The sequence below is a fragment of the Amycolatopsis saalfeldensis genome (genome assembly GCF_900110575.1).
Classification (GTDB): Bacteria; Actinomycetota; Actinomycetes; order Mycobacteriales; family Pseudonocardiaceae; genus Amycolatopsis; species Amycolatopsis saalfeldensis.
The window spans coordinates 377,689-490,869 of sequence record NZ_FOEF01000003.1 but is presented as its reverse complement, the minus strand read 5'-3'; the positions used below and the strand labels follow the sequence as shown (position 1 = coordinate 490,869).

Genomic DNA, 113,181 nt, shown 5'->3' with positions numbered 1-113,181 from the left:
GCCTCGGCGTGCCGATCGGCACGGCCGGGCTGCTGACCTCGGCGTTCGCGGTCGGCATGGCCGCCGGCGCCCCCCTGACGGCCGCGCTCGCGCGACGGTGGCCCACCCGCGCCTCGCTGCTCGGCTTCGTCCTGGTGTTCGCCGCCGCGCACCTCGCGGGCGCCGTCACCACGAGCTTCGCGGCGCTGCTGGCCACCCGCGTCGTCGCCGCGCTGGCGAACGCCGGTTTCCTGGCCGCGGCCCTGACCGCCGCGGCCGCGCTGGTCGCCCCGGACCGCAAGGGACGCGCGCTGTCGATCCTGCTCGCCGGGACGACGGTGGCCACCATCGCCGGTGTCCCGGGCGGCGCCGTCCTCGGCGCCCTCCTCGGCTGGCGGGCTGCTTTCTGGGCGATCGTCATCCTGTGCCTGCCCGCGGCTTTCGGTGTGGTGAAAGGGTTTCCCGCCCCGGCAACGGGCGCCGCGCCCGCGCTCCAGGCCGAGATCCGGCAGCTGGCCAAGCCCCGGCTGGCCCTGACCATGGTGCTCGGCGCCCTGGTCAACGCCGCCACCTTCGCGACGTTCACCTTCCTGGCCCCGATCGTCACCGGCACGGCCGGGCTGGCCGAGCCGTGGGTGCCGGTCGCGCTGGTGCTGTTCGGGCTCGGGTCGTTCGCCGGAGTCACCGTCGCGGGGCGGCTGTCCGATCGGCGGCCCGGGCTCGTGCTCGCGGCCGGCGGGCCGTTGCTGCTGCTCGGCTGGCTCGCGCTGGCCGGGCTGGCCGCCGCTCCGATCGCTTTGCTGATCCTGGTGTTCGTCCAGGGCGCGCTGTCGTTCGCGCTCGGCAGCACGCTGATCGCCAGGGTGCTTTACGAATCCGCGGGCGCGCCGACCATGGGCGGCTCGTACGCCACGGCGGCGCTCAACGTCGGCGCCGCGGGCGGGCCGGCCATCGCGGCGGCCACGCTCGGCAGCGGCGACCTCGGCCCGGTCTGGACCAGCGGCGTCCTGGTCGCGGTCGCGCTGCTCGTGGCCGTGGTGCTCCAGCGAACCGCCCCCTGAAGGCCACCGGAAAACGGCGGCCTTCAGGGACGGGGCAGCCTCAGCGCTCGATCGCGGGCTTGCCCTGGTCGGCAGGGGCGTGGTTGTCCGCGGTGGCCGAGGGCTCCGCATCCCCCGAAGCCGGGCGGCCGATGCCCGCCTTGACCGAGTCGAGGATCGCCATGCCCTGGCTGACCAGTCCGGCGGCGATCTCGCCCAGCCCGTCCGCTCCATTGAGGACAGTCACCTGCGCGCCGCTGAGCCCGCGCGCCGCCTCCTTGACGATCTCGGGCAGCTGCTCGATCACCAGGCGGTCGAGCGCGACGCGGTTGTGCGACGCGGCGGCCGCGGCCTTGATCTCCATCGCCTCGGCGTCCGCACGGGCCATCACGCGCACCTGCTCCGCCTGCGCCTCGGCCGGGCGGACGACCTCGGTCACCAGCTGTTGCTGACGCAGCAAGGCTTCGCGCTGGGCGAGTTCGGTACGGGCGTGGATCACCTCGCGCTGCGCCGTCGCCTCGGCCAGCGGCCCGGCCTGCGCCGCCTCGGCCTGCGCCTTGTCGACCTCGGCCTTGTACTGCGCCTGCACGACGGCGGTCTTTCGCGAGTACTCCGCCTGCCGCCGGTGCGACTCCTGCGCCGCCTCGGCCGCGGCCTGGTCGGCCCGCGCCTGGGCGATCTGGGCCTCACGCTGGATGGCGGCGTTGTGCGGCGCGGCCATCGCCGCGATGTAGCCGAGCTTCATGTCGTCGATCGACTGGATCTGCAGCGAGTCGATGGTCAGGCCGATCTTCGCCATCTCCGCGGCCGAGCCGTCGAGCACCTCGGTGGCCAGCTTCTGCCGCTCGGTGACGATCTCCTCCACCGTCATCGACCCGACGATCGAGCGCAGGTGCCCGGCGAAGATCCGCCCGGTCAGCACCGACATCTGCCCCTGGTCCGACAGGAACCGCTGACCGGCGTTGACGATGCTCTCGGTGTCGTTGCCGACCTTGAACGCGATGACCGCGCGGACGTTGAGCGTGATCGCCTGCTTGGTCACGCAGGTCTCGGACACCTCCGCCTCGGCCATGCTCAGCGTCAGGAACCGGACCTTGCGGAAGAACGGCATGATGAACGCGCCGTGCCCGGTGACCACGCGGAACGGTCCCTCACCCGAACTCCCGCGCTTGCCGCCGGAGATCAGCATCGCCTCGTCGGGCGCGGGCACTCGGTATCCGAACATCTTCGTTCTCTCCTAGCTGTGGGGAAAGGGGTCCGTCCAGGCCACGACGTCGACGGCGCGGTGCGGGCGCTCCTCGACGACCAGCACGGTCGCCCCCTTCGGAAGTGGTACTTCGGAGTAGGCCCGGTAGGTTTCGGTGCCGCCGCGAATCCGGAGCAGCACTTCACCGGGACCGTCTCCGCCGCGGGTGCCCACGAGCAGGACGCCGGTCCGCCCCTCCGGCGACGCCCCCTCGGGGGTGTCCGGCCAGCTCACCGGCGCCCCTGAAATCCGGCGAAACCACCCAGATCGGCCCGTCCGGCCGACGTGTCCCTCATGACCACCCCTCGGCATGGTCGCCGACGGCGACTACCCCGTTCAGCATCGTCCGTGCGCCCCGCCGGGGCAAGTCACGAAACCGGCCCGGCGCGGACGGCTTACACTTGTTTCGCGTCGCCATGACCCCTGCCCCTGGCCGTGACCGCTCCTGCCAGGAGGCCCGATGACCGTTCACCCGAAGGCCGCGCCGCCCGGGCCCGGGCGGGCCGCGCGCGTGGCCACCCGGATCGGCGCGGGGACGGTGACCGTCTCGGTGTCGGGCCGGCTCGACCAGGCCGGCGACGCGGCGGTGGCCGAGCACCTCGCCGAGGCGCGGAGGCTCTGCTGGGGCCTGCTGACGGTCGACCTGACCGGCTGCGAGGGCCTCGGCGAGGCGGCGCTGACCGCGGTGCGCGAGGCCGGGGAAAACGCCGCGGCCGAGGGGTTCCGGCTGTCCGTCGCGGCGGGCGGGCCCGGGATCCGCGCGGCCCTCGACGCGCTGTCCGTCCGGCACACACCGGCACCGGCCACGGCGGGAACGCCGGGGGTGGCGGTCCGCGTCTGCGTCAGCCGGGACTGCGAACGCCGTGGTGACACTGCCCACCCGAGGCACAGTTACCCGTTTGCCGAGCCCGGCCGGCCGGGGCAGCGGCTACCCTCGGCGGTCTGAGCGTCCGCGGCCCGGCCGACGACGTCCCGCGCCGCGCGCGACTGATGAAGCCCCTTTTCCGGCACTGCCGCCCCGGGGATCCGCCCGTTCCACCGTGCTCCACCCGAGGAGACGCTTATGACGATGACCACCACCCAGCCCGGCCCCGCGCTGATCGACGAACTGGGCGAGGAACTCGACGCGCTGCGCCAGCGGGTCGTCGACGATCTCGGCGCCGTCGACGCCGACTACATCCGCAAGGTGATCGCGGTGCAGCGGCTGTGCGAGGTGTCCGGCCGGGTCCTGCTGTTCGCCGGCTGGTTCCCGCCGGCGTGGCTCGGCGGGGTCGCCGCCCTGTCGGTGTCGAAGATCCTCGACAACATGGAGATCGGCCACAACGTCCTGCACGGCCAGTACGACTGGATGAAGGACCCCGCGCTCAACTCGCAGACCTTCGAATGGGACATGGTCTGCCCGAGCGGCCAGTGGCGCCGCTCGCACAACTTCATGCACCACACGTACACCAACATCCTCGACAAGGACCGCGACGTCGGCTACGGCATCCTCCGCATCACCGAGGACCAGCCGTGGCACCCGTACTACCTGGGCAACCCGGTCTACGCCGCGGCGCAGGCGCTGTTCTTCGAGTACGGCATCATGCTGCACGATCTGGAGGCCGACCGGATCGTGCAGGGCGAGCGGGGCTGGGCGGACGTCCGGCCGCTGCTCGGGCCGATGCTGCGCAAGGTGGCCGGCCAGGCGGGCAAGGACTACCTGCTGTACCCCGCTCTGACCGGCCCGCTGGCGCCGCTCACGCTGGCGGCGAATGTCAGCGCGAACCTGGTGCGCAACCTGTGGGCGTTCTCGATCATCTTCTGCGGTCACTTCCCCGACGGCGCCGAGGTGTTCACCGAGGAGCAGGCCGAGGACGAGAGCCGCGGCGGCTGGTACCTGCGCCAGATGGTCGGCTCGGCCAACATCAGCGGCAGCCCGGTCTTCCACCTGATGTCGGGAAACCTCAGCCACCAGATCGAGCACCACCTGTTCCCGGACCTCCCGTCGCGGCGCTACCCGCAGATCGCCGGCGAGGTCCGCGCGATCTGCGAGAAGTACGGGCTGCCGTACAACACCGGCTCGCTGTCGAAGCAGCTCGGTTCGGTGGTGCGCAAGATCTTCCGGCTCGCGCTGCCGGGCAAGAACTCCTGAACGCTCAGGGCAGGTTCTCCACCTCGACCGGCTCGATGGCCTCGCCCGGCGGCAGCGGGAAACCGAAGATCCGGCTGTAGAAGCTGAGTTCCGCGTCCAGCGAACGGCGGATGCTGTCCGCCCGCCGGAAACCGTGCTGCTCGCCTTCGAACAGCAGGTACGCGACCGGGACTTTCCGCGCGCGCAGAGCGTCGACGATCAGCTCGGACTGGTTCGGCGGCACCACCGGGTCGTCGGCGCCCTGCAGCACCAGCAGCGGCCGGGCGAACGCGTCGACCCGGTGGATCGGCGAGCGGTCCACGTACACGTCGCGGGCCTCGGGGTACGGGCCGATCAGCCGGTCCAGGTAGCGGCTCTCGAACTTGTGCGTGTCGGCGGCCAGCGCCTCCAGATCGGCGATGCCGTACAGGTCGGTGCCGGCGGCGAACGGCGTGTCCTCGCGCACCAGCGCGGCCAGCACGGTGTAACCGCCCGCCGAGCCGCCGCGGATCAGCAGCTTCTTCCCGTCGACGCGTCCCTCGGCCGCGAGCCAGCGGGCGGCCGCGAGACAGTCGGCCACGTCGAGCTCGCCCCAGGTGCCGCGCAGCTCGTTGCGATAGGCACGGCCGAAGCCGGTCGAGCCCGCGTAGTTGACGTCCACCACGGCGAACCCGCGGCTCGTCCAGTACTGGACTCCCAGCGACAGCACGGGCGCCGCGCTCGCCGTCGGTCCACCGTGGACGATCACGATCAGCGGGGGCCTGCTGCCCTCGGGCCCATCGTGGGCCGGGTTCGCCGGCGGGTAGAACAATGCGTGCGAAACCCGTTCGCCCGAAGGGAAATCGATCGCCTCGGGCACCGACAGGTAGCCCGGGTCGATGCCGGTGTCCCGGGGTTCGCGCAGCGTCCGGACCCCGCCTTCCGCGGTGACGGCGTAGACGCCGGGCTCCGTGGTGGGCGAACCGGCGAGCACCACGACCTCGCCGGTCCCGGTGGCCCGGACCGCGCGGATCAGGGTGAACGGCAGGTCGAGGCCGGTCACGGTGCCGTCGGCGGCCGCGACCGCGAGGCCGTCCAGCCCGCCGCTCCAGCGGGCGAAGACCGTGCGGCCGTCCGGCAGCTCGGCGTACCGGGCCAGGCCCAGCTGCCAGCCCGGGACGCCGATCTCGGCGTCCAGCACCACGGCCGGTGCCACCGGGCCGCCGGGCTTCCAGCGGTACAGGTTCCACCAGCCGGTGCGGTCGGAGACGAAGCGGAGCGTGCCGTCGGGCAGCCAGCGGGGCTCCGAGACGGACTCGCCGGGGCCGCCCGCCACCACCGTGTCCACGCCGGTGCCGAGGTCGCGCACCGTCAGCAGGGTGTCGTCCCACGGCAGGTCCGGGTGGTTCCACGAGACCCAGGCGAGCCGGCGCCCGTCCGGGGAAAACCGCGGAGCGGCAACGAAATCGGGGCCGCTGACGAGGACTTCCGGCGTCCCGTCCGCGTGCAGTTCGACCAGCTCGTTGCGGACGCCGGCCGCTCCCCCGCCGCCGGCCGGGTGCCGTTCCCGCACCACGACCAGGCGGGTGCCGTCCGGGCTGAAGCCGCCGTCGGCGTACCGGTCGCCGCGCGGCACCTCGGGCTCGGGTGTCAGCGCCTCGGGCTCGCCGCCGTCGAGGCGGTACAGGCGCTGGTCGCGCCAGTTCGCGAACCAGATGGCGCCCTCGCGGACCCACCAGTCGCCGCCGCCGTACTCGTGCACGGCGGTGCGCGCGTCGAAGCCTTCGGGCAGCAGCTCCGTGACGGTCCCGTCGGCGGCGCGGCGGACCAGCTGGACCCGGCCGCCCTCTTCGGGGCGCGCCTCCGACCAGACGACCGCGTCGCCGTCGGTCTGCACGTCCGTCACGCGCGCCGCCGACCGCGTGATCAGCTCCGCCGTGATCGGCGTGGCCCAGGACCCGAATTCGGAGATCTCCACCGCTCCACGCTAGCGGGCCGGGCGCGCGGATGTCGGCCGCGGGGGCCCGGCCCGGCGACGCTCGTCGGGCCCGCCCGGGCGCGCTTGCCGCCAGAATGGAGGACAGGACGTCTTCGAGGAGAGGAACCCGATGACCTACGCATTCGACCCGGAGCTCGCCGCGGCGATCCCGATGATCCCGGCGCAGGACTTTTCCGACCTGCCGGCGGCCCGGCTGCGCATGAAGGAGATGTTCGCGGAGCTGGCCGGCGAGCCCGACACCACCGGCGTCACCGTGCGCGAGGAGCAGGTGCCCGGACCGGACGGCGCGCCCGACGTGCGCGTGCTCGTCTACACCCCGGACCGGATCGCGACGCCGTCCCTGCTCTTCGACGTGCACGGCGGCGGCTTCATCGTGGGCGACGCGGACATGGGCCACGAGAGCAACCTCGGGCTGGCGCGCGACCTCGGCGTCGTCGTGGTGTCGGTGGACTACCGCCTCGCGCCCGAAGCGCCGTACCCGGCCGGGCTCGAGGACTGTTACGCGGCGCTGGTCTGGGCGGCCAAGAACGCCGGCGACCTGGGCATCGACCCGGAGCGCATCGTCATCCACGGCGTCAGCGCGGGCGGCGGGCTGTGCGCCGCGCTGGCCCTGCTGGCGCGCGACCGCGGCGGCCCGGCGATCGCGTTCCAGTACCTCGGCGTGCCGGAGATCGACGACCGGCTGGACACCCCGAGCATGCGCGCCTTCGTCGACACCCCGCTGTGGAACCGGCCGCGCGCGGAGTTCAGCTGGGACTCCTACCTCGGCCCGGGCGTCCGCGGCACCGAGGGCGTCCCGGTGCACGCCGCGCCGGCCCGCGCGACGGACCTGTCCGGCCTGCCGCCCGCCTACGTCTCGGTGATGGAGTTCGACCCCCTGCGCGACGAGGGCATCGCCTACGCCCAGGGCCTGCTGGCCGCCGGCGTCAGCACCGAGCTGCACCTGTTCCCGGGCACCTTCCACGGCTCGGGCATGGTGAAACAGGCGACGATCTCCCGCCGCGAGGTGGCCGAGGCCCGGGCCGTGCTGGCCCGGGCGCTGGGGGCCGAGCCGGTCTAGCGGCTGGTCCCGGCCGGTTTCGGGGCGCCGAGGTGGTGCTGCGTGCGTTTGCGCAGCCGGCATTGCGTCATCGCGGCTGAACCCCTCTCCTCCGGCCGGGCCTGACCGGCGCGCGGCGCCCCCTCGCACAGTGCGTGGGTTTTCGGCGGGGACAAAGAACACCTGGCCGTTGATCAACGCCCGGTGGGGTATGTCGGCTGGGGGAGGGGACAAGGCGGGCCGGTCCCGAATCGGCCCGCTCCGCGCGCTTCCGGCAGGTCAGCCGCGGGCTGCCAGGCGGCGGGCGAGCAGGGCGAGGCGGGCGCGGAAGCGGTCGCCCGGGTCGTCGAGGCGCCAGCCCAGCGCGTCTTCCACGTGGGCGAGCCGTCCGGCGACCGAGCTGTGGTGGCGGTGCAGCGCCAGCGCCGCCTGGCGCAGGGATCCCGTGCGGCAGAAGGCTTCCAGCGTGGCGACGTCGGCGGCGCCGGCCGGGGTGGCGGCGAGGTCGTCGAGGGCGCGGACGTCGGCTTGGGCGCGCAGCCGCTCCGGCGGGATCTCGGCCAGCAGGGTGAGCGAGCCGAGTTCGTCGTGGACGATCACCGGTTCCGCGCCGGGCACGGCGAAGCGCTCGGCCAGCCGCGCCTGCAGCCAGGAACGGCGGGCCTCGAGGCCGTCGACCGGGTCGCCGACGCCCACCCGGACCGAGCCCGTCGCGCGGCGTTCCCGCGCCCGTTCGGCCAGCGCGGCCCGCAGTGAGGTGACGACTGTGCCCGCGCCTTCACGCGGCTGGAGCAGGACCGCCGCGACGTCGCCGACCACCGCCACCCGCGCGGCCGGGGGCGCCCCGCCGCGGGCCATCAGCGCGACGGCCGCCGCACCCGGGTCGCCGCCGTCCTCGGTGCCGACCGCGACCACGCGCAGCGGCTTGCCCGGGGCCAGCCCGAGCAGCACCAGCGCCCGCGCGCGGTCCTCGTCCGCGGCCTGTTCGCCCAGCACCAGCTCGACCAGCGCGGGATCGGCGAGGTGCGGTGCGGCCGCCGCCGGTCCGGGGCGGGCGAGCAGCCGCGCGGCGATCGCGAACCGCTCCAGCACCAGGTCGTCGAGCGGGCCGGGCGCCGGGCGCTCCAGCCAGACCCGGCTGCCGGGCTCCACCGCCGAGGACACCGCGGTGGACGGCTCCGGCCCCGCCGGGACCGTGCCGTCCGGGCCGAAGCGCAGGGCGGCCCGGCCTTCGCCGTCCAGCCCGGCCGGGCACTCCGCCAGCGCCGCCGCCGAACGCACCAGGTCCGGCAGGCTCGCCCGGTGCGCGACCAGCTCGTCGAAGTACGCGATCACCCGTACCGCGGCCTCCGCGTCGGCATCGACCGCGGACAGGCGCAGGAGCAGCCCCTTCATGGCCTCCAGCCTAGCCGCGCCGGCGGCATTCGTCCGGCGCCGGACGCGCTCTGTCCACAGTAGAGCGTCAATAGACGGCGGAAATCGCCTGCCGCACCGCGCGGGCGACACCCGCGCGCCCGGCCGGCACGTAGTTCGCGCTCAGCTCACCGGACTGGCCGGTGGTGGTGTGGACGAGGTAACGGCCGTCCTCGGTGTCCAGCCAGCTCATCGGGTCGCCGCTGCGAAGCTCGCCGAACCGGCCGCGGCCGGTGGTCAGGATGTGCCCGCCGCCCAGGCGCGGAGCGGCCAGCACCTGCTGCAGCACGTCGCCGCCGGACTGCTCGCCCGGGCGCGCCCGGCCCCTCCCGGACCGCGTCTTGACGATCCGGAGGCTGCCGAACGCGTCGGTCTCGTCCTTGTCCTCAGCCGCCTCGGCGCGGCGCCGCGCCGTCATGGCGGACACCTCCCGCGGGGCCTCCCGGTGCACGGTCTGCGCGGGGGTGGTCGCCGCGCGCGCCGCCGGCAGGACGCCGGTGATGACCTCCACCAGGTCCTCGTCCGGGAACAGCGAGAAGGTCAGCTCGTCCGACCGCGGGTCCTGCGTGATGCCGAGCGCCTGGCGCCCGTCGGTCAGCGCGAGCACCGACAGGTCGGAGCCGAGGCCGTCGACCCCGGTCACCGCCACCGCCACGCGCGATTCGGCGAGCAGCCCGAACGCGGTGCGCACGGCCGGGTGCAACTCGCCCTGCACGGACAGCCGCCGCTCCTCCATGCCCCGGTAGACCTGCGTCGCGACGCGCACGAACCGCACCGGGTCCGCGGGCACCGTGCCGATCCGCAACGGGAACTGCCGGATGTCGCCGCCGGTCGCCTGTCCGACCACCAGGGCCTCGACCACGTCGAGCGTGAACTCGAACCTGTCCGCCATATCCGCCTAGCACCCTTCCCGAGCCGAATCCCCGAGACCAACATGCCATCGCCTGGGGCGCTGGGGCAGCGCCGGGCCGTTTCCTGTCCCGAAAGGCCCGTCCCCGGTTCCCGGTCGTCCTCGCCGGGACGGGCGCCGGCCCGCCGGGGCGGGGATGATGGCGGGCACCCACCCGCACCGAGCCCGTGAGGAAGGCCCATGACCGACCACTGGCACCAGCCGCTGCGCCACATCCGCGGCGCCGGCCTGACCGGCGACACCACCCAGACCTCCGGGATGCGGCGGCTGGAGGCGATCTCGGGCAAGACCGTCGGCTCGACGAAGGTCTGGATGGGCGAGACCCACGTGGCCCCGGAGACGAACTCCGGCGACCACCACCACGGCGAGGCCGAGACCGCGATCTACGTCAAGTCCGGCCACCCCGTTTTCGTCTTCGCCGACGGCGACGAGGAGGTCCGGCTGGAAACCGGGCCCGGCGACTACATCTTCGTGCCGCCGTACGTCCCCCACCGCGAGGAGAACCCGACCGGCGAACCCGCCGTGGTCGTCATCGCGCGCAGCAGCCAGGAGGGCGTGGTGGTCAACCTGCCCAGCCTCTGGGCCCCGGTCGACGTTCCGCCGGAGTGACCCCGGGGACCGGCCGTGTTCGTCACCGGCCCGGCCGGGATTTCCACTTCGTGGGCATGGTTGCGCCTGAGTGCACGCGGCGGTCTGCTCACCCCGAGGGGAACCGGCCGAGAGGACCACCTGTGAGTGTCACCGACGAGTTGCTGGCCAACAACGCCGAGTATGCCGCGGGCTTCAGCGGCCCGCTGCCGCTGCCGCCCGCCAAGCGCGTCGCGGTCGTCGCGTGCATGGACGCGCGGATCAACGTCTACGGCGTCCTCGGCCTGAACGAGGGCGAAGCGCACGTGATCCGCAACGCGGGCGGCGTGATCACCGAAGACGAGATCCGCTCGCTGGCGATCAGCCAGCGGCTGCTGGGCACCGAGGAGATCATCCTCATCCACCACACCGACTGCGGGATGCTGACCTTCACCGACGACGAGTTCAAGAAGTCCATCCAGGAGGAGGTCGGCGTCAAACCGGCCTGGGCCGCCGAGGCCTTCACCGACCTCGACACCGACGTGCGGCAGTCGCTCGCGCGGATCCGCACCAGCGCGTTCATCCCCAGGAAGGATTCGGTGCGAGGGTTCGTCTTCGACGTCGCGACCGGGAGGCTGAACGAGGTCGCCTGACCCGGCACCCGCCCGGTCACTGTCCACTGTGGATGGAAGGGTAACCGAGCCGCCCGCGGGTCGCGATCAGCAGCACGGCCGCGACCACCGCGGCGGTGATCAGCTGGATATGGGCCGCGCCGTGGGCGTCGACCGTCGGGAACATCCCGGACCAGGCGACCGAGAAGTAGTTGTTCACGCTGGTGTGCAGCAGCATGGCCAGCGGCAGGCTTTCGCCGGTGCGGTTGAACACCCAGGTCATGACCAGGCTGAACAGCACGGCCGTGGCGATGAACTCGACCGGCCGCACCCAGTCCACGTCCGGCCAGCCGCCCCACTCGGACAGGAACAGCGGCAGGTGCCAGGCGCCCCACAGCGGGCCGAGGACCAGGGTGCCGCGCAGCGCGCCGAACCGCGGCTGGAGGTGGGGCAGCGCGAAGTCACGCCAGCCGGGCTCCTCGGCGAGCCCCGTCGTGATCATCTGGAAGACCAGTGCGGGCACGTACGCGATCAGCACGGCCGCCGCGGGCAGGTGGACGTTCGCCCAGCCGCCCGCGAACGGGATGCTCGCCGCGGTCAGCGCGAGCGGCGTGCCGAGCAGGACCCCGGCGTACCAGCGCCAGTTCACCCGCCACTTCAGCAGGCGCCCGGCCCACCGCCGGATCCCGGCCGGGCCTTCGGCGACCCGGGTGACGATGTACGCGGCCAGGATCGGGCCGAGGTAAGCGCCGGGCAGCACGCCGAAGACCTGCGAAGTGCCGAGCAGCACCGGGAACCGGAAGGGCAGCACGCCCAGCCCGTTGCCGGAGAGGATGTACGGGGTCCAGGCGAGCCAGCTCATCCCGTACGCCAGCACGAAGAAACTGGTCAGCCGGCGGCGGCCGATGAGCCCGCGCAGACCGGTCGGCTCGAGGCGGGCTTCGGAGCCCACTTGGCCGGGAACTACCATCACAGCGTCCTTTCCACGGAGTTGATCTGTCTACTGAGGACTTTCATTCGCCGGTGCGCAGGGCGGCCATCGGGGCCGGGCGCAGGGCGAACCGGGTCGGGATGGCGATCGACGCCCAGCCGAGCACCGCGGCCACGCCGGCGATCGCGAGACAGGCCGGCAGCGGCACGGTGGGCAGCGGGGACCCGGTCAGGCTGACGCTGACCCCGAGCAGCGGCGGGAGCGCGGCGAGGGAGCCGAGCACCACCGAAGCCACGACGACGACCCCCGCCTCGCGGCGCATCATCGACCGCACCTGGCGGGGTTTCGCGCCGACCAGGCGCAGCAGGGCGAACTCGCGGACCCGCGCCGCCGTGGCCAGCACCAGGATGTTGACCACCGCGATCGCGATGAACCCGAGCAGCACGAGGTTGAGCAGCAGCACGAAGGTCGACTGCCCGGCCGCTGCGGCGTCCTGTCCGCCGGCGAAGGCTTCGCGGCCCGACACGCGGACCTCCGGGTGCGCGGCGAGCGCCTTGTGCAGACCGGCGTCCAGCGCGGCGTCGGCGATGCCGGATGCCTTCGCGACCAGGATTTCCGTGTCCAGCCGGGAAGTCGTGTGCGAGACGACCACGTCGTGCGGCAGCGTCAGGTCACCGAAGCCGAGCCCGCTGCCGTAGACCGCGACCACCCGCGCGGGATGCGGGGTGCCGTCGCCGAGGCGCAGGTTCAGGGTCCCGCCGACGTCGACCCCGTAGGTGTCGGCGGCGAACTGGCTCACCGCCACCGTGTCGCCGGTCAAGCCGGTCAGGTCACCGCGGCGGACGTCCAGGTTCAGCACGGCACGCAGGCCTTCCGGGGTGACGCCCAGCGCGCCGGCGGGCTCGATCGCCTCTTCCCCCAGCTGCCGGTAGGTCACCTGCACGCCGGTCCGGGCCACCGGGACCGCCGCGGCGACGCCGGGAACCTGCCGCACGGCACCGGCGACGGCGGGTGCGACGCCGTTCTCGGCGACGAGCACCCGGTCGGCGACCAGACCGGCGTCGGCCTGGCGCTGGGCGGCGCCCGCCGTGGTGGTCAGCGTGAAGATCTGCACCGCGGCCAGCGCCACGCCCATGATCAACGGCGTGGTCGCGGAACCGAGGCGGCGCGCGTGGGCCCGGGTGTTGGCGCCGGCCAGGTAACCCGCGGCCCCACGGCCGAGGCCCAGGCCGCGGAACAGCCCCGAGGTCGCGGTGAGCAGCCGTGGCCCGAGCAGCGCCACGGCGATGACCAGCAGCAGCACCGAGCCCGCCGCGCCGCCGATCGCGGCGGGACCGGCCAGCACCAGCGGCACGACCCCGCCGGCGAGCACCCCCGCGACGACCAGCACCCAGCCGGTGACCAGCCGGCCCCGCCCCAGCCGCGGCGGCTCGACGGCCGCCTCGCCCAGCGCCGCGATCGGGCTGATCCGCGCCGCCCGGCGGGCCGCGACCAGCCCGGCGCCCAGCGCCGTGAGCACACACGCGGCGACCGCGGCGACGATCGGCAGCGGGCCGTAGACGAACCGGAACCCGGCCGGGACCACGCCCAGGTCCGCCAGTTCGTTGCGCAGCACCAGGCTCAGCCCGAGGCCGGCCGGCGCGCCGAGCACCGACGCCACGGCCGAAACCAGCACCGCCTCGGTGCCGATCAGGCGGCGCAGCTGCCGCGGGGTCGCCGCGATCGCCCGCAGCAGCGCGAACTGCCGGCGCCGCTGCTGCACGGACAGCCCGAGCGTGCTGGCCACCACGAGCAGCACGATCATCAGCATGGTGCCGCCGAACGAGGCGGCGATCAGGACCAGGAACGAGCGCGCCGTGCCCACGTCGAGGAATTCGGCGTCCGCGCGGTCGTTCCCGGCGGCGGCGACCACCCCGGGCACCGACGCCTGGATCCGCGTGGCGAGTTCGCCCGCGTCGACGCCGGGCTGGGCGAGCACGCCGACGGCGTCCACCTGGTCCGGGCGGCCGGCGAACTGCCGGGCCCGCGCGTCGGTGAGGAACGCCGGTCCCGCACCCGCGACGGTGGTGCCGGCGACCCGGAACCTCGTGGCGACCGAGCCGGCCTCCAGGTCCACGGCGTCGCCGGTGCGCACCGACGCCCGGGCCGCGGTCGCGGCGTCGAGCACCACTTCGTCCGGGGCGGCGGGAGCGCGCCCGTCCGCCAAGGCAATCGGCCCGAGCCCGGTGGCGGACCAGCCGTGCACGGTCAGCGGCGTGGTGCCGCCCGCCGTGCGCAACCCGGCCGGCACGCTGACGTCGCCGATCGCCGAGCGGACCCCGGGCACCCGCGCGATCGCGTCGGCTTCCGACGCCGGGAGCGGGACCCGCTCGGCGAACCGTTGTGCCATCCCGTCTTTGTCGGTCACCGACTGCGGGGCGGTGACCACCACCGGGACCGCGGCGTAACGCTCGGGCGCGATGCCGGCGCGCTGGCCAGAGTCGATCAGCACCCCGCACACCGTGATCAGGGCCGAGCCGAAGAACACCGCGACGAACGCGGCGGCGAAGCCCGCGCGGTGCGCGCGGATCATCTGCCAGGACAAGGGAAACAGAGCGAACACGTCCGTCACCACTCCCCGAGGTGCGTCATGCGCTCGGCGATCTGCTCGGCCCCGGAGCGTTCCAGCTCCCCGGCGAGCCGGCCGTCGGCGAGGAACACGACCTGGTCGGCGAACGACGCCGCCACCGGGTCGTGCGTGACCATCAGCGCGGTCTGCCCCCACCGGTCCACGGCGTGGCGCAGCGCCAGCAGCACCTGCCGCGCCGTGCGGGTGTCGAGCGCGCCGGTCGGCTCGTCCAGGAGCATCACGTCGGGCCGGGTGATCAGCGCGCGGGCGATCGCCACGCGCTGCTGCTGGCCGCCGGAAAGCTTGGCGGGCCGCCGGTCCAGCGGCACGTCGAGGCCGACCGAGCGCACCACTTCGGCGAGGAACTCCGGCTCGAACGGCCGGTTCGCCAGCCGCAGCGGCAGCAGGATGTTCTGCTCGACGGTGAGCGCGTCGAGCAGGTTGTAGGCCTGGAACACGAACCCGATCCGCTCCCGGCGCAGCTCGGTCAGCTCGGCTTCGCGGCGGCCGGTCAGCTCGGTGTCGCCGAGCAGGACCCGGCCCCCGGTCGGCCGGTCGAGGCCGGCGGCGCAGTGCAGGAAGGTGCTCTTGCCCGAGCCGGACGGGCCCATCACGGCGGTGAAACTCCCGCGCCGCAAGGAAATCGACACCCCGTCGAGGGCGTGCACGGCGGTGTCGCCGCTGCCGTAGGTCTTGCGTACGGATTCCATCCGCACCGCGGTGGTGAGGGAGTCCCCCAGTGTCCTGCTCATCTTCGTTTTCCTTCCCTGTTCGCCGGTGATCACGACGCTAGGAGGGGAAGGGTTGGCGCACAGCGGCTCCAGCACCCCGGACGGGGGTGTAGCCGGCTACACCACCGCCGGGGTGCCCGGTAGAGTCCGGCTGCGTCACCGCACGTCAGGCGGGTATCCGGGGAGCGAGATGAAAACTGCGGTCAAGCGCAGCGCAGACGCGACGAGGGTGCTCTTCGGCGGCCTGCTGACCGCCGTGCCCGCGATGCTCGGCCTCGCCTCGGCGCCGCTGCTCCTGCTGGCCACTGTGGTCTTCCCCGATGCGCTGGCACCGGTGCGATGGCTGGCCGACACCGAGCGGAAGCGGGTCGCGCCGCTGCTCGGCCACGACGTGGCCCGGCCGTACCGGAAGCTCCACGGCGGCCACTGGCGCCGGGTCCGGGCCGCCGTAACCGACCCGGCCGCCTGGCGCGACCTGGCCTGGCTGGCCGGGCACGGCATCGGCGGCTTGTTCGCCGGGGTGACCGCGGTCGCGCTCTGGCCCTCGGTCCCGTACAGCCTCACCATCCCGCTGTGGTGGCAGCTGCTGCCGCCGGGCACGGTCACCGCGTTCATCCGCGTCGAGACCTGGCCGGAGGCCCTGACCTGGCCGTTCCTGCAGACCGCGGTCTATGCGGCCATGATCTGGTGGCTGGTGCCGCTCGCCGCCCGCGCGCAGACCCGGTTCGCCGGCAAGCTGCTGCGGCCGACCGAGCGGGCCCGGCTGGAGCAGCAGGTCGAGCGGCTGACCGAAACCCGGACCGAGGCGCTGGAGTCGCACGGGGCGGAGCTGCGCCGCATCGAACGCGATCTGCACGACGGCGTCCAGGCGCAGCTGGTGTCCGTGGCCGTGCGGCTGGGCCTCGCCGAGCGCGCGCTGCGGGCCGAGCCCACCGCCGCGTTGTCGTTGCTGCAGGACGCGCGCAGCGGGATCGAGGACTCGCTCGGGCATCTGCGGGGCGTCATCCGCGGGATCTACCCGCCGATCCTGGCCGACCGGGGGCTGGGCGGCGCCGTGCACGCGCTCGCGGGCGGGCAGCGGATCCCGGTGTCGGTGTCCATTCCGGACGATCTGCCGCGCCCGCCGGCGCCGGTCGAGGCCGCCGCGTACTTCGTGGTCGCCGAGTCGCTGACGAACGTGACCAAGCACAGCACCGCCGGGCGCGCCGAGGTGACCGTGGACGGCGACGGGGCGCAGCTGCGCATCATCGTGCGCGACGACGGCCAGGGCGGCGCGGACCCGGATTCGGGCTCGGGTCTGGCCGGCATCCGGCGCCGCGTCGCCGCGCTGGACGGCAGCGCGCGTTTCACCAGCCCGGCCGACGGGGGAACCACGATCGAGGTGCGGCTGCCATGCGGATAGTGATCGCCGAGGACAACACGTTGCTGCGTGAGGGAATCGTGCTCCTGGTCAAGAGCGCCGGGCACGAGGTCGTCGGCGTGGCCGGCAGCGGGCCGGAGATCGTGCCCGCGCTGCTGAAGCACCGGCCCGACATCGCCGTGCTGGACGTCCGGATGCCCCCGTCCTTCCGCGACGAGGGCCTGCGCGCCGCCGTCGAGGCCCGCAAGCAGCTGCCCGGCCTGCCGGTGCTCGTGCTCTCGCAGTACGTCGAGCAGGCCTACGCCACCGAGCTGCTGGCCACCGGCGCCAACGGGACCGGCTACCTGCTCAAGGACCGGATCGGCCGCGTCGAGGAGTTCCTGGACGCGCTCGAGCGCGTGGCCGCGGGCGGCACCGCGCTCGACCCGGAGGTCGTCACCCAGCTGATGAACCGCCACGATCCGCTGGACTCCCTCACCGCGCGGGAACGCGAGGTGCTGCAGCTGATGGCGGAGGGCCACGAAAACCTCGCCATCGCCCAGCGTCTCGTCGTCACCGAGCGCGCGGTGACCAAGCACATCGGCAACATCTTCCGCAAACTCGGCCTGCCCGCCGGCGACAGCGGCCACCGGCGGGTGCTGGCCGTGCTGGCGTACGTGAATTCCTGAGCACTCACCGCCAGTGGACGCGGACGGTGTAGATGACGTTGGAATCGGTCCAGGTGACCAGGATGGTGGCGCCCGAGGGGTCGTACTCCGGGTGCGGCGCGATGGCGTAACGGAGGCCGCAGCTGCCGCCCGGGCAGGTGGAGGCGATCGTGACCGGCGTGGTCCACGGGCCTTCGAGGTTCGGCGCGGTCGACACCATGATGTCGCTGTAGCCGACATTGGCGCCGGCGACGTACATCCAGGTGTTGTAGTGGTTGCTCCAGAACGCGTTGGACTGGCCGATCTCCCCGTTGGCGAAGATGGCCAGCTCGTCGGTCAGCACCACCGTGCCCAGTGCGCCGCTGAGGCTGAACCGCCGCGTGGTCCACGCCTTCGCGCTCTGGTCCCAGTATTCGTAGGCGGATACGTCGGTCGCGTTCGCCGCGGTGGCCCGGGCCAGGTAAACGTTGTTGCTGAACGGCGCCGGCCCGTGCCCGTAGACGTAAACCTTGCCGTCGAGCGGGTTGTAGGTGACCCCGTTGTCGCCCCACCACGGTTCGGTCGGGCCCCACATCGTGTCGCTCGCCCGGGTCGCGATCGGGCCGAACGGGCCGATGCCGACCGTCGCGACGCCGGCGCCGACGATGCCCTGCCCGTTCGTGCCCCGGTCGTTCTTCAGGTACCAGACGAGGCCCTGGCCGGGCGCGTACTCGATGACGTTGGTGCCGCCCATGCCGTACCGGCCCAGGCCGCCGTTGGCGTTCTCCGCGTCGTTGAGCGGAATCCACTCGGTCGGCCCGGAGGAGTCGGCCCGGTCGTAGATCCGCAGCGGGTTCGACGAGTCGCCGAGCCCGACGCTGTCCGAGGCCCGGAACGCGTAGCCGCCGTTGCCGTCCGGGAGCAGGGTGTCGCCGAACGTCCACACGGACTGTCCATTCAGGACGCCGGAGAAGCCGAGGTCACGAGCGACTTCGGTGCCGTAATCCTGTCGCCCCAGGTATTCCGCGCTCGCGGGCTTCGCCGGGAGGACCCCGGGGCCGGTCGTCTGCCCGGGCGCCGGGTAGACGAAACCGCCCGTGTCCGCGGGTGAGACGTCAAGCCGCGGGCGCGTTCTGTTCGGCGCGGCCGCGGCCAGGCCGAGCGGGGAAACCACCGCTCCGGCCGCGGCTCCCGCGGCCAAGGCCACGAAGCGGCGGCGGCGAATCTCGTCCATGCGCTTTTCCCTCCGGTGTCAGGAACCGCTGTGCAGGGTGAACTGCTGATTGCCGCCACCGTTGCAGGTCCAGATCTCGAGCTGCGTGCCGTTGGCGGTGTTGCCGCCCGGGTCGTCGAGGCACAGCCCGGACTGCGGATTGAGCAGCGAGCCGTCCGGCTGCGGCTGCCACACCTGGTTGCCGCCGCCGGTGCAGTCCCACAGTTCGACCGGCGCGCCGGACGCGGTGCTGTCGCCGGTGATGTCGAGGCAGCGGCCGATGGTGGTCAGCGAGCCGTTCGGCTGGTGGGTCCAGTACTGGTCTTCCGCGTAGCGCTGGCAGTTCCACAGCTGGACGGCGGTGCCGTTGACGCCGGTGTCGTCACCGGCCACGTCGACGCACTGCCCGCCGGGGCCGGTGAGGTTGCCCTGCGGGCCGTTGGGCACGTCGGTCTCCCCGGTGTAGCCGACCGAGGCCACGTTCGCCGCCACCGCGTTCTGGGTGGCGTCGTCCGGGAAGCCGGCGACCATCACGCCCTCGAAGAAGGTGCCCATGTTCCAGTTGCTGTTGTCGCCGCCGATGCCCAGGATGATGCCGCCCTCCTGCTGCATCGGCCGGTAGCCGCCGCGGTTCGGCAGCGCGCCGTTCCACCAGGTCGAAAGCACGCCGGTCGAGGAGTCACCGCCTTGGAGGGAATAGGTGGCCTGGCCGTCGTTGCGGAGCATCGCGGTGACGTACGGGCTGTTGTTGCCGGCGTTCGCGGTGTTGGAGCCGTCGGCGCCCTGGAACATGCCGTTCTCCATATCGGCCTCGACCCAGGGGCCGGCGCCGCTGCACGGCTGGAAGTAGCAGGTGGTCGCGATGCTGACCGCGTCCATGTGGCCGTTGCCGTTGTCGGCGGGGCTGCTTTCGGCGTTGCCGTAGTCGAAGCAGCAGTTGCTGCCGACATGGGTGCCGCTGGCCACCATGTACGCGCCTTCGGGCGCGCCGTTGGTCGCGACACCCTTCGCCACGCCGTTGTAGCGGTAGCCGACGCCGGGTGAAGTCCAGACGCCGTAGACCCTTTTCGCCGCCGGCCGTGACCGCCAGCTCGCTCGCGTCGGCGCCGCGGTCCGCCGCGTTGTTCCCCGTGCCGCCCGGAGCCGGGGTGAGGTCGCTGTGGTTCGCGGTCTGGTCGTAGATCCTGGTGATCCGGCAGGTGGTGCCGGCGCAGAACGAATCCTGGGCCGCCGCGTCGGCGTACCCGCCGGCCGACAGCGGGCCGATGTCCTGGCCGGCCCCGTCCGAGGCCCGCGTGACCTGATAAAGCGGGCCGTCGTAGGCCCGTCCCGCCGACGGAAAAGGCGGCGCACAGCAAGATCGCACCGAGCACGGTCAGGTACTTTCGGGCAAAATCACGACCCCGATGAACAGTCACGCCGAACCTCTCCCTCGTTGACTCACCCAGCCGGAAACGCACGCGCGCAGGTTCCAGCGCAACTGAAATAGTCGAACAACGGCCCGCAAAAATGGCGCTTTCTGCCGCTTCCAGTCAGGAGATCTGCACCAGATAAAGGTCGGCTTCGCCGGTTCCCTCACCCCCGGCCACATTCACCAGGTGACCACCTGCGGTCAACGGCGTGGCCGCGGTGTGATTGGCGGTGCCGGCCGGGCCGCCCGCGGAGCCGAGGCCCACTCCGTCGATCAGCGTGTCGTAGTACACGATGCCCTTGGTCACGTCGTACTCGATCGCGTAGTCGCCCGCGACCGGCGCGCTGGCCTCGAAATACCCGCTGGCGACGACGTGCCCGAGCAGCTGCCGGAACAGCGGTCGCGCGGCGGCGGAGCCGGGCACTCCCACCGCGGCCGACACCGCGACTCCGCAGACAACCGCGACCGCCGTTTTTCTACCCCATTTTCGCGCGTTCACGGCAAACCCCTCTCCGGATTCTCCAGCCATGACAGAAAACACGCCTGGAGCCGCGCCGAGGGGTCAGGAAGAAAATGTCGCCGGCCGTTCCGAGACGATGACGCTCAGTGTGATCTCGGGCCGGTATTCGTGTCAAGCACTCGTAACACGGCAATGGCAAGCAATCCCGCAGGGACGATTGCCGATCTTGAACGCCGCTTCAGCTGGTCTACACCACCGCCACTGTTTGTCCATGTTTGACCTGTGGCGGATCTTGACCGTCAAACACACACAACCGCACACTGTTCACCATCCCTTGAGTGGAGGTGGGCCGCCGGTGTCCCGTTCACGCAGACTCGCCCCGTTGTGGATCATGGCGCTGCTCGCCGGCGCACTGCCGTCGACCGCCGCACCCGTGCAGGCCGACCCGGCGAAGCCCGCCGCGACCGAAACGGCCGTGACAGTGGACGGCGCCCAGGGCGGGCGCACGTTCGACGGCGTCGGTGCGATCAGCGGCGGCGGCGCCAATTCCCGGCTGCTGACCGACTATCCGGCCGCCCAGCAGGCGGAGGTCCTCGACTACCTGTTCAAGCCGAACTACGGCGCGAGCCTGCAGATCCTCAAGACCGAGATCGGCGGCGACGCCGACTCCACGGACGGCTCCGAGCCGTCGGTCGAACACGTCAAGGGCCAGGTCAACTGCAACGTCGGCTACGGGTTCTGGCTGATGAAGCAGGCGAAGGCGCGCAACCCGGGCATCAAGCTCGCCGCGCTCGCCTGGGCGGCCCCGGGCTGGATCAACGGCGGGTTCTGGTCGAGCGACACCATCGGCTACCTGATCACGTGGCTGGGGTGCGCCAAGCAGAACGGGCTGGCCATCGACTACCTCGGCGGGTGGAACGAGCGCGGGCACGACGTGAACTGGTACATCCAGCTGCGCTCGGCGCTGGACAACGCCGGGTACGCGAGCGTGCAGATCGTCGGCGACGACAGCGGCTGGGGCGTCGCGGACGACATGGCGGCCAACCCGGCGTTCGACAACGCGGTGTCCATCATCGGCGCGCACTACCCCTGCGAGGGCGGCGACGGCGGCAGCGCGAACAGCTGCTCCAGCACCGAAACCGCGAAGAACAACGGGAAACCCTTGTGGGCCAGCGAAAACGGCTCGATCGACATGGACGCGGGCGCGCCGGCGCTGATCCGCTCGATCACCCGCGGGTACGTCGACGCCGAGCTGACCGCGTACCTGAACTGGCCGCTGGTCGCGGCGCTCTACCCCAATCTCCCGTTTCCGACCGTGGGCCTGGCCACCGCGAACTCGCCGTGGTCCGGGCACTACAGCCTCGGTGAGAACACCTGGGCCACCGCGCAGGTCACCCAGTTCGCGCAGCCCGGCTGGAAGTTCATCGACGCCGGCTCCGGCCACCTCGGCGGCGCCGAGTCCAACGGCAGCTACGTGACGCTGAAGTCGCCGGACGGCACGGACTACTCGACCGTGCTGGAGACCACGACGGCCACGGCGGCGCAGACCGCGGACTTCACCGTCAAGGGCGGCCTGTCCACCGGCCCGGTGCACGTGTGGGCCACGAACGTCAACCACCCCAGCGCGTCGACGGACTTCATCCACACCCAGGACATCACCCCGGCCGGCGGGACGTACTCGCTGACCATGCAGCCGGGCTACGCCTACACCGTCACCACGACGACGGGCCAGGGCAAGGGCGTCACGAACCCGCCCGCCGACCACCCGCTCGCCCTGCCCTACAGCGACAACTTCGACAACGACGCCACCAGCACCGAAGCGAAGTACCTCTCCGACATGCAGGGCTCGTACGAGGTGCGGCCGTGCGCGGCCGGGCGGTCCGGCCAGTGCGTGCAGCAGGTCGCGCCGGTCAAGCCGATCGAATGGCAGGAGGATTCGGACGCCTTCACCCTGGCCGGCGATCCGGCCTGGTCGGACTACACGGTGAGCGCGGACGTCGACCTCCAGCAGGCCGGCACCGCGGAACTGCTCGGCCGGGCCAACACGCAGACCCGGCCGCAGAGCCATCAGGCCGCGTACGAGCTGAGGATCAGCGACAACGGGGACTGGTCCATCGACAAGAACACCAGTGCCGGCAACCTCAGCACGCTGCTCTCGGGCACCCAGGCGGCGCCGGGGCTGAACAGCTGGCACACCCTTTCGCTGGGCTTCTCCGGTGACGAGATCACGGCCAAGGTCGACGGCACCACCCTCGGCACCGTCCACGACAATTCCTATCCCACCGGCCAGATCGGCCTCGGCGTGGTCGGCTACCAGACCGACCAGTTCGACAACCTTTCGGTGACGCCGAACGCCGCGGGCTCGGTCAGCGGCTTCCTCAAGGACCAGAACTCCGGTCTGTGCGCGGACGTCCCGGCGCTCAGCCAGGCGAACGGCACCGTCGTCGCGCTGTGGGACTGCAACGGCGGCGCCAACCAGGGCTGGACATCCACCCCGGCCAAGCAGCTGATGGTCTACGGCAGCAAATGCCTCGACACCGCCGGCGGGGCGACCGCCGACGGCACCCAGGCGGTGATCGAGGACTGCTCCGGCAGCGGCAGCCAGCAATGGACGGTCGAGCCGGACGGCTCGATCGTCAACGCCGCCTCCGGCACCTGCCTGGACGCGACCGGCCAGTCCTACGAGAACGGCACCCCGCTGGAACTGTGGACCTGCACCGGCGGAGCCAACCAGCGCTGGGCCCGCCGGAGCGCGGCCGGCCCGCTGCGGGGCCGGGATTCGGGCCGGTGCGTGGACGTGCCCGCGGCCAGCCGCGACGACGGCGCCCAGCCCGCGCTGTGGGACTGCGTCGGCTCGGACAACCAGACCTGGACCTCCGACGAGTCAAACCACCTGACGGTCTACGACACCAAGTGCCTCGGCCTCATCGGCGGCGCGACCGCGGACGGCACCGGCGTGGAGATCCGCGGCTGCGACGGCAGCACCACCCAGCAGTGGCGCGTCCACTCCGACGGGACGGTCTTCAACGTCGCCTCCGGCACCTGCCTGGACGCCAAGAACGCGGGCACGGCCGACAGCACCCCGCTGGAGATCTGGCCCTGCTCGGGCAACGGCAACCAGAAGTGGGCCCGCGGCTGAGCCGGTCGCGGGTACGCTCCAGCCGGGACGAGCGGCTGGGGTGACCATGGTGGACGTGCTGATTTCGGTGGACCTGGAGGGCGTCGCGGGCATCGCCACGCGCCAGCAGATCGGGCCCGGCGGCCGGGACTACCCGGCCGCGCGGGAGCTGATGACCGCGGAGGCCAACGCCGCGGTGGCCGGGGCGTTCGAGGGCGGCGCGACGTCCGTGGTGGTCAACGACAGCCACGGCCCGGCGGACAACCTGCTCGGCGAGCGGCTCGACCGGCGCGCGGACTACGTGATCGGCGAGCCCACGCCGCTCGGCATGATGCAGGAGCTGCCGACCGGCCGTGGCGTCGTGTTATTGGTGGGCTATCACGCCGGGGCCGCCGATCCGGCCGGCGTGCTCGCGCACACCTTCAGCGGCAGCGGGTTCGCCGACGTCCGGCTGGGCGGGGTGCCCATCGGCGAAGCGGACCTGAACGCGCTGATCGCCGCGGAGCACGGCGTGCCGGTCGGGCTGGTCACCGGCGACGACGTGGTCTGCGCGCACGCGGAGCGCGCCTTCCCCGGCGTGGTGACGGTCCCGGTGAAAACCGCGCTCGGCCGTACCGCCGCGCGCAGCCGTCACCCGGCCGTCGCCCGCGAGGCCATCACCGCCGGGGCCGCGCGCGCGGTCCGCAACGCCCTCTCCGGCGCCGTCCGGCCACTGTCCATTCCGGACGAACTGGTCGTCGAGGCCGAACTGCGGCCCAACGGCGCGGCGGACCTGGCCGCCCGCGTCCCCGGCACCGAGCGCATCGACGGCCGCACGGTCCGCTTCGCGGCCGCGAGCCCACGGCAGGCGCTCGACGTGCTCGAGGTCTGGGCCGCCCTCGCCGCCCATTACCCCCATCGCTGACGCGGATCGGAAACAGGTCTTCCCTCTCGGGCCAAATGACAGTAATACTGTATTTCCCCGAAAGAAAAGGCGATTACCAGTGATGACAAAGAAGACATTGCTGTGCGCGATGGCGGTTGTTCTGGGAATAATGGGCAGCACAAACAACGCCACCGCGGCCGCGAATCATCCGAACGGCCCGTGGATTTCTTCCTGGTCCCCGAGCATGACGATCGGCGGGCCGAACTTCACCGACCAGACCCTGCGGATGGTCGCCCACCCGAGCGTCGGCGGCGCGGGCCTACGGCTGCACCTGTCGAACCTGCGCGGCACCACCCCCCTGGCCGTCGGCGCGGTGAGCGTGGCCCTGCAGGCGGACCGGGCCACCGCCGTCGCCGGGTCGCAGCGGGCGGTCACGTTCTCGCACGCGCGGACGCTGACCATCCCGGCCGGCCACGAGGTGGTCAGCGACCCGATCCCGATGCCGGTCCGCGCCGAGCAGAACGTGCTGGTCAGCCTCTACCTGCCGCAGGCCACCAGCTCGGCGACCTGGCACTCGGACGCGTTCGACGTCTCCTACCTCTCGAAGCCCGGCAACCACGCCGCCGAGGCCGACGACGGGAATTACGTCACCGCAACGACTTCCTGGTACTACCTGGCCGGGCTCGACGTGGTCTCCCCCGCCGCCACCGGCACCGTCGTCGCGTTCGGCGACTCCATCACCGACGGCTACAACACCCCCGCGAGCGTGTACCACCGCTGGCCCGACGACCTGGCCCGCCGGCTCGCCGGGCCGCGCCCGACCGCCGTGGTCGACGCCGGGATCGGCGGCAACCGCGTGCTCACCGACGTGCCGAACATCTGGCAGGGCGTCAGCGCGCTCAAGCGGTTCGGCCACGACGCGCTGGCCCAGCCCGGCGTCCGCACGGTGATCCTGATGGAGGGCATCAACGACATCGGCAACAACGCCGGCCCGGGCGGCGCGCCGCTCACCGCGCAGGACCTGATCGACGGCTACCGCGCGCTGATCGGCCAGGCGCACCGGGCCGGCGTGCGGATCATCGGCGGCACCATGCTGCCGGACAAGGGCGCCGGCTACTACAGCGCGCCCGCCGAGGCGATCCGCCAGGCGGCGAACGCCTGGATCCGCACCGGCGGGGCGTTCGACGGCGTCGTGGACTTCGACCAGGCGGTGCAAGACCCCTCCGATCCGGCGGCGCTGCGGCCGAGCTTCGACTCGGGTGACCACCTGCACCCGAACGAAGCCGGCATGCAGGCCATGGCCGACGCGATCGACCTGCGGCTGCTGGCTCAGTAGATGCGGAACCCGTCCACCAGGAAATAGGTTCCGCTCGCTTTCGAAACAGTCAGCGTGTGCTGCCCGGCGGCGAGACCGGTCACCGAATAAACGGGGACCCGGCCCTGCCGCTGGGCAGTCTTCGCGCTCACCGTGCCTTTCGAAACCCCGTCGAGGGTGACGGCGATATCGCCTTCGTCGGAATTGGTTTCGGTCAGGAAGCCGATCCCGGTGCCGGTGAACGTGATGGCCGCGGAATCGCCGTTCTGCTGGCTGTAGTGCACGCCGTTCTCCAGGTCTCCGTCGTTGCGCGAGCCGCTGGAGGACCAGGTGCCGAGGTAGGAGATCCGGAGATCGTCGTCGTCGATCACCGGGCCCCGCGGGGTGCCCGGGCCGGCGGCGTCGATGATCGCCTGCGCCGCCGCGGGCCAGCGCCCGTCCGGGACCACTGTGGACTGTTCGAGGGTGATGTCGGTGCCGTTGTTCTGGTATTGGGCGGTGTCGGAGTAGTTGCCGTAGATGTGGTCGTCGTGGATGGTCGGCGTCCACAGGTGCAGCCACGGGGAGCCGTTGCTCATCCGCACCACGTTGCCGTGCGTGTCCCACAGCGAGCTGCCCTCGTCGTGGTAGATCTCGTTGCAGCCGTTGACGCACTCGCCCAGCACGTTGCCGGTGAAGTCCGAGCCGGACGCCTGGCCGCCGAGGGTGTAGACCGGGCCTCCGTCGTTCAGCACGCCCATCACGCTGTGCACGTGGTTGGCGGTCACGTGGTTGCCGCCGGTGTAGGTGGTGCCGTGCTTGCACGGGTCGGGCAGGCCCTGTTTCGCCTGCAGCGCGCAGCTCGACGCCCAGCCCCAGCCCCAGCCGATCGAGACGCCGGAGTACGGCGTGTAGCCGATGTCGTTGTGCGCCAGCGTGGTCCCGCGGCTGGTGCCCACCCAGACGCCGACCGCGTCCTGGTACTCCTGCCCCGGGTGCTGGATGTTGTTACCGGACACGGTGTTGCCGCTGGTCATCAGCGCGGGCTGGGTCTGGTAGTAGTCGTCGACCTCGCCGACGGCGACCCCGCCGCCCGAGGTGTCGTCCACAGAGCTGCCCGAAAGCGTGGAGTCCTGCGTCTGGTCGGCGAAGTCGATGCCCGCGGTACCGGTGTGCTGGACGGTGACGCCGGTGAACGCGATCCGCGCGCCCCGGTGCACCTGCACGGCGGCCGGGATGCGCACCGGCGCGTGGGTCGCCGGGTCCCACAGCACACCGGCCTGGTTGTCGACGTAGCCCGCGGTGCTCGGCGCGTTCCATGCGGCGTAGGCGAAAGTCAAGCCGCTGAAGGAAATGTCGTGCACGGGCGCGATCGCCTCGGGGATCACGGTGAAGCCGTCGATCAGCAGGTAGTCACCGCTGGTCTTGACCACGCGCACGGTGTGTTTCCCCTGCGGCAGCCCGGTGACCGAAACGACGGCCTGCTGCGCGAGCCGTTCGGCGCTCTTGGCCGAAGCCGTGGAGACCTTGGCGCCGTCCACGTAGACGTCCATGTCGCCTTCGTCGGAGTTGGTCTCGGTGAGGACCTGGAGGCCGGTGCCGGTGAAGGTGTAGGAGAAGGCGTCGCCGTTCTGCTGCGTGTAGTGGACGTCGCCGCCCAGGTCGCCGGTGGGCCGTCCGGAGGAGTAGCTCCAGCTGCCGGTGTAGGTGGCGCGCCAGTCCGAATCGTTCAGCGGCGCGAGGTGCCCGGGCGTGCCGGCGAGGTCGAGCAGCTCCGGCGCGACGGGCAGCTCGACGTCGGCCTTCGCCAGGTCCTCGCCGGGGCGCGGCACGTAGTAGAGGTAGCCGGCGGCGCTGTCGAGGTAGAACTGGCCCGGGGTGCCGAGCAGCTGGTAGGCGTTCTCGAGCCAGGTGACGCGGTCGAGCGTGGGCAGGCCCGCGCCGTTGAACGGGAAGCCCGGGTTCGGGACCGCGCTGTGGTTGTTGTTCCAGCAGCCGGGGTCGACGGTCAGCGCGGAGCCGCCGGACGCGCCGGGGGTGATCGAGGCCAGCGGGCAGCGCAGCTGTTTCCACGCGTTGTTCGCGACGACCTCGACCTGGCTCGCGTTCGTCCACGAGGTGTACGACGGGTCGGCGGTGGCGAACCCGGTGGCCGTCACCGAGAACCCGGCCGGGTCCTGCGCCGAGCGGGCCCGCGGCGCGCGGACGCCGTCGACGAACAGGTCGCGGCCCGCGGTCCCCTTCGGCACGGATGCGCGGTAGATGTTCTTGGCGGGGTCGGTCTTCCGGAAGCCGGTCACCTGGATCGCGCCGCTGAGGACCGGGTGCTGCCCGGGCGCGGCGCGGTAGACGACCTGGTGGCCGGGGGCGCCGGAGTCCTGCACGCCCAGTTTCAGGGGCGAGGTCAGCCGGTAGGTGCCGCCGCTCAGCTCGACCACGACGTCGCCTCGGGCATGCGGGAGCACCCCGCGAACACGATCGCGCGCGGTGGCCAGATCACACGGAGCGGCGGCACTGCACGCCGAGCCGTGCCCGGACGGCGCGGCGTACAGGAGGTCGGGCGCCCTCCCCGGAACAGCGCCGACGGCCGCAACGGTGGCAACGGCGGTGACCAGGTGCGCGGCAACGGTGACGATTCGCATCAGGCTCTCCGACAGGTCAGCGGATAGACATCAGATGAATATAGTCACACCTCGGCTGTCCGTAACTACCTCCGTGCGGCCGAATTCTCGTCATTCGCCTTCCAGGCTGGGTCTTCCGGCCAGGATCACCTCTGAGGCTTTCGTCCTACCCTGAGTAGAGTTCCTACCTTTGCCGTTGACCCGTTCGGGAACCACCCGGCTGGCCGAGCCACCGAGCGGCCGCGGCGCCTACCCTGGACCACCGCCCCGGACCTCGGCGACTGGAAACACGTCCCGAGCAGAGCGGAGCAAGCAGTGCCTCTGGCGGAAGAACACCCACGCAATCCCTCCCGGCCCGGTCTTCGGGTGAGCCCAGGAGCCGACCATGGCTGAGGCTGTGGATTCGGGGGCGCCGGGCGCGGGGGGTTCGGTCGACTCAGTGGACTCGGCGGGCTCGGCCGGTTCGGCCGGTTCGGCGGGCTCGACGGGCTCGACGGGCTCGGTCCACTCGACGGGCTCGGCCGGTTCGGCCGGTTTGGCGGGATCGGTCTGCTCGGCGGGCTCGGCCGGTTCGGTGGACTCGGTCAGCTCGGCGGGATCGGTCAGCTCGGCGGGATCGGTCAGCTCGACGGGTTCGGCCGATTCGGCGGGCTCGACGGGCTCGGTCCGCTCGACGGGCTCGGCCGGTTCAGCAGGCTCGGCCGGTTCAGCAGGCTCGGCCGGTTCGGCAGGCTCGAGCGGCTCAGTGGACTCGGTGAGGTCAGTGGGCTCGGTCGGCTCCGTCGGCTCCGTCGGCTCCGTCGGCTCCGGGCAGCCCGCCACCGCCGCTCCCGGGGAGCATGCCTGGCCCACCCGGCATGGCGGCGGCTATCCACCGGGCTGGCTGGTCCGTTATCGCTGCCGCACCCACCGCGGCGCCCGCAGCTACCGTGACGCCCGCAGCCGTTACGGCTACAGCACCCGCGGCGGCCGCGACGTGGCGAATGTCCTGGCATCGGATTGGCAGGAGCGCAGCGGAACGGTCGCGGGGCGGAGTCTTCGCGATGAGCACACCAGTACGACCTGGGTGCCCGTCCGGCCGTATGAAGCCGCCCCGGACTCCCCCGTCGACCTGGTGCGCGCCACCGACATCCTGGACGCCCGCCCACCGGGCGAGCCGCGGAGCGAGCAGTGAAGCCGGCCCGGCAAGCGGCGAAGTGGCCGCCACCCGAGTCGGACTCGCTGCCGGACCCGTTCGGCCTGACACCGGAACAACGCCGCCGCTGTGTCCGCACAGTCGCGTCGAGATCCACCGACGCGGAGGACTGCGCCCGGCTCCTGGACGTCCTCGGCCTCGACCCGGCGGACGGCCTCGGCGAGGGACCCGCCCGCTGACCGCCCACACCGTCCATTGTGGACCCAAGCAGGCTGGGCCGGACCGGCGCCGGCCGGGCAGCGCCGACCAGGCAACGTGGCCCCGACAGCCTCACCCGCCCGGCACCGGCCAGACAGCATGGCCCGGGCAACGGCCTGGCCCGCCCGGCACCGACCAAGCGACGTGGATCCCGGCAACGCGGTCCGGGCCCCCGTGGTCCGGGCAGTGTGTTCGGGCCAGCGTGGTCCCGGCCGACATGGTCGATTCAACGCGGCCCCGGCAGCGCGGTTCGAGCCAACGCGGCCCGGCAGCGTGGTCCGGGCCAACGCGGCCCCGGCAGCGCGGTCCGGGCCAACGCGGCCCCGGCAGCGCGGTCCGGGCCAGCGCGGCCCCGGCAGCGCGGCCCCGGCAGCGCGGCCCCGCCAGCGCGGCCCCGCCAGCGCGGCCCCGCCAGCGTGGTTCGAGCCAGCGTGGTCCGGGCCAGCGTGGTCCGGGCCAGCGCGGTCCGGGCCAGCGCGGTCCGAGCCAGCGCGGTCCGAGCCAGCGCGGTCCGAGCCAGCGCGGTCCGAGCCAGCGCGGTCCGAGCCAGCGCGGCCCCGGCCCCGGCCCCGGCCCCGGCCCCGGCCAATGCTCACCGGAACCACCGGTCCCGGGGTATAGCGTGGCCGGGTGACGCCGATCTTCCAGCTCTCCGACGACCATGTGACCGCCGAAGCCGTACTGGACCCGGTGATGGCGACGATGCGCGGTATCGCGGCCGATCCGGGCGCGCTGACCGATTACGGGCCCGAAGGCGTCGAAGCGAGGGCCGGGCTGGCCCGGCGCACGCTCGCGGCGCTGGGCGAGCTCACGCCGGAGTCGGCGCAGGACCGGGTTGCGGGCGCGCACCTGCGTGAACGGCTGGAGGCGCAGCTGGCGTGGCACGATCTGGGCGAGCCGCTGCGCGCGGTCAAGGCGCACTTCGGGATCCTGACCTCGGTGCACGATTCCGTCGACATGCTCCCGCGCGACGGCGACGAAGACTGGCACGTGATCGCCCTGCGGCTGGCCGGGGTGGAGCCCATGCTGGCCGGCTGGCGCTCGGCGCTGGGCGAAGGGCTCGATCGGGGCCTGCCCGCAGCGCGGCGCCAGGCACTGGAGGCGGCCGCGCAGGCCGACCGGTACGCGGGAGTGCACGAAACCCTGCTGAACGGCTACGGCGAAGGCCCCCGGTCCGCCGAACTGCGCGCCGCGGCCGACGCCGCCTACCGCGGGTACGCCGGGCTGGCCGCGTATTTGCGCGACGAGTACGCGCCTCGCGCGAGCGAAGTGGACGGCGTCGGCGCGGAGCGTTACGCGGCGGGCGCGCGGCTGAGCCTGGGGGCGGACGTCGACCTGGCCGAGGCGTACGAGTGGGGCTGGGCCGAGCTGGAGCGGATCGAACGCGAGCTGGCGACGGAGGCCGCGCGGGTGCGTCCGGGCGCGAGTGTCTCGCAGGCGCAGGAAATCCTGGACGCCGCGTACAGCGTGACCGGCGAAGAGTCCTATGTGGACTGGCTGCGCGCGGCCCACGACCGCGCGCTCGAGGCGGCGGCGGAGCACTTCGACATCCCGGAGCCCCTGCGGGCGCTGGACGTGACGATCGCGCACGGTTCGGCGTCCGGCGCCCCGTATTACAGCGGCCCCAGCGAGGACGGCGCCCGCCCGGGCCGCACCTGGTGGCCGTTGGGCGGCCGGGACCGGTTCACCGTCTGGCGTGAGCTGACCACGGTGTTCCACGAGGGCGTGCCGGGCCACCACCTGCAGGTCGGCACCGCGAAGCTGGCCGCCGACCGGGTCAGCCGCTTCGCGCGGGTCTACTCGGTCAGCGGCCACGCCGAAGGCTGGGCGCTCTACGCCGAGCGCCTCGCGGACGAGCTCGGCTGGTACTCCGAGCCCGGCACCCGCCTGGGCATGCTTTCGGGCTCGGCCATGCGCGCCGCCCGCGTGGTCATCGACATCGGCGCGCACCTGGACCTGCCCCTGCCGGACGGCTCCCGCTGGGACTTCGAAACCGCCTGCCGCATCCTGCGCGAACGCGGCCTGGCCGCCCCGCACCAGGTGCACGCCGAAGTGGTCCGCTACCTCGGCTGGCCGGGCCAGGCCATCGCGTACAAACTCGGCGAGCGCGCCTGGCTCCAGGCCCGCAAGGAAGCGTCGACCCGCCCTGGCTTCGCACTACGCACCTGGCACCACGACGCCCTGGCCATCGGCCCCGTCGGCCTCGCCGCCCTACGCGACGCCCTGCACCCGGCCCCCTGAACCAGCGAGACCGGGCACGAGGACCCACAGCACAAACTCGGCCAACGCACCCGGCTCCAAGCCCGCGAGGAAGCCTCAACCCACCCAGGCTTCGCACTACCCACCTGGCACCACGACACGCTGGCCATCAGCCCCGCCACCCAGCACCCGGCCCGCCCGAACCAGCAGGACCGGGCACGAGGACCTACAGCACGATCTCGGCGAGTGCTTCGATGTCGGCCGGGTTGTCGGTGGCCGGGTTGAAGATCAGCTCGTCCGCGCCCATGTCCGCGAAGCACGAAACCGCCTTGCGCAGGTCTTCGGCCGTGCTCCGGACGCCGCCGGCGACCACGTTGGCGAAATCGCCGAAATTGCTGTAGTAGTCCCACACCTTCCCGCGTCCCTGCTCCGGGTCCGCGAGCGCGAAGTAGGCGATGGCCACCAGCCGGGGCGATCCCTCGCGGCCCGCGGCCTGCCACGCGGCCCGGGCCTGCTCGAACGACCCGGCCACCATCTCCGGCGGCACGGAACCGCCGACGTAACCCTCGCCCCACTTGGCCATCCGGGCGAACGAGGCCGGTGCCGAACCGCCGAACAGCAGCGGCACCCGGCGCGTGCCCGGCGGCACCGCCGGGTTGACCCCGCCGCCGATGGGCTCCGCGTCCCAGACGCTGCGGTAGGTCTCGAGGTCGGCGTCGATCCGCTTGCCGAGCCCCTTCGGGCCCAGCCCGGCCACGACGAAGTCGTCCTCGCGGGCGCCGATGCCGAGGCCGACCGTCAGGCGGTGCCCGGAGACGCCGTCGATGCCGGCGAGGTCCTTCGCCAGCAGCACCGGCGGCCACACCGGGGCCAGCATCACGTTGCTGAGCAGCCCGATCCGCTCGGTCGCGCCCGCGGCCGCGGCCAGCGCGACGGTGTCCATCACGCCGGGGTACGCCGTGCGCCCCACCGTGCCCAGCGTCGAGAACCCCGCCTCCTCAGCCCGCCGCGCCCACCCGGGCAGGACCCGTGGGTCCATGTCCCGCACCTGGTTCGGCAGGCCGATCCCGATCTTCATGCGCACTCCCTTCCACCGATCTTGCCGACGTTGCCAGCGTACCGGCGCGAAGATCACCGCCGGGGGCCGAAATCCTCCGTGGAGGAGGACATTCCGGCCGAGTACCGGGACGATGCCGGGTCCGGTGTAACAGGGGCGGGGAGTCCCTAAGCTGTCGGGGCAGCCATCCGAGCCGAGCAGATCGAGGTAGGGCATGAAGAGCTTCCGCGAAGCCGTCGAGGCACGCGATCCGGACGCGATCGCCGCGGCGCTGGCGGAGAACGTGGTGTTCACCAGCCCGGTGGCGTTCCGGCCGTACCCGGGCAAGGCGATCACGGCCGCGATCCTGCGCGGGGTGCTGCGGGTGTTCGAGGACTTCCGCTACGTGCGGGAGCTGACCGGCGAAGACGGCCGGGCCCACGCCCTCGTCTTCGAAGCCCGGATCGGCGACACCCGGGTCGAGGGCGCCGACTTCCTCCACCTCGACGAGAGCGGCCTGGTCGACGAGCTGACGGTGATGGTCCGCCCGCTGTCCGCCGCCCAGGCCCTCTCCGCCGCGATGGGCGCGCAGTTCGAGCAGATCCAGCGCGAGGCCGCCGCTTCCTGAACGCACGCGGCGCCGCCACACCGGGATCCCGCCGTCCGGCAGGCACCATGGGGGTATGCGGAACCCCTGGCCCGGCCTGAGCCCCCGCCGCCGCCGGCTGCTGCTCGGCGGCGCGGCGCTGGTGGTCGTCGCCGGGATCGTGGCCGCGGTGCTGACCACGGCCGGGTCCAGCGCCGCGCCGAGGTCCGGACGTCCGGCGCAGGACCGGCCCGGCCCCGTCCTGCTGGTGCCCGGTTACGGCGGCGGGCGCGGCGGGCTGCTGCAGCTCGCCGACCGCATCCACCGGGCCACCGGCCGCGACGCGCAGGTGCTCACCCTCGTCGGCGACGGGACCGGCGACCTCGGCCAGCAGGTCGGCGTCCTCGCCGACGCGGTGGAGCGCGCGTACGAAAACGGCGCCCCGTCCGTCGACGTGATCGGCTACTCCGCGGGCGGTGTCGTGGCCCGGCTCTGGGTGGCGCGGGACGGCGGGGAGCACCAGGCCCGCCGCGTCGTCACGCTCGGCGCGCCGATGCACGGCACCGGCCTCGCCGCGGCGGGCGGCGCGCTGGTCCCCGGCGCTTGCCCCACCGCGTGTCAGCAGCTGATCCCCGGCAGTCCCCTGCTGAGCCGGCTGCCGCCGCTTCCGCCCGGCCTGCCGTGGCTTTCGCTGTGGACGGAGCGCGACGAGACCGTCACCCCGCCCGAGTCGGCCCGGCTCGACGGCGCGGTGAACGTTGCGCTCCAAGGGATCTGCCCCGGCGACACCGCCGCGCACGGCGACCTGCCCACCGACCCGGCCGTCACCGCGCTGGTCCTGAAGGCACTCGGCACGGCGTCACTGGCCGCGCCGGGGAAATGCCTCAGCTCGTGACGTCCTTGGTCGCGAAATTCGCCCACGCCGCGCCGAAGAAGACCACGATGTACCCCGCTTGCAGCAGCAGTCCGTGGTCGATGTTGCGCCACAGCACGGGATCCCGGAAGAAGTCGATCCACGAGAGCCAGTAGTGCGTGGGCAGGTACGGCTTCACCGGAGCGGCCGCGTCGAGCGTCTCCAGCACCGAGCTGGTGATCAGCACGGCCAGCCCGCCGAGCGCGGCGCCCAGCGCCGAATCCGTCAGGGTGGACAGGAACATCGTGATCGCGGCGAAGCCGAGCATCGACAGCACGACGTACGCGACCGCGCCGAGCAGCCGCAGCCCGAGCCCCGAGGATGTGAGCGACGAGCCCGAAAGCGAGACCGCGGCGGCCGTCTGCCCGCCCGGGCCCACCGCCTGGCCGCCGGTGCCGAACAGGATCACCCCGATCACCAGCGACGTCAGCACCACGATGACGATCGCGCCGGTCACGTACACCGCGAGCGCCACCAGCTTCGCCATGAGCAGCCGCGTCCGCCCCGACGGCCGGACCAGCAGGTAGCGCAGCGTCCCGCCGGCCGCCTCGCCCGCCACCGAATCGCCCGCCACCACGGCGACGGCGATCGGCAGGAACAGCGGCAGCACCAGGGCGAGCGCGGCGGCCGGGAACAGCGAGCCGTCGCTGACCACCGCGGACAGGAACGCGCCGCCCTGCCCCGGCGGCGGCGCGAAGTCCGCCGTGGCCAGGAAAACGCCGACGATCGCGGGCAGCAGGCACAACAGCAGCACGCTCACCCAGACCCGGGGCCGCAGCACCAGCTTCCGCAGTTCGACGCCGATCATCACCGCCCCCCGAACCGGTCGGAGCCGGCGCCGGTCACGTCCAGCACCACCTGTTCCAGCGTCCGCCGCTCCGCCTGCAGCGAGGTGACGGGCACGCCCTCGGCGACCAGCAGGGCGTTCAGCTCCGCGGGATTTCCGTGGCGCACCAACAGTTTGTCACCGTCCCGGTGCTCGACGCGCCCGTCCAGCACGGCGACCGCCGCCGCCGCGTCCGGGGTGCCGAGCAGCACCCGCCCGGTCTCCGCGCGCAGAGTGGCGAGATCGTCCTCCAGCACCAGCCGACCGTGGTCGACCACGCCGACGCGGGTGCACAGCTGCTCGATCTCGGCCAGCAGGTGGCTGGACAGGAACACGGTGGTGCCGTTGTGGTTCAGCTCGACCAGCAGCTCGCGGATCTCCCGGATGCCCTGCGGGTCCAGGCCGTTGGTGGGCTCGTCGAGCACCAGCAGCCGGGGCCGGTTCAGCAGCGCGCCCGCCAGCCCGAGCCGCTGGCGCATGCCGAGCGAGTACGCCTTCACCGGCCGCCGGTCGACGCCGGCCAGCCCGACGCGTTCCAGCGCCTCCTCGATCCGGCGGCGGCGCGTACGCCGTCCCCCGCCGCGCCCCGAGGCGTCGAGCAGGGCGAGGTTGCGCCGTCCCGAAAGATGCGTGTACGCGCCGGGTCCCTCGACGAGCGCGCCGACCTCCGGCAGCACCTCCGAGACCCGCTTCGGCACGGGACGGCCGAGCAGCTCGATCTCACCGCTGGTGGCGTACACGAGTCCCAGCAGCATCCGGACCAGCGTGGTCTTGCCGGAGCCGTTCGGGCCGAGGAAGCCGTAGCGGTCGCCTTCGCGCACCTCCAGGTCGACGGCGTCCACTGCCAGCGTGCGTCCGTAGCGCTTGGTCAACGCGCGCGTGACGATCATCGGCCGCTCCGGCGCAGGCGGGCCAGCTCGTCGCCGGCGGACGCCAGCAGCGACGTCGCCACCGGGCCCGCCAGCAGATACGCCCGCCGTGTGCCGGGCGGGCGGACGATCGCCAGCGAAAGCGGCGTGATCGACAGCAGCACGGTGTCCCCCGATTTGGTTCCGCCCGCTTTCGACGCGGCATCGGCGGCCGCGTCCGCGACGTTGCGGGGCACGGCGACGACGGCGAAGGTGGAGAGCCCCGCGCCGTAGAGCGCCGTCCCTTCGACGCCGCCGAATTCCGCTTGGCTCACCGGCTTTCCCGCGAGCGTGGCGGGCAGCCGCACCCGGCCGAACGAGCCGAGTGCCTTGGAGATGTCCGGCGCGTTGGTCACCGTGAACCCGCTGCCGGGCGCCGCACGCGGGGTCCCGACCACCTGCGGACGCTGCTCGACGTCGTCGAAACCCGTGACCAGCACGGGATTCTGCTGACCGCGCGCGGTCACCTCGACGCGCACGGGCAGCCCGCTGACCGGGTCGGCCCAGAGGTCGACTCGCCCGATCGTGGTGTCCGGGTCGGCGGGCACGAGCCGCAGCCCGGACGCGTCGATCCCGGCGACGCGGCGGGCGGGCAGCGTGCTCACGGCCTCGCCCGGCGCCGACCGCAGGATCCACCGCGCCAGCTCGGGCGGCAGGAGGTCGCTCGCGCGCGGGAGCCGGACGGCGGGCCGGCCCGCCAGCTCGGTCAGCATGTTCGCGCCGTAGTCCCAGGTGTACTCGCCCTGGGGCAGCCGGTAGAGGTCGCGCTCGCCCGCGGTGGTCAGCGTGGCGACGCGATACCGGTCGGGCCCCTCGTACCACGCGCGCATCGTCGTGGTCCCGGCGAACAGCGCCGAAACATCGGCGAGGTTCGGCAGCTCCGGCAAGGCCAGCGAACCGGTGCTCCGGGCTTCACCCTCGTACATCACGGAATCCGACCGCTGCACCAGATCCCGCAATCGCCCGGCGTCGACCGACGGCCCGGACGGGCCCACGGCCCCGGCGACCAGCGGCGCGGCGACCAGCAGCACCGCCACCACGCCGACCACCGCCCATCGCCACCACCGTTCACGCCGTACGACGGACACGGGCATCACCTCTGCGTCCCTTTGTACGCCACGCGAAGGGCCGGAACCGGTTGCCGAGTCCTTACGGATTCCCATGAATGGTGACGCGGGCCACAAAGATCAAGTCGGGCATTTCGCTCACCGTACGCACCCGATCGATCGCACAGTGCCATTCTGGGTCGCGAGAATCTGGCGGAGAGAGGGGCACCCGATGACCGAAACGCACGAGCAGTGGGGCATCACCAGCGGCGTGGGGCTGACCGCGCTGGCGGTCGCCTCGGCGCGGGCGATCGTGACCGGCTCCGAAGGCGGGCTGGTCGACGACCCGTTCGCGGCCGCGTTCGTGCGCGCGGCGAACCCGCCGCGGCCGATGCCGACGGGACCGGCCGACGCCGGCGACGACGAGATGTGGGCCGCGATGGCCGCGTACATGGGCCTGCGCTCGCGCTTCTTCGACGACCTCATCGCCGGCTCCGACGCGCCTCAGCTCGTGATCGTCGCGGCCGGGCTCGACGCGCGCGCGTACCGCCTGGACCTGGCCGGCCGCGACGTCTACGAGGTGGACCAGCCGCGCGTGCTCGAGTTCAAGCAGCAGGTGCTCGACGACCTGGGCGCCCGCCCGCGGTGCCGCCGTCACCCGGTCGCCGCGGACCTGCGCGACGACTGGCCCGCCGCGCTGGAAGACGCCGGCTTCGACCGGTCGCGCCCGGCCGTCTGGCTCGCCGAGGGACTGCTGCCGTACCTGCCCGCGGAGGCCGAGGAGGCGCTTTTCGAGGTGATCAACGCGCGTTCCGCGCCCGGCAGCCGGATCGGCGTCGAGCAGGTCCCCGGCGGCGACGTCGAGTCGATGGACCGCATGATGCGGCAGCTGAAGGCCGACGAGCGCGTCGGCATCGAGATGGACGGGCTGCTCAACACCGCCCCGCGCCGCGACCCCGCCACCTGGCTGCGAGACCAGGGCTGGTCCGTGCGGGTCGAGGCCGCCGACGAGGTCGCCGCCGGCCACAGCCAGGTCTTCCCCGCCTTCCTCAACGACACCATGGCCAAGGCCGAGCTGACCACGGCCGACCTGCCCGGCTGACTCAGAGCACCGAGAGCCGGTCCAGCAGCCGCTCGGCCTGCCCGATCTCCACGCTCAGCGGGTGGTCCTCACCGATGTGGGGCAGGCTGCCCACGGCCAGCCGGAAAGCCTCGCGCAACGGCGTGTCCGGCAGCTCCGTCCCCGCCATCCGAAGGGCCCGGACCGCGGCGAGCAGTTCGCACGCCAGCACGGTCCGGTACGCGGCAGTGGCGGCGACGGTGCTGCGCACGGCGTGGGTCGAGAAGCTCGCGTGATCCTCCAGGCCGCGCGAGATCACGGCGGTGCCGAGCGTGACCGGGGAGGCCGCGTGGCGCAGCGTGCCCAGCGCGTCGTGGGCGACGTACTCGAGGATCATGATCCCCGAGCTGCCCGCCGGCCCCTCGCTGAGAAACGGCGGCAGGCCGCTGAGGTCCGGCTCGACCAGGTCCCCGAGACGGGCCGTGGACAGCTCCGCGACGTGGTGCAGCGACGCGCGGAGGTGGTCGAACGCGAGCGCGACGTAGGCCGTGGAGAACTGGCCGTGGTGGTAGGCCTGCTCGGTTTCGATGTCGATGAGCGGGTTCTCCGCCGCCGCGTTCAGGTCGATGCCCAGCACCCGCTCCACGGCGGCCGCGGCGTCCAGCGCCGGGCCCTGCACCTGCGGGAAAGCCCGCAGCCCGAACGGGTCCTGCAGCCGCCGCCCGTCGGGCAGGTCGCCGGCGGCGGTGAGCAGGCGGCGCAGTTCGGCCGCGCACCGCACCGCGCCGGGATGCGGGCGGGCGGCGTGCACGCGTTCCGAGTAGGCCTCCGCCGAGCCGCCGAGCGCGCAGAACGTCAGCGCGGTCACCACATGGCTCGCGGCGAGCAGGCGGGTCAGGTCGTGCCACGCCAGCACGGCCTCGGCCAGCGTGGCGGCATTGCTGGAGATGAACGCGAGCGCGTCGCCGGGGCTGATCGCGAGCGGGTCGAGGTTGCCCGCCGCCCACGGCAGCTCGCCGGCCAGCGTCAGCGCGATCTCCGCGAGCGCGGTCAGGTCGCCGGTGCCGATGGCGCCGCGCGAGTGCACGAGCGGCAGCGCGCCGACCCGCAACGCCGTCGCCAGCGCCTCCAGCAGCCTCGGGTGCACCCCGCTGCCGCCGGCGGCGAGCTGGTTGAGGCGGATCGCCATCACCGCGCGCACCGCGTCGTCGGGCAGCGGCTCGCCGGTGCCGCTCGCGTGGCTGCGCAGCAGGCGCAGGCCGTGGTGGTCGGCGGACTCCGGGTCGACCACGGTGTGCCGGTTCGCGCCGACGCCGGTCGTGCGGCCGTACACCGCGCGCTTGGCGCCGAGCTCGACGGCCAGCTCGTAACCCTGCTCCGCCCGGGCCAGTGCGTCCGGGGCCAGCTCCGTCCACGCGCTGCGCCGCGCCACACGGACCACGTCGGCGCACCGGAGCCCGGCCCCGCTGATCTCGATCCGGCTGGTGTCGGTCATCGCCATCCCTCTTGACAAGTTTTCATTCATTCCTATTGTGACATGAAACTATTCATTCGCCAGCTTGGCAAGGACGGAGGCCCGGGTGTCCCGGTCGCTGCACGAACTGCTCACCGCCCACCGGCTGACCCCGGCGCAGCGGCGCATCGCCAGCTACCTCGCCGACCACGCGGCCGACGCCGCGGCGCTCACCAGCGCCGAGCTCGCCGAGTACGCGCAGGTCAGCCAGCCTTCGGTGACCCGGTTCGTCGCGCTGCTCGGGTTCGAGGGCTACGCCGGGTTCCGCCGCTACCTGCGCGACGCCTCGGCCCGGCCCGAACCCGAGGCCGGCGGCACCAAGTTCCAGGACGCCATCGACGCCGACCTGCGCAACCTCACCGCACTGCGCGCGCAGCTGGCCGACGACACCCGGCTGCGCAGCATCGCGGCGGGGCTGATGGAATCCCGTCCGCTGGTCGTGGCCGGCTACCGGATCTCGGCCGCGCAGGCGGCGTCTTTCGCTTACCTGGCCACCAAAATTCACCCGGACGTCCGGTTGCTCACCGACTCCGGCAGCGTCTTCGGCGACTCCCTGCGCCACGCCGACCGGTGTGGCGCGCGGACCCTGGTCGTGGTCGCGCTCCCCCGCTACCCGCGGGAGAGCGCCGCCGCCCTCGAGCAGGCCCGTTCGCTGGGCCTGCGCACCCTCTTGATCACGGACCGGCCCGTCTCGGCGCTCACCCCGTACGCCGACGACGTGCTCAGCGCGGCCGTCGCGTCCGAGTTCGTGTTCGACTCCCACGCCGCGGTCGTCTCGCTGACCGTGGCGCTGGTCGAGGCGATGGCCGACGCGGCCGGCGCCCTGGCCCGGCAACGACTGGAAGGCTTCGAAGACTATGCCGCAGAGCAAGACCTCTTCCTCCCCGAGTGAGGGGGACGAAGCCACGGCTTTCGACGACGTCCCGCTCAACCGCTTCCACCTCCGGATCACGGCGCTGACCTTCTGCGCCAACTACTCCGACGGCTACGAGCTGGGCATCATCAGCATCGCCCTGCCGGTGATCGCCGCCCAGCTCGGCTTCGGCACGGTGTGGGAGGGGCTGCTCGGCGCGTCCGCGCTGATCGGGATCTTCCTCGGCAGCATCCTGGTGGGCTGGGCGGCCGACAAGGTCGGCAGGCAGCGGCTGTACACAGTGGACTTCCTGCTGATCGCCGTCGCGTCCGCCGCCGAGTTCTTCGTGCACGACCCGGTGCAGCTGTTCATATTGAGGCTGCTGATCGGCATCGGGATCGGCGCGGACTACGCGCTGGGGCCGACGCTGGTGGCGGAATTCGTGCCCCGCAAGTACCGCGGCGGGCTGCTGGCCTCGCTGACCGTGCTGTGGACGGTGGGTTACGTGGCAGCGTTTTTCCTGGGCAACTACGTGGTCTCCCTCGGCGGCGACTCGTGGCGCTGGCTGCTGGCGTCGAGCAGCGTGCCCGCGATCGCCGTGGTGCTGCTGCGCATCGGCGTGCCGGAGTCGCCGCGGTGGCTGCTCACGCAGGGCCGGGTCGAGCAGGCGCGGGCCGTGGTGCGCCGGCTCGGCGGCGACGACGGCGCGTTCGAATCGCTGGTCCGCACCTACCGCACGGTGCGGCGCGTGCCCTACCGCGAGCTGTTCGGCCGGAAGTACCTGCGCAACACGGCTTTCGGCGCGATCTTCTACAACGCGCAGGTGGTGCCGTACTTCGCCATCTACACCTTCCTGCCGCTGGTGCTGCTCAAGATGGGCGTCGGCGGGGAGGACACGACCAGCGACGGCCTGCTGAACCTGTTCCTGCTCGCGGGCAGCCTCGGCGGCCTGTGGCTGGTCGCCAAGATGAGCCGGCGCGGGCTGACGATCTGGTCGTTCGTGGTGCTGATCGTGTCCATGGCGCCGATGGCGATCTGGCCGGACGCGCCGACCGCGCTGCTGTTCCCGCTGTTCCTGGTCTTCACCTTCACCATGTCGGCGGCGGTCAACCTGGACCAGGTCTACCCGCCGGAGCTGTTCCCGACCGACCTGCGCAGCTCGGGCGTCGGCCTGCTCAACGGCCTCAGCCGGATCGGGTCGGCGATCGGCACCTTCCTGCTCCCGCTGAGCCTGGACGGGATCGGCTTCTCCCCCACCATGCTGATCCTGACCGTGGTCCTGGTGATCGGGCTGGTCGTTTCGGTGCTGTGGGCGCCCGAGACGAAGAACTCGGCGCTGGACTGAGACGCGTTCCAGGCTTCCCGCGCGGTGATCCGCCGAGCGTAACGGCCGTCTGCCGCCAAAAGTTCTTCGTGGCGCCCGAGTTCCGCGACGACACCACCGCCGAGCACGGCGATGCGATCGGCGTGCGTGATCGTCGAGAGGCGGTGGGCGATGACCAGCAGCGTGCGCCCGTCCGCCAGCTCCCGCAGGGCTTCGTGGATCGCGACCTCGTTCTCCGCGTCGAGGGCGGACGTCGCCTCGCCCAGCCGCACGATCGGCGAGTCCTTCAGCAACCGACCCGGCGTCCACGTCGAGGAACCGCCACCAGCTTCGTCACGGTCGTCTTGCCCGCGCCGGACGGACCCACGAGCGCCGTCGTCGACCCGGCGGGCACTTTGAGGGAAACTCCTTCCAGGAAAAGGGAATCACTGTATCTGAACCGCACGTCACGCAGCTCGACCGACGGCTCGCCTAGGTGGTCGGATTCCGAGCGCCGGCCGAGCACGTCGCCGGCGCGCTGCGCCATCTGCTGCCAGCTGTCCTTGCCGGTGCCGTTGAGGTAGCCCAGCGTCGGGAAGTCCTTGGCGAGGTCGTACTCGTCGCCGGCCAGGATCAGCTCCGGCTTGGCCGCGGCGACCTTCTCGAACGGCGGCCCGCTCTCGGCGTACACGGTCTCGACGCCCGCGCCGGGTTTCGCCCACGCCGCCAGACCGCTCGCGAACGACTGGTTCCGCGCCGAAAGGACCAGCCGAACTTAACTTAGCCTAACCACACCTCTACTCACCACTGTGATCACACCGGCAATTGACGCCCTCACACACCGCGACGTACTGTCGTGCGGCGCGGCGGTTTCCCGAAGCCGGTGAGAATCCGGCACGGTCGCGCCACTGTATGCCCGCACGCCGCGGGTGAGTCAGGTCGAGGAACCGCCGGGCAGCTCCAATCGATGTGGGACGCGTTATCCCCTGAAGGAGGCCCCATGACCGCCATTCCGGCCGAATCCTCGACCCCGGTCGTCCTGCCCGTGACCAAGGCGGTGCTCTGGCTCGCCGGCGCGACGCTGCTGGCACTCGCGCTGTACTACTTCATCGGCGTCGACCAGGGCGCGACCTCGGTGTTCGGCAGCGACATGCACATCCACGAGTTCGTCCACGACTCCCGGCACTTCCTCGGCTTCCCCTGTCACTGAGTCGCTGAAGCACGGAGAAACGGGACCACCGGACATGGAGAAGAAACTTCTCCTGCGGGGCGCGCTGACCGGCGCCTTCGCGGGACTGCTGGCGTTCGTCTTCGCCCGCGTATTCGCCGAACCGCAGATCCAGGCGGCGATCGACTACGAGAGCGGCCGGGACGCGGCGCAGGCCGCGCTGGACCAGGCGGCCGGGCAGCCCGCCGCGGAGGAAGGGCCCGAGCTGTTCAGCCGCGCCGTGCAGGCCAACGTCGGCATCGGCGCCGGGATGATCCTCTTCGGCCTGGCCATGGGCCTGCTGTTCACGGTCGTCTACACGGTCTGCCTCGGCCGCGTCGGCCAGGTGCGGCCGCGCACGCTGGCGCTGCTGGTGGCCGGCGGCGGGTTCCTCGGGCTGTACCTGGTGCCGTTCCTGAAGTACCCGGCCAACCCGCCGTCCATCGGGCACCCGGACACCATCGGCGACCGCGGCGGGCTGTACCTGATCATGGTCATCGGCTCGCTGGTGTTCCTCGCCGCCGCGGTCTGGCTCGGCCGGAGGCTGGCCCCTCGGCTGGGGAACTGGAACGCGTCGCTGATCGCGGGCGCGGCGTTCGTGATCGTGATCGGGATCCTGATGGCCGTGCTGCCACCGCTCGGGCACCTTTCGACGAACGTCGCCGAGTACGGCGTCCAGGCGACCGAAACCCCGCTGCCGCTGAAGAACCCGGCCGGCGTGATCGTCTACCCGGGCTTCCCGGCCGACACGCTCTTCGACTTCCGCCTCAACTCGGTCCTCGCGCAGGTGATCCTGTGGGGCGCGCTCGGGCTGTCGTTCGGCCCGCTCGCCGAACGGCTGATCGGCCGCGAACGCCGGGCCTCCGCCACGCAGGCCGCGTGACGGGGGATTTCACCGGGCTGGGCCCGTTTTTCGCGGTGCACACGCACGTCACGGGCGCCACGGCCACACCGCCGTGGCGCCCGCTCGACGAGCTGCTGACCGACGAGAGCGTGCTCGGCTCCCGCATCGCCGGCGTCCGGACCGCGCTGGCCGGCGGCCGCCCGGACGACGCCGTCGAGTGGCGTGTCGCGGCGTCGGTGACGCACCTCGGCCTGGTGGCCCGGCTCCTGTCCCCCACGCTCGCGTTCGCCGTCCGCGACGGCACGGTGCTCGACCTCGCCGGGACGTGGTGGGAGCCGGTGCCGGGCGGCGCGGTCCCGCTGTCGGTCCGGCCGCCGTCCGGGCCGGCTGCGCCGTTCTCGGACGGCGCCCTCGCGGACGCGCTGGCCGAGCAGGTCCTCGACGGCCCGATCCGGCGGATCACCGGGCTGTTCCCGTTGTCCGGCCGGGTGTTGTGGGGCAACGTCGCCTCCGCCGTGAACGGCGCCGCCACCATGCTGGCCGCCGACCGTCCTGAGTGGACGGACCGGGCCCGGGCGCTGGCCACGGCGTTGCTCGGCCGGGCGCCCCTGCGCGGCACCAGCACCCGCGCCGACGGCCGGTTCCGGCGGCGCAGCTGCTGCCTCATCTACCGCGTCGCCCCCTCCGGCACCGGCGCCGTCTGCGGCGACTGCGTGCTCACCCGGTCCTGAAGCGGCGTCGCGGCCCCGATTTCCGTGAGCCCGCTCAACGCCTGCGGCAACGGGCCCTGGTGCAGGACGCCGAGGCGCTGGGTGGCGCGGGTCAGCGCGACGTACAGCTCCGCCGCGCCGCGGGGCCCGTCGGCCAGGATCCGGTCCGGGTCCACCACCAGCACGGCGTCGAACTCGAGGCCCTTGGTCTCCGACGCCGGGACCGTGCCCGGCACCCCGGGCGGCCCGATCACCACGCTGGTGCCCTCGCGGCCGGCTTCGTCCCGGACGAACTCCTCGATGGCCCCGGCCAGCTCGGCTCCGGCAACCCGCCGGGACCACGGCCGGACGCCGCAAGCTCGGACCGACTCCGGCGGCTCGGCCCCGGGCGCGAACTCGGCGAGCAGCGTGGCCGCGACGGCCATGATCTCCGCCGGGGTGCGGTAGTTCACCGACAGCGACCGGTAGACCCACCGATCCGGCACGTACGGCTCGAGCACCGCGTCCCACGAGGTGGCCCCGGCCGCCGATCGCCGCTGGGCGAGGTCGCCCACCACCGTGAAGGAACGGCTGGGACAGCGCCGCATCAGCGCCCGCCAGTCCATTTCGGACAGTTCCTGGGCCTCGTCGACCACCACGTGCCGGTACGTCCAGTCCCGGTCCGCGCTCGCGCGTTCGACGAGGGTGCGGGTGTCGGCCTCGACGAAGCGCTCCGCCAGGTCCTCGGCGTCGAGCAGGTCCGTGGCGACCAGCCCGATGTCCTCGTCCAGCTCCTCGCGGTCCAGTTTGAGGATCTCCATCGCGCCGGCGGCGTACTCGGCCTCGGCCTTCCGCTCCCGTGCGGCGCTCCGCTCGGCGGCCTGTTCCGCCGACTTGTCGTGGCCCAGCAGGTCGACCAGCTCGTCGAGCAGCGGCACGTCCGACACCGTCCAAGCGGCACCGTCGGCGCGGTGGAGCGACGGGTCGGCGCCGGCCGCCCGCAGCCGCTCGGGCGACGCGTACAGCTGGGACAGCAGGGTTTCCGGGGTCAGCGACGGCCAGAGTCCGTCGAGCGCGGCGGTGAACCCGGCGTCCCCGGCCAGCTCCTTGACCAGGTCCGCCCGCATGCTCTCCCACTCTTCGCGGTCGTCGCGGGTCAGCCAGCCCCGGCCGATCCGCGCGATCGCCCGCTCGGTGAGCACATAGGTGACGATCTCCGCGAACACCGCGCGGGCCTCGTTGTGCGGCTGCCCGCTCGCGCGCGCCTCGTCCCGGGCCCACTCGGCGGTCTCCGCGTCGATCCGCACGGTGACGTCCTTGAGCCGGATCGGGATCGGCTCCACCGGCAGTCCCTGACGGTCCGCGACCGCCGCGCCCAGCACGTCCAGAATCTTGAGCGAACCCTTGTGCCGCGCGGCTTCCGGCCCGTCCTCGGCGGTGACGCGCCGGCCGGGCACGAGGTCGCCGGCGGTCATGAACACCACGTCGGACTCGCCCAGCGAAGGCAGCACGCGGCCGATGTGGTCCAGGAACGCCGGATTCGGCCCGACCACCAGCACCCCGTGGCGCTCCATCCGCTCCCGCTGCGTGTAGAGCAGATACGCGACGCGGTGCAGCGCCACCACGGTCTTCCCGGTGCCCGGGCCGCCCTCGATGACCAGCACGCCGGGATGGTCGAGCCGGATGATCCGGTCCTGCTCGGCCTGGATCGTCGCGACGATGTCGCGCATGCCCTCCCCCCGCGGCGCGTTGACCGCCGCGAGCAGCGCGGCGTCCCCGTGCTCCCCCTCGCCGGGGCGGCCGAGCACCTCGTCGGTGAAATCGGCCACCCGCCGCCCCCGCGTGTGGAACTGCCGCCGCCGGCGCACGTTCTCCGGATTGGCCCCCGTGGCCACGTAAAACGCCCGCGACGCCGGCGCCCGCCAGTCGAGCAGCGCCGGCTCGTACCCGTCCTCCTCGTCGAACAACCCGATCCGGCCGATGTAGGACCGCTCCCCCGAAAGCCCGTCCAACCGCCCGAAGCACAACCCGTCGTCGGCCACGTCCAGCCGCCGCATTTCGCGGGCCCGCGCCCGCACCTCGACGTCCCGCTCCATCGGCGTCCCGCCGTTGCCCCCCAGCGCCGTCGTGTACTCCCCCTCCACCCGCGCCCGCTCGGCGTCAAGCCTCGCGTAGAGCCCGGCCACGTAGCCTCGCTCGGACTGCAATTCCTCTTCGTACCCCTGAGTTGACACAAACCCCTCACAGCGGCTATTCTGATGTTATCGACGGCGGGTATTCCACGGGTCTTGATGAAAATGTGGAAGACACGCCGGTTTTTTATTGTCCACCCTTTGTCAAGCCCCCTTGTTGTCAAGCTCTGTTGCTGGTGCCGGGCTTTGAACGGGTGGGGCTTGGTGCTGGTACTGCCGGCGTGGAAGCCGGCGATCTTGCGTGATTCAGCCGGGCACTTGATTCGACCCGGGCATTCAACCGAACCTTCAACCGGACACCGACGCTCCCTTCCAGCCGATCCCGGTGGTCACCGGGATCACTCGGGCACAAGCCCTTTCTTCCGGGCGACCCTCGCGCCCGCCGGATCCATCCGAGCCCCTTCGCGCCCGCCGAATCCATCCGCTGCCCCCGAGCCCCTTCACGCCCGCCGAATCCACCTGGACACACGTAGCCTCGGCTGACCCCGCACCCCGCCGAATCCACCCAGGCACGCTTGCCCCGGCCGACCCTGCGCCCACCAGATCCACCCGGACAGGCACGCACCCAACCGATCCCCGGCTCTTACCGATTCCGCCCAGGCACGCTTGCCTCGACCGCGCCTGTGTGCCCGCCAGATCCACTCGGACACGGACTCCCTCCCGCCGACCGCCACGCCCGCCAAATCCGCCCGGACACGCGCGCTTCGCCCCAGCTGACCCCCGCACCCGCCGGATGAGCGCACTTCCCTCACCGACCCCCGCACCCACCCGACACGCACACATCCCTCACCGACCCCCGCACCCACCCGACACGCGCGCCCCCCACCGATCCCCGCGCCCGCCGGACACGCACACTTCCCTCACTGACCCCCGCACCCACCGGACACGCACACTTCCCTCACTGACCCCCGCACCCACCGGACACGCGCGCCTCCCCACCGACCCCCCGCACCCACCGGATTCACCGGGCACACGCGCCTCCCCACGCCTCCCCACGCCTCCGCACCCGGCCGCGTCCAGCAGGCCAGCACCCCCAGCCGACCCTCTCGCCCGCCGAATCCACCCGGACACAAGCGCCTCCCCCACCGACCCCGCGGATCCACCAGCCGACCTCACCCCCCGGCCGGCCTCAAGGACCGCCAGAAGTCACCCCGGCACGCGCACACCCTCCCGGCTGACATCTCGACCAGCAGCCCGGCCGCCACCGCTGCCCCGTCGGCGCCGGTGGTGGCGGCCACCGCGGCGGCGCGGGCGCGGAACTCCGGGAGCAGGGCCGTCCGGAGCGCACTGGACAGAGACTCGAGAGTCGGCGCCGGGCCGTCGTGGGCGACGCCGATGCCCAGGTCCGCGACGCGGCGCGCCCAGTACGGCTGGTCGGCCAGTTGCGGGACCACGACCTGGGGCGTGCCGGAACGGGTGGCCGTCGAGGTGGTGCCCGCGCCGCCGTGGTGCACGACGGCGGCCACGCGCGGGAACAGCGCCTGGTGGTTGGCCTCGCCGAGCACGAAACAGTCGTCGGCGTCCGGGGACAGGTCAGCCCAGCCGTGAGAGACGATCGCGCGGCGGCCCTGCGCGCGGACCGACTCGACGACCACCCGGGGCAGATTTTCCGCACTGTGCATGGGCATGCTGCCGAAACCCACGTAGACCGGCGGCGCGCCGGCGTCCAGGAACGCTTCCAGGTCGGCCGGGAGCGGGCGGTCGTCGGGCTGGAACCAGGCGCCGGTCTGTACGACGGCCAAGTCCGAAGCCGACGGCCACGGATCCAGCACCGGGTCCGCCGCCAGCCAGGGCCGGGCGCCGATCACGTAGTCCCGCACGTGGTCCACCGGCGGCAGCCCATTCCTGGCCCGGCACCCGTTCAACGCCTCCCCGAACAACGCGTCGACGCTCAGCGCATCCAGCTCCCACAGCACCCGGTTGTCGCGCACCCCCGGCGGAAACGGCCGGCCGGGGTACGCGAGCGGCGCGTGGTCCGGCGAGGGCAGCACCAGTTTCTGAAAACTCACGTACACCGACGGAATGCCCACCATCTCGGCCACCGAAAGCGCACCCGCCGCGGCCGGCAGCATGCCCGTCGCCACCATTGCGTCGCAGTCGCCGGCCGCCGCGGGGATCGCGGAGAACTGCGCGGCGATCACCCCGGCCGCGCGCTCGGGCAGGGACGACGGCGGCGGGGCGAGCTTCGTCAGCTCACGCGCCGAGGGGCCCACCGGCACCAGCGTCACCCCGGCCCCGGCCAGCAGCCCCTCGAAGTCCGGCGGCGCGCACACCCGCACGTCCGCTCCCAGCGCCCGCAGCTGCACCGCCAGCGCCAGCAGCGGTTCGACGTCCCCGCGCGACCCGTACGTCGACAACAACACTCGCACTCGTGGCTCCCCTTTTCACCGAATTCCGGCTGAGGACGACGATTCTGCGATACCACCCGGGTCTTGCGGCAAGCCCCCCGGTGCGCTATACCTTGAAAAGGGAAAGCGGTGAGCACTCCCCTTTCCCTAATCCTCCACCAGATCGTCGATCGCCGCGACGAGTTCGCGCAGTGCGGGCAGCGACGCCGTGAGCAGGTGCTGCCAGGCCGGGTGCAGCCGTTCCGTCGCCGCGTGCAGGATTTCCGCGTTGTGCGCCTGCCACTGCCGCACGGCGGACTCGCCCGCGGGCGTCAGCGCGAGCGCGACGGTCCGCCGGTCCTCGCCGCCGCCGGTCCTCGTGACGAGCTCACGGGCGCGCAGGCCGTTGGCCATGGTGGTGACGGAGTTGGGCGCGAGCTTCAGCAGCTGCGCCAGCCGGCTCGGCCGAGCGCCCGGGTTCTCCCCTATGCAGGACAACAGTTCCAGCTGCGCGACCGAAAGCGGGTTGTCCGGGTCCGCGCTGCGCGCCGCGCGGCGCATGGCCCGCCGGAGCCGGGCGACGACCTCGGCCAGCGCCGTCTCGTCGGTCACCGCGCGGTCCCCCGGACCAGCGCGCCCGTGACACCGGCGAGCACCCCCGCCGCGGCGAGCACACCGAGAGCCAGAGCCGACCCACCGAAATGGAGGCACAACGTCACCAGCGCGACACCCAGCGCGGTGCCCAGCCCACGGGCCATGTTCACCAGTCCTCCTCCGGTCGCCGACATCCTGTCCGGGACCGCGCCCATGATGGACGCGTTGTTGGCCGGGATGAACAGTCCCAGACCCAGCCCCGCGACGAACAGCGACACCCCGGTCCACGGCCCGCTCGCGCCGAGCAGTGCGAGACAGCCCCCCACCGCGACGGCCGCGCCGAGCACCGAGCGCGCGCGGGTGGTGAACGCCGGTGGCAGCACCCGGTCGGCGGCCAGCGCGGCGACCGCGAACCCCGCCGGCAGCGCGGTCAGCATCAGCCCGGTCGAACCCCGCGCGCCGCCGATCTGCGGCAGCAGCGTCAACGGCCCGAACAGCACGAGGTACCCGCACATCGCGCCCACCAGGCCGAGCGACACCGCGCGCGGCTGCAGCACCGAAAGCCGCACGACCGGGCTGCTCGCGCGCGCCTCCCGCCAGACGAACCCGCCCGCGGCGAGCACCGCGACGGCCACCAGCAGCGGCACCGGCAGCGGCAGGCCGGAAAGCCCGGACAACGCCAGGAGAACAGCGGTCGTCGACGTCGCCAGCAGCGCGACCCCGGCGCCGTCGAACCGGCCCAGCGGCGTGCGCTCACGGGTGCGCGGCAGCAGCAGCCGTCCGGCGATCAGGCCGAGCACCCCGACCGGCACGTTGACCAGGAAGACCCAGCGCCACCCGGCCGTGTTCACCAGCAGCCCGCCGACCGCCGGGCCCAGCGCCAGGCCGAGTGCCTGCGCGGCCGCCTGCACGCCGAGGGCGGCGCGGCGCCGCGCGGCCGGCACGCTGGTGACGACCAGCGCGACGCTGTTGGCCTGCAGCATCGCCGCGCCGACCGCCTGCAGCACCCGGAACGCGATCAGCCAGCCCAGCCCGGGGGCCAGCCCGCAGGCGATCGACGCCGCGGTGAACACCCCGAAGCCGTAGACGTAGGTGAGCTTGCGCCCGGCCGCGTCCGCGATCCGCCCGACCGCCGCGAGCAGCCCGACCAGGCTCAGCAGGTACGCAAGCGACACCCACTGCACCGCGGCCAGCGGCGCCGCGAACTCGGACTGGAGCGCGGGGAACGTCAGCGTGACGATGCTGGCGTCGAGCTGCCCCATGAACGCGCCGAAGCACACCGCGCCCACCGCGAACCAGCCCGCGTTCCGGTGCTCCCGCACCACCCGCGGCCGGGGCCGCTCTTCCAGCAGCACGCCGGACACCTCCGAATTCGTTCTTCAACAGAACTACCTTGTCACCATAACTCCACGAAGAGCGGGAAAGATAGTTCGGTGACCGAGTGAACAGCTCAGAGGGTGCCGGTCAGCGCCTGCAACCCGAGGCTGCTCAGCGCGACCGCGACCCACAGCAGCGCGCCGAGCAGCAGCGGGCGGCTCCCGGCCCGGCGCATGTCCGCGAGCCGCAGCGACAACCCGATGCCGGCCAGTGCCGTGGTGATCAGGAATGTGCCCAGCGCCGACAGCGCGGGATGCCAGGACTCGGGGATCACGCCGAGGCTGTCGAGCGTCGCGGCGGCGATGAAGCCGATCAGGAACAGGGGCACGATCTTGCGCCACGGCATGGCGCGCAGGCTGAAACCGGCACTCTCCTCACCGCGTTCCGCGGCCGCGAGGCGGGCGTCGCGGCGGGCCGTGCGGACCGCCAGGAAGATCACGATCGGGATCAGCATCAGCGTGCGGGTGAGCTTCACGACGAGGCCGTACGAGCCCGCGTCGCCGCCGTACGCGAAGGAAGCGGCCACGACCGAAGAGGTGTCGTTGATCGCCGTGCCCGCCCACAGCCCGAACGCGTGCGGGCTCATCCCGAGCAGGTGCCCGAGCGGCGGGAACAGCAGCACCGCCGCGATGTTGAAAGTGAAGATCGTCCCGATGGCGTACGCGACCTGCGCCTGCTTCGCCTTGATCACGGCCGTGGTGGCGGCGATCGCCGAGGCGCCGCAGATGCCCGTGCCGACGCCGATCAGGATCTGCGTGTCGCCGCGCACGCCGAGCCACCGGCCGAGCAGCCAGGCCCCGCCGAGCGCGACGGCCAGCGTGCCCAGCATGACCGGCAGCGACTGACCGCCGACGCGAACCACCTGCTGCAGCGAAAGCCCGGTGCCCAAGACCACAATGGACAGTTGCAGCACCGGCTTGGCCGCCACCGCGTACCCGGGCTCGAACCGCGGCGCGCGCAGGGCCGGCACGACGGCCGCGGCGAGCGCGCCCAGCAGGATCCCGAACACCGGCCCGCCGACGATCGGCACCAGCGCGCCCAGCGCCGTCGCGACCCCGGCGACGAGCAGCGCGACCACGAGCCCGGCGACCCCCCGGACCGGCGGCCGCCCCACGGCCGGCGCCGGTGGGGTCTCCTGGGTCGCCGTCATCGCGCCCTCCCTGCTCGAGTAAATGTACGTACATTTACGTTAGCGCATGTCCGGACATACGACCAGCGGTAGAGTCACCGGGAAGCGACACAGCGGAGCGGGGAGGGTGACATGGCCGCACGGACGCTCGACCGGGTCGGCCCGGACCCGCTCTGGCGCCAGCTCCAGCAGGAGCTGCTGACCAGGCTGGATGCCGGCGAGTTCGCCGCCGGCTTCCCCGGCGAGCTGGCGCTGGTCGAGGAGTACGGCGTGAGCAGGCACACGGTGCGCCAAGCCCTGCGCCAGCTGCGAGCCGACGGGGTGATCGTCGCCGAGCGCGGCCGTCAGCCCCGCGTCGCGCCGCCGCCGGAGATCACCGTGCCGATGGGCGCGCTGTACAGCCTCTTCGCGTCCGTCGAGGCCGCCGGGCTCACTCAGCACAGCGTGGTGCGCGCCTTCGACACCCGCGCCGACGCCCTGGTCGCCGAGCGCCTCGAACTCGAGGCGTCCACCCCGCTCGTCTACCTCGAACGGCTGCGGCTGGCCGGCGACGAGCCGCTGGCACTGGACCGCGTCTGGCTGCCCGCCGACCTCGCCGCGCCGCTGCTCGAGGCCGACTTCACCCACACCGGGCTATACGCCGAGCTTTCGCGGCGCACCGGCATCCGGATGGACCACGGCCGCGAGGACGTGCACGCGGTCATCCCCACCGCCGCCGAGCGCAACCAGCTGCACTGCGCCCACGACGTCGCCGCGTTCTCCATCAACCGGCTCAGCCACACCAAGGGGCGCCCGGTCGAATGGCGGCACACCCTGGTCCGCGGCGACCGGTACGCGCTCACCGCGGAGTTCTCCGCGAACGCCGGCTACCGGCTGCTCGCCCCGGCCACCTCGGCCTGACGCCACCCCTGCCGTACCCGGGCAGGGGTCACCTGTGTTTCGTCGAAGTATCGGCAATTCACCAGTCGAGACAGGACTTTCGCAGGTATCGAGCCGCGGCGCCCGCCCGGTATATCTGAGTGTTCCCACCACAACCGCGTCCGTTCAGCGCTGACCGGACCACTGGTCTGGACCACTTGACCACCGTCACCCGACCGGCGGCGAAGTCCCACTGGCCGGTACCCCGTTCACTGTCCTTTGTGGAGGAAAAATGCACCGGCTGGACGCGACCCGCGAGCACGCGATCGGGCTCTTCCGCATCGTCATCGGCTTCCTGTTCGCCTGCCACGGCGTGAAGACCATCTTCGGCGTGCTCGGCGCGCACGGGCCCGCCGCGGTCGGCACCTGGCCCGGCTGGTGGGCGGCGCTGATCCAGCTCGTCGGCGGCACCCTGGTCTGCCTCGGCATCGGCACCCGGTCGGCCGCCTTGATCGGCTCCGGCTCGATGGCCTTCGCCTACTTCACCGTCCACGTGGCCAACGGCGCGCTGCCGATCCAGAACGGCGGCGAGGCCGCCGCCCTGTTCAGCTGGACGCTGCTGATCCTGGTCTTCACCGGCCCCGGCCGCTTCGCCCTCGGGCGGGTCCTGGCCGGGCTGCTGACGGCCACCCGCACGGCCCCGTCCGCGGTCGGCTCCTGACCGGCCTCCGGGGAGCGCCGTCGGGGCGCTCCCCGGAGCACGGTCGCGCCTGATCCCCCGCGGCTCCACCACACCGTCGCTTCACGTCGTCCACAGTGGACGGAACCCCGCTGCGCCGAGCTTGATCACGAGGTCGTAACCTCCTGATCTTCAGCTGAACACGGCATGGCCGCCAGGCGAACAGACGGTGAAGGAGAGCTGAATGACGACTGCGTGGAGTCACGCGTCGAATTCCGGCAGCGGGTTGTACGACGCTATCACCAGCCTCGGCGTCCACAGCCCCGGCTTCGTTCAGGGACTGCTGCTGGCCTACACGAAGTACGGGCTGGTGCTGGTCATCCCGCTGTTCGCGCTGCTGTGGTGGCGGGCGCGCGCGAGCGGCTCCGCCGAGCGGATGGCCCTGGCGCTGCTCGCGCCGGCCGGGACGGTGGCCGCGTACCTGTTCAGCGAGGTCCTCAAGACCATGGTCCACGAGGAACGGCCGTGCCGCGGGCTGCCGGTGACCGCCTACATCGGCACGTGCCCCGATCCCGGGGACTGGTCGTTTCCGAGCAACCACTCGGTGGTCGCCGCGTCCGCCGCCCTCGGCGCCGTCTACGCCTGGCGGCGGGCGATGCCGTGGCTCTTCTCGCTGGCCGCGCTCATGGCGTTCTCGCGGGTGTTCGTCGGCGCGCACTTCCCGCACGACGTGCTGGGCGGGCTCTTCTTCGGCGCGGCCTTCGCGTGGCTGGCACACCGGTTCGCGCTCGATCGCGCGACGGACCTGGTCGACCGCTTCGCCGGCCGCGTGCCCTGGCGGCTGCTCGGCACTCCCGCGGAGACGGCTGAGCCTTACCCACCCGACGACCGCACCGAGCTGATCGGCCGCGTCCCCACCGGGCGACAGCCGGGCGAACACCTCCCAGCCGACAGGCGCCGCGACCCCGCGGCCAGGCGCCGGAATCCCGCCGGTGACCGCCGGACACGGCCGCTGCCCGAGCCGCGCCTGCCGCAGTCACCGGACCCCCGCCAGTCCGAGCCGCAGCGTCGGTCACCAACCCAGCCACCGCGCGAGCCGCAGGCCCACACGCCGCGCCAGCCCCAGGCACGGTCACAGCGCGAGCCGCAAGCCCAGCCGCAGCTGCAAGTCCAGCCGCAGCCACAAGCCCAGCGCGAGCCCCAGCCACAGGGCCAGCCGCAGCCGCAAACCCAGCAGGAGCCGCAAGCCCGGCGCGAGCCCCAGCCGCAAACCCGGCGCCAGCCGCAAACCCAGCAGGAGCCGCAGCCGCAAACCCGGCGCCAGCCGCAAACCCAGCAGGAGCCGCAGCCGCAGGCCCAGCCGCAGCCGCAGGCCCAGCCGCAGCTGCAGGCCCGGCGCGAGCCGCAACCGCAAGTCCAGCGCGAGCCGCAAGCCCAGCACGAACCCCAGCCGCAGAGCCAGCCACAGCCACAAGCCCAGCCTCAACTGCAGGCCCGGCGCGAGCCCCAGCCACCCGCGCAGTTGCGGGGCCAAGCGCAAGCCCGGCCTCAGCCTCAGCCCCGGCTCCGGGCGCAGACCCCACCACAAGCAGCCCAAGGGCCTCGCCGGGGTCCCGTTCAGCAGCAGCCGGCGCACCGGCCGGTCCGGCCCCGTCCCGAGCAGCCGCCGCTTCCCCGGCCACGGCCGCAAGAGTGGCCCCCGCGGCCGGGCTGAGGCCAGGACGTCCAGCGCGTCAGGCGGGCAGATCGCCTGTCGCGGCGAAGTCCAGGCGTTTGGCGACCGAGACGGTCTGGTCGGCGAATCGCTCGTAGAACCGCGTCACCAGCGTCAAGCCGACGGCCGTGCGCTGGTCGTGCTCCCAGCCCTCGGCGGTGATGGTGGCGAGGACCCGCGCGTGCAGGGCGTCGACGGTCTCGTCCTCGTGGCTCAGCTCGGCGTGGCCGCCCTTGGCGCCGGTCCGCACCAGTTCGGCGACGCGGTCGGCCATGTGCGAGGTGGCCTCGCCCAGCTCGCGGAACACCGGCTCGAGCTCGGCGGGGACCACGCGGTCCGGGTGGGTGCGGCGGGCCATGCTGGCGACGTGTGCGGCGAGGTCGCCCATCCGCTCGATCTTCTCCGCGCAGTAGACGACCGCGAGCACCATCCGCAGGTCACCGGCGACGGGTGACTGCAGGGCGAGCAGCGAGTACGCCTCCTCCTCGCAGGAGGAGCGCAGGTCGTCGAGCTCGCTGTCGGCGCCGATCACTTGTTCGGCGAGCCGCAGGTCGGCGGCCAGCAGTGCCCGGGTCGCCCCGCGCATCGCCTCCGCCGCACCCTCGGACATCGCGGCCAGCCGGCCGTGGAGCCGGCCGAGGTCGTCCTGGAAGCCTTCACGCATGTGAGGCAACGTTACCGGCGACCGCCGCGCCACCCGGCGTCGGCCACGACCTGATCCGCCGCGTCACCGTCCGGGAACACCGCGAGGTCGAACGAGTGCCCGCCCTCGTGTCCGGCGGGCACCCGGCAGCGTTCGCCCCCGTCGGCCGCGATCGCGCAGGCGGCGCGGCTCTCCAGCACCCGGCGGCCCGGCCACCAGCGCAGCCACCACCCGTCCTCGACGGACGCCGCGTGCTCGTGGCCGTGCCCGGCCTCCAGCTCACAGCTCAGCGACGATCCCGAGCCACGGGCGGCGACGCTCCGCAGCACGGACCGCTCCCGCCCGGAAAGCTCCACCGGCTCCAGGCACAGCGCACGATCGGCCATGGCCGACACCCTAGGCGCCGCCGCCGCAGCCTGCGCCCCGAACCCGGCTTTCCGGGAAAAACCCAGGTCCGACGGCGCGGCACCGGAGTGATCAGGTGTACCAGGTCGGCTCCGGCAATTCGCCGAGCAGCGTGTACGCGCCGACCTCCCGGCGTTTGTACGCGACCGGGTCGTGCAGGGAATGCGTGCGCAGGTTGCGCCAGAAGCGATCCAGCCCGACCTTCGACGCGCTGGCCCGCGCGCCGGTGACCTCGAAGACCCTCGTGCCGATCTCCAGCCCGGTGTCGATCACCCGCTGCTTGGCGGCGGCGATGAGCACCGCGATCTCCCCGCGCGCCTGCGGTGTCAGCTCCTCGCGCGGGGCGTGCAGCACGCGGGAGATCGCCGCGCCCGCCTTGTCCACCAGCGCTTCCGCGGCCCACAGTTTCGCTTGCAGGTCACCGTAAGCGTCGAGGACGTACCACTCCTCGGCGGCCGATTCCTTGTTGTCGCCGCCGTAGGGCCACGCCCGGGTGTGACCGCGGGTGTAGGCCGCCGCCGTTTCCAGTGCGCCCTGGGCGATGCCGAGGTAGAAGTTCGCGAAGACCAGCTGGATGGCCGGCACGTTCAGCGTGTTGTAGGTGAGCGGCCGGAATTCCTTGTCGACGTAGCCCGCGGCACTCGCCCACGGCACGCGCACGCCGGTGATCGACACGCTGCCGGATTCGGTGAGCCGCTGGCCGATGTTGTCCCAGTCGTCGTGGAAGACGATGCCCTCCTGCGCCGAGGGGACGATCGCGAAGATGTGGTCTTCGGTGCCGTCGAGCACGCCTTCGAGCACCGTCAGGTCCGAGACCTTGCTGCCGGTGGAGAACGATTTCCGTCCATTGTAGACGATTTCGTCGCCGTCCTCGACGATCGCCAGATCGCCGTCACGCGGGTTGACCGCGCCGCCGAAGAGGTAGTTTTCGCTGGTGTACAGCTCTTCCACGGCCGCGATCTGCGCCTCGGTCGCGACCAGCCGCGCCGCCCACGCCCACAGGTAGTGGTAGCCGAGCAGCTGGCCGATCGAGCCGTCGCCGCGCGCGACCTCCCGGATGACCCGGTACGCGGTGTCCCAGCTCTGCCCGCCGCCACCGTGCTCCGGAGGGCCGAGAAGGGTGACCAGCCCGGCTTCCTTCAGCAGCCGGACCTCCGCATACGGGGTCTCGTTCGCCCGGTCGCGCTCGGCCGCGTCGACCGCCAGCTTGTCCGCGACGTCCTTCGCCACGGCCAGCCATTCCGCGGCGCCCTTCTCCGCAGTGACCACAATGGACTCCGTTCCGATCGGGGGTGAGGACCCGATGGTTTCCGCGGTCCTCCCGGCGCGTCAACGAATTCCGGGCGCTGGGAAAACGGCCGTTGCCCGCAGGCACAATGGCACGCTGGCACAAAGCTGCGGCCGGGGCGCGAAGACGGCTAGGCTGGCACGGTGACTGAAACCGACGTGGACGCCTTCGATTCGGTGCTCGAGGCGATCGGGGGCACGCCGTTGATCCGCCTCGCGCGGGTCGCGCCCGAAGCCGGAGCGCCGGTGTACGTGAAAGCCGAGTTCCTGAACCCGGGCGGCAGTGTGAAGGACCGGGCCGCGCTGTCGATGGTGCTCGCCGCGGAGCGGAGCGGGGAGCTGAAGCCGGGCGGGCACATCGTCGAGGGGACGTCCGGCAACACCGGCATCGGCCTCGCGATCGTCGCCGCGCAGCGCGGCTACCGGCTCACCGTCGTGGTGCCGGACAAGAGCAGCCGCGAGAAGACGCTGATCCTCCAGGCGTACGGGGCCGAGGTCGTGGTCACGCCCGGTGCGGTGCCGCGGGAAGACCCCGCGCACGTCTCGCAGCTCGCGCGGCGGATCGCCGAGGAGAGCGGCGGCTGGCTGGCGAACCAGTACGACAACCCGGCCAACCCCGCGGCGCACCACGAGGGCACCGGTCCGGAGATCTGGCGGCAGACCCGCGGCCGTGTCACCCATTTCGTCGCGGGCATCGGCACCGGCGGCACCATCAGCGGCACCGGGGCCTACCTGAAAGAGGCCAGCGACGGGCGCGTCCGGGTGATCGGCGCCGACCCGGACCACTCCGTGTACTCCGGCGGCGACGGCAGCCCGTACTTCGTCGAGAGCATCGGGCACTACCTGCACCCGGACACCGCCGAGGACCTCTGGCCCGAGTCCTACCACCGCGGCGTGCCGGACGTGGTCGAGCCGATCGGCGACCGCGAGTCGATCCTCACCGCCCGGCGGCTGGCGCGGGAGGAGGGGCTGCTGCTCGGGGCGTCCGCGGGCACCGCCGTCGCCGCGGCGCTGCGGCTGGCCGCCACGCTCACGCCGGACGACCTCGTGGTGGTCGTCGTGCCCGACTCCGGGCGCTCGTACCTGTCCAAGTACTACGACGACGAATGGTTGCGCGGCTTCGGTTTCCTCGAAGACGTGGAGGACGAGCCGACCGTCGCCGAAGCCGCGGGCCCGTGTTCGTGGCTGCCCTCGACCTCCTCGGCCGGCGAAGCCCTCGACCACGACGGCCCGGGCGAGCTGTGGGCGGTGACGGTGCCGCGGCCGGGCGTCACGGGCTCACCGGCGTTCGCGGAGGTCACGGGCACGCTCGACGTCCGCCGCCTGCGCGCGGCCGAAGCGGCCGGCCTGGTCCGGCGTGAGGACTCGATCACCGGCCACGTCACGGAGCCGCTACCCGCGGTCGGCCTCGGCGAGAGCCACCGGGCAGCCACGGCGAGAATCGGCGCGCACGACGCCGCCTGGGTACTGACCGACGGCCGGGTCACCGGCGTGCTGCTCGGCGCCGGGAAGCCGGAAACCATCGGCTGACTGACGCTTTCCGGCCGGGTCAGTCCGGCGCGATCAGCCCGGCCGGGTCATTCCGGTCAGCCCAGCCAGCTCAGCCGGGCAGTCCAGCCGGGTCAGCCCGGCCGGGTCAGTCCAGCCCAGCGGTCCGGCCGAATCAGCCCAACCGGGTCAATCCAGCGCACTCGGTCCAACCGAATCAGCCCAACCCGGGCAGCCCTGCCGAATCAGCCCAACCCGGGCAGGCCAACCCGACCAACCCGAGCAGCCCAGCCCGGCGGTCCAGCCGAATCAGCCCAACCGGGTAAACCCAACCCGGGCAGTCCACTCCGGCCAACCCGGGCAGCCCAGCCGGCTCAATCCAGCCAGCTCAGTCCAGCCGGATGCCCGCCAGCTGCGTGGACTGCACGACCAGCCGCCCCGTGCGGTCCCAGACGAAACACGATTCGTCGACGCGCCCGTCGTCGATGAGCTGGGCGCGGTGCAGTACCCGGACCGGGCCGGGGGCCGGGCGGGCGCGGACGTAGGCGGTCAGCTCCAGGGTCGGGACCCAGCCGCTGGCGGCGATGTCGAAGGTGGCGGGCGGGAAGGCGTCCACGGCGAACAGCAGCGACACCGGGTCGAACGGCTCGTCGCCGGGCAGGGTGAGCCAGCCCCACAGCTCGCCGACGCCGCGCGGGCCCTCGGTGAACGTCCGGACGCTCTCCGGGTCCAGCCGGGCCCCGACCTCGTCGAAGATCGCGGCGGCGGTCCCGGTCGGGGTCTGGCTCGGCACGCGCACGCCGCCGTCCGGGTCGGTCGGCCGCGGGTCGGGCAGGCCGCCGGCCCAGCGCGCCTGCCCTTCCGCCGGCAGGGTGCCGAGGGTCAGCAGCGCCTCGACGCACGGCACGCCGTCCTTCAGCAGCCGGGCGCGCACCTGGCTCGCGCCGCGGCCGGCGCGCAACGGCTCGACCTCCACCTCGGCGGGGCCGGGCTCGGGCGAGCGCAGGTAGTGCGCGCTGGCGGCGAGCACGTCGGGGTGCGGCCCCACGGCGCCCGCCGCGCGCCCGATCGTGGCCAGCAGGTAACCGCCGTTGGGGCGGCCGCCGATGGTCCACTGCGAGCTGAGGTCGACGTCGAAGGCGTGCTCGGACCGCTGCTTCACGGCGGACACCGCGGCGAACGTGGTCGTGCTCACGAGGCCTCCCGTTTCGAGTCGGTTGCACCACGCAACTTAGTCGCCCGCACCGGGCCTGTCCCGGGAAGTGAGACTGACACCACCGGGGACCTCGAGCCGGTTCAGAGCACGCCCGGGTACGCGCCGCCGTCGATCAGCAGGCTCTGCCCGGTGATGAACCCCGCCCGGTCCGAGCACAGGAACGCGCACGCGGCGCCGAATTCGGCCGGGTCGCCGAACCGGCCGGCCGGGATGCCCGCCCGCGCCCGGTCCGCGGCCTCGTCCATCGAAAGCCCCTGCGCCTCCGCGGCCGCCGACTGGCCCGCGCGCAGCCGCCGGGTGTCGAACGAGCCGGGCAGCAGGAAGTTGATCGTCACGTTCGCGTGGGCCACCGACCGCGCCACGCCGGCGAGGAAGCCGGTCAGCCCGGCCCGCGCGCCACTGGACAGGTCGAGCCCGGCCAGCGGCATCTTCACCGAGCCCGAGGTGATGTTGACGATCCGGCCGAACCGGCGTTCGACCATCCCGTCCACCACCCGCTGGACCAGCCGGATCGGCGTGGCCATGTTCGCCTTGACCCCGGCGAGCAGCGCCTCCTCGTCGACCTCGCGGAAGTCGCGGAACGGCGGTCCGGCGTTGTTGTTCACCAGGATGTCGGCCGGGCCGGCGGCGGCGAGCAGCGCGTCCTGCCCCGCGCGGGTATTCAGGTCCGCCGCGACGGCGACCACGGCCGCCCCGGTCGAGGCCGCGATCTCCTCGGCCGCCTGCGCGGTCGAGGACTCCGTCCGCCCGTTCACCACCACCGTGCAGCCGGCCCGCGCCAGTTCGACGGCGCACGCGCGCCCAAGGCCCTGCGTCGACGCGCACACCACGGCGGTCCGGCCGGTCAGCCCAAGATCCATGCGGCCGAGCCTAGCCCGCGGCGCGGTAGGCGACTCCCGTTTCGTTCGGCGTGGTGCCGGTGTACAGCCCGGTCGGGCTGGTCGTGGTGGACAGGGAGAACCAGGCGTAACGCTCCACATAGGACAGGCCCTGCAGCATCGCCGCGGACTTGGCCGCGAAATCGGCCTGCTCGGCCGAAGACGGGTACCGCGGCGGTGACACGGAGAAGTCGGTCAACGCGTACTCGGTGACCCAGATCGGGAGCTGATAACGGTTGTGCACGGCCTCGAGGTACGACTGGAGCTCACCGGTGGCCGCGGCGGAGAAGTCCCCGCCGTACCAGTGCAGCGGGATGAAGTCGACGCGGTAGCCGCGGGCCCTGGCGCCGCTCATGAACTGGTCGAGCCAGCCGCCCGCCACGTCGCCGCCGAACGCCACGGCGGGCGCGCCGAGCCGCAGCCCGGTGCCTTCCAGCCGCGGCCACAGGCTCAGGGCGGTGTCGACGGACATCTTCGCCTGGCCGTCGAGGTCCGGCTCGTTGAACCCGAGCAGCGTGGTGCCGTTGGCCTTGGCCGCCGCGAGCTGGGCGTCGGTCACCGAGCCCTGGCCCCAGATCATCGGGACGAACTCCGCGCCCGGCGGCGCGCTGATGCCCTGCGGGTCCGACGCCCAGGTGTAGAACCAGCCCGCCCGCACGTCCGAGAGCGCCGTGGTCACACCGTCGAAATTCGCGGCGCTGACCCCTTTTTTCACCCCGTCGGCGCCGGCCGGGCCGGTCGCCGAGCCGAGGGCCACGAGCACCGCCGCGACCACCGCGAGCAGCTTCTTCGCCGAGCGCATGAGCGACGTCCTTTCGCCGGGGATCCCAGCGTCCCAGCCCGTCGGCCCGGCGTCTTCGTGGTCTGCCCGAAGGGTTTCGCGACCAGGACGGTCAGCCGCGGGCCAGCGTCTGCTGGGTCACGGCTTCGACCAGGGAACGCAGCTCCGGCATCTCGGCGGCTTCCTCCAGCGCCTCGCGCAACGCCGTGTCGTGCGTGGGCCGGGCTTCGGCCAGCAGCGCACGGCCGGCGTCGGTGACCTCGGTGTAGATGCCGCGGCGGTCGTCCTCGCACAGGTAACGGGCGAGGTAGCCCTGCTTCTCCAGCCGGGCGACCAGGCGGGTGGTCGCGCTCTGGCTGAGCACCACGGCGCGCGCCAGCTGCTGCATCCGCATGTGCCAGCCGTCCTGGCGGCTGAGCAGGTCGAGCACGCTGTACTCGCTCACCCCCAGCTTGTGCCCCGCCTGCAGGCCGCGCTCGATGCGGGTCTCGAGCCGGGCGTGCAGGGCGGCGAGGGTGCGCCAGCCCTGGGCTCGGGCTTCCTCGGCGTCGTCGGACAACGACATGGCCTGACCTCCTTCGGCGCCGGGCACCACCGGTCCGGCCACCGCCGAGTTTAACCGATCACACCTGTAGTCAGCTCTGGCATATATCAGGCGTGTGCAACTATTGTAAGCGACGGTAGTTCTCGTACGCACCAGAGTCACAGGAGGAAGCACCATGCCGCTCGCACTGCTCGCGCTGGCCATCGGCGCGTTCGGCATCGGCACCACGGAGTTCGTGATCGCGGGGCTGCTGCCCGAGGTCGCCGCCGACTTCGGGGTGTCCATTCCCGCGGCGGGCTGGCTCATCACCGGTTACGCGCTGAGCGTGGCGGCCGGCGCGCTGCCAATGACCGCGCTCGGCACCCGCATCCGCCGCAAGCACCTGCTCCTGCTGCTGATGGTCCTGTTCATCGCCGGCAACGTGCTGTCCGCGCTGGCCCCGAGCTTCGGCGCGCTGATGGCCGGCCGGATCGTCGCGGCGCTCACGCACGGCGCGTTCTTCGGCGTCGGCGCCGTGGTGGCCGCCGACCTGGTCCAGCCCGAGAAGAAGGCGAGCGCCATCGCGCTGATGTTCACCGGGCTGACGCTGGCCAACGTGCTCGGCGTGCCGATGGGCACGTTCATCGGCCAGGGCCTGGGCTGGCGCGCGACGTTCTGGGTCGTCGCCGGGCTCGGGGTGCTCGGCCTGCTCGGCGTGGCCGCGCTCGTGCCGGACACCGCGCGGCCGGTGAACGCGCGCATCGGCGCCGAGTTCGCCGTGTTCCGCCACCCCCGCGTGTGGCTGGCGATCGGGACGACGGTGCTCGGCTTCGGCGGCGTGTTCGCTTCTTTCACTTACATCGCCCCGATGATGACCGAAGTCGCCGGGCTGCCCCAGGGCGCGGTCAGCTGGCTGCTGGTGCTCTTCGGCGTCGGGCTGGTGCTGGGCAATCTGCTCGGCGGCCGGTTCGCCGACCGCGCGCTGATGCCGACGCTGTACACGGTGCTGGCCGCGCTCGCCGTGGTGCTGGCCGTGTTCGCCTTCACCGCGCACGCTGCCGTGCCCGCCATCGTCACGCTGTTCCTGTTGGGCGGCTTCGGTTTCGCGACCGTGCCCCCGCTGCAGATGCGGATGCTGGCCAGCGCCGAGGCGGCCCCGACCGTCGCTTCGGCGGTGAACATCGGCGCGTTCAACCTCGGCAACGCGCTCGCCGCTTGGCTGGGCGGCGTGGTGATCACGGCCGGCTACGGCTACGCGTCGACCAACTGGGTCGGCGCCGTGATGACGGTGCTCGCGCTCGGACTGGCGCTGCTGTCCGGAAGGTCGGACCGCCGCGCCGCCGCCCGGGAGGACCGGCTCGTCACGGCGTGAGCTGCTCGGGCGCGACCACGGTTTCCAGCGCGCGCCGGACTTCGGCGCGGAGCCAGGCGTGGGCCGGGTCGCTGTCGTGCCGGTGGTGCCAGGCGAGCACCACCGGCACCGGCGGGAGGGTGAACGGCAGCGTGCGGACCACCAGGCCCCGCTTCGTCCACAAAGGACGGCAGACGCGCTCGGCGACGACCGCCACCAGATCGCTGCCCGCGGCCAGGTCCAGCGCGGCCGCGCTGGTGGGCAGGGACGCGACCACGCGGCGGCTCAGCCCGAGGCCGGTCAGCGCCTCGTCGATCGCGCCGTGCCGCCGGCCGCGGCGCGAGACCGAAACGTGCACGGCGGCGGCGAACCGCTCCGGCGTGAGGTCGCCCTCGGCGAGCGGGTGGCCGGACCGCATCGCGGCCACCACCCGGTCCGCGCCGATCGTCTCGGCCGCGATCTCGGGCCGCGCCGGCCGGGTCGCGCCGACCTCCAGGTCGACGTGGCCGCGCGCGAGGTCGGTGCTGTCGGCCGACGTTTCGGCCAGCAGCCTCAGCCCGGCCCGCGGGGCCGCCTCGGCGAGCGCGCCGACCAGCAGCGGGGCCAGCGCGTCGACCAGCGCGTCATGCCCGCGGACGGTGAACACGCGCTCGAGCCCGGCCAGGTCCAGCTCCCGCGCGGGCGTCAGCACGGCGGCGGCGCGGCGGACGAGCTCGTGCGCTTCGTCGCGCAGTTCGAGCGCGCGCGGCGTCGGGCTCATCGTGCGGCCGGTGCGGACCAGGATGTCGTCGCCGGTCGCCCGCCGGATCCGGGCCAGGGTGCGGCTCATCGCCGGGGCGGAGAGCCGGAGCCGGTCGGCGGCCGCGGCGACGCTGTTTTCTTCCAGCAGGGCGTCGAGGGCGACGAGCAGGTTGAGGTCCACCTGCACGAGGGTAACTGTTGAGTTGCCGAGATTGCACTGGAAGTCATGACTGGATCGCCTTAGCGTCGGGGGCAGGAGATCACCGAAACCCCGGAGGCACGCCATGACCCTGCACACCGCCGTCGCCGAAGCCGCCAAGAAAGCCGGCGCGCGGCTGCTCGCCATCCACTCCCCCGACGCGCGCCCGGCCGACCGAGCCGGCATGGCCACCGCGGTCCGCCACAACGACGCCGTCGCCCTCGACGGCCTTCGCGCCGAGCTGACGGCCGCGCGGCCCGGCGCCGGCTGGGTCGAAGAAGAACACGAGACGACCGAGCTGCCACCCGGCGAATGGTGGGCGGTCGATGCGGTGGAGGGCAACGTCAATCACGTGCACGGCCTGGCCGAATGGGCGGTGAGCGTCACGCTGCTGCGCGACGGGGAGCCCGTGCTGGCCGTTGTGCACCAGCCGATCGGCGACCTCACCTACACCGCCGCGCGCGGCGAAGGCGCCTGGCTCGACGGGGCGCCGCTGCGCGTCTCGGCGAAGCGGGACCTCGACGCGGCGATCGCGACCACCGGGCAGGCCGAGCCCGGGCAGGAGCGCACGTACCGCCGGATCGGCGAATCGGTGACGGCCATGCTGGGCCGGGCGCTGCTGGTGCGGGTGTCCGTGCCGTCGACGTTCCCGTTGCTGCTGCTCGCGAACGGGCAGAACGACGTGTTCTGGCAGTACGAGCCGGTGCTGTCCGGGATCGCCGCCGGGGTGCTGCTGGCCACCGAGGCGGGGGCGGTCGCGACCCGGATCGACGGCTCGCCCTGGCGTCCCGGCAGCCCGGACCTGCTCGTCACGGCGCCCGCGCTGCACGAGGCCGCGGTCACCGCCTTGTCTACTGTGGACTGATCGCGGTGGAGCTGACGATCCTCGCCGCCTCGGGCGGCACCGGGCTGGAACTGACCCGCCAGGCGCTGGCCCGCGGGCACACCGTGACCGCCATCGCGCGGCGGCCGGAACGCATCGACCTGGGAGCCGCCGGAGACCCTGTGGACGCCGGCCGCCTGCGCCCGGTGGCCGCCGACGTGCAGCGGCCCGAAGGCATCGACCTCGGAGCCACCGGAGACACTGTGGACGCCGGTCGCCTGCGCCGGGTGGCCGCCGATGTGCACGATCCGGAGTCCATCGCCCAGGCTCTGCGGGGCGCCGGGGTGGTGCTGTCCGGCCTCGGCGCCTCCACCTCCGGCCCGCCCGGCACGCTGACCGCGGGCGCGCGGGCGGTGCTGGCCGCCCGCCCCGGCCGGGTGCTGTGGCTCGGCGCGTTCGGCACCGGCGCGTCGGGCACCGCCGCGGGCCCGGTGACCCGGACGTTGTTGAAGCTGTTCCTGCGCAAGGAAATCCCCGACAAGGTCGGCGCCGACACCGCGATACTGGCCGCGGGCGGCACCGTCTTCCACGCCGGCCCGCTGTCGGCCGGTCCGGTGAGCGGCACCCGTCGCACCCTCGGCCTCGGCGACGTCCCGAAGCGGCTCTTCCCCGCGCGGGTCAGCCGCGCGACCGTCGCCGCGGCCATGCTCGACGAGGCGGAATCACCCCGCTTCACCGGCGCGACGGCGGTCCCGCTGGAACGCTGAGCGCACCGGGTCAGGCCGTCCCCGTCCGCGCCGGGGCCAGAAGATGCTGCCGCAAAAAGGAAACCTCGGCTTCGACGACGTGCTCGTGCTCGTCGAGGAACGGCGCGTAGTGCCCGCCGGGCACCCGCACCAGCTCGCCCCGGGGCGCCCGGCCGACGGCGGCGACGGCCGGTTCGGCCAGCGCCGACCGGTCCTGGTCGGCGACGACGACGAGCAGCGGGCCGCGCACGCGTGCCGCCGCGCGGCCGGGCCGGTAGAGCGTCATCCGCAGCGCCGAGCGGGCGGCCGCGGCCTGCTCCCAGTCCGGGTACCGCTCGGCGCGCAGCGCGCGCTCGCCGTCGAGCGAGTCCGGTGTGGTCAGCAGCGCCACCGTGCCGGGCGGCCCGGCCAGCGCGACCAGCCGCGGCCGGAGCCCGGCGAGACTGCCGAGCGCGTCGAGGATCCCGCGTCCGGTGAACCGCAGCATCGCGAACGGCTTCTGGTACCGCGCGGCGTTGCGGGCAGTCGCCGGGCCGTCCGCGTTCGGCGTCTGCGCGATCGCGGCCGCCAGCCGCGGATCCTGGGCGGCCACGAGGAAAACGTGACCGCCGGACGCGGAGAACCCCCAGATCCCGACGCGCTCCGGGTCGACCCCCGGCAACGTCCGCGCGAAGCCGACCGCGGCGTGCCAGTCGGCCAGCTGCTCCCCCACCCGCGCGACCTGGCGAGGCGACCCGCCGCTCTCGCCGAGGTGGCGGTAGTCGAAGGCCAGCACGCCGAATCCCGCGGCCTGGAACCGGTTCGCGAACAGGTCCGTGCCGGGCTCCTTGGTCACGCCGAAGCCGCCCGCCATGACCACGCACGCGCCGTTCGCCCCCGGGTAGTGCCAGGCGGCGCACTCCGTGCCGCCGCTGTCGAACCTGACTTTCTCGCGCTGCATGACTACCTCCCGGACTGGTCCCGCCGAGAGAAGTGAACCACGTGGTTCGCAAACTGTCCATCGCCCCGCCGGCTCAGGCCTCCTCGCGGTCCAGCGCACGCACGAGCGCCGCGAAACCGGCCTCGGCGCCTTCGGGCTCGCCGCCGATGGCGCGGTGCACGGTGAACCCGCGCAGGGTCGCGAGGATCATCTGCGCCACCTCCAGCTTGCGCGGCCCGGTCCAGTGCGGCGGGCAGTACGAAACGAGCAGGGGCAGGTACTGGGCCGAAGCGCCGTGGCCGAGATCGCCGTATCGCGCCGGGTCGTACATGGCCAGCCCGATGGCCTGGTCGAGCACCCGCTGCAGCCCGGGTTCCTCGTCGCGCAGCGTGTGCCACGCGACGCGCACCCGCTCGGCGAGCGTGCGCCGTTCGGCCCCCTCGGCCATGGCCGCCATCGCGTTGCCGATCCGCCGCTCGCGCAGCGTGAAGACGGCCTGGCCGAGCAGGTCCTCCGCGCTGTCGAAGTGGTAGAGCAGCACCTTGTGCGTGGCGCCCGCGGCGCGCGCGGCCCGCCGCAGCGAGAAGTCGACGAGCCCGTTGACGGCCAGGTCGTCGGTCACCCGCTCCAGCAGCTCGCGCCGCCGCGCCTGCCCGCGCGCCGACCCGGCCGATCGCCGGTAGCCCGCTCCCTGGCCGTCCTGCCGTTCCGGGGTTTCACTGCTCACCGCCCCAGCTTCCCCGATCCCGCCGTCCGGCGCGGGAGCGGCACGCTACTTCGCGAACGCCGTCAGGAACCGGTCCCGGAAGGCGTCCATCCGCCAGACCGGCGCGGCGGGACTCGGGCGGAGGCCGTCCTGCCAGTGCCAGGAGCTGATGCGGTCCAGCACGGCGGGGTCCTTCGCCACGATCGTGACCGGCACCTGGTGCGAGACTCCCGGCGGCGTGACCACCGGGGGCTGGTGGTCGCCGAGGAAGATCAGGACGGTGTTCTCCGTGCCATAGGTCTTCAGGTACGAGACCAGCGTGTCGAGCGAATACCGGATGGCCGCCCCGTACGCGGCCCGAATGCGGTCCGGATCGCGCCACACCGACTCCGGGGCCTCCCCCGCGGCGGGCATCGGGCCGAAGACCGAGCCGTCGCCCACCTTGTTCCAGTCCACAAGGGACGGACGCGGCGACCACGGCGCGTGGCTCGACACGAGGTCGATCTCGGCCATCACCGGACGGCGGTCCTTCGCGGCCAGCTCGTTGCGCTGCAGCGCGGAAAACGTGTACTGGTCGGGCATCGTCGCGTAGGCGAAGCCCGGGCCTCGGTAGCCGACGCCATGCGCGTCGTAATACTGCTCGAAGCCGTAGTATTTGCCTTCCGGCCACGGCTGGGTGTGCGCGGGCACGTCCTGCACCGTCTTCCAGCCCGCCCGGCCGAACGCGCGGGTGAGCGAAAGCCGGTCGCTCGCCAGGAGGTTGTTGTACCGCTGCTGGTTGTCGACCCAGGCGCCCGACTGCACGGTGGAGTGCGCGAGCCAGCTGCCACCGCCGAAAGTGGACGAATCGAGGAACGCGCTGCGGGCGGAGAACCCGGCGTCACGCAGGGTGGCGGTGCCGGCGTCGAGCTGCTTGTCGATCGCCGGGGCGATATCGGAGCCCTGGATCGCGAACTGGCCGTAGCTCTCCACGAAGGTGAGCAGCACGTCCTTGCCGCGCAAGCCGTTCAGCAGCCGGCCGCCGGGGGTGGCGCGGAACGGGTCGGCGGCGAGCTGGTCCGCGAACTCCTGGCTGTCGTTCAGGTCCGTGCGCGCCTGCCGCAGGTCGGCGTACGCGAAGTTGGTGGCGCTGCGCGACGCGACGGGCTGCCCGGGAGCCAGCTCGACACCGGTCACGGCGCAGGCGATCCAGGCCACGCCGAGCACGGCGATCACGCGGGTGGAGCCCGTGCGCCGGCCGGCCGCGAGCCGCGTCAGGCGCAGCACGGCCAGCGTGGTGCCCACGACCACCGCCAGGATCACCGCCGCCACTCCCGCCGCGGCGGCGATCGAGCCCGGCCCGCCCAGCTCGCCGGCGAGGAAGTCCAGGCCGGCGCTGACGAAACTCCAGTCGAGGATCGGGTCGAACGGCCGGCTCAGCACCTCGTCGAAGCCCAGGTCGGTCACCTTCAGCACGGTCAGCACGCCCAGGACGGCGCCGGCCGCCACGGCCAGCACCCGCCGCCAGCGCGGCGGCAGCACCACCGCGAGCGCGGCGACCACCAGCGCCTCCACCGGCAGCCTCAAGAACGCCGCCGGGGTCAGCGCGGCGAGGGTGATCGGGGCCAGCAGGCCGAACAGCACGAGCAGGGCGGCCGCGACCGTCAGCATTACCGCTGCGACCCGCCGTACCCGGGTCCGGGCGGGCGGCTCGGCGTCGGGCAGCTCGTCGGCGGACGGCGCGGAAGCGCGGCGCGACCGGAAACGCGTGAAGGGGGACACGAGAATCCTTTCCCTCGAAGCAGTGCTCCCTACACGAGGGCGCGCGCCGTCCGGTTCACCGCTCAGCCGGATTCGCGGAACTCCTTCATCACCCCGGTCAGCCGCCCGAGGAGCGCGACCAGCTGGCGGCGCTCCGCCGGGGTGAACTCGGCGAACGCGCGGGCCTGGCGCTCGCGGCGGCGGGACATCAGCCGGTTCAGCCGGGTCACGCCGTCGGCGGTGAGGCCGACCAGGACCTTCCGCTCGTCGTCCGGGTGGCGCCGCCGGGTGACCGCGCCGGCCGCCTCCAGCTGTTGCAGCATGCGGGTGGCGGTGGGGATGGTGACGTCGGCGGCGGCCGCGAGGCGGCCCACGGGCAGCTCCGCCTCGGCCGCCAGCGGCTCCAGCAGGGTGAGCTGCGGCAGCGAGAGGCCGCCGTCCTGGTCCGCGCCCGCCGAACGCGCCTTGCGCATCGCGAAGAACAGCTCGTCGGCGGCTTGGCCGATCTCGTCGGCCTCGGTATCGGACAGCGCGGAGGGCTTCACGAGTGGTAGCTTAGCAGCACAATAGTTAGCAACCTATCTATTAGGAGCCTAGCGACCATGACCGGAAAGATCGACGTCCACCAGCATCTGCTCCCGCCCGCCTACCGGCACGCGTTCGAGGAGGGCGGACAGACCCCGGGCGGCTGGCCGATCCCGGACTGGGACCCCGCCGGCGCGCTCGCGATGATGGACGGGGCCGGGATCGCCACCGGAGTGCTGTCGATCAGCGCCCCGGGCGTCCACTTCGGCGACGACGCCGCGGCACGTGAGCTGGCCCGGGCGACCAACGACTACCACGCCGAACTCGTCAAGGACCGGCCCGACCGCTTCGGCCAGTTCGCCGTACTGCCGCTGCCCGACGTCGAGGGCGCGACCGCCGAAGCGGTGCGCGCACTGGACGAACTGCACGCGGACGGCGTCGTGCTGCTCTCCAACGCCCACGGGCGTTATCTGGGCGACCCGTCGTACGAGCCACTGTGGACGGAGCTGGACGCGCGCTCGGCGGTGGTGTTCGTGCACCCCGCGGAACCGCCGATGCCCCGGCTCGAGGGCCTGCCGAGCCCGGTGCTGGACTTCCCGTTCGACACCACCCGCAGCGCGCTGCACCTGGTGGCGAACGGCGTCTTCGACCGGCACCCGAGGCTGCGCGTGATCCTCTCGCACGCCGGCGGGTTCCTGCCCTACGCCGCGCACCGCTTCACCTTCGCGTCGATGTTCAACCCCGGCACCACCGAGGAAAGCATCTTCGAAGGCCTGCGCCGCTTCTACTTCGACACGGCCCTGTCCTCCACGCCGACGTCCCTGCCGTCGCTGCTCGCCTTCGCCGCCCCGGGCCACATCCTGTACGGCAGCGACTTCCCCTTCAACCCCGCCCCGTCCCGGCGGAGGTTCGACACCTGGCTGGACACCTACGAGGACCTTCCGGAGGCCGGGCTGGCCGCCGTGCACCGCACTTCGGCGGAAGCGCTGTTCCCCCGGCTGGCCCAGTAGGTAGGACGTGGGATGATAACGGCGAGGTCACCGTAAGGGAAACTCCTTCCTTTGGTACAAAAGGGTTTCCGGCGCAGTTGTACGGGGCGTGTACGGCGGCGCCGGAGCCTGGGGAGCACTTCTTACTCCCCAGGACGGAGACGACAGTGAGAATCAGACGTGCCGTGCGAGCGCTGCTCGCGGGCCTCGCCGGGGCCGCCGCGGTGGCCGCGGTCCCGGGGGCGGTCCCCGCCGCCTCGGCCGACGCGGCCACCACCGTGGTGTACCAGGCGGGCACCAACGGCTACTCGTGCTTCCGCATCCCGGCGATCGTCAAGGCGAACAACGGCGACCTGCTCGCCTTCGCCGAGGGCCGCAAGAACAGGTGCGCCGACGCGGGCGACATCGACACCGTCATGAAGCGCTCCAAGGACAACGGCAAGACCTGGTCCGCCCCGCAGATCGTCATCCAGGGCTTCGGCGACACCAAGGGAAACCCGACCCCGGTGGTCGTCCCGCCGACCGCGGACGAGCCGAACGGCCGGGTCGTGCTGCTCTCGGTGATGCAGTGCATCGCGCCGCACGCCTCGTGCGGGCGGGTCCCGCGCGTCAGCATCAGCAAGGACAACGGCACCACCTGGGCCGCGCCGCAGGTGCTCACCACGCAGCTGGGCTTCACCACCGCGCCGGGCTGGCTCGCGACCGGGCCGTCACACGCCTCGGTGCTCACCCGCGGTGTCCACAAAGGACGAATCGTCGCCGGGATGAGCTACCAGCTGTCCAGCACGGCGCCGGGCACCGGCTCGATCGCCTACAGCGACGACCGGGGCGCCACCTGGCACCGCGGCGCCACCGACGCGAGCACCACGCTCAACCCGCAGGAGATCAGCCTCACCGAGCTGCCGGACGGCCGGATCTACGCGTCCGCGCGCAACAACTCGGGCACCATGTGCTCCACAGTGGAGCGTGCGTACGCGATCAGCTCGGACGGCGGGCAGACGTTCAGCCAGAAGTTCGTCACCGAGCCCGACCTGGCCAAGACGCCGGACGTGCAGGGCTCGACCGTCGCGATGAGCACCCCCGACACCGGCGGCCAGTACACGCGGCTGCTGTTCGCCGGCCCGTCGGTGTGCAACGACCGGCACGCGCTGCGCATCCGCTCGTCGTTCGACGCGGGCGGCAGCTGGACCGGCGACGCCGACGGATTCCTGGTGTGGAGCCAGGACACGGCCTACTCCGACCTCATCGCGCTCGGCACGACGGCCACCGCCAGCACGGCGGGCGTCCTGTTCGAGGCCGGCTCGACCAGCCCGTACTCCTCGATCCGCTGGGCCACCTTCACCGACGCCCAGCTCGGCGCCCCGGCCTGCGGCGCGGGCTACACCGTGATCGACAAGGGTTCGCTGGGCGCCGCGGGCACCGTCTACCTGTCTTACAACGCGGCGAACGGCAAGAACTGCGTGACCACGATGAAGACGGCCGCCGAGGGCACCGCCACGGCCACGGCCGCGTACCTCCAGGTGGCCGGCGGCACCCGCCAGACCGACTCCGGCTCGTACTCCTGGTTCGCCGGCCCGGTCACCGCCTCGGCGGCCGGCAAGTGCGTCACCTGGGGCGGCTCGATCGGCACCACGAAGTTCGACGCCCCCTCCGGCCACTGCGGCTGACCCCGGACCGGGAGGCGGGGCCGTCCTGGGGGCGGTCCCGCCTCCCGCTCGCGCTGCCGGCGAGGCGCGTCCGGGCGTTCCGTAGCGTGGACGCGGTGGACGACGTCGTGGAGCCGATCAGCGTGACGACCCCGCGGCGAGTCGGCCGGGGGGTGCTGGCGCAGTGGTGGCGGGACCTGACGTTCGTGCACTGGGCGGTGGAGCCGGCGGCGGTCGCGGGGCTGCTGCCGGCGGGCACGCGGCCGGACGTGCTGGGCGGGGCCACCTACGTCGGGCTGGTGCCGTTCCGGATGGACCGCGTGCGGCCCTTCGGCGGGCCGGCGGTGCCGTACTTCGGGAGCTTCTGCGAGACGAACGTGCGGCTGTACTCGGTGGACGCGGCCGGCCGGCGCGGGGTGGTTTTCCGGTCGCTCGACGCGGCGCGGCTCGTGCCGGCACTGGCCGGGCGACTGGGGTTCTCGCTGCCCTACCGGTGGTCGTCGATGAGCCTCCGCCGCGACGGCGACCTGCTCACCTACCGCTGCCGAACGCGGTGGCACCACACGGAAAGCACGCTGGCGGTGCGAACCGGGCCGCCGATCGGGCGGCCCACGACGCTGGAACAGTTCCTGACCGCGCGCTGGGGCCTGCACGTCAGCTGGCACGGCCGCACCCTGTACGTGCCCAACGACCACCCGCAGTGGCCCCTGCACCGCGCGACGCTGCTGCACCTTTCCGACGAGCTGGCGCCCGCCGCGGGTGTCCCGGTGAGCGGGGAACCGGTGAGCGTGCTGTTCTCCCCCGGCGTCCCGGCGCGGTTCGGGGCGCCGCGAAGGGTGCGCTGACGCCAGGGCGGTCAGGCGACCCCGGCCCGTTTCACCGGAGCTGATTCCGGACGGCGGGGCGCGGGGACGATCGGCGGCCGGCAGCTCAGGCACGGCGCGCACTGCTCGGCGCCCGGGCCGTCAACAGGCGGGAGGACGGGGCGGGTCCGGGGCAGCACGTCGGCGACCGCGCGCAGTTCCTCGGCCGGCAGCGGCGGGCGAGCGGTGCCCCAACGGCGCCGGTGCAGCAGAAAGGCCAGGTAGGCGGGCGCGCCGGCCAGCGGCAGACCACCGACGACCAGCGTGTACTGGACCATCACGGACCCCAGGTGCTGTCGGCAGCGGGAGCGGCGCTTGATCGCCGGCCGGGCGCGGCGCGTTTCCGGCCTCGGGAGCTTCCGGCGGGACGGCTCCGATGCTAACCGTCCTTGCCAGGCCGCCAACAGGCTTGCCACTCGACGGTGGTGACACTTGTCGATGAAAGTGTCACTCCACAGTCGACGGTAGGAACGTCGTTATCTTGTCGACTCAGCTAGGCGGGGCGGTTCGTGTTCCAATGAGTGCACTTTCTCCGGCGTTGTCACTACTTCTACAGAACATCAAACTTTCGGCTAGAAGACAAAGTATGTCCTCTCACTCTAATGGGTGAGCGTGCTAGCGTCCGGATCATCAAGGGGACGAAGCGAGCGCCGTGGCCACGGCGGCACACACCGGACCGGAAGGCGGGGGCCATGACCGACCCAGCTCCGTTCGACGTCGAAGCCGGCCTCCGGGAACTGATCTCCCGCGGTTACCAGTTCGTGCACCCGTCCGACGAACAGGGTGAGGTGCTCGCCGTCGTCGGTGTGCGGGCGCACGGTTCAGTGGTGGACGTGATCCGGCTCAACGCCGAGGACGACGTCGCCGCCGCGCGCCTGCCCAGCACCGAGGAACAGGTGCTCACCCCGCGGACCTGGCTGTGGCGCTCGACCGGCACCGCCGCCGAGGTGTTCCCCGAACTGCTGGCCCTGCCCGAAGACGACGAGCCCGAAACCCCCTCCGGCGGCTGCTGGGTGCCGGGCCCCGGTGCGCGCGCGAAGTGGCTCGCCGCCAGCTGATCGTCCACTGGGACCCGGACGGACCGGTCACCGGCCCCACCGGTCGACCGCGCGGCAGCCATTGTCGGTGGCCGACCGGGCGACCATTGCCAGCGCCCCACCCGGCGACCATCCCCCAGCACCCAACCCAGCGACCATTCCTGACGCCCATCCCCCGGCGCCCCAGCCAGTGACCATTCCCGACGCCCCACCGGGCGACCATCCCCCAGCGCCCATCTCTCGGCGGCCCATCCAGCGACCATTCCCGGCGCCCCACCCCACGACCATCCCCAGCATCCAGCCCGGCGACCATTCCCGGCGCCCAGCCCTCGGCGGCCACCCAGCGACCATTCCCCACCGCCCAACCCTCGGCGGCCACCCAGCGACCATTCCCCAGCGCCCATCCCCGGCGCCCCACTCAAAGGCCATCCCCCAACGGCCCCACCCGGCGACCACCCCCAGTGCCCCACCCAGCGACCGTGCGGCGACCGCCCGTGAGCCTACCGAGCAACCGTCCACCGTAGACAATGGCCGCCGCGTTTCACAGGCCTGCCAGCACTTCCGTCTCCTCCGCTGCCGACAGTCCCGAGCGCCGCTCGCGGTCGAGGCCGAGGTTTCGCTCCGTGTCGAGGGCGCCTGCGACGGCGTCGGCCAGCGGGTGGGTTCGCAGGCCCGCCGCGAGGGACGGTGCCGGGTCGTGTGAAGCGAGGCCCGCGTGGTCGGCGGGCAGCCACAGTGGCAGCGAACGCGGCCCGCTCCACGGGTTGACGCCGGCGGCCGTCAGCTGGGCGTCCGTGGCAGGCACCAGCTCGGCGTCACCGCCCACTGCCGCCGCGATGTCCGCCAGCAGCGCGCCGAGCGGGCGGATCGGGCCGACGCCGTCGAAGGTGCCGCCCAGACCGGTTTCGGCCGCCGTGACGATCCACTCGGCGAGGTCACGCACGTCGAGGTACTGCACGGGCCGGTCCGACGCCGGCACGAGCACGCGCCCACCGCGGGCGAGGCGGCCGGGCCAGTAGCCGAACCGGTCGCTGCTGTCGCCGGGACCGGTGATCAGGCCGGGCCGCACCACGAACGCGCGCTCCCCCAACGCCGCGCGCACGGCGTTCTCGGACGCCGCCTTGATCGCGCCGTACAGTCCGGCCCCGCCCTCGGCACGCAGCTGCTCGACCGTCGCGTGCTGTTCGAGCGGCTCGTGCACCGCACCGGTGGCCGGGGTCTGCCCGCGGGTTTCCGCGTCGGTGTAGACGCTCACCGTGGAGACGAACGTCCAGTGCCCGGCGCGTTCCGCGAGCGCGCCGAGCGCCCGCGTGACCCACGGGAACGAAAGCGGCGCCACGTCCACGACCGCGTCGAACTCCTCGCCGTCGAGCGGCGCGAGCCCGTCCTCGGCATCCCGGTCGACGCGCACCAGCTTGACGCCGTCGGGCACCGTGCCGGACTCCCCGCGCGCCGCGCACACCACCTCGTGGCCGCGCCGCGAAGCCTCCGCCGCCACCGTCCGCCCGACGAAAACCGTTCCGCCCAATACAAGAAGCCTCATGCCCCCACCCTGTCGCCCGTCCCGCCCGGGCGCCACCACTCTCGCCGAAGGCGAACAACCGCGAGGCAGGAAGCGGCCGACGCGGTCCTCGCGGCCAAGACCCGGCTGGGCGCAGCTGGCCGAGACGCTCGACGCGCCGCTGGCGTGGACCACCTCGGCGCTGCTCGGCCGGCACCGACCATCATGGAGCCCCTCCACGAGCAGTTCGGCGACGCCCGTCATGTCCGGTCCCACTCCCTGAACACCGTTGACGGACAAGCGTATTTCCTTCTAACTCCACAATGGACAGTCCTGGTACAACACCGGCACAAAGACCGTCGGCCACCTGCCCGGTTCAGCATGTGGGAGTCCGGAGAGGACACTCGACACGGCGGATCGCGCGGGCGACAGTGGCTACCGGCCGCACGCCCCGCCGTCCCCCAGGAGCCCCTGTTGAGTTCTCCCCCGGCCACCAGGCCCGCCGCCGAGCCCGCGGGTGACGAACGCCTGCGTGAGCTCGCCGCCCGGAAGGTCGTCCCGCTGCGGAGGCCCGGCCGCTGGGTGGCCGCCGCCGTGGTGCTCGTCCTGCTGGCCCAGCTCGCCCACGCGCTGGCGACCAATCCGGTGTTCCAGTGGGACGTGTTCGGCTACTGGTTCTTGCGGCCGGTGATCCTCGACGGCCTGCTGCTCACGCTGGAGCTGACCGGCCTCAGCGCCGTGTTCGGGCTCGCCGGCGGGGTCGTGCTCGCCCTCATGCGGCTGTCGAAGAACCCGTTGCTCCAGGCCGTTTCCTGGGCCTACGTCTGGATCTTCCGCTCCATCCCGCTGATCGTGCTGCTGCTGTTCCTGGCCAACGTCACCGCCCTGTACAGCACGCTGAGCCTCGGCATCCCGTTCGGCCCGTCGTTCGCGCGGTTCAGCGCGACCGACCTGCTCAGCTTCTTCGTGGTCGCCGTGCTCGGGCTGAGCCTCAACGAAGCCGCGTACGCCGCCGAGATCGTGCGGTCCGGCATCATCTCGGTGGACCAGGGGCAGCTCGAGGCCGCCGCGGCGCTCGGCCTGCCGCGCTCGCGCCAGTACCGGCGGATCATCCTGCCGCAGGCGACGCGCGCGATCGTCCCGGCCTACGCCAACCAGCTGATCGGCCTGCTCAAGGGCACGTCGGTCGTCTACATCACGTCGCTGCTGGAGCTGTTCGGCGTGGTGGAGACCCAGGCCAGCACGAACAGCGGGCAGATCATCCCGCTGCTGCTGGTCGGCACGGTCTGGTACGTGATCCTGACCAGCGTGCTGTCGGTGGTCCAGTACTACGTGGAACGCTACTTCTCCCGCGGCGCGCTGCGGACCGTCCCGCCGACGCCGTTGCAGCGCTTCCGCGCCCGGTTGCGCTCGATGGGGGTGGCCCGGTGAGCGCCACCGTCCACGTGCGCAGCGCCGTGAAGTCCTACGGCACCACCCGGGTGCTCGACGGCATCGACCTGACCGCGCCCGGCGGCCAGGTGACGGCGGTGATCGGGCCGTCCGGCTCGGGCAAGTCGACGCTGCTGCGCACGATCAACCACCTCGAACGGCTCGACAGCGGCTACGTGAGCATCGACGGCGAGCTCATCGGCGTGCGCGTGCACGGCGACCGGTTCAAGGAGCTGAGCGAACGCGCCATCCTGCGGCAGCGTTCGCGCATCGGGTTCGTGTTCCAGAGCTTCAACCTGTTCCCGCACTTGACGATCCTGGACAACGTCGTCGAGGCGCCCGTGGTGACGCAGCGACAGCGCCGGGCCGACGCCGAGGCCCGCGGACGCGAGCTGCTCGCGCGCGTCGGCCTGGCGGACAAGGCCGGCGCCTATCCGCGCCGGCTCTCCGGCGGGCAGCAGCAACGCGTCGCGATCGCGCGGGCACTGGCGCTGGAGCCCCGGCTCATCCTGTTCGACGAGCCGACGTCCGCGCTCGACCCGGAGCTCGTCGGCGAGGTGCTCGCCGTGATCAAGGACCTCGCCCGCTCCGGCACCACCATGATCGTGGTGACGCACGAGATCGCGTTCGCTCGTGAGATCGCCGACCACGTCGTGTTCCTCGACGCCGGCCGGGTGGTCGAGCAGGGCCCGCCCGCCACCGTCCTCGACCGTCCCGCGCACGAACGGACCCGGGAGTTCCTCGGCCGCGTCGTCCGCACCACCCAGGAGAACCGATGAGAACCCGCTCGATCCTGCCCGTGCTCGCCGCCGTCGCGCTGCTGGCCGGCGCCTGCGGCGGCGCCACCGAAGCCGCGACCAGCCCGCGCGGACCGCAGTCCGTCACCGTCGCCGGCAACACCGCCGACGCGAACCCCGTGCAGCTCAGCGTGACCGCGGTGCCGGAGATCCGCGCCAAGGTGCCGAAGAAGATCCTCGACAGCGGGAAGCTGGTCATCGGCGTCGGCGCGCTGCCGTCGGGGTTCCCGCCGCTGGCCTACGTCGGGGCCGACCAGCGGAACCTCACCGGCGCCGAGCCGGACCTCGGGCGCCTCGTCGCCGCCGTGCTCGGGCTCACCCCGGAGGTGCAGAACGCTTCGTGGCAGAACCTGTTCGTCAGGATCCAAAGTGGACAGTTCGACGCCGGGTTCTCCAACATCACCGTGACCGAGCAGCGCAAGCAGCAGGGCTTCGACTTCGCCTCCTACCGCGAGGACAACCTCGGCTTCGAGGTGAACAAGGCCGATTCCTGGAACTTCGACGGGAACTACGAGGGCCTCGCCGGCAAGACGGTGGCCGTCGACTCGGGCACCAACCAGGAGAAGATCCTGCTGGCGTGGCAGGGAAAGCTGAAGTCGGAGGGGAAGAAGCTCGACGTCCGCACGTTCGGGGACAAGAACAGCACCTACCTCGCGCTGTCCGCGCACCGCATCGACGCCTACTTCGCGCCCAATCCCGGCATCGCCTACCACGCCGCGCAAACCGCGAAGACCCCGAACCCGACCCGCGGCGCGGGCAAGTACTCCGGCGCCGGATCCTCGCTGCAGGGCCTGATCGCCGCGACCACCAAGAAGGGAAACGGCCTCGCCCCCGCCCTCGCGGACGCGATCGACTACCTGATCGCGCACGGCCAGTACCAGAAGTGGCTCGCCGCCTACGGCCTCGGCAACGAAGCCGTGCCGGCCGCCCAGGTGAACCCGCCCGGGCTGCCGCTGACCGACTCCTGACCCGGCCCGGGCTCGCGGGTGTTTAGGACGGGGTGGATTCATGCGATCGTCGCAACGTGATCTATTTAGGACAGTAGTATGGTGGGTCGTTCGGCTGGGGTGTCCCAGCCGAGGGGTTTTGCAGGGGCGGCCGTTGAGTTCGGCGGCCACTTTCGCGAGGTCCTCGGGGTTGTGCGCCGAGAGGTCGGTGCCTTTGGGGAAGTACTGGCTGAGCAGGCCGTTGGTGTCAGCCTGGCAGTGATCTGTTCCGGGGACCACCGTGCCGACAGGTCCTGCTGCACCCGCTCGGCCAGAACCGGGTCCGCGGCCAGTGTGGCCGTCTTCGGCCGTCTCGCGCTGCTCGGCCGCGCGCTGTGCAGTGCTGGCCCGATAGCCCTCCGCAGTGCTGTTGCGGTCCAGTTCCCGCCCGATCGTCGAACGATCCCTGCCCAGCCGCCGCGCGATCTCCGCCTTCGGCAGCTCCCGGGCATACAGAATCATGATTTCCTCCCGCTCCGCCAACGAGAGTTAGCGACCCGACGTGGCCTGCGGCGCGTTGCTGATTGTTGCAACGACCCCCAGAACCCAAACCGTCCTAAACACTCACAAGCCCTGAAGCCCGGGCGAGCGCCTTAGCGGGCGTGGGTGCCGAGCCGGTCGTCCGCGGGGACGCGGGCCCGGCCGAGGACCGTGCGGCGGCGCAGGCGGAACCCGAGCGTTTCGTAGAGCCGGATGGCGTTCGTGTTCGTCGCGGCGGCGTGCAGGAACGGGGTCTCGCCGCGGTCGCGGATGCCCGCGGCGACGGCGTGGACCAGGCGGGCGGCCAGGCCCCGGCCACGGAAGGCCGGGTCGGTGCAGACCGCGCTGATCTCCGTCCAGCCCGGCGGGTGCAGCCGTTCCCCGGCCATCGCGACGAGCGCGCCGTCCCGGCGGATCCCCAGGTACGTGCCCAGTGCGACGGTGCGCGGCCGGAACGGGCCGGGTTTCGTCCTGGCGACCAGGTCCAGCATCTCGGGCACGTCGGCGGCGGTCAGCCGGACCGCCTCGGGGTCGGGCGCGGCGGCCACGCGGTCGTCGACGAGCTGGACGCCGGCCGCCGCGCGCAAGACCTCCCAGCCGGGCGGCGGCGGGCCGGCCTGCGCGGGCAGCGGCACCACCGCGCCCGGGCCGGCGAGGTCCGCGATGTCCCGCCAGACGTGCTCGTCGGGCTCGTCCGGCACCGCGAGGAACGGCGCGACGTCCACCGGATACCGCAGCACCTGCCCCTTCCGCTCGGCGAAGTGCGCGTGCGGGCCGGTGAGCGAAGCCCACGCGGCGTTGCCCAGGACGGACTCGGTCATCGGTTCCTGCCCTCGCTCAGGCCGACCGCTGCGGACGGCGGTCCGCGGCCGTGGCGATCATCGTCGCGAGGTCGGCCACCAGGTCCGGGTCGTCGGGGAGCTGCCCGATCGCGACGCGGATGTGCGGCGCGGGCGGCTGCCGGGCGAAGCAGCGGGTGCCGGGTCCGGCCGAAACGCCGTTCGCCGCCAGGGTGACCAGGGTGCGGGTCTCGTCCGGCACCGGGACCCACAGCGCCAGCCCGTCCGCCGGGGAAACCCGGATCCCGTTGTCCCCCAACGCGTTCGCGAGCGCGGCCCGGCGCTCGGCGTAGCGCTGGCGCGTGCGGCGCAGCAGCACGCCGGTGGCCGCGTCGGTGAGCAGGAACGTCTGGGCGTCCTGCAGGATGCGGCTCGACCAGACCAGGCCGAACGTCCGCAGCTCCCGCACCCGCTCCACCAGCGGCGCCGCGCCCGCGAGCACACAGCTGCGCAGCTCCAGGCCGAACGCCGTGCAGTACGAGCGCACCAGCAGCACCCGGTCCGGCAGGTGCGTGCCGACGCTCGCGGCGGGCGCGGAGGCCAGCGGCCCGAGGTCGTCGTACTCGATCACGATCGGGCCGGCGGCCAGCTCTGCCGCCAGCGCGGCGGCGCGGCCGGCGGGCACCGAATGGCCCAGCGGCACGTGCGCCCGCGGCTGGTAGACGAACGCGGCGGGCCGGTGCGCCAGCGCGGCCGCGAGCGATTCCGGCCGCGGGCCGTCCTCGTCGCAGGCCACCGGGACGACGTGGATCCGGGACCGGCGCAGCATTTCCAGCAGCCACGGCGCCGTCGGCTCCTCCACCGCGATCACGTCGCCGGGTCGCGCGACGGACTGGCAGGCCAGCGTGATGCCCTCGTGCCCGCCCGCCGCGACCGTCCAGGCCTCGGCGGGAAACGGCCAGGTCGGCTTCGCCGCGGCACGCAGCCGTGGGGTGATGAAATCCTTGGAGGAGCTGTTCAACCGCTCCGTGCGCACCCCCGCGGCGACGGCGTCCTCCAGCGGCGGCAGCAGCGCCGGGTCGGGCAGGCCGTGTTCGAGGTCGACGGTGCGCCAGCCTTCGAACGACCTCGCCGCCGCCGGACCGGGCGGTGGCGCCAGCACGGTCGTGCCCCGCCGACGTCCCGTGCCGATCAGCCCGGCCGTGCGGAGCTGCGCCCAGGCCTCGGCGATCGTCGTCGGGCTGACGGACAGCTCGGCGGCCAGCGCGCGCACCGTCGGAAGCCGGGCGCCGGGCAGCATTTCGCCGTCACGGATCAATCCGGAGACGGCGCTCGCGATGCCGCGGGCCGTCCGCTCGCCGATCCGGGTGACGAGCCAGCCGAGCCCGACCGGTGCCATCGCCGTGATCTCGCCCGTCGCCACGCCCCGGCTCCCCTCGTCGCGATGCGGCGGACAAGATCCGCCGCGCACCGAAGCTAAGCCGGAAACCGATGGGCGCCAACCGGTTTCACATCCTGGTCGGTTCGGACAATTCGCGGGAAATGTCGGTCCAGTTTGTACGGACATTTGCCGAGTGCTGCGACGCTGTGCCGAAATCTCCGCTGTACCAAGGAAAATCGGCGCTGACGAGGTGCATCTCCGATGCAGCGGGCCGGTTACGCCGAACCGGTGCTGTCCGGCGACGGCGGCGACATCGCCCTGATCCGCGTGCACCACCTGTCCGGCGGCGCGGTGTGAACGGCCCCGCCACTCCCGGAGCCGCTGATCGAGCCGGGCCGCGCGCCGGCCAAGGGGGTGTCCGGGCGCGGCATCGGCGGTGGCCGACACCGCCGAGCAGCGTGCTCGACCTCCTCGCGACGATCCGGGACGGCGAGCTCACGGTCGTGGTCACCCGACGACGGCGCCGGGAACCCGCCCGAGGACACCCACGGCCGGGGCCTGCTGCTGATCCGCAGCCTCGCCGACACCAGCGAATGCCCGCGGCGACCGGACGGCACGACCGTGACCATGCGCCGGAACACGGCGCGTGACCAGTGACCGGAACCCGGCGGCGTAAGCTGCCCGCCATGCAGCTGCCGGGCCGGCCCGGGACCCCCCGCGAGAAGCACAATCAGTGCCCGCGTCGCCGAGCCCTGCCCACCACCCAGCCACCGGCCCGGCCCGGGGCCCTCCCCACGCAGCTGCCGGGCCGGCCCGGGACCCCCCGCGAGAAGCGCACTCAGTGCCCGCGTCGCCGAGCCCTGCCCACCACCCAGCCACCGGCCCGGCCCGGGGCCCTCCCCACGCAGCTGCCGGGCCGGCCCAGGACCCCCCGCGAGAAGCGCACTCAGTGCCCGCGTCACCGAGCCCTGCCCACCACCCAGCCACCGGCCCGGCCCGGGGCCCTCCCCACCCAGCTACCGGCCCCGCCCAGGACCCCCCGCGAGAAGCACACTCAGTGCCCGCGTCACCGAGCCCTGCCCACCATCCTGCCTCTTCCGCCGGTTCCGGCATGCTCGCCGGCGGGACACCGCGCGTGACGGCCCTGCCTGGGGCCGGCCGGGCGCACAGTGAGCACCAGGCCTTCTGCCACTCCTCCGACGAGGAGTTCCTGGCGCTGGCCGTCCCGTTCCTCCAAGCCGCGGTGAAGTCGGGCGAGCCGGCGCTGGTGTCGTTGGAGCCGCGGCGCGCCGAGCTGGTGTACGAAGCCGTGGCGGATCCGGCCGGGCTCACCTTCGTCGCCGCTGGTGACCTGTACGCGCGCCCCGCTTCGGTGCTCAAGGCGTACCGGAAGCGGATGGCGGACTACGTCGCCGCTGGCGCCTCGGACATCCGCATCGTCGGTGAGCTGCCGCCGGTCGCGTTCGGCTATTCCTGGGACTGGTGGGCGCGGTACGAGTCGGCGGTGAACCACGCCTACGCCGAATTCCCGGTGCGGACGCTCTGCGCCTACGACACCCGGGTCGCGCCGCCGCACGTGCTCGACGACGTCCGGCGGACCCACCCGCTCGTCACCGGCCCCGACGGGGTGTCCACAGCGGACTACATCGAGCCGCGGGCGTTCCTCACCGCGCCGTGGCCGGTGCCGCCGCACCCGGTCCAGCTCCGGCCGCCGCAGCTGGACCTGGCCGACCCGGAGCCCGCGGCCGCGCGGCGCGCGGTGACCGAAGCGAACCGGGCGGCGCTCTCGCCGGACGCGCTGGACGACCTGGTGCTTTCGGTCAGCGAGGTCGTGACGAACGCGCACCGCCACGGCCGCGGCCCGGTCCGGCTGCGCCTGTGGTCCGACGACAGCCACGCCGTGGTCACCGTGCACGACACCGGCCCGGGCCCGGCCGACCCGTTCGCCGGGCTGCTGCCCGCGGCCGACCGCACCACCGGCGGGCTCGGGCTGTGGCTGGCGCACCAGCTGTGCGAGCACGTGGCGATGGTCCGCGACGACCACGGGTTCACCGTCCGCCTCACCGCCGGGCGGCTGCCCCGCTAGACGCGCTGAACGCCCGGCGGGCGGAGAAGCCCAGCAGCACCAGCTCCGCCACCGAAAACCCCAGCAGCGCCACCGAACTCGGCACCCACACCACGGCGAGCCCGACGGACAGCACCGGCACCACGAGTCCCGCGTACGCCGCCAGGAACAGCGCGGCGAGCACCTCGCCGCGCGAAAGCGGGTCGGCCAGCGCGGCGACGGTCCCGACCGACGCGCGGAACCCCAGCCCCACCCCGGCGCCGGCGAGAATGCTGCCGGCGAAGAACAGCCAGAGCGTGGGCACGAACACCGAAACCGGCAGCACGACCAGGCCCGCCACCATCGACGCGTAACCGATCCGCAGCTGGAGACCGGTCGCCATCGGCGCGAAGAGCAGCTGCGCGAGCGCCGCCGAGCCGAGCATCGAGAACGCGGCGATCCCGGCCAGCAGCCGGCCCGATTCGTGCAGGCCCTGCGCCAGCAACGTCGGCGCGAGCGCCATGAACAGCCCGGTGATCGCGAACGCGGCGAAGACGCCGATCGCCGCGCCGACGAACGCGGGCCGGGCCGCGGGCGGCAGCGAGATCCGCTGCGGCCGGTACGCCGGGCGCTCCTCGCGCCGCTCGACGGTTTCGGGCACCAGGCTCACCGCGAGCGCGCTGACCAGCAGCAACGCCAGGAAGACCAGGAACGGCGTGGTCAGCGGCCCTCGCGCGAACTGGGCGAAGAAGCCGCCCACCAGCGGGCCGAGCGCGAGGCCGCCCATGTTGACCACGGTGGCGACCAGGCCCGCCCGGCCCGGGTCCTCTTGCGGCCGCGCGATCGCGCGCAGCTCCGAAAGGTGCGCGGTGGCGGTCGCGGTCAGCGCGCCGATCCCGGCGCCGCACACCAGCCGGGCGACGATGAGGCCGGGAACTTCGGGCCACACCAGGAAGATCACCGCCGAAAGCGCTTCGGTGAGCGTCGCGGCGAGGATCACGCGACGCCGGCCGAGCCAGTCGCTGACGTGGCCGGCGAGGTACAGGCTCGCCATCACGCCCACCGCGTACGCGGCGAAGACGACGGTGATCACGAAGGTCGGGAAGCCGTCTCGCTGCTGGTAGAACGCGTACAGCGGTGTCGGCAGCGTCGAGAAGGAGAGGGACACGGCGAACGCGAACGCGATCACGCGGAATCCCCAGCCGTGGCTGACGCGCCGGACCGGGGACAGGACGCGAGGGGCGATGTCGAGCATGGTGGCCTTCCGGGAGAAGCTGGTGCCTTCCACGATGCCCGCGCCGACTCATTCGGTCCAACGAAAAATAGTGGTCAGAGTTATCGCGAGAGGCGATAATCCAGGTCGTGGAGACCCGTCAGCTCGAGTACTTCGTCGCGGTCGCCGAGGAGCTGAGCTTCACGCGCGCCGCCCAGCGGCTGTTCACCGTGCAGTCGACCGTGTCCGCCACGATCCGGACCCTCGAGACCGAGCTGGGCGCGACCCTGTTCGACCGGTCGACGCGCCGGGTCGCGCTGTCGGCGGCGGGCAGCGCGTTCCTGCCGGAGGCCAAGGCCGCGCTCGAAGCCGTCGACCGGGCGCGCTCGGTGGTGCAGGAGGCCTCCGCCGGCCTGCGCGGGAGCCTGCGGATCGGGACCATGAGCAGCATCGGCGCGCTCGACCTGCCCGCGCTGCTGGGCGCCTTCCACACCCAGCACCCGCTGGTGGACCTGCACGTCACGGTGTCGACCACCGGCTCCACCGGCCTCGCCGAGGACATCCGCCACGGCCGCCTCGACGTGGCGCTGCTGGGCCTGCCCGAAACCGAGCTGGCCGGGCTGGCCGTGCGGGAGCTGCTCGCCGTGCCCTACCACGCGCTGGTCCCCGCGGACCACGAGCTGGCCGGGCGGGCGGAGATCGGGCTGGCGGACCTGGCCGGCGAACGCTTCGTCGACACCCCGCGCGGGTTCGGCAACCGGATCGCCGTCGACCGGGCCTTCGCCGTGCTGGGCTCGCCGCGGCGGGTCACCGTCGAGGTGGCGGACCTGCGCGCGGTGCCCAGCTTCGTCGCCGCCGGGCTGGGCGTCGCGGTGATCCCCGACGTCGTGCCGCTGTCGGTGCCCGGCGCCACCGTGGTCCCGCTCACCGACCTCGACTTCACCTGGCCGCTCACCGCCGCGTCCCACGCCGGGCGGCCGCCGAGCCGCGCGCTGCGCACCCTGCTCGACCTCCTGGACGAGGGCGTGCTGGGCGGCATACCTTACGAAACTCCGACAGCTCCCGCCACCGCGCGGCGGCGGAATAGAAAACGGCCGTAGATTGTCGTTATGACCGCACGTCCAGGTGCGTTTCACCTGGTTCCCCAGCCCGCGCCGAGAGGCCGTGAAGGGAGAGCTGTGTCCCACGAACAGACGTCCCAGCAGGCGCAGTACCGCCGGAACCCGGAAGCCGTCGCCGGCCTTTCCGCCGAGCAGTACCGCGTGACCCAGCAGGACGGGACCGAGCGGCCGTTCGACAACGTCTACTGGGACAACAAGGAGCCCGGGATCTACGTCGACCTGGTCTCCGGCGAGCCGCTGTTCGCCTCGGTGGACAAGTACGACAGCCGGTCGGGCTGGCCGAGCTTCACCAAGCCGATCGAGCAGGCGAACGTGGTGGAGAAGAAAGACTTCAGCCTCGGCATGATCCGCGCCGAAGTCCGGTCGATGCATGGCAACAGCCACCTCGGGCACGTCTTCGAGGACGGCCCGGCCGACCGGGGCGGTCTGCGATACTGCATCAATTCCGCGTCGTTGCGCTTCATCCACCTGAACGACCTGGAAAAAGAGGGTTACGGCGCGTACCGGACCCTCTTCACCGCCGAGAGCGAGTAAGGAGATACCCATGGCTACGAAGAAGGCGATTCTCGCCGGCGGCTGTTTCTGGGGCATGGAAGAGCTGTTCCGCCACCAGCCCGGTGTCGTGACCACGCGGGTCGGCTACAGCGGCGGCGACGTGCCCAACGCCACCTACCGCCGGCACGGCAACCACGCCGAGTCCATCGAGGTCGTCTACGACCCCGAGCGGACCGGCTTCCGGGACCTGCTCGAGTTCTTCTTCCAGGTCCACGACCCGACCACCAAGGACCGCCAGGGCAACGACCTCGGCGCCAGCTACCGCTCGGCGATCTTCTACACCGACGACGAGCAGAAGCAGGTCGCCGTGGACACGATCGCCGACGTCGAAGCCTCCGGCCTCTGGCCCGGCAAGGTCGTCACCGAGGTGACCCCGGCCGGCGACTTCTGGGAAGCCGAGCCCGAGCACCAGGACTACCTGCAGAAGTACCCGAGCGGCTACACCTGCCACTTTCCCCGCCCCGGCTGGAAGCTGCCGAAGCGGGCCACGGCCTGACCCGACGAGCGGCGCGCGGACCCCGGGTTCGCGCGCCGTTCGCGTTTCCACGACTTCCCCAGGAGCAGCCATGCCCGGTTACCCGGCGATGATCACCGAGACCGACCACGTGGAGCCGGTGCCACGGCGGATCCGCGCCACCCTCGGCGGCCGGGTGGTGCTGGACACCACGCGCGCGCTGTACGTCTGGGAATGGCCGCCGTACCCGCAGTTCTACATCCCGGTCGCCGACGTCACGCCCGGCTTGCTCTTCGACGAGGACCACCCGCAGCGGCTCAAGCGCGGCACCGCCCGCCGTCACGCCCTGCGCGTCGGCGAAGTCGTGAAGCCCGCGGCTGCTCGCGTGTACGGCGAAGACGCCGTCTCCGGTCTGGCCGGCCACGTGCGTTTCGAGTGGGCCGCCCTCGACTCGTGGTTCGAGGAGGACGAAGAGGTCTTCGTGCACCCGCGCAATCCGTACACGCGGGTGGACGCGCTGCGCTCGACCCGCCACGTCCGCGTCGCGCTGGAAGGCGTGACGCTCGCGGAGTCGTCTTCGCCGGTGTTGCTGTTCGAGACCGGCCTGCCGACGCGCTACTACTTCAACCGCACCGAGGTCGACTTCACCCACCTCGTGCCGACCACCACGGTCACGGCCTGCCCGTACAAGGGCCGCACCACCGGCTACTGGTCGATCCGCACCGGCGGAACCCTGCACCAGGACCTGGCCTGGGCGTACGACTTCCCGACCGTCGCGATGACCCCGATCGCCGGGCTGGTCTCGTTCTACAACGAGAAGCTCGACATTTTCGTCGACGGTGAAGAGGTCCCCCGGCCTTCGACGCACTTCTTCAACTAGCCAGGGCTTGGAGGTCCGCGAAGGCCTCGGTGACCCCGGCGGCCAGGCGGTCGCCCCGCGCGGTGTGCGCGGCGGGGACCGTGACGCAGACGGTGACCCGGTCGGCCCAGGTCATCACGCCGACGGCGACCGGGACACCGGGCGCGAGCGACAGCACCGGGTAGGCGGTCCGCATCAGCGAGCCGTTCAGCGACACCGGTGAGCGCGCGCCGGGCAGCACCGAGGCGATCACGCTGAACCACGTGCCGCGGTAGACCAGGCGCGCGAGCCGGCGGTGCAGCCACGGCGGCAGCACGCCGAGCACCCGGACCACGGCGTTGCCCGCGCGCGGGGCGCCCCGGCCGACCTGGTCCCGCAGCGAATCGCGGGTCACGGTCACCCGTCGCGTCAGCTGCATCGGCCCGGCCGGCAGGTCCACCGACGCCGCGCCGGTGTGGTTGCCCAGCTGCCGGAACGTGCCGGTGTCGCGAATGGACATCGGGATCAGCACCCGCACGCGCTCCGGCGCGCCCGCCCCGAGTTCGCGGTGCAGCGACTCCGCGAGCAGCGCCAGCACCAGGTCCGTGGTCGGCACGCCGAGCCGCCGCGCCGCCGCCCGCACCTCCGGCGCCGGCAGGTGCGCGCGGGCGAAATGCCGTTCCGGGCCGTCGATCCCGGTCTCCCAGCGCACTCGCGGCGCGGTGCCGGCCCGGGCCAGCGCCCAGACTCCGCGGGCCAGCCGGGCTGCCTCGGACTTCGCCGCCGAACGGGGTCGCGTGAACCGGACCGCTTTCAGCCGTTGCGTGAGGTTCGTCCGCCCGGGTGGCGGCGCGATCACCGGGGCCTTGCCCCGTGCCCGGCCGACCAGCGCGCCGATCACCGCGATCCCGTCGCTCGCCGCGTGGTGCAGGGCGATCAGCAACGCGCCCTGCCCGCCGGCCAGGCCGGTCACCAGCCGCGCGCGGCACGGGTGCTCCGGCGTGACCCCGGCGGAGAAGAAGGCGTCCATCTCCGCGGTCAGCGCCGTCTCGAAGTCCGCGCCGGGTTCGGCCTCGGAGCCGGTGAGGATGTCCTCGGCGCCGCGCGCCGGGTCCTCCTGCCACTTCGCGCGCCACAGGCCGCCGCCGGGCAGCAGGCGGGCGCGCAGGCCGGGCAGCGCGGTGAGGAAGTGGACCGCGTCGGCGTGGGTGACCGGGGTGCCGTCGGCCTTCGGGTCGAGCATCAGGACGGCCCCGACCTGTTGCGGCACTTGAGGAGTGGCCACATGGAGGAACAGCGCGTCCTCCGCGCGCAGCCGCTGCGGCGCCGGGTTCCGCGGGCCTTCCGCCAGCGACTCCAGCACCGTCGTCAGCGGGGTCGCCGAGTCGCAGTGCCGCGTCGCGGCCTCGGCCATCGACTTGAGCCGGTCCGGCTCGGCGAGCAGGGCCTGGACCGCCGCCGCCAGCTCACCGTCCTTTTCGGACACCAGGGCGAGGCCGGCCTCGGCCATCAGCCGGGCGTTCGCCCGGCCGTGCGCGGCGATCGGGCGGTGCATCAGCACGGGGCGCCCGCAGGCGAGCGCCTCCAGCCCGGTCGCGCCCCCGGCGTTCATCACCACCACGTCGGCGGCGATCGTGTAGCGGGCCATCTCCTCGGTCCAGCCGAGCACGCGCAGCCGCGGGTCGCCGATCCGCCGCAGCTTCCGCGCGAGCGCTTCGTTACGGCCGCAGACGGCGACCGGCAGCACGTCCGGATGCGCGCCGAGCAGCTCCAGCACCGTCTTCCGGAGGTCGCCGAAACCCAGTGAGCCGCACGAAACCAGCACGACAAACGCTTCCGGCGGCAGGCCGAGCTGCTGGCGGGCACCCGCGCGGTCGCCGGGCCGGAACCCGGCGCGCACGGGCGGGGCGGACACGGCCACCGCGGCGGACGGCGAGCAGCGCCGCGCCGGGCCCACCGCGACGTCGTGCATCACCAGGGTGAGGTCCGCCGAGCCGTAGACCCAGAACGGGTGCGGCGCGAAATCCGGGACCCACGCGCCGATCCGCGCGTCCAGCCGGCCCCGGCGGCGCAGCCAGGCCAGCCCCGCCGTGGCCATCGGGTAGGTCGAGAGCACCACGTCCGGGCCGAAGCGGGCGACCGGCCGGGCGAGCCGCCGGCCGGACCACGCGCCGACCAGGCGCCGGGTCACGGCGGCGAACCAGGCGACCCGCCAGATCGCGGTGTAGAAGAACTCGTACAGCCACGGGGTGCTCTCCACGTTCGCCACGTACGTGCGGCGAAGCAGCGGCCCGACGCCGGGCCCGAGCACGTCGAGGGTGTCGAGCCACTGCACGGTGGCCCCGGGCCAGCGCTCCCGCACGGCGCCTTCCAGCGCGCGTCCGGTGGCGTTGTGCCCCTCCCCGATGTTCGCCGAGACGATCAGCACGCGCTCCAACGCGCCCCCTTCGCCGGTGCGGTGCGGCGGCACGGCCACCGCGGTGTCAGCAGGTGGATCCGGCCAGACCGTACCCGTCGTCCGGGTCCGATCCGGGCTCCGCGGCCTCGGTGGGCTCCGGCGCGGCGGACAGGTGCGAAGCGCGGGTGGCGAGCAGCGCGATGCCGACCACGATCACCAGCCCCGCGGCCGCCTCGCCGGCCAGCGCGAGCGGGCTCCCGTTGGCCGACTCGCCCATCCAGGACAGCCCGATCGCGACGCCCACCAGCGGGTCGAGCGCGGTGATCACGGCCAGCGCCGGGGTGAGGAACCGGCCCTGCTGGAACGTGTTCTGGCTGAGCAGGAAGCCGAACGGGCCGATCACGCAGACGAGGTACAGCGTCCAGTGCCGGAACGGCTCGTCGAAGCCCACCCGGAACTGGCCGGCGACCACCTTCATCAGGCCGGCGGTCAGGCCGTAGAGCACTCCGGTGGCCACCGCGAGCCCCAGCGTGCGCAGCGAACCCGAGCCGGTGAACGCGGCGAGCACCATCCCGGCCGCGGTGACCGCGGCCAGCGCGATGCCCAGCGGCAGAAGGGCCGGGCCGGTCAGCAGCACGTCGCCGTTGCCGCTGGGCCGGGCGATCAGGATGAACGCCGCGAGGCCGACGACGCACAGCACCGAGCCGCCCACCATCACGCGGTCCGGCAGGCGCTTCTCGAACCGGGCCGAGGCCAGCCCGGCGAAGATCAGCGAGGTGATGAGCAGCGGCTGCACGATCAGCAGCGGCCCGAACGCCAGCGCCGCCAGCTGCAGCCCGAGGCCGAGCAGGGTGGCGGCGATGCCGATCAGCCACAGCGGCCTGCCGATCAGCCGGCGGAACAGCGTGAGGTCGAGCGGCTTGGTCGTTTCGACCTCTTTGGTGGCCCTGGCCTGCGCGGCACTGGCCAGGCCGATGCAGACGGCGCCGGCCACCGCGGCCGGGACGGCCACGAACAGCGACACCCCGGTCGCGCTCACGGAGCAGTCACCTCACACCATCCCCATCCGGCATGCCTATGCTGTGGGAACTCCCGGCCGCCTGAGTACACCGGCTCCCGGGTGCCCAAGACCGGGCTTTCAGTGACCCCGAGGGGACGGCTGCCCCGTACCGGAGGTACTTCAGCTGCATGCGACACTCCATGACGATCGACCTCCCCTCGTTCCGCAACCTCGTGTTCGGCGGGGGACGGCATCTGCTGGAGTCGACGCTGATCCCGGCCGGGCTGTTCTACCTCCTCCTGACGCTGGTGAGCTTCGACAGCGGGGTCCTCGCGGCGCTCTGCTGGTCGGCCACCGTGCTCGTCACCCGGCTGGTCCTGCGCAAACGCGTGCCGGCGGTCCTGCTGCTCACCACCGCGCTGCTGATCGCCCGCACCGTGCTCGGCCTGGCCACCGGCAGCACCTTCCTGTACTTCCTGCAGCCGACATTACAGAACTTCGTGGTGGCCAGCCTGTTCTTGGTGTCCGCGCCGTTCAACCGGCCGCTGCTCGCGCGCCTGGCCGGTGACTTCTGCGCGTTCCCGGACGCGCTGTCCGGCCACCCCGGCATGCGCCGCTTCTTCCAGCGCGTCTCGCTGCTGTGGGCCCTGGTCTTCGCGGTGAACGGCGCGGGCACGCTGCTGATGCTGGCCAAGGCCACCGTCGGCAACTTCCTGATGGTCAGCACCGCGGGCTCCTACACGCTGGTGGGCATCACGATCGCCGCCTCGCTGTGGTGGTTCCGGCGCTCGCTGCGCTCCGAGGGCATCGTGCTGCGGATGGGGGCGCGCCCGGCCGCGCTGCCGGGGCTCTGATGCCCGCTCGGCCGGCCGGCCCGACGGTCCTGGTCACCGGCGCGTCCTCAGGCATCGGCGAGGCCGCGGCCCGCCGGTTCGCCGCCGCTGGCGCGCACGTCCTGCTGCACGGCCGCGACCGCGCGCGACTGGCCGCGCTGGCCGCCGAGACCGGCGGCACCCCGCTGGACGCCGACCTGGCGGAACCGGGCGCCGCGGCCGGGCTGGCGGAACGCGCGACGGCCGTCACCGGGCGGGTCGACGTGCTGGTCAGCAACGCCGGCCTCGGCTGGGCCGGGCCGCTGCCGGACCTGCCCGGCGCCGAGCTGGAACGGCTGGTCGCGGTGAACCTGACCGCGCCGCTGGAGCTGACCCGGACCCTGCTGCCCGGCATGCTCGCGCGGGGCCAAGGCCGGATCGTGTTCGTGACGTCGATCGCCGGCCGCACCGGCGTCGCGGGCGAAGCGGTGTACGCGGCAACGAAGTCCGGCCTCGACGCCTTCGCCGACAGCCTGCGTTACGAGCTGCACGGCACGGGCGTCGACGTCGGCGTGGTCGTGCCCGGAGTGGTCCGGACGGCGTTCTTCGACCGCCGCGGCACGCCCTACACCCGCACGACCCCGCGGCCGGTGCCGGCCGACCGGGCCGCCGCCGCCGTGCTGCGCGCCGCGGCCCGCCCCGGCGACTACTACGTGCCCCGCTGGCTGCGCCTGCCCGTCGCCCTGCGCGGCGCGGTCCCCGGCGTCTACCGCGCCCTCGCGACGAAGTTCGGCGCTTCCAGCTGAAGCCGGCCCGGGCTTACGAGTCCGAGCCGGGCGGGCCCCACGCCAGTGCCAGCATCAGCGTCGCTCGGGTGGCCGGGTCGTCCAGCTGCGGGCCGAACAGCGTGTGCAGCCGGCCGAGCCGGTAGGACACCGTCTGCGGGTGGATGTGCAGGTCCTCGGCCACGGCCTTGCGGTCGCCCAGGTGCAGCAGCCACGAGGTGAGCGTGGTCGAAAGCCGTTCGCGGGCCGAGTCGTTCAGCTCGTCGAGCGGGGCCAGGCAGCGGCGGCGCAGCACGTCGAGGAGCCGGTCGTCGCGGTGCACGATGATGGCGTCGAGGTGCTCGTCGGCGAACACGGGGTCGTCGCTGAGCAGGTGGTCGCGCCGCAGCCGGGCGGTCACCTCGGCGATGCGCAGGCTCGCGGGCAGCCGGTCCACCGGCACCGACGCGCCGACCACCGCCCCGGCCCCGCGCAGCGCCCTGGCCAGCCACGCGCGCCGCCCCGGGCCCGCCGGATCCGGCACGATCGTGACCAGCAGGCCCGGCCGCCGCAGCCGCAGGCAGGTGTCGTCGAGCCGGGACACCAGCTCCCGGCCCAGCTCGTTGTCGCCCTCGACCAGCACGACGGCCGCCGACTTCGGGATCCGCCAATCGGCCCGGACCGCGGCCGAGCGGACCGCGGCCTGGTCGGCGCGGTCGGACAGCAGCAGCTCGCTCAGCTCGTCGCGCAGGCTCTCCCGCGCCCGCACCGCGTCCGACTGCTCCTGCAGGTAGCCCTGGAGCGAGGACTCGGACAGCTGGTCCACCAGTGCGAACACCGTGGTGGCGAGCGAGGCGAACAGCTCGGCCGGCACGTCCAGCTCCAGCGCCGCCTCGGACACGTGCCGCCACGCGACGCGGGCGCCGACCCGGTACGCGGCGAGCAGGCTGGTCACCCGGCGGCCCTGCCGGTACTGCGTCCGGCCGATCTCCTCGAACACCACCTGCTCGACGCCGGAGCCCAGCCCGGGCAGCTCGTTCTCGGGGGACTCGGCCACGCTGATCAGCCGGCGCACGAAACCCGCGCTGGCCGTGACGACCTCCGCCAGCTCCTCGGTGAGGAACGCCGCGTAGTCGGGGTGCTGCTCCACGAGCAGGTCCCGCACCTCGTTCAGGATGGCGGGCAGCCGCCTGCTCACCTTGGTTTCGAGTTCACCCAACCGGGCCACCTGGTCTGATGCCATGCGCGCAGCTCGCCCTTCCCCAGTGATAGCAGGTCAACAGGTTCGGTCGGGTTCATCCTCGCCCCATTTTGTCCGTTCGTGCCAAGTCGAAGCCGGGAAAATTCTCCTCCCGGCCGCAGAAGCCGCCCGTCCGAGCGAGCGAGACTGAGGCGGATGAGTCCCACTTCACCTGGACGTCACCTGCCCGCGGCCGCCGGTTTGCGGGAAAAACGGCAGGCCGAGAACTTCCCGGTCGCCCTGCGCGTGCTGCCCCGGGAACTCCGCGCCGACCTCACGGCCGTGTACGCGGTCGCGCGCACGATCGACGACCTCGGTGACGAGGCCGAGGGCGACCGGGTGGCCCAGCTCAAGGCGTTCGGCGAGGAGCTGGCCGGCGCCTGGGACGGCCGCGAGCCCACGCACCCGGTGATCCGCGGCCTGCTGCCGGCGATCCACGGCGGGCGGGCCGACGCGGCGCCGTTCGGCCGGCTGGTCGAGGCGAACCTGCAGGACCAGCACGTGACGCGGTATCCGGCGTACGAGGACCTGCTGGCGTACTGCCGGCTCTCGGCCGACCCGGTGGGCCGGATCGTGCTGCGGCTGTTCGACGTGCGCGACGAGCGGGCCGCGCAGCTGTCCGACCGCGTCTGCACCGGGCTGCAGCTGGTGGAGCACTGGCAGGACGTCGCCGAGGACTTCGCGAACGGCCGGGTCTACCTCCCGCAGGAGGACCTGGCCGCATTCGGGGTCGCGGAGACGGAGCTGGGCGCGGCGCGCGGCTCCCGGGAGTTCAGAGAGCTGATGCGTTTCGAAATCGACCGCGCCGCGGCCCTCCTGGGCAGCGGCGCTCCGCTGGTGGGGCAGCTGCACGGCTGGGCCCGGCTCGCGGTCGGCGGGTTCGTGGCCGGCGGGCTGGCGGCGGTCGATGCCCTCCGCGAGACCGGCGGTGACGTGCTCGGCAGGCCGGCGCGGCCGTCGAAGGCCGGGGTCCTGGGCTGGCTGGTGTGGCTGGGCTTCGGCCGATCACAGGGCGGATCACAGGGTGAACCGAAGGCGGGGAGGCGGTCCGGATGACCACGACGATCGAAGACGCCTACGCGTACTGCGCGCAGGTCACCAAGGAGCAAGCGCGCAATTTCCATTACGGGATCCGGCTGCTGCCACCGGACAAGCGGGCCGCCTTGTGCGCGGTGTACGCGCTGGCCCGGATCGTCGACGACATCGGCGACGGCGACCTGCCGGCCGAAGAGAAGCTGGCCGGGCTGGCCGGCGTCCGCAAGTCGCTCGGCGACCTCGGGGCGAGCACCGATCCGGTGTACGTCGCGGTCGCCGACGCCGCCCGCCGGTACCCGATCCCGCTCGGCGCGTTCGAGGAGCTGCTCGACGGCGTCGAGATGGACGTGACCGGCCGGCATTACGTGCGGTTCGAAGACCTGGTGGAGTACTGCCGGTGTGTGGCGGGCTCGGTCGGGCGGCTGTGCCTCGGCGTGTTCGGCAGCAGGCCCGAGCCCGAGGCCGCGACCTACGCCGACCAGCTGGGCATCGCGTTGCAGCAGACCAACATCCTGCGTGACATCCGCGAAGACCTGCTCAACGGCCGCGTCTACCTGCCGAAGGAGGACCTCGACCGGTTCGGCGTCGAGCTGGCCGTCGGCGAGGACGGCCGGCTGCAGGACCCCGAAGGCGGGCTGACCGCGCTGGTGCACGACGCCGCCGCTCGCGCGCGCGACTGGTACGGCGACGGCCTGCGCCTGGTCCCCTCGCTCGACCGGCGCAGCGCGGCCTGCTGCACGGCGATGTCCGGCATCTACCGCACCCTGCTCGACCGGATCGACGAGCAGCCCTCGCGGGTGTTCGACCGCCGGCTTTCCTTGTCGGGGCGGGAAAAGGCCGTGGTCGCCGTGCGGGCGCTGCTCGGGAGCCCGCGATGAACGAGCCCGCCGACGCACTCCCTCCCCCGGAGGCGGCATCAGGCACCGCCGACGCACTCCCTCCCGCGGAGGCGGCATCAGGCACAGTCGCCGTGGTCGGGGGCGGTCTCGCCGGGATCGCCACGGCGTTGCGCTGCGTCGACGCGGGCCGGTCCGTGACGCTGTACGAAGCGCGGCCGCACCTGGGCGGCCTGACGCACTCGTTCACCCGTGGCGAGTTGCATGTGGACAATGGGCAGCACGTGTTCCTGCGCTGCTGCACGGCTTATCTCGCGTTGCTGGACCGGCTCGGCGTCGCCGACCGGGTGGCGCTGCAGCCGCGGCTGGCGATCCCGATCCGCACCCCGGGCTCGGCCGCGACGACCTGGCTGCGCCGCGGCGACCTGCCCGCTCCCCTGCACCTGGCCGCTTCGCTGCTGCGGTACGAGCACCTGCGCCCGCTGGACCGCGCGCGGTTCGCGCTCGCGGCGCTGGCGCTCAAGCGCGTCGACCCGGCCGACGATCGCACGGACCGCCAGTCGTTCGGCGAATGGCTGCGCCGGCACGGGCAGAGCGCCGCCGCGATCGAGGTGCTGTGGGACCTCGTCGGCGTCGCGACGCTGAACGCCGGGGCGGACGACGCGTCGCTCAGCCTCGCCGCGACCGTGTTCCAGGAAGGCCTGCTCACCGATCCCGCGGCCGCCGACATCGGCTGGTCGCTGGTGCCGCTGAGCGAACTGCACGGCGACCCGGCGCGGGCGCGGCTGGCCGAGGCCGGCGCGGAGGTGCGCACCGGCGTCAAGGTCCGGTCCATCGAACGGTGCGGGCGCGGCTGGCGCGTGCGCACCGACAGCGGCGAAGACCGGTTCGGGCAGGTCGTGCTCGCCACCCCGCCGCCGGTGACCGAACGGCTCGCCCCGGACGGCGCCGTGCGGCTGCCACCCGGCTGGTCGGGCGGGCTCGGCAGCTCCCCGATCGTCAACGTGCACGTGGTGCTCGACCGCCGGGTGCTGGACGAGCCGTTCGCGGCCGGGGTCCGCACGCCCGTGCAGTGGGTGTTCGACCGCACCCGGCAGTCCGGTTTGGACAGTGGCCAGTACCTGGCAATGTCGCTCTCGGCCGCCGACGGCCTGATCGACCTGCCGACCGCGGCCCTGCGCGAGCGGCTGCTGCCCGAGCTGACCGGCCTGCTGCCCGAAGCCCGTCAGGCCGAGGTGCTCGACTTCTTCGTCACCCGCGAACGCCACGCGACCTTCCGGCCCAGCCCGGGAACCGCGTCGCTGCGCCCGCCCGCCGCGACCGCCGAACGCGGCCTGTTCCTGGCCGGGGCGTGGACCGCCACCGGCTGGCCCGCGACCATGGAGGGCGCCGCGCGCAGCGGCGCGGCCGCCGCGAACGCCCTCCTCGAAGAGCACATTCACGACGTGAAGGAGGGAGTCGGAGCATGACCGCCACCATGCGACCCACTGCCGCGCCCGCGGCGCCGGGCTCACTGGCCCGGTGCCGCGACACGGTCACACCCGCCCTGCGCGCGGCCGTCGAGCGGCTGGACGAGAGCAGCCGCGCGATCAGCGCCTACCACCTCGGCTGGACCGACGCGAACGGCGTGCCAGTACAGGGAAACGGCGGCAAGGCCGTGCGCCCGGCGCTGGCCGTGCTGTCCGCCCAGGCCGCCGGCGCGTCCCCGGAAACGGGGGTGCCCGGCGCGGTCGCCGTGGAGCTGGTGCACAACTTCTCCCTGGTGCACGACGACCTGATGGACGGCGACACCGAGCGCCGCCACCGGCCCACCGTCTGGTCGCTCTACGGCGCGCCGAGCGCGATCCTGACCGGTGACGCGATGCTGGCGCTGGCCCAGGAAGTGGTGCTGGACAGCGGTTCCCCGCACGCGATCGCCGCCGGGCGGCTGCTGGCCGAGACCACCCGGCGGCTGATCCACGGGCAGTTCCTCGACGTCTCGTTCGAACAGCGCGACGACGTCACGCTGCCGGAGTGCGTGACCATGGCGGGCGGCAAGACCGGCGCGCTGCTGTCCGGCAGCGCGGCCATCGGCGCCGTGCTCGCCGGGGCGCCCGCCGCCGTGGTCGGGGCGCTGACCCGGTACGGCGAGGAGATCGGCCTCGCGTTCCAGCTGGTGGACGACGTGCTCGGCATCTGGGGCGACCCGGCGGTCACCGGCAAGCCGGTGTTCTCGGACCTGCGGGCGCACAAGAAGTCCCTGCCGATCACGTACGCGACCGGGCACGGCGGGGCCACCGCGCGTGAGCTGGCCGGCTGGCTGGCCGGGGCGGAGACCGGCGACGAGACGGAGCTGGCCCGCGTCGCCGGCCTCGTCGAGTCCGCGGGCGGGCGGGAGTGGGCCATGGCCGAAGCCGCGCGCCGCGTCGCCACGGCCGAGACCGCGATCGCCGGGCTGCCCGCCGGGCCGCGCGCGGAGCTGATCGAGATCGCCCGGTTCATCGTCGGCCGGGAGGCGTGATGACCCAGACCGTCCCGGAATCGTCCACTTCGGACTCCGCGCCGAAGCGGTCCGCCGAAGACGCCGTGGCCGCGGGCATCGGCTTCCTGCGCGGGGAGCAGGAAGCCGCCAGCTGGTGGAAGGGCGAGCTGGCCACGAACGTCACGATGGACGCGGAAGACCTGCTGCTGCGCCATTTCCTCGGCATCCTCACCCCGCGGGTGGCCGAGGAGTCGGCGCGGTGGATCCGCTCGCAGCAGCGGGCCGACGGCACCTGGGCCACCTTCCCCGGCGGCCCGGCCGATCTGTCGACCACGGTCGAGGCGTGGGTCGCGCTGCGGCTGGCGGGCGACCCGGCCGACGCGCCGTGGCTCGTGCCCGCGGCGGAGTTCGTCCGGGAGCACGGCGGCCTCGAGGGCACGCGGGTGTTCACCCGGATCTGGCTGGCGCTGTTCGGCCTGTGGTCCTGGGACGAGCTGCCGAACCTGCCGCCGGAGCTGATCTTCCTGCCGTCCTGGTTCCCGCTCAACGTCTACGACTTCGCGTGCTGGGCGCGGCAGACGATCGTGCCGCTCACCGTCGTCGCGACGCTGAAGCCGGTGCGGCAGCTGCCGTTCGGCGTGGACGAGCTGCGGGCCGGCAAGCCGCCGCGCAAGACCGCGCCGCCGTGGAGCTGGGACGGGGTGTTCCAGCACCTCGACACCGCGCTGCACGCCTACGCCAAGCTGCCGTTCAACCCGGTCCGCAAGGTCGCGCTGCGCCAGGCCGCGGAGTGGATCCTGGCGCGGCAGGAGGCCGACGGGTCGTGGGGCGGCATCCAGCCGCCGTGGGTGTACTCGATCCTCGCGCTGCACCTGCTCGGCTACCCGCTGGACCACCCGGCGCTCAAGGCCGGGCTCGAAGGGCTCGACGGGTTCACCATCCACGAGGAGACGGCCACCGGCCGCGTCCGGCGCCTGGAGGCCTGTCAGTCGCCGGTGTGGGACACCGCGCTGGCCATGACCGCGCTGCTCGACGCGGGCGTCTCCCCCGGCGACGAGTCACTGGTCAAGGCCGGGGAATGGCTGCTGGGCGAGGAGATCCGGGTGCCGGGCGACTGGACGGTGCGCCGCCCGTCGGTCCGGCCCGGCGGGTTCGCCTTCGAATTCGCCAACGACGGCTACCCGGACACCGACGACACCGCCGAGGTCGTGCTCGCGCTGCGGCGGCTGGGCAAGCCGGACCACCTGCGGCTGCGCGGCGCGATCGACCGCAGCGTCGAGTGGCTGGAGGGCATGGTCTCGCGCGACGGCGGCTGGGGCGCGTTCGACGCCGACAACACCCAGGTGCTCGCGACGAAGCTGCCGTTCTGCGACTTCGGCGCGGTGATCGACCCGCCGTCCGCGGACGTCACCGCGCACGTGGTCGAAATGCTGGCGGCGGAAGGGAAAACCGGCAGCCGCGAGTGCCGCCGCGGCGTGCGCTGGCTGCTGGAGCACCAGGAGCCCGACGGCTCGTGGTTCGGCCGCTGGGGCGCGAACTACGTGTACGGCACCGGTGCCGCGGTGCCCGCGCTGGTCGCCGCCGGAATGCCGGGCTCGGACCCGCGGATCCGCCGCGCCGTGACCTGGCTGGCCGAGCACCAGAACACCGACGGCGGCTGGGGTGAGGACCTGCGCTCCTACCGTGATCCCGCGTGGGCCGGGCGGGGCGAGTCGACGCCGTCGCAGACCGCGTGGGCGCTGCTGGCCCTGCTGGCGGCCGGCGAACGGGACGCCGAGACGACCGTGCGCGGGGTGCGGTGGCTCGTCGAACAGCAGCGCGCGGACGGCGGCTGGGACGAGGAGAAGCACACCGGCACCGGCTTCCCCGGCGACTTCTACCTGTCCTATCACCTCTACCGCGTGGTGTTCCCGCTGTCCGCGCTGGGCCGGTACGTGCGGAGCGGCTCGTGACCACGCCGGTCGTGAGTGCTTATGACGGTGCTAACCGTCGCGAACACTCACGAGCTTTTTCGCGGCGGGCGGTGCTCTGCGCGCCGCTGCGGATCGAGCAGGCCGCGTTGCGCGCGGCCCGGCGCGAGCTGCCCACCGTCCACACCGGACTCGGCCCGCGCCGGGCGGCGGCCGCGGCGGCCCGGCTCCCGGCCGGTCCGCGGATCGTCGCCGGGATCGGCGGCGGGCTCGTCCCGCACGTGCGGCCCGGCGACCTCGTGGTCGCCGACGAGGTCCGCGGCCCGGACGGGGCCGTGCCCGTGCCGTCCGCTCCCCTGCTGGCCGGTGCGTTGCGACGGCTCGGCCTCACCGTCCACATCGGACCTGTGCTGGGCACCGGCCACGTCGTCACCGAGCGGGAACGCGCGGAGCTGGCCGGAACCGGCGCGCTCGCGGTCGACATGGAGTCGCAACGGCTGGCCGCGGCGGGCGAGCCGTTCGCCGTCGTCCGGTCCATCGTGGACACTGCCGGCGCACCCCTGCTGCGGCCCGGCACGCTCGGAAACGGCCTGGCCGGGCTGCGCAGCCTGCGCGCGGCGGTCCCGGCGCTCACCGCGTGGGCCGCGGCCACCGGCGGCCGTCACGTGCTGCTGGCCGGGCCGCGTTCGTTCTGCGCCGGGGTGGAGCGGGCGATCGACATCGTCGAGCGCGCATTGGACCGCCACGGCGCGCCCGTGTACGTGCGGCGCCAGATCGTCCACAACACCCACGTGGTGCGGCAGCTTCAGGAGCGTGGCGCGGTGTTCGTCGACGAAGTGGCCGAGGTGCCCGAAGGCGCGACGCTGGTGCTCGCCGCCCACGGCGTGACCCCCGCGGTCCGCCGTGACGCCGCCGGCCGCGGGCTCGCGGTGATCGACGCGACCTGCCCGCTGGTGACCAAGGTGCACAACGAAGTCCGCCGTTACAGCGGCCGCGGCGACACCGTGTTCCTCATCGGGCACGCGGAGCACGAGGAGGTCGAAGGCACTGTCGGGGAGGCGCCCGAAGACGTGGTGGTGGTCGGCGACGTCGCGGCCGCGCGCACCGTCACCGCGCGCGATCCCGCCCGCGTCGCCTACACCATGCAGACCACGCTGGCACTGGACGAGGCCGAGGAGATCGCGGCCGTGCTGCGCGAGCGGTTCCCCGGGCTTTCCGCGCCCCGTAAGGACGACATCTGTTACGCCACCACGAATCGGCAGCAGGCGCTGCGCGCGATCGCCCGCGAGACGGACCTGGTGCTGGTGGTGGGATCCGGCACCTCTTCGAACTCACGCCGGCTGGTGGAGGTGGCCGAGCGCGAAGGCACCCCGGCCGTGCTCGTGGACGACGTCGCCGAGCTGGACCTGCGCCGCCTCGCCGGCGTCCGCACGATCGGCCTCACCGCGGGCGCTTCGGCCCCGCCGCACCTCGTGGACGAGGTCGTGGCGGCGCTGGGCGGGCTGGGGCCGGTGACCGTCGCCGAACGCCGGCTGACGGAAGAGCAAATCACTTTCACACTACCTCGGGAGGTGCTCTGAGCGATGGCCATGCCGTTGCGTCAGTCCGTCCGGCTGGGCGGCTACCTGATGAAGCAGAAGGTCCTGCGGAAGGAGAAGTTCCCGCTGCTGGTCGAGCTGGAGCCGCTGTTCGCCTGCAACCTCAAGTGCGCGGGCTGCGGCAAGATCGAGCAGCCGCACACGCTGCTCAAGCAGCGGATGCCGGTGGAGCAGGCGGTCGGCGCCATCGAGGAGAGCGGCGCGCCGATGGTATCGATCGCGGGCGGTGAGCCGCTGATGCACCCGAAGATCGACGAGATCGTGCGGCAGCTGCTGGACCGCCGCAAGATCGTGTTCCTGTGCACCAACGCCCTGCTGCTGCCCAAGCACATCCACAAGTTCAAGCCGCACCACAACTTCGCCTGGATGGTGCACATCGACGGCTTGGAGAAGCGCCACGACGAGTCGGTGCGCAAGCCCGGCGGCTTCCAGGCCGCGGTCGACGCGATCAAGCTGGCCAAGGAGAAGGGGTTCCGGGTGATGACGAACACGACCTTCTTCGACGGCGACTCCGCCGAGGACGTGGTCGGCGTGCTCGATTACCTGAACGAGCTGGGCGTCGACAACATGCAGATCTCACCCGCGTACGCCTACGAGAAGGCGCCGGACCAGGACCACTGGCTCGGCGTGCAGGCGACGCGGGAGCTGTTCGCCAAGGCCTTCGGCGGCGGCAACCGGAAACGCTGGCGCCTCAACCACTCCCCGGTGTTCCTCGACTTCCTCGAGGGCAAGCGGGAGCTGGAGTGCACGCCGTGGGGCATCCCGTCCTACTCGCTGCTCGGCTGGCAGCGCCCGTGCTACCTGCTCGACGACGGCTACGCGAAGACCTACAAGGAGCTGATCGAGGAAACCGACTGGGACAAGTTCGGCCGCGGCAAAGACCCCCGCTGCGACAACTGCATGGCCCACTGCGGCTACGAGCCGACCGCCGTGATCGCCACGCTGGGCTCGCTGAAGGAGACTGTGCGCGCCGCTGTCGGGCACTGACGGCTGGTCAGCCCCGACCGGATGTCACCGCGCGGATCGCGTCGGCGACGACCCTCGCCCCGTCGTGGGTCATGATCGTCGCCGCGTGGTCCGTGCCCGGGATCCGCCGGGGCTGGCGCAGAGCCGGTAGCTGCGCGCGAAAACCCGCCAGCGCCTCGTCCGGATAGGCCGGCGGAGTGTCCGGCCCGGCGCTCCACTCGGCACACACCAGCTCCACCGGAACGGTCAACCGCAGCCACCCGGACTCGCCGAAGAACACATCCTCGGCGTCCGAGAGAACCGCTTCAGGGCTGAGCCGCACGCGCCCGGCCGCGTCAAGATCGTGCGCCAGGTTGTCACGCAGCAGTGGGTCAGCAGGATCGAGCAGCGGACTATTGCGGGTGAAGTAGGCAAGATACTCGTCGACACTCTCAAACGGCCGCTGAAGCCGCCCCAGTTGGGGCGCGAAAGCGGCAGGCAGCATCTCCGGCGTGAGCCCCGCAGGCGCGACCATCGGCAGCCCGCCGTCCACCAGCACCAGGCCCCGCACCCGGTCCGGCCAGCCCGTCGCCAGTTCGACGGCCGCGAAGCCGCCCATCGACATCCCGCAGACGTCCACCGTGCCCAGACCCAGCGCGTCGAGCACCCGCACCAGATCCTCGGCGTGCTGCCGCAGCGAAGAACGCCCGCGCACAGCGAAACTTCCCGCACGACCACGCAGGTCCGGCATCACCAGCGACAGCTCGGGCGCCGAGGCGCGCAGCCAGTTCCACAGCCGGCAGTTGCTTGTCACGCCGTGGATCGCCAGCACGGGCGCGGACTCGGACTCCGCCACTTCGACGGCGAGGTCGCCGCCGGCCACCGGCACGGACACGGTCTTCAGGTCGCTGCGCATCGGCTCACCGTAGGCCAGCAGAGGGAGTCACGACCATTCTGCGTGATGCTCCAGCCACCACTGCGCAATATCCAGCCGCCGCATGAAGCGGACGCCCGCCTTCTCCCCTGCGTAGGCAACAAAATCGCGGACGGCTGCGGCGCGGTTGGCTTGGCCGCTCCAGCGGGGGTGCAGGCCGACGGTCATCATGCGGGCGCCGAAGCCGTCGTCGGCCTCCTCGCACAGGTAGTCCAGGCCCAGGCGGAGGCTTTCGAAGAACTGTGCGGGCGAGCCGTAGGTCGGGCTCAGCAGGTAGCGGGTGTCGTTGTACACCTTGGAATACGGCACGATCAGCAGCTCACGGCCGGCCGCTTCGGTGAAGTACGGCAGCTCGTCGTTGCACGGGTCGGAGTCGTAGAGGAAACCGCCTTCCTCCGCCAGCAAGTCCAGTGTCCGCTCGCTCGGGAACGAGCGCAGGTACCAGCCCCGAGGCCGCTGCCCCGTCGTGCGCTCCAGGGACTCGATCGCCCGGCGGAGGTGGTCGCGTTCGTCCGAAAGGGACATTCGGGAATAGTCCAGCCAGCGCCAGCCGTGGCCGACGACGTCGTGGCCGCGCTCGCGGATCCACTCCGCCACGGCCGGGTTCCGCTCCAGCGCCACCGCGCACGCGCCGACGCTCACCGGAATCCCGTAACGGTCGAAGATCCGCGCCAGCCGCCAGATCCCCACCCGGCTGCCGAACTCGTAGTGTGTCTCGGTGCCGAGGTCGCGGACCTCCGGGCCGACCTCGTACGCGTACTCGCCCCAGCCGTCGTTGCGGCCGTCGCCGTCGGGGATCGAGTATTCGGCGCCTTCCTCGTAGTTGACGACCACGTTCACCACGACCTTCGCGGCACCGGGCCACCGCACCTGCGGCGGGTACCGGCCGTAGCCGACGAAGTCGCGCGGACGCAATCCGGTCACAGCAGCCGGGTCATCGGGAGCGGTCATCGGCCCAGGATGGCACGGCGCCCGCCCGGACTCGACGAGCCAGGATCCCGAGACGGCGCGCGCCGAAACCGCTCAACCCTCCCGCAAAAGCAGTTTCGCGATCTTCCCCGTCGGCCCCTTCGGCAGCTCGTCGATGATCCGGACCCGGCGCGGATACTTGTACGCCGCAATGCGTTCCTTCGCCCAGGCGACGATCTCGTCGGGCTCGGCGAAGGCGCCGGGCTTCAGCGAGACGACCGCGACGACCTCCTCGCCCAGCCGGTCGTCCGGCTCGCCGAGCACGGCGGCCTCCGCGACGGCCGGGTGGGTGTAGAGCAGCTCCTCGACCTCACGCGGGTAGACGTTGTAACCGCCGCGGATCACCAGGTCCTTCTTGCGGTCGACGACGAACGCGAACCCGTCCTCGTCGACGTAGCCGAGGTCGCCGGTGTGGAACCAGCCGCCGCGGAACGCCTTCACCGTCTCCTCCGGGCGCTTGTAGTAGCCCTTGGTAATGTTGTGCCCGCGCAGCACGATCTCGCCGACGTGCTCCGCGCCGGGCGGCAGCTGCCGGTCCTGCTCGTCGACGATCCGCAGCTGCACGCCCCAGATCGGCTTGCCGATGGACAGCAGCTTGCGCCGGTCCGCGCCCGGGTTGACGGTCGCGGTCGACGAGGACTCCGACAGCCCGTAGCCCTCCAGCACGGGGATGCCGAACTTCTCCTCGAACGAGCGCAGCACCTGCTCCGGGATCGCCGCCCCGCCGGAGCTGCCGATGCGCAGGCTGGACGTGTCGTAACCGGAGCTGTCCGCCGCGGCCAGCGCGTGGTACATCGTGGGCACGCCGGCCATGATCGTCACGCGGTCGCGTTCGATCGCCGCCAGCACCGCCTTCGGTTCGAACCGCGGCACGACGGAGACGGTCCGGCCGTGGCGCGCGGCGCCGTTGAGGATGCTGGACAGGCCGTACACGTGGAAGAACGGCAGCACGGCGAGCACCACGTCGTCGGGTTCGGTGCCGAACGTCTGGCCACCGATGGTGCAGGTCATGTAGAGCGAGAAATGGGACAGCTCGGCGCCTTTCGGGCGTCCGGTGGTCCCGCTGGTGTAGAGCAGCACCGCGGTGTCGTCGGCGGCGCCGGGGTGGATCTCGTCGTCGCCCTCGGCGGCGAGCAGCTCGGCGAACGCGCCGGTGCCGTCCGGCCAGCCGGTCGCGTCGACCTCACCGACGAGCACCGCGGCCACCCCCGGCACCTCGGCGAGCGCGGTCCGGGCTTCCTCGGCGGAAAACGCACCGGTGATCAGCAGCCGGGCGTCGGAATCGGCCAGGTGGTAGGCGATCTCCCCGGCCTTGAGCAGCGGGTTCAGCGGGACCAGCACCAGCCCGGCCTTGAGGATGCCGAAGTAGGCGGACACGAACTCCGGGACGTTCGGCAGTTGCAGCGCCACCTTGTCGCCCGGCCGGTAGCCGCGCGCCCGCAGCGCCGTCGCCACGCGGCCGGACGCCTCGTCGACCTCGGCGTAGGTGAGCGCGCCGGCCGGGAACCGGAGGAAGTCCTTGCCCGGTCCGGCGAGCGCCGACTCCCGCAGCATGGTGGCCAGGTTGAAGCTCATCGTCCGTACTACCTCCGAACCTCGTGCTGACCCACGGCGACACCGCCGCCCGGCGCACGCCAGACTACCGAATTCGGTTCGGTTTGACCGCCCCGGGAAAACTTGTTCGACGATCGAACCATATGGGAGTACCGTCGAGGGCATGACGATCAAGCCACCGCCCGGGAGCACGGCCGTGCTGGCCGTGCGGGCGCTCGCCCGCGCCTCGCGTGTGCTGGAGCGCTCGTCCGCCGAGCTGAACCTCGCGCACTACCGCGTGCTGTCCGCCATCGCCTCGGGCGACGAGCGTGCTTCCCGTGTGGCGCAACGGCTCGCGCTCGGGCGGCCGGCGATCAGCTCCGCCGTGGAGGCGCTGACGAAACGCGGCCTCCTCGTTCGCGGCGACGTCGACGGCGACCAGCGGGCGACCGCGCTGTCGCTGACCCCGGCGGGCGAGGAGCTGCTGGCGCGGACCGAGGCCGAGATGGTCGAGCGGGTCACCGGCCTGGCCGCGCGCACCCCGGACGGCGACCGGCTGCTGGAGACGCTGGTGTGGCTCGGCGCGGCGATCGACGAAGTCATGACCGAGAAAGCAGGGACCAAACCGATGACCCAGCCGCGGTGAGCACCGACACCGAAACCTCACAGACCACCGCGAAAGCGGACAACCAACCGGAAAAGTCACGCTGGCTGCGCCGGCTCGGCGGCTACGTGCTGCGGCACCGGCGGGAGCTGGTGATCGCGCTCGGCGCCGCCGTGCTCGGCAGCGCCTGCCAGGCCGTGGTGCCGCTGCTGGAACGCCAGATCGTCGACGGCGTCATCCTCAGCGACAACGCCGAGCTGTGGCCCTGGCTGGTCGCGCTGCTCGTGGTCGCCGCGGCCGCCTTCGGATTCGCCTACCAGCGGCGCTACCGCGGCGGGCGGGTGGCGCTGGCCGTGCAGTACGACCTGCGCAACGAGATGCACGCCCACCTCCAGCGGATGGACTTCACGAACCTCGACCGGATGCCGACCGGTCAGCTGGTGGCGCGGGCGACCTCGGACTCCGCGCTGGTGCAGGGCCTGCTCGGGCTGCTGCCGATCCTGAGCGGGAACATCCTGCTGTTGCTGCTTTCCCTCGGCGTGATGCTGGTCCTGTCGCCACTGCTCGCGCTGGTCAGCCTCGTGGTCGTGCCGCTGCTGCTGGTCGTCTCGTACCGGATGCGGCGGCGGATCTTCCCCGCGACCTGGGCCGCGCAGCAGCGCGAGGGCGACCTGGTGCAGATCGTCGACGAGGACGTGAACGGCGTCCGCGTGGTGAAGGCGTTCGGCCAGGAGGACCGTGAGCTCCGGCGCGTCGCGGACACCGCGGGCGATCTGTACGGCACGCAGCTGCGCGCGGTCCGGCTGCAGGCGCGGTTCCAGCCGCTGCTGCAGGCGATCCCTTCGCTCGGGCAGGTGGCGATCCTGGTGTTCGGCGGCTGGCTGGCGCTGCGCCACGAGCTGAGCCTCGGCACGCTCCTGGCGTTTTCCACCTACGTCGGGCAGATGATGGCGCCCGCGCGGCAGCTCGCCGCGGTGCTGTCGATCGGGCAGCAGGCGCGGGCCGGCGTCGAGCGGATCTTCCAGCTGCTCGACCTGCCGCCCGCCATCGCCGACCCGCCGGACGCCGTCGAACTGCCGGCGGCCCGCGGCGAAATCCGCTTCGACAACGTCCACTTCGGATACTCCGGCGACGCGGAAGTGCTGCGCGGCTTCGATCTCCACATCGGCGCCGGCGAGCGGGTCGCGCTGATCGGCCCGAGCGGCAGCGGCAAGACGACCGCGACGATGCTCGTCTCCCGCTTCCACGACCCGGATTCCGGCGCGGTGCTGGTGGACGGCCACGACGTCCGCTCGTTGCAACTCCGGTCGCTGCGTTCACAGGTCGGCGTGGTGTTCGAGGAGAGTTTCCTGTTTTCCGACAGCATCCGCGCCAACATCGCGTACGGCCGTCCCGGCGCCACCGACGAAGAGGTCGTCGCCGCGGCGGAAGTGGCCGAGGCCCACGGCTTCGTCTCCACGCTCCCCCAGGGTTACGACACCGTGGTCGGCGAACGCGGGCTGTCGCTGTCCGGCGGGCAGCGGCAGCGGATCGCGCTGGCCCGCGCGATCCTCACCGACCCGCGGATCCTGGTGCTGGACGACGCCACGAGCGCCGTCGACGCGAACACCGAGGAGTCGATCAACGCCTCGCTCCGCACGGTGCTGGCCGGGCGCACCACCCTGCTCGTCGCCCACCGGCGCTCGACGCTGCACCTGGCCGACCGCGTGGTCGTGCTGGACGGCGGCGTGGTCGCCGACCAGGGCAGCCACGAGGAGCTGGTGGCCCGCAGCGCTCTTTACCGCAGCCTGCTCACCGGGCTGGACGAGGCGGCCGCGGAGAAGGTCGGCGACCGCATCGAAGTGCTGAGCACGATCACCGAGTCCGCCTGGTCGGCCCCCGCTCCGCAAGCGCAGGGCAATGGCGCGCAAGGCAATGGCGGCAGGCTGGCCACCGCGAACACCCGCGCGCCGAGCCTCGGCAGCGGGCTGGGCGGCTCGGCGGGCGGCAGCTGGCGCAGTGCGCTGCCGCCGACGCCGGACCTGCTCGCCCGCGTCGACGAGCTGAAGCCGATCCGCGACTTCGCCGACGTCGACCTGGCCCGGGAATCCCAGCAGCAGCGCGGGTTCTCGCTCGGCTCGATCCTGCGCCAGTTCCGCCTGCCGCTGCTGCTCGGCCTGCTGCTGGTGGTGGTCGACGCCGTCGCGTCCGTGATCGGGCCGGTGTTCGTGAAGACCGGCATCGACGACGGCGTGCTGCAGGGCTCGCAGGTGGTGCTGTTCACCGCGTCCGGGCTGTTCCTGGTGATCACGCTCGCCGCGCTGCTGGACGAGGTCGCCGAGACCTTCGTGACCGGACGGACCGCGCAGCGGGTGATGCTTTCGCTGCGGATCCGGATCTGGGCGCAGCTGCAACGCCTTTCGCTCGACTACTACGAGCGCGAGATGGCCGGCCGGATCATGACCCGGATGACCACCGACGTCGACCAGTTCGAGTCGCTGATCGAAAACGGGCTGCTCTCGGCGCTGGTCGCGCTGGTCACCTTCGGCGGGGTCGGGGTGACGCTCGTGGTGGTGAACCCGGAGCTGGGCCTGTGCACGCTGGCCGTGGTGGTGCCGCTGGCGATCGCGACGGTGATCTTCCGGCGCCGCGCGGCCCGGCTGTACGATGTGGCCCGCGACCGCGTCGCGATCGTCAACGCGGACTTCCAGGAAAGCCTTTCGGGCGTGCGCGAATCGCAGGCCTTCGCCCACGAAGCCGAGACGGTGCGCCGGTTCCGCCGGCTCGGCCGCGACTACCTCGACTCCCGGTTCTCCGCCCAGCGGCTCGCGGCCACCTACTTCCCGTTCGTGCAGTTCCTCTCCGCGGGCGCCGACGCGATCGTGCTCGGCGTCGGCGCCGGGATGATCCACTCCGGCCACCTGACCGCCGGCGCGCTGATCGCGTTCATCCTCTACATCGACCTGTTCTTCTCCCCCATCCAGCAGCTCTCGCAGGTGTTCGACTCATGGCTGCAGACGCGGATCTCGGTCAACCGCATCGCCGAACTGATGCGATTGGAGACGCTCACCCCGCCGGCCGCCGACCCGGTGGACCCGGGCCGGTTGCGCGGGCATATCACCTTCAGCGGCGTCCGGTTCTCCTATCCCACCGCGCCCGCGCGGAGCACCGGGGAGCGCCGCGGCCCCGCCGACCCGCGGCTGATGGCGGGCTCGCTCGCGCCCGGGGCCAAGCCGCCGGAAGCGTTGCGCGAGGTCGACCTGGCCATCGCCGCGGGCGAGACGGTGGCGCTGGTCGGCGAGACCGGCGCGGGCAAGTCCACCGTCATCAAGCTGCTTTCGCGGTTCTACGACCCGGATGCCGGCGCCGTCCGGGTCGACGGGCACGACCTGCGCTCCCTCGACCTCGCCGGCTACCGCGGCCAGCTGGGTTACGTGCCGCAGGAAGCGTTCCTGTTCACCGGCACCGTCCGCGACAACATCGCTTACGGCCGCGCCGAGGCCACGGACGCGGAGGTGGAGGCGGCCGCCCGCGCGGTCGGCGCGCACGACTTCGTCGCGTCGCTGTCCGGTGGCTACCGGCACGAGATCGCCGAACGCGGCCGGTCGCTTTCGGCCGGGCAGCGCCAGCTGCTCGCGCTGGCCCGCGCCCAGCTCGTCGACCCGGCGATCCTGCTGCTGGACGAGGCGACGTCCAACCTCGACCTCGCCGCGGAGGCCCGCGTGGCCGAGGCCATGCAGACCCTCGCCCACGGCCGCACCACCATCGTCATCGCCCACCGGCTGCAGACCGCCCGCACCGCGGACCGGATCGTGGTGCTCGACCGCGGCCGCGTCGCCGAGATCGGCAGCCACGACGAACTGCTCGCCCGCGACGGCCGGTACGCCGGGATGTGGTAGGCGTTCGAGCTGCTTTCGGGGCGGGCGTGAGGTTTCACCGCTCGTTGCCGGCGCGGAGCCAGGCGATGTACTCGGCGGCCGCGGCGGCGGTGCCGTACCGGGGCTCGAATCCGGTGTCCTCGTGCAGCCGCGTGATGTCGAGCCAGTTCACCGGGCGCGTCCCGGCCGTGGGCAGCTCGAAGTGGAAGCCGGGCTCGACGGACTCGATCGCGGTGAGCACGTCGGCGTTGCTCGTGGCATGGCCGGAGGCGACGTTGTACGTCGAGTGGCGCAGTTCGCCGGCGAGCTGCAGGAGCGCCAGCGCGCGGCCGGTGTCCTTGACGTAGAGCAGGTCGAGCGAATCCTCGGCGTGCGGCGGCGCGAGCAGCCCGGACAGATCGGGTTCGCTTCGCCGGGCAGCGGCCAGCGCCAGCGAAGGGGCGGCGAAGAAGCGGTCCGGCAGGTGTCCCCCGGGGCCCCAGGTGCCGGAGATGCGGGCGTTGACGATCTCCACGTCGGTCACGCTCGACAGGTGGCCGGCGAGCAGCTCGGTGATCTTCTTCAACGTCGGGATGACGTGGAGGTGGTCGAAGGAGAGCGGCTGGTCCTCGGTGAGCGCCCCTTCGCCAGCGCCGTGGTAGACGCCGATGGTGCTCGCGGTGACGACGCGGCGCACGCCCAGGGTCTGCGCGGCGCGGACGATGTTGAGGAACGCCTCCAGCGCCCGTCCGGTGTCGGCGATCGGGTCGGCCTGCACGGTTTTCCATGGCAGGGCGAGGGCGAGGTGCACGATCCCGGTGACCGGGTACTGCTTGCCGGCGGCCAGCACCGCGTCGAGGTCGGTGACGTCGCCCTGCACGACGTGCACCGGCAGGTCGGCGAGGTGCGGCGGGAGCTGCGGGCTGCGGCGCTGGAGGAGAACGCACTCCTGGCCGGCTTCGGCGAGCGCGCGGACCGTGTGGGAGCCGATGAAACCGAGGCCCCCGGTAACGAGAATCATGTCTGGCCTTTCATTGGTTGTCTCGCTGATCATCAGCACTACTGACGATCAGCTTAAGCGTAAGCTGACGCCCGTGTCCACCGAAGCGAGCCCCGGCCCCGACCTGCACCGAGCGCTGGGCTACCTCCTCAAGCACGCCAACCTGAAGTTCACGGCGCTGACGGACGCGGCGCTCGCCCCGTTCGGCATCGACGGCAAGGACCTCGGCGCACTGCGGGTACTGGCCCACCGGGATCCGACGTCCCAGCTACAGGTGGCACAGACACTCGGCGTCGACCGCACGACGATGGTCGCGCTGCTGGACGCCCTCGAAGACAAGGGCATCATCCGACGGCAACCGGATCCGGCCGACCGCCGCCGGAACGTCGTCGAACTCACCGAGCAGGGCTCAGAGGCCTACGACGCGGCGGAAGCCGCCTACCAGGAGGCGGAGAAAACGTTCCTCGCGGCGCTCAGCCCCAGCGCCGGGGCGCAGTTTCGCCGCGCGCTGCGGACCCTGCTGGAGGATTGACCCGACCGGTCCACGGGGTTGCGGCATCCCCGCTCCGCAACACACTGCGAACCAGTGGCGGACGACTGACCCGGCTAGGTCCACCGCGCGCAGCGACCCAGTTCCGCCACGCACTGCAACACCCCCTTACGACCGACCCGGCAAGGTCCACCACGCACACCAGCCCCGCTCTGCCACACATCGCGGACACCGCCGGACGACCGACCTGCCAGTCCCGCGGCAGGCGACAGCCCAGCTCTGCCACCCGCTACCGACACCGCCGGGAGACTGACCCAGCTAGGTCCACCGCGCATAGCAACCCAGTTCCGCCA

General features: G+C 72.8%; 101 protein-coding genes, 3 pseudogenes and 1 riboswitch (1 of these 105 only partly in view). Of the genes and pseudogenes, 54 read left to right on the top strand and 50 right to left on the bottom strand.

Features of this window, described 5'->3' with window-relative positions:
- On the top strand, positions 1–1,040 hold the 3' portion of the coding sequence (locus tag BMY97_RS09905; protein WP_091615740.1) for a Cmx/CmrA family chloramphenicol efflux MFS transporter. The gene continues 94 nt to the left of window position 1, outside the view; 1,040 of the gene's 1,134 nt are visible here — the last part of the coding sequence; its start codon lies off the left edge, out of view; the stop codon is at positions 1,038–1,040.
- 40 nt (positions 1,041–1,080) lie between these two features.
- Here the strand turns inward: BMY97_RS09905 and BMY97_RS09900 are convergent, their stop codons facing one another.
- A complete protein-coding gene (locus tag BMY97_RS09900) occupies positions 1,081–2,244 on the bottom strand; it encodes an SPFH domain-containing protein (protein ID WP_091615737.1) in 1,164 nt (387 codons plus the stop codon).
- Positions 2,245–2,256: 12 nt separating this feature from the next.
- Positions 2,257–2,499, bottom strand: a complete 243-nt coding sequence (locus BMY97_RS09895; RefSeq protein WP_091615735.1) for a hypothetical protein — start codon at positions 2,497–2,499, stop codon at positions 2,257–2,259.
- 226 nt (positions 2,500–2,725) lie between these two features.
- Here BMY97_RS09895 and BMY97_RS09890 point away from each other — a divergent pair, with 226 nt between their 5' ends.
- Together BMY97_RS09890 and BMY97_RS09885 are read left to right on the top strand one after the other, a co-directional pair.
- Positions 2,726–3,211, top strand: coding sequence for an STAS domain-containing protein (locus BMY97_RS09890; RefSeq protein ID WP_091615732.1), 486 nt, complete (start codon positions 2,726–2,728; stop codon positions 3,209–3,211).
- A 117-nt stretch (positions 3,212–3,328) separates the two neighbouring features.
- Positions 3,329–4,396: a fatty acid desaturase family protein gene (locus tag BMY97_RS09885; RefSeq protein ID WP_091615729.1), complete on the top strand. Its 1,068-nt coding sequence runs from the start codon at positions 3,329–3,331 to the stop codon at positions 4,394–4,396.
- Positions 4,397–4,400: 4 nt separating this feature from the next.
- Here BMY97_RS09885 and BMY97_RS09880 read toward each other — a convergent pair whose 3' ends face one another.
- Positions 4,401–6,332, bottom strand: coding sequence for a S9 family peptidase (locus BMY97_RS09880; protein WP_091615726.1), 1,932 nt, complete (start codon positions 6,330–6,332; stop codon positions 4,401–4,403).
- Between the two features lie 130 nt (positions 6,333–6,462).
- On the opposite strand from BMY97_RS09880, the gene BMY97_RS09875 reads away from it, so the two are divergent.
- Positions 6,463–7,413, top strand: coding sequence for an alpha/beta hydrolase (locus BMY97_RS09875; protein WP_091615723.1), 951 nt, complete (start codon positions 6,463–6,465; stop codon positions 7,411–7,413).
- 258 nt (positions 7,414–7,671) lie between these two features.
- Here BMY97_RS09875 and BMY97_RS09870 read toward each other — a convergent pair whose 3' ends face one another.
- Together BMY97_RS09870 and BMY97_RS09865 are read right to left on the bottom strand one after the other, a co-directional pair.
- Positions 7,672–8,787: a PucR family transcriptional regulator gene (locus BMY97_RS09870; protein ID WP_091615721.1), complete on the bottom strand. Its 1,116-nt coding sequence runs from the start codon at positions 8,785–8,787 to the stop codon at positions 7,672–7,674.
- 67 nt (positions 8,788–8,854) lie between these two features.
- Positions 8,855–9,697, bottom strand: a complete 843-nt coding sequence (locus BMY97_RS09865; RefSeq protein ID WP_091615718.1) for an ESX secretion-associated protein EspG — start codon at positions 9,695–9,697, stop codon at positions 8,855–8,857.
- A 198-nt stretch (positions 9,698–9,895) separates the two neighbouring features.
- Between BMY97_RS09865 and BMY97_RS09860 the strand changes: the two genes are divergently transcribed.
- Both BMY97_RS09860 and BMY97_RS09855 read left to right on the top strand, forming a co-directional pair.
- Positions 9,896–10,324 (top strand): cupin domain-containing protein, encoded by a 429-nt coding sequence (locus BMY97_RS09860; RefSeq protein ID WP_091615714.1) that lies wholly within the window; start codon positions 9,896–9,898, stop codon positions 10,322–10,324.
- A 122-nt stretch (positions 10,325–10,446) separates the two neighbouring features.
- Positions 10,447–10,935 (top strand): beta-class carbonic anhydrase, encoded by a 489-nt coding sequence (locus tag BMY97_RS09855; RefSeq protein WP_091615711.1) that lies wholly within the window; start codon positions 10,447–10,449, stop codon positions 10,933–10,935.
- A gap of 16 nt (positions 10,936–10,951) precedes the next feature.
- Here the strand turns inward: BMY97_RS09855 and BMY97_RS09850 are convergent, their stop codons facing one another.
- Genes BMY97_RS09850 through BMY97_RS09840 form a run of 3 tightly spaced genes read right to left on the bottom strand, consistent with a single transcriptional unit; the run spans position 10,952 to position 15,184 of the window.
- Positions 10,952–11,863: a CPBP family intramembrane glutamic endopeptidase gene (locus BMY97_RS09850; protein WP_091615708.1), complete on the bottom strand. Its 912-nt coding sequence runs from the start codon at positions 11,861–11,863 to the stop codon at positions 10,952–10,954.
- A gap of 43 nt (positions 11,864–11,906) precedes the next feature.
- A complete protein-coding gene (locus BMY97_RS09845) occupies positions 11,907–14,426 on the bottom strand; it encodes an ABC transporter permease (RefSeq protein WP_245787241.1) in 2,520 nt (839 codons plus the stop codon).
- A gap of 5 nt (positions 14,427–14,431) precedes the next feature.
- Positions 14,432–15,184, bottom strand: coding sequence for an ABC transporter ATP-binding protein (locus tag BMY97_RS09840; RefSeq protein WP_091615706.1), 753 nt, complete (start codon positions 15,182–15,184; stop codon positions 14,432–14,434).
- A gap of 169 nt (positions 15,185–15,353) precedes the next feature.
- On the opposite strand from BMY97_RS09840, the gene BMY97_RS09835 reads away from it, so the two are divergent.
- Positions 15,354–16,565 carry a sensor histidine kinase gene (locus BMY97_RS09835; RefSeq protein WP_091615703.1) on the top strand — a complete coding sequence of 404 codons (1,212 nt, stop codon included), beginning with the start codon at positions 15,354–15,356 and terminating at the stop codon, positions 16,563–16,565.
- Positions 16,556–17,191, top strand: coding sequence for a response regulator transcription factor (locus tag BMY97_RS09830; RefSeq protein ID WP_177231254.1), 636 nt, complete (start codon positions 16,556–16,558; stop codon positions 17,189–17,191). Before BMY97_RS09835 ends, BMY97_RS09830 begins: the two co-directional genes overlap by 10 nt.
- A 4-nt stretch (positions 17,192–17,195) precedes the next feature.
- Here BMY97_RS09830 and BMY97_RS09825 read toward each other — a convergent pair whose 3' ends face one another.
- The 4 genes and pseudogenes from BMY97_RS09825 to BMY97_RS09815 all read right to left on the bottom strand — a co-directional run bounded on the left by BMY97_RS09825 (position 17,196) and on the right by BMY97_RS09815 (position 20,215).
- Positions 17,196–18,383: a DUF4185 domain-containing protein gene (locus BMY97_RS09825; protein ID WP_091615698.1), complete on the bottom strand. Its 1,188-nt coding sequence runs from the start codon at positions 18,381–18,383 to the stop codon at positions 17,196–17,198.
- A gap of 18 nt (positions 18,384–18,401) precedes the next feature.
- The gene (locus BMY97_RS49075; protein ID WP_425425253.1) at positions 18,402–19,583 is read right to left on the bottom strand and encodes an arabinofuranosidase catalytic domain-containing protein; all 1,182 of its coding nucleotides are present in this window, start codon (positions 19,581–19,583) and stop codon (positions 18,402–18,404) included.
- Positions 19,498–19,728: pseudogene (locus BMY97_RS49070) on the bottom strand (arabinofuranosidase catalytic domain-containing protein); the annotation flags it as partial. The pseudogene BMY97_RS49070 and the gene BMY97_RS49075, both read right to left, overlap by 86 nt.
- A 166-nt stretch (positions 19,729–19,894) precedes the next feature.
- Entirely contained in the window at positions 19,895–20,215 is a 321-nt protein-coding gene (locus BMY97_RS09815; protein ID WP_091615695.1) for a hypothetical protein, read from the bottom strand.
- A 373-nt stretch (positions 20,216–20,588) separates the two neighbouring features.
- Here BMY97_RS09815 and BMY97_RS09810 point away from each other — a divergent pair, with 373 nt between their 5' ends.
- The 3 genes from BMY97_RS09810 to BMY97_RS09800 all read left to right on the top strand — a co-directional run bounded on the left by BMY97_RS09810 (position 20,589) and on the right by BMY97_RS09800 (position 25,552).
- A complete protein-coding gene (locus BMY97_RS09810) occupies positions 20,589–23,372 on the top strand; it encodes a ricin-type beta-trefoil lectin domain protein (protein ID WP_218156742.1) in 2,784 nt (927 codons plus the stop codon).
- A gap of 46 nt (positions 23,373–23,418) precedes the next feature.
- On the top strand, positions 23,419–24,255 hold the full coding sequence (locus BMY97_RS09805) for a M55 family metallopeptidase (protein WP_245787259.1): 837 nt from the start codon (positions 23,419–23,421) through the stop codon (positions 24,253–24,255).
- A gap of 130 nt (positions 24,256–24,385) precedes the next feature.
- Positions 24,386–25,552: an SGNH/GDSL hydrolase family protein gene (locus BMY97_RS09800; RefSeq protein WP_218156740.1), complete on the top strand. Its 1,167-nt coding sequence runs from the start codon at positions 24,386–24,388 to the stop codon at positions 25,550–25,552.
- Here BMY97_RS09800 and BMY97_RS09795 read toward each other — a convergent pair.
- Positions 25,546–28,152 carry a hypothetical protein gene (locus BMY97_RS09795; protein ID WP_143086168.1) on the bottom strand — a complete coding sequence of 869 codons (2,607 nt, stop codon included), beginning with the start codon at positions 28,150–28,152 and terminating at the stop codon, positions 25,546–25,548. The two genes, BMY97_RS09800 and BMY97_RS09795, sit on opposite strands and share 7 nt — an antisense overlap.
- A 733-nt stretch (positions 28,153–28,885) precedes the next feature.
- On the opposite strand from BMY97_RS09795, the gene BMY97_RS45890 reads away from it, so the two are divergent.
- From BMY97_RS45890 to BMY97_RS09775, 3 genes are all read left to right on the top strand, one after another.
- On the top strand, positions 28,886–29,305 hold the full coding sequence (locus BMY97_RS45890) for a hypothetical protein (protein ID WP_143086167.1): 420 nt from the start codon (positions 28,886–28,888) through the stop codon (positions 29,303–29,305).
- Positions 29,302–29,505, top strand: coding sequence for a hypothetical protein (locus tag BMY97_RS09785; RefSeq protein WP_091615680.1), 204 nt, complete (start codon positions 29,302–29,304; stop codon positions 29,503–29,505). Before BMY97_RS45890 ends, BMY97_RS09785 begins: the two co-directional genes overlap by 4 nt.
- A 649-nt stretch (positions 29,506–30,154) precedes the next feature.
- Complete coding sequence (locus tag BMY97_RS09775) at positions 30,155–31,765, top strand: DUF885 domain-containing protein (protein WP_091615674.1); 1,611 nt, start codon at positions 30,155–30,157, stop codon at positions 31,763–31,765.
- A gap of 184 nt (positions 31,766–31,949) precedes the next feature.
- On the opposite strand, the gene BMY97_RS09770 is transcribed toward BMY97_RS09775, so the two are convergent.
- Entirely contained in the window at positions 31,950–32,801 is an 852-nt protein-coding gene (locus tag BMY97_RS09770; protein ID WP_091615669.1) for an LLM class flavin-dependent oxidoreductase, read from the bottom strand.
- Between the two features lie 193 nt (positions 32,802–32,994).
- Here BMY97_RS09770 and BMY97_RS09765 point away from each other — a divergent pair, with 193 nt between their 5' ends.
- Both BMY97_RS09765 and BMY97_RS09760 read left to right on the top strand, forming a co-directional pair.
- Complete coding sequence (locus BMY97_RS09765; RefSeq protein ID WP_091615666.1) at positions 32,995–33,387, top strand: nuclear transport factor 2 family protein; 393 nt, start codon at positions 32,995–32,997, stop codon at positions 33,385–33,387.
- 55 nt (positions 33,388–33,442) lie between these two features.
- The gene (locus BMY97_RS09760; protein WP_245787240.1) at positions 33,443–34,240 is read left to right on the top strand and encodes an esterase/lipase family protein; all 798 of its coding nucleotides are present in this window, start codon (positions 33,443–33,445) and stop codon (positions 34,238–34,240) included.
- Here BMY97_RS09760 and BMY97_RS09755 read toward each other — a convergent pair.
- From BMY97_RS09755 to BMY97_RS09745, 3 genes are read right to left on the bottom strand one after another with little or no spacing between them, the layout of a single operon-like run.
- Entirely contained in the window at positions 34,230–35,066 is an 837-nt protein-coding gene (locus BMY97_RS09755) for an ABC transporter permease (protein ID WP_091616281.1), read from the bottom strand. The two genes, BMY97_RS09760 and BMY97_RS09755, sit on opposite strands and share 11 nt — an antisense overlap.
- Positions 35,066–35,974 carry an ABC transporter ATP-binding protein gene (locus tag BMY97_RS09750; protein ID WP_091615663.1) on the bottom strand — a complete coding sequence of 303 codons (909 nt, stop codon included), beginning with the start codon at positions 35,972–35,974 and terminating at the stop codon, positions 35,066–35,068. Before BMY97_RS09750 ends, BMY97_RS09755 begins: the two co-directional genes overlap by 1 nt.
- Positions 35,971–37,086 (bottom strand): LolA-like protein, encoded by a 1,116-nt coding sequence (locus BMY97_RS09745; RefSeq protein ID WP_091615661.1) that lies wholly within the window; start codon positions 37,084–37,086, stop codon positions 35,971–35,973. The genes BMY97_RS09750 and BMY97_RS09745 overlap by 4 nt, the downstream gene beginning before the upstream one ends.
- A gap of 184 nt (positions 37,087–37,270) precedes the next feature.
- Here BMY97_RS09745 and BMY97_RS09740 point away from each other — a divergent pair, with 184 nt between their 5' ends.
- Positions 37,271–38,140: an SAM-dependent methyltransferase gene (locus BMY97_RS09740; RefSeq protein WP_177231253.1), complete on the top strand. Its 870-nt coding sequence runs from the start codon at positions 37,271–37,273 to the stop codon at positions 38,138–38,140.
- A 1-nt stretch (position 38,141) separates the two neighbouring features.
- On the opposite strand, the gene BMY97_RS09735 is transcribed toward BMY97_RS09740, so the two are convergent.
- Positions 38,142–39,593 carry an aromatic amino acid ammonia-lyase gene (locus BMY97_RS09735; protein ID WP_091616278.1) on the bottom strand — a complete coding sequence of 484 codons (1,452 nt, stop codon included), beginning with the start codon at positions 39,591–39,593 and terminating at the stop codon, positions 38,142–38,144.
- Positions 39,594–39,678: 85 nt separating this feature from the next.
- Here BMY97_RS09735 and BMY97_RS09730 point away from each other — a divergent pair, with 85 nt between their 5' ends.
- Together BMY97_RS09730 and BMY97_RS09725 are read left to right on the top strand one after the other, a co-directional pair.
- The gene (locus BMY97_RS09730; protein ID WP_091615656.1) at positions 39,679–40,503 is read left to right on the top strand and encodes a MurR/RpiR family transcriptional regulator; all 825 of its coding nucleotides are present in this window, start codon (positions 39,679–39,681) and stop codon (positions 40,501–40,503) included.
- On the top strand, positions 40,469–41,809 hold the full coding sequence (locus BMY97_RS09725; RefSeq protein ID WP_091615653.1) for an MFS transporter: 1,341 nt from the start codon (positions 40,469–40,471) through the stop codon (positions 41,807–41,809). Before BMY97_RS09730 ends, BMY97_RS09725 begins: the two co-directional genes overlap by 35 nt.
- A 265-nt stretch (positions 41,810–42,074) precedes the next feature.
- Here the strand turns inward: BMY97_RS09725 and BMY97_RS47755 are convergent, their stop codons facing one another.
- Positions 42,075–42,458 carry an ATP-binding cassette domain-containing protein gene (locus BMY97_RS47755; RefSeq protein ID WP_218156739.1) on the bottom strand — a complete coding sequence of 128 codons (384 nt, stop codon included), beginning with the start codon at positions 42,456–42,458 and terminating at the stop codon, positions 42,075–42,077.
- A gap of 173 nt (positions 42,459–42,631) precedes the next feature.
- Positions 42,632–42,720: riboswitch (adenosylcobalamin (AdoCbl) riboswitch) on the top strand.
- Between the two features lie 47 nt (positions 42,721–42,767).
- Here BMY97_RS47755 and BMY97_RS09715 point away from each other — a divergent pair.
- From BMY97_RS09715 to BMY97_RS09705, 3 genes are read left to right on the top strand one after another with little or no spacing between them, the layout of a single operon-like run.
- The gene (locus tag BMY97_RS09715; protein ID WP_091615652.1) at positions 42,768–42,977 is read left to right on the top strand and encodes a CbtB domain-containing protein; all 210 of its coding nucleotides are present in this window, start codon (positions 42,768–42,770) and stop codon (positions 42,975–42,977) included.
- 34 nt (positions 42,978–43,011) lie between these two features.
- Complete coding sequence (locus BMY97_RS09710; protein WP_091615649.1) at positions 43,012–43,857, top strand: CbtA family protein; 846 nt, start codon at positions 43,012–43,014, stop codon at positions 43,855–43,857.
- Positions 43,854–44,549, top strand: coding sequence for a (2Fe-2S)-binding protein (locus BMY97_RS09705; RefSeq protein ID WP_218156738.1), 696 nt, complete (start codon positions 43,854–43,856; stop codon positions 44,547–44,549). The genes BMY97_RS09710 and BMY97_RS09705 overlap by 4 nt, the downstream gene beginning before the upstream one ends.
- On the opposite strand, the gene helR is transcribed toward BMY97_RS09705, so the two are convergent.
- The 5 genes from helR to BMY97_RS09680 all read right to left on the bottom strand — a co-directional run bounded on the left by helR (position 44,486) and on the right by BMY97_RS09680 (position 52,147).
- A complete protein-coding gene (gene helR / locus BMY97_RS09700) occupies positions 44,486–46,741 on the bottom strand; it encodes an RNA polymerase recycling motor ATPase HelR (RefSeq protein ID WP_091615644.1) in 2,256 nt (751 codons plus the stop codon). The two genes, BMY97_RS09705 and helR, sit on opposite strands and share 64 nt — an antisense overlap.
- Before the next feature lie 1,070 nt (positions 46,742–47,811).
- On the bottom strand, positions 47,812–49,068 hold the full coding sequence (locus BMY97_RS09695; protein WP_091615641.1) for a glycosyltransferase: 1,257 nt from the start codon (positions 49,066–49,068) through the stop codon (positions 47,812–47,814).
- A gap of 126 nt (positions 49,069–49,194) precedes the next feature.
- Positions 49,195–49,638: a MarR family winged helix-turn-helix transcriptional regulator gene (locus BMY97_RS09690; protein WP_245787239.1), complete on the bottom strand. Its 444-nt coding sequence runs from the start codon at positions 49,636–49,638 to the stop codon at positions 49,195–49,197.
- A complete protein-coding gene (locus tag BMY97_RS09685) occupies positions 49,635–50,975 on the bottom strand; it encodes an MFS transporter (RefSeq protein ID WP_091616276.1) in 1,341 nt (446 codons plus the stop codon). Before BMY97_RS09685 ends, BMY97_RS09690 begins: the two co-directional genes overlap by 4 nt.
- Positions 50,976–51,070: 95 nt before the next feature.
- Positions 51,071–52,147, bottom strand: coding sequence for a YeiH family protein (locus tag BMY97_RS09680; RefSeq protein WP_091615638.1), 1,077 nt, complete (start codon positions 52,145–52,147; stop codon positions 51,071–51,073).
- A gap of 111 nt (positions 52,148–52,258) precedes the next feature.
- Here BMY97_RS09680 and BMY97_RS09675 point away from each other — a divergent pair, with 111 nt between their 5' ends.
- From BMY97_RS09675 to BMY97_RS09665, 3 genes are all read left to right on the top strand, one after another.
- The gene (locus BMY97_RS09675) at positions 52,259–53,026 is read left to right on the top strand and encodes a GntR family transcriptional regulator (RefSeq protein ID WP_091615635.1); all 768 of its coding nucleotides are present in this window, start codon (positions 52,259–52,261) and stop codon (positions 53,024–53,026) included.
- A 250-nt stretch (positions 53,027–53,276) separates the two neighbouring features.
- The gene (locus BMY97_RS09670) at positions 53,277–53,705 is read left to right on the top strand and encodes a DoxX family protein (protein WP_091615632.1); all 429 of its coding nucleotides are present in this window, start codon (positions 53,277–53,279) and stop codon (positions 53,703–53,705) included.
- Between the two features lie 202 nt (positions 53,706–53,907).
- On the top strand, positions 53,908–55,377 hold the full coding sequence (locus BMY97_RS09665; protein WP_091615629.1) for a phosphatase PAP2 family protein: 1,470 nt from the start codon (positions 53,908–53,910) through the stop codon (positions 55,375–55,377).
- A gap of 19 nt (positions 55,378–55,396) precedes the next feature.
- Here the strand turns inward: BMY97_RS09665 and BMY97_RS09660 are convergent, their stop codons facing one another.
- The 3 genes from BMY97_RS09660 to BMY97_RS09650 all read right to left on the bottom strand — a co-directional run bounded on the left by BMY97_RS09660 (position 55,397) and on the right by BMY97_RS09650 (position 57,694).
- Positions 55,397–56,041, bottom strand: coding sequence for a phosphate signaling complex PhoU family protein (locus tag BMY97_RS09660; protein WP_091615627.1), 645 nt, complete (start codon positions 56,039–56,041; stop codon positions 55,397–55,399).
- A gap of 11 nt (positions 56,042–56,052) precedes the next feature.
- Positions 56,053–56,406 (bottom strand): hypothetical protein, encoded by a 354-nt coding sequence (locus BMY97_RS09655; protein ID WP_091615624.1) that lies wholly within the window; start codon positions 56,404–56,406, stop codon positions 56,053–56,055.
- A gap of 91 nt (positions 56,407–56,497) precedes the next feature.
- Positions 56,498–57,694, bottom strand: a complete 1,197-nt coding sequence (locus BMY97_RS09650) for an acyl-CoA dehydrogenase family protein (RefSeq protein WP_245787238.1) — start codon at positions 57,692–57,694, stop codon at positions 56,498–56,500.
- A 177-nt stretch (positions 57,695–57,871) separates the two neighbouring features.
- On the opposite strand from BMY97_RS09650, the gene BMY97_RS09645 reads away from it, so the two are divergent.
- Positions 57,872–59,242 (top strand): PLP-dependent cysteine synthase family protein, encoded by a 1,371-nt coding sequence (locus BMY97_RS09645; protein ID WP_091615619.1) that lies wholly within the window; start codon positions 57,872–57,874, stop codon positions 59,240–59,242.
- Positions 59,243–59,588: 346 nt separating this feature from the next.
- Here the strand turns inward: BMY97_RS09645 and BMY97_RS09640 are convergent, their stop codons facing one another.
- The 4 genes from BMY97_RS09640 to BMY97_RS09625 all read right to left on the bottom strand — a co-directional run bounded on the left by BMY97_RS09640 (position 59,589) and on the right by BMY97_RS09625 (position 62,640).
- Positions 59,589–60,395 carry a thioesterase family protein gene (locus tag BMY97_RS09640; RefSeq protein ID WP_091615616.1) on the bottom strand — a complete coding sequence of 269 codons (807 nt, stop codon included), beginning with the start codon at positions 60,393–60,395 and terminating at the stop codon, positions 59,589–59,591.
- 101 nt (positions 60,396–60,496) lie between these two features.
- Positions 60,497–61,276 carry an SDR family oxidoreductase gene (locus tag BMY97_RS09635; RefSeq protein WP_091615614.1) on the bottom strand — a complete coding sequence of 260 codons (780 nt, stop codon included), beginning with the start codon at positions 61,274–61,276 and terminating at the stop codon, positions 60,497–60,499.
- A gap of 10 nt (positions 61,277–61,286) precedes the next feature.
- On the bottom strand, positions 61,287–62,096 hold the full coding sequence (locus BMY97_RS09630; protein WP_091615610.1) for a glycoside hydrolase family protein: 810 nt from the start codon (positions 62,094–62,096) through the stop codon (positions 61,287–61,289).
- A 91-nt stretch (positions 62,097–62,187) separates the two neighbouring features.
- Positions 62,188–62,640, bottom strand: a complete 453-nt coding sequence (locus BMY97_RS09625) for a MarR family winged helix-turn-helix transcriptional regulator (protein WP_091615607.1) — start codon at positions 62,638–62,640, stop codon at positions 62,188–62,190.
- Between the two features lie 154 nt (positions 62,641–62,794).
- Here BMY97_RS09625 and BMY97_RS09620 point away from each other — a divergent pair, with 154 nt between their 5' ends.
- Complete coding sequence (locus BMY97_RS09620) at positions 62,795–63,970, top strand: MFS transporter (RefSeq protein ID WP_091615604.1); 1,176 nt, start codon at positions 62,795–62,797, stop codon at positions 63,968–63,970.
- On the opposite strand, the gene BMY97_RS09615 is transcribed toward BMY97_RS09620, so the two are convergent.
- On the bottom strand, positions 63,960–64,871 hold the full coding sequence (locus tag BMY97_RS09615; RefSeq protein WP_342744017.1) for a LysR family transcriptional regulator: 912 nt from the start codon (positions 64,869–64,871) through the stop codon (positions 63,960–63,962). The two genes, BMY97_RS09620 and BMY97_RS09615, sit on opposite strands and share 11 nt — an antisense overlap.
- Before the next feature lie 103 nt (positions 64,872–64,974).
- Between BMY97_RS09615 and BMY97_RS09610 the strand changes: the two genes are divergently transcribed.
- Both BMY97_RS09610 and BMY97_RS09605 read left to right on the top strand, forming a co-directional pair.
- The gene (locus BMY97_RS09610) at positions 64,975–65,754 is read left to right on the top strand and encodes an inositol monophosphatase family protein (protein WP_091615599.1); all 780 of its coding nucleotides are present in this window, start codon (positions 64,975–64,977) and stop codon (positions 65,752–65,754) included.
- A 5-nt stretch (positions 65,755–65,759) separates the two neighbouring features.
- Entirely contained in the window at positions 65,760–66,479 is a 720-nt protein-coding gene (locus BMY97_RS09605; RefSeq protein WP_091615596.1) for an NAD(P)-dependent oxidoreductase, read from the top strand.
- Positions 66,480–66,489: 10 nt separating this feature from the next.
- On the opposite strand, the gene BMY97_RS09600 is transcribed toward BMY97_RS09605, so the two are convergent.
- The 4 genes from BMY97_RS09600 to BMY97_RS09585 form a co-directional block, all read right to left on the bottom strand.
- The gene (locus BMY97_RS09600; RefSeq protein ID WP_091615594.1) at positions 66,490–67,398 is read right to left on the bottom strand and encodes an alpha/beta hydrolase; all 909 of its coding nucleotides are present in this window, start codon (positions 67,396–67,398) and stop codon (positions 66,490–66,492) included.
- A 73-nt stretch (positions 67,399–67,471) separates the two neighbouring features.
- Positions 67,472–68,104 carry a TetR/AcrR family transcriptional regulator gene (locus BMY97_RS09595; RefSeq protein WP_091615591.1) on the bottom strand — a complete coding sequence of 211 codons (633 nt, stop codon included), beginning with the start codon at positions 68,102–68,104 and terminating at the stop codon, positions 67,472–67,474.
- A 45-nt stretch (positions 68,105–68,149) separates the two neighbouring features.
- Positions 68,150–69,733: a sulfatase-like hydrolase/transferase gene (locus BMY97_RS09590; RefSeq protein WP_177231275.1), complete on the bottom strand. Its 1,584-nt coding sequence runs from the start codon at positions 69,731–69,733 to the stop codon at positions 68,150–68,152.
- A 173-nt stretch (positions 69,734–69,906) separates the two neighbouring features.
- On the bottom strand, positions 69,907–70,368 hold the full coding sequence (locus BMY97_RS09585; RefSeq protein WP_245787237.1) for a MarR family winged helix-turn-helix transcriptional regulator: 462 nt from the start codon (positions 70,366–70,368) through the stop codon (positions 69,907–69,909).
- A 57-nt stretch (positions 70,369–70,425) separates the two neighbouring features.
- On the opposite strand from BMY97_RS09585, the gene BMY97_RS09580 reads away from it, so the two are divergent.
- From BMY97_RS09580 to BMY97_RS09570, 3 genes are all read left to right on the top strand, one after another.
- Complete coding sequence (locus BMY97_RS09580) at positions 70,426–71,358, top strand: amidohydrolase family protein (RefSeq protein WP_091615588.1); 933 nt, start codon at positions 70,426–70,428, stop codon at positions 71,356–71,358.
- Positions 71,359–71,504: 146 nt separating this feature from the next.
- Positions 71,505–73,004 (top strand): sialidase family protein, encoded by a 1,500-nt coding sequence (locus BMY97_RS09575; protein WP_091615585.1) that lies wholly within the window; start codon positions 71,505–71,507, stop codon positions 73,002–73,004.
- Between the two features lie 95 nt (positions 73,005–73,099).
- Entirely contained in the window at positions 73,100–73,828 is a 729-nt protein-coding gene (locus BMY97_RS09570; RefSeq protein ID WP_218156736.1) for a YqjF family protein, read from the top strand.
- An 11-nt stretch (positions 73,829–73,839) separates the two neighbouring features.
- On the opposite strand, the gene BMY97_RS09565 is transcribed toward BMY97_RS09570, so the two are convergent.
- A complete protein-coding gene (locus tag BMY97_RS09565) occupies positions 73,840–74,124 on the bottom strand; it encodes a hypothetical protein (protein ID WP_091615583.1) in 285 nt (94 codons plus the stop codon).
- 414 nt (positions 74,125–74,538) lie between these two features.
- On the opposite strand from BMY97_RS09565, the gene BMY97_RS09560 reads away from it, so the two are divergent.
- A complete protein-coding gene (locus BMY97_RS09560) occupies positions 74,539–74,904 on the top strand; it encodes a hypothetical protein (protein ID WP_091615580.1) in 366 nt (121 codons plus the stop codon).
- 520 nt (positions 74,905–75,424) lie between these two features.
- On the opposite strand, the gene BMY97_RS09555 is transcribed toward BMY97_RS09560, so the two are convergent.
- Positions 75,425–76,426: an NAD-dependent epimerase/dehydratase family protein gene (locus BMY97_RS09555; protein WP_091615577.1), complete on the bottom strand. Its 1,002-nt coding sequence runs from the start codon at positions 76,424–76,426 to the stop codon at positions 75,425–75,427.
- A gap of 432 nt (positions 76,427–76,858) precedes the next feature.
- Between BMY97_RS09555 and BMY97_RS09550 the strand changes: the two genes are divergently transcribed.
- Genes BMY97_RS09550 through BMY97_RS09540 form a run of 3 tightly spaced genes read left to right on the top strand, consistent with a single transcriptional unit; the run spans position 76,859 to position 79,580 of the window.
- The gene (locus BMY97_RS09550) at positions 76,859–77,815 is read left to right on the top strand and encodes an amino acid ABC transporter permease (protein ID WP_218156735.1); all 957 of its coding nucleotides are present in this window, start codon (positions 76,859–76,861) and stop codon (positions 77,813–77,815) included.
- The gene (locus tag BMY97_RS09545; protein ID WP_091615575.1) at positions 77,812–78,594 is read left to right on the top strand and encodes an amino acid ABC transporter ATP-binding protein; all 783 of its coding nucleotides are present in this window, start codon (positions 77,812–77,814) and stop codon (positions 78,592–78,594) included. The genes BMY97_RS09550 and BMY97_RS09545 overlap by 4 nt, the downstream gene beginning before the upstream one ends.
- Positions 78,591–79,580, top strand: a complete 990-nt coding sequence (locus tag BMY97_RS09540; protein WP_091615572.1) for a transporter substrate-binding domain-containing protein — start codon at positions 78,591–78,593, stop codon at positions 79,578–79,580. The genes BMY97_RS09545 and BMY97_RS09540 overlap by 4 nt, the downstream gene beginning before the upstream one ends.
- Before the next feature lie 65 nt (positions 79,581–79,645).
- On the opposite strand, the pseudogene BMY97_RS45885 reads toward BMY97_RS09540, so the two are convergent.
- From BMY97_RS45885 to BMY97_RS09525, 4 genes and pseudogenes are all read right to left on the bottom strand, one after another.
- Positions 79,646–79,808 (bottom strand): annotated as a pseudogene (locus BMY97_RS45885) (IS30 family transposase); the annotation flags it as partial.
- Positions 79,808–80,123, bottom strand: a pseudogene (locus tag BMY97_RS48285) (transposase); the annotation flags it as partial. The pseudogenes BMY97_RS48285 and BMY97_RS45885, both read right to left, overlap by 1 nt.
- A gap of 68 nt (positions 80,124–80,191) precedes the next feature.
- Positions 80,192–80,899 (bottom strand): GNAT family N-acetyltransferase, encoded by a 708-nt coding sequence (locus BMY97_RS09530; RefSeq protein ID WP_091615569.1) that lies wholly within the window; start codon positions 80,897–80,899, stop codon positions 80,192–80,194.
- A 16-nt stretch (positions 80,900–80,915) separates the two neighbouring features.
- Entirely contained in the window at positions 80,916–82,280 is a 1,365-nt protein-coding gene (locus tag BMY97_RS09525; protein ID WP_177231251.1) for an aminotransferase class I/II-fold pyridoxal phosphate-dependent enzyme, read from the bottom strand.
- A 372-nt stretch (positions 82,281–82,652) separates the two neighbouring features.
- Here BMY97_RS09525 and BMY97_RS49335 point away from each other — a divergent pair, with 372 nt between their 5' ends.
- On the top strand, positions 82,653–82,895 hold the full coding sequence (locus BMY97_RS49335) for an ATP-binding protein (RefSeq protein WP_091615565.1): 243 nt from the start codon (positions 82,653–82,655) through the stop codon (positions 82,893–82,895).
- Between the two features lie 478 nt (positions 82,896–83,373).
- Positions 83,374–84,324: a sensor histidine kinase gene (locus BMY97_RS09515; protein WP_218156734.1), complete on the top strand. Its 951-nt coding sequence runs from the start codon at positions 83,374–83,376 to the stop codon at positions 84,322–84,324.
- On the opposite strand, the gene BMY97_RS09510 is transcribed toward BMY97_RS09515, so the two are convergent.
- On the bottom strand, positions 84,299–85,570 hold the full coding sequence (locus tag BMY97_RS09510) for an MFS transporter (protein ID WP_425425245.1): 1,272 nt from the start codon (positions 85,568–85,570) through the stop codon (positions 84,299–84,301). The genes BMY97_RS09515 and BMY97_RS09510 overlap by 26 nt on opposite strands.
- Positions 85,571–85,644: 74 nt before the next feature.
- Here BMY97_RS09510 and BMY97_RS09505 point away from each other — a divergent pair, with 74 nt between their 5' ends.
- From BMY97_RS09505 to BMY97_RS09490, 4 genes are all read left to right on the top strand, one after another.
- Positions 85,645–86,595, top strand: a complete 951-nt coding sequence (locus BMY97_RS09505) for a LysR family transcriptional regulator (RefSeq protein ID WP_091615558.1) — start codon at positions 85,645–85,647, stop codon at positions 86,593–86,595.
- 78 nt (positions 86,596–86,673) lie between these two features.
- Positions 86,674–87,150 (top strand): peptide-methionine (R)-S-oxide reductase MsrB, encoded by a 477-nt coding sequence (gene msrB / locus BMY97_RS09500; RefSeq protein ID WP_218156733.1) that lies wholly within the window; start codon positions 86,674–86,676, stop codon positions 87,148–87,150.
- A gap of 10 nt (positions 87,151–87,160) precedes the next feature.
- Complete coding sequence (gene msrA, locus BMY97_RS09495; protein WP_091615552.1) at positions 87,161–87,667, top strand: peptide-methionine (S)-S-oxide reductase MsrA; 507 nt, start codon at positions 87,161–87,163, stop codon at positions 87,665–87,667.
- A 70-nt stretch (positions 87,668–87,737) separates the two neighbouring features.
- Positions 87,738–88,505: a DUF427 domain-containing protein gene (locus BMY97_RS09490; RefSeq protein ID WP_091615549.1), complete on the top strand. Its 768-nt coding sequence runs from the start codon at positions 87,738–87,740 to the stop codon at positions 88,503–88,505.
- On the opposite strand, the gene BMY97_RS09485 is transcribed toward BMY97_RS09490, so the two are convergent.
- Positions 88,498–90,891, bottom strand: coding sequence for a WS/DGAT domain-containing protein (locus BMY97_RS09485; RefSeq protein ID WP_091616258.1), 2,394 nt, complete (start codon positions 90,889–90,891; stop codon positions 88,498–88,500). The genes BMY97_RS09490 and BMY97_RS09485 overlap by 8 nt on opposite strands.
- Positions 90,892–90,946: 55 nt before the next feature.
- Entirely contained in the window at positions 90,947–91,900 is a 954-nt protein-coding gene (locus BMY97_RS09480; protein WP_245787236.1) for a DMT family transporter, read from the bottom strand.
- Between the two features lie 161 nt (positions 91,901–92,061).
- Here BMY97_RS09480 and BMY97_RS09475 point away from each other — a divergent pair, with 161 nt between their 5' ends.
- Both BMY97_RS09475 and BMY97_RS09470 read left to right on the top strand, forming a co-directional pair.
- The gene (locus BMY97_RS09475; protein WP_342744015.1) at positions 92,062–92,715 is read left to right on the top strand and encodes a VC0807 family protein; all 654 of its coding nucleotides are present in this window, start codon (positions 92,062–92,064) and stop codon (positions 92,713–92,715) included.
- Positions 92,715–93,479 (top strand): SDR family NAD(P)-dependent oxidoreductase, encoded by a 765-nt coding sequence (locus BMY97_RS09470; RefSeq protein ID WP_091615544.1) that lies wholly within the window; start codon positions 92,715–92,717, stop codon positions 93,477–93,479. The genes BMY97_RS09475 and BMY97_RS09470 overlap by 1 nt, the downstream gene beginning before the upstream one ends.
- Before the next feature lie 13 nt (positions 93,480–93,492).
- Here the strand turns inward: BMY97_RS09470 and BMY97_RS09465 are convergent, their stop codons facing one another.
- A complete protein-coding gene (locus tag BMY97_RS09465) occupies positions 93,493–94,665 on the bottom strand; it encodes a PucR family transcriptional regulator (protein ID WP_245787257.1) in 1,173 nt (390 codons plus the stop codon).
- 168 nt (positions 94,666–94,833) lie between these two features.
- On the opposite strand from BMY97_RS09465, the gene hpnC reads away from it, so the two are divergent.
- From hpnC to hpnH, 7 genes are all read left to right on the top strand, one after another.
- Positions 94,834–95,733, top strand: a complete 900-nt coding sequence (gene hpnC, locus BMY97_RS09460) for a squalene synthase HpnC (RefSeq protein ID WP_091615539.1) — start codon at positions 94,834–94,836, stop codon at positions 95,731–95,733.
- Positions 95,730–96,590, top strand: coding sequence for a presqualene diphosphate synthase HpnD (gene hpnD / locus BMY97_RS09455; protein ID WP_091615536.1), 861 nt, complete (start codon positions 95,730–95,732; stop codon positions 96,588–96,590). The genes hpnC and hpnD overlap by 4 nt, the downstream gene beginning before the upstream one ends.
- Positions 96,587–98,017 (top strand): hydroxysqualene dehydroxylase HpnE, encoded by a 1,431-nt coding sequence (hpnE, locus tag BMY97_RS09450; protein WP_091615534.1) that lies wholly within the window; start codon positions 96,587–96,589, stop codon positions 98,015–98,017. Before hpnD ends, hpnE begins: the two co-directional genes overlap by 4 nt.
- A complete protein-coding gene (locus BMY97_RS09445; RefSeq protein ID WP_091615531.1) occupies positions 98,014–99,048 on the top strand; it encodes a polyprenyl synthetase family protein in 1,035 nt (344 codons plus the stop codon). The genes hpnE and BMY97_RS09445 overlap by 4 nt, the downstream gene beginning before the upstream one ends.
- On the top strand, positions 99,048–100,961 hold the full coding sequence (shc, locus tag BMY97_RS09440; RefSeq protein ID WP_091615528.1) for a squalene--hopene cyclase: 1,914 nt from the start codon (positions 99,048–99,050) through the stop codon (positions 100,959–100,961). Before BMY97_RS09445 ends, shc begins: the two co-directional genes overlap by 1 nt.
- Positions 100,962–101,032: 71 nt before the next feature.
- The gene (gene ispH / locus BMY97_RS09435; RefSeq protein ID WP_091615525.1) at positions 101,033–102,499 is read left to right on the top strand and encodes a 4-hydroxy-3-methylbut-2-enyl diphosphate reductase; all 1,467 of its coding nucleotides are present in this window, start codon (positions 101,033–101,035) and stop codon (positions 102,497–102,499) included.
- Between the two features lie 3 nt (positions 102,500–102,502).
- On the top strand, positions 102,503–103,504 hold the full coding sequence (gene hpnH / locus BMY97_RS09430; RefSeq protein ID WP_091615523.1) for an adenosyl-hopene transferase HpnH: 1,002 nt from the start codon (positions 102,503–102,505) through the stop codon (positions 103,502–103,504).
- A 7-nt stretch (positions 103,505–103,511) separates the two neighbouring features.
- On the opposite strand, the gene BMY97_RS09425 is transcribed toward hpnH, so the two are convergent.
- The 3 genes from BMY97_RS09425 to BMY97_RS09415 all read right to left on the bottom strand — a co-directional run bounded on the left by BMY97_RS09425 (position 103,512) and on the right by BMY97_RS09415 (position 106,940).
- Positions 103,512–104,378: an alpha/beta fold hydrolase gene (locus BMY97_RS09425; RefSeq protein ID WP_091615520.1), complete on the bottom strand. Its 867-nt coding sequence runs from the start codon at positions 104,376–104,378 to the stop codon at positions 103,512–103,514.
- Positions 104,379–104,405: 27 nt separating this feature from the next.
- Positions 104,406–105,347, bottom strand: coding sequence for a polysaccharide deacetylase family protein (locus BMY97_RS09420; protein WP_091615518.1), 942 nt, complete (start codon positions 105,345–105,347; stop codon positions 104,406–104,408).
- Between the two features lie 72 nt (positions 105,348–105,419).
- The gene (locus BMY97_RS09415) at positions 105,420–106,940 is read right to left on the bottom strand and encodes a long-chain-fatty-acid--CoA ligase (RefSeq protein ID WP_091615515.1); all 1,521 of its coding nucleotides are present in this window, start codon (positions 106,938–106,940) and stop codon (positions 105,420–105,422) included.
- 142 nt (positions 106,941–107,082) lie between these two features.
- On the opposite strand from BMY97_RS09415, the gene BMY97_RS09410 reads away from it, so the two are divergent.
- Together BMY97_RS09410 and BMY97_RS09405 are read left to right on the top strand one after the other, a co-directional pair.
- Positions 107,083–107,544, top strand: coding sequence for a MarR family winged helix-turn-helix transcriptional regulator (locus tag BMY97_RS09410; protein WP_091615512.1), 462 nt, complete (start codon positions 107,083–107,085; stop codon positions 107,542–107,544).
- A complete protein-coding gene (locus tag BMY97_RS09405; RefSeq protein WP_091615510.1) occupies positions 107,541–111,380 on the top strand; it encodes an ABC transporter ATP-binding protein in 3,840 nt (1,279 codons plus the stop codon). The genes BMY97_RS09410 and BMY97_RS09405 overlap by 4 nt, the downstream gene beginning before the upstream one ends.
- 34 nt (positions 111,381–111,414) lie before the next feature.
- Here BMY97_RS09405 and BMY97_RS09400 read toward each other — a convergent pair whose 3' ends face one another.
- The gene (locus BMY97_RS09400) at positions 111,415–112,359 is read right to left on the bottom strand and encodes an NAD-dependent epimerase/dehydratase family protein (protein WP_091615507.1); all 945 of its coding nucleotides are present in this window, start codon (positions 112,357–112,359) and stop codon (positions 111,415–111,417) included.
- Between BMY97_RS09400 and BMY97_RS09395 the strand changes: the two genes are divergently transcribed.
- Positions 112,358–112,870, top strand: coding sequence for a MarR family winged helix-turn-helix transcriptional regulator (locus BMY97_RS09395; RefSeq protein WP_177231250.1), 513 nt, complete (start codon positions 112,358–112,360; stop codon positions 112,868–112,870). The genes BMY97_RS09400 and BMY97_RS09395 overlap by 2 nt on opposite strands.
- Positions 112,871–113,181 lie beyond the last annotated feature (311 nt).

Coding starts and splice junctions, on each gene's coding strand:
- BMY97_RS09900 (WP_091615737.1), bottom strand. CDS start 2,244: ATGTTCGGATACCGAGTGCCCGCGCCCGACGAGGCGATGCTGATCTCC.
- BMY97_RS09890 (WP_091615732.1), top strand. CDS start 2,726: ATGACCGTTCACCCGAAGGCCGCGCCGCCCGGGCCCGGGCGGGCCGCG.
- BMY97_RS09885 (WP_091615729.1), top strand. CDS start 3,329: ATGACGATGACCACCACCCAGCCCGGCCCCGCGCTGATCGACGAACTG.
- BMY97_RS09875 (WP_091615723.1), top strand. CDS start 6,463: ATGACCTACGCATTCGACCCGGAGCTCGCCGCGGCGATCCCGATGATC.
- BMY97_RS09870 (WP_091615721.1), bottom strand. CDS start 8,787: ATGAAGGGGCTGCTCCTGCGCCTGTCCGCGGTCGATGCCGACGCGGAG.
- BMY97_RS09865 (WP_091615718.1), bottom strand. CDS start 9,697: ATGGCGGACAGGTTCGAGTTCACGCTCGACGTGGTCGAGGCCCTGGTG.
- BMY97_RS09860 (WP_091615714.1), top strand. CDS start 9,896: ATGACCGACCACTGGCACCAGCCGCTGCGCCACATCCGCGGCGCCGGC.
- BMY97_RS09850 (WP_091615708.1), bottom strand. CDS start 11,863: ATGGTAGTTCCCGGCCAAGTGGGCTCCGAAGCCCGCCTCGAGCCGACC.
- BMY97_RS09840 (WP_091615706.1), bottom strand. CDS start 15,184: ATGAGCAGGACACTGGGGGACTCCCTCACCACCGCGGTGCGGATGGAA.
- BMY97_RS09835 (WP_091615703.1), top strand. CDS start 15,354: ATGAAAACTGCGGTCAAGCGCAGCGCAGACGCGACGAGGGTGCTCTTC.
- BMY97_RS09830 (WP_177231254.1), top strand. CDS start 16,556: ATGCGGATAGTGATCGCCGAGGACAACACGTTGCTGCGTGAGGGAATC.
- BMY97_RS09825 (WP_091615698.1), bottom strand. CDS start 18,383: ATGGACGAGATTCGCCGCCGCCGCTTCGTGGCCTTGGCCGCGGGAGCC.
- BMY97_RS09805 (WP_245787259.1), top strand. CDS start 23,419: ATGGTGGACGTGCTGATTTCGGTGGACCTGGAGGGCGTCGCGGGCATC.
- BMY97_RS09800 (WP_218156740.1), top strand. CDS start 24,386: ATGGGCAGCACAAACAACGCCACCGCGGCCGCGAATCATCCGAACGGC.
- BMY97_RS09795 (WP_143086168.1), bottom strand. CDS start 28,152: ATGCGAATCGTCACCGTTGCCGCGCACCTGGTCACCGCCGTTGCCACC.
- BMY97_RS09770 (WP_091615669.1), bottom strand. CDS start 32,801: ATGAAGATCGGGATCGGCCTGCCGAACCAGGTGCGGGACATGGACCCA.
- BMY97_RS09765 (WP_091615666.1), top strand. CDS start 32,995: ATGAAGAGCTTCCGCGAAGCCGTCGAGGCACGCGATCCGGACGCGATC.
- BMY97_RS09760 (WP_245787240.1), top strand. CDS start 33,443: ATGCGGAACCCCTGGCCCGGCCTGAGCCCCCGCCGCCGCCGGCTGCTG.
- BMY97_RS09755 (WP_091616281.1), bottom strand. CDS start 35,066: ATGATCGGCGTCGAACTGCGGAAGCTGGTGCTGCGGCCCCGGGTCTGG.
- BMY97_RS09750 (WP_091615663.1), bottom strand. CDS start 35,974: ATGATCGTCACGCGCGCGTTGACCAAGCGCTACGGACGCACGCTGGCA.
- BMY97_RS09745 (WP_091615661.1), bottom strand. CDS start 37,086: ATGCCCGTGTCCGTCGTACGGCGTGAACGGTGGTGGCGATGGGCGGTG.
- BMY97_RS09740 (WP_177231253.1), top strand. CDS start 37,271: ATGACCGAAACGCACGAGCAGTGGGGCATCACCAGCGGCGTGGGGCTG.
- BMY97_RS09735 (WP_091616278.1), bottom strand. CDS start 39,593: ATGACCGACACCAGCCGGATCGAGATCAGCGGGGCCGGGCTCCGGTGC.
- BMY97_RS09725 (WP_091615653.1), top strand. CDS start 40,469: ATGCCGCAGAGCAAGACCTCTTCCTCCCCGAGTGAGGGGGACGAAGCC.
- BMY97_RS09715 (WP_091615652.1), top strand. CDS start 42,768: ATGACCGCCATTCCGGCCGAATCCTCGACCCCGGTCGTCCTGCCCGTG.
- BMY97_RS09710 (WP_091615649.1), top strand. CDS start 43,012: ATGGAGAAGAAACTTCTCCTGCGGGGCGCGCTGACCGGCGCCTTCGCG.
- BMY97_RS09680 (WP_091615638.1), bottom strand. CDS start 52,147: ATGACGGCGACCCAGGAGACCCCACCGGCGCCGGCCGTGGGGCGGCCG.
- BMY97_RS09675 (WP_091615635.1), top strand. CDS start 52,259: ATGGCCGCACGGACGCTCGACCGGGTCGGCCCGGACCCGCTCTGGCGC.
- BMY97_RS09670 (WP_091615632.1), top strand. CDS start 53,277: ATGCACCGGCTGGACGCGACCCGCGAGCACGCGATCGGGCTCTTCCGC.
- BMY97_RS09665 (WP_091615629.1), top strand. CDS start 53,908: ATGACGACTGCGTGGAGTCACGCGTCGAATTCCGGCAGCGGGTTGTAC.
- BMY97_RS09660 (WP_091615627.1), bottom strand. CDS start 56,041: ATGCGTGAAGGCTTCCAGGACGACCTCGGCCGGCTCCACGGCCGGCTG.
- BMY97_RS09655 (WP_091615624.1), bottom strand. CDS start 56,406: ATGGCCGATCGTGCGCTGTGCCTGGAGCCGGTGGAGCTTTCCGGGCGG.
- BMY97_RS09635 (WP_091615614.1), bottom strand. CDS start 61,276: ATGGATCTTGGGCTGACCGGCCGGACCGCCGTGGTGTGCGCGTCGACG.
- BMY97_RS09630 (WP_091615610.1), bottom strand. CDS start 62,096: ATGCGCTCGGCGAAGAAGCTGCTCGCGGTGGTCGCGGCGGTGCTCGTG.
- BMY97_RS09625 (WP_091615607.1), bottom strand. CDS start 62,640: ATGTCGTTGTCCGACGACGCCGAGGAAGCCCGAGCCCAGGGCTGGCGC.
- BMY97_RS09620 (WP_091615604.1), top strand. CDS start 62,795: ATGCCGCTCGCACTGCTCGCGCTGGCCATCGGCGCGTTCGGCATCGGC.
- BMY97_RS09610 (WP_091615599.1), top strand. CDS start 64,975: ATGACCCTGCACACCGCCGTCGCCGAAGCCGCCAAGAAAGCCGGCGCG.
- BMY97_RS09600 (WP_091615594.1), bottom strand. CDS start 67,398: ATGCAGCGCGAGAAAGTCAGGTTCGACAGCGGCGGCACGGAGTGCGCC.
- BMY97_RS09590 (WP_177231275.1), bottom strand. CDS start 69,733: ATGCTGACGGTCGCGGCCGCCCTGCTCGTGCTGTTCGGCCTGCTGGCC.
- BMY97_RS09580 (WP_091615588.1), top strand. CDS start 70,426: ATGACCGGAAAGATCGACGTCCACCAGCATCTGCTCCCGCCCGCCTAC.
- BMY97_RS09565 (WP_091615583.1), bottom strand. CDS start 74,124: ATGGTCCAGTACACGCTGGTCGTCGGTGGTCTGCCGCTGGCCGGCGCG.
- BMY97_RS09560 (WP_091615580.1), top strand. CDS start 74,539: ATGACCGACCCAGCTCCGTTCGACGTCGAAGCCGGCCTCCGGGAACTG.
- BMY97_RS09555 (WP_091615577.1), bottom strand. CDS start 76,426: ATGAGGCTTCTTGTATTGGGCGGAACGGTTTTCGTCGGGCGGACGGTG.
- BMY97_RS09540 (WP_091615572.1), top strand. CDS start 78,591: ATGAGAACCCGCTCGATCCTGCCCGTGCTCGCCGCCGTCGCGCTGCTG.
- BMY97_RS09530 (WP_091615569.1), bottom strand. CDS start 80,899: ATGACCGAGTCCGTCCTGGGCAACGCCGCGTGGGCTTCGCTCACCGGC.
- msrA (WP_091615552.1), top strand. CDS start 87,161: ATGGCTACGAAGAAGGCGATTCTCGCCGGCGGCTGTTTCTGGGGCATG.
- BMY97_RS09490 (WP_091615549.1), top strand. CDS start 87,738: ATGCCCGGTTACCCGGCGATGATCACCGAGACCGACCACGTGGAGCCG.
- BMY97_RS09475 (WP_342744015.1), top strand. CDS start 92,062: ATGACGATCGACCTCCCCTCGTTCCGCAACCTCGTGTTCGGCGGGGGA.
- BMY97_RS09470 (WP_091615544.1), top strand. CDS start 92,715: ATGCCCGCTCGGCCGGCCGGCCCGACGGTCCTGGTCACCGGCGCGTCC.
- hpnC (WP_091615539.1), top strand. CDS start 94,834: ATGAGTCCCACTTCACCTGGACGTCACCTGCCCGCGGCCGCCGGTTTG.
- hpnD (WP_091615536.1), top strand. CDS start 95,730: ATGACCACGACGATCGAAGACGCCTACGCGTACTGCGCGCAGGTCACC.
- hpnE (WP_091615534.1), top strand. CDS start 96,587: ATGAACGAGCCCGCCGACGCACTCCCTCCCCCGGAGGCGGCATCAGGC.
- BMY97_RS09445 (WP_091615531.1), top strand. CDS start 98,014: ATGACCGCCACCATGCGACCCACTGCCGCGCCCGCGGCGCCGGGCTCA.
- shc (WP_091615528.1), top strand. CDS start 99,048: ATGACCCAGACCGTCCCGGAATCGTCCACTTCGGACTCCGCGCCGAAG.
- hpnH (WP_091615523.1), top strand. CDS start 102,503: ATGGCCATGCCGTTGCGTCAGTCCGTCCGGCTGGGCGGCTACCTGATG.
- BMY97_RS09425 (WP_091615520.1), bottom strand. CDS start 104,378: ATGCGCAGCGACCTGAAGACCGTGTCCGTGCCGGTGGCCGGCGGCGAC.
- BMY97_RS09420 (WP_091615518.1), bottom strand. CDS start 105,347: ATGACCGCTCCCGATGACCCGGCTGCTGTGACCGGATTGCGTCCGCGC.
- BMY97_RS09415 (WP_091615515.1), bottom strand. CDS start 106,940: ATGAGCTTCAACCTGGCCACCATGCTGCGGGAGTCGGCGCTCGCCGGA.
- BMY97_RS09410 (WP_091615512.1), top strand. CDS start 107,083: ATGACGATCAAGCCACCGCCCGGGAGCACGGCCGTGCTGGCCGTGCGG.
- BMY97_RS09395 (WP_177231250.1), top strand. CDS start 112,358: ATGTCTGGCCTTTCATTGGTTGTCTCGCTGATCATCAGCACTACTGAC.
- BMY97_RS09400 (WP_091615507.1), bottom strand. CDS start 112,359: ATGATTCTCGTTACCGGGGGCCTCGGTTTCATCGGCTCCCACACGGTC.